Annotated in this window: 104 protein-coding genes and 2 tRNA genes (2 of these 106 only partly in view); 41 read left to right on the top strand and 65 right to left on the bottom strand. The window is 67.7% G+C overall.

The features are described 5' to 3' along the window. Positions 1–1,338, top strand: partial view of a class II fumarate hydratase gene (locus ACFOYW_RS01015; protein ID WP_390226709.1) — the 3' portion only. 63 nt of this gene lie to the left of the window's left edge; only the last 1,338 of its 1,401 coding nucleotides appear in the window; its start codon lies off the left edge, out of view; its stop codon occupies positions 1,336–1,338. A 92-nt stretch (positions 1,339–1,430) separates the two neighbouring features. On the opposite strand, the gene ACFOYW_RS01020 is transcribed toward ACFOYW_RS01015, so the two are convergent. From ACFOYW_RS01020 to ACFOYW_RS01030, 3 genes are all read right to left on the bottom strand, one after another. Further along, the gene (locus tag ACFOYW_RS01020) at positions 1,431–2,726 is read right to left on the bottom strand and encodes a PhoH family protein (protein ID WP_390227351.1); all 1,296 of its coding nucleotides are present in this window, start codon (positions 2,724–2,726) and stop codon (positions 1,431–1,433) included. A gap of 266 nt (positions 2,727–2,992) precedes the next feature. Continuing rightward, positions 2,993–4,111, bottom strand: coding sequence for an aminotransferase class V-fold PLP-dependent enzyme (locus ACFOYW_RS01025; protein WP_390226710.1), 1,119 nt, complete (start codon positions 4,109–4,111; stop codon positions 2,993–2,995). Between the two features lie 44 nt (positions 4,112–4,155). After that, on the bottom strand, positions 4,156–4,950 hold the full coding sequence (locus tag ACFOYW_RS01030; RefSeq protein ID WP_390226711.1) for an isoprenyl transferase: 795 nt from the start codon (positions 4,948–4,950) through the stop codon (positions 4,156–4,158). 109 nt (positions 4,951–5,059) lie between these two features. On the opposite strand from ACFOYW_RS01030, the gene trhA reads away from it, so the two are divergent. Beyond that, complete coding sequence (trhA, locus tag ACFOYW_RS01035) at positions 5,060–5,761, top strand: PAQR family membrane homeostasis protein TrhA (protein WP_390226712.1); 702 nt, start codon at positions 5,060–5,062, stop codon at positions 5,759–5,761. Between the two features lie 70 nt (positions 5,762–5,831). Here trhA and ACFOYW_RS01040 read toward each other — a convergent pair whose 3' ends face one another. Then, on the bottom strand, positions 5,832–6,083 hold the full coding sequence (locus tag ACFOYW_RS01040) for a hypothetical protein (RefSeq protein ID WP_390226713.1): 252 nt from the start codon (positions 6,081–6,083) through the stop codon (positions 5,832–5,834). Then, positions 6,080–6,952 carry a mycothiol conjugate amidase Mca gene (gene mca / locus ACFOYW_RS01045; protein WP_390226714.1) on the bottom strand — a complete coding sequence of 291 codons (873 nt, stop codon included), beginning with the start codon at positions 6,950–6,952 and terminating at the stop codon, positions 6,080–6,082. Before mca ends, ACFOYW_RS01040 begins: the two co-directional genes overlap by 4 nt. Positions 6,953–7,037: 85 nt before the next feature. Between mca and ACFOYW_RS01050 the strand changes: the two genes are divergently transcribed. Continuing rightward, a complete protein-coding gene (locus ACFOYW_RS01050; protein ID WP_390226715.1) occupies positions 7,038–7,445 on the top strand; it encodes a DUF4307 domain-containing protein in 408 nt (135 codons plus the stop codon). Between the two features lie 94 nt (positions 7,446–7,539). Continuing rightward, on the top strand, positions 7,540–8,031 hold the full coding sequence (greA, locus tag ACFOYW_RS01055) for a transcription elongation factor GreA (protein ID WP_390226717.1): 492 nt from the start codon (positions 7,540–7,542) through the stop codon (positions 8,029–8,031). Positions 8,032–8,109: 78 nt separating this feature from the next. On the opposite strand, the gene ilvA is transcribed toward greA, so the two are convergent. Both ilvA and ACFOYW_RS01065 read right to left on the bottom strand, forming a co-directional pair. Next, on the bottom strand, positions 8,110–9,372 hold the full coding sequence (ilvA, locus tag ACFOYW_RS01060; protein ID WP_390226718.1) for a threonine ammonia-lyase: 1,263 nt from the start codon (positions 9,370–9,372) through the stop codon (positions 8,110–8,112). 4 nt (positions 9,373–9,376) lie between these two features. Continuing rightward, entirely contained in the window at positions 9,377–10,642 is a 1,266-nt protein-coding gene (locus ACFOYW_RS01065; protein WP_390226719.1) for an AI-2E family transporter, read from the bottom strand. Between the two features lie 60 nt (positions 10,643–10,702). On the opposite strand from ACFOYW_RS01065, the gene ACFOYW_RS01070 reads away from it, so the two are divergent. Next, positions 10,703–11,941 (top strand): winged helix-turn-helix domain-containing protein, encoded by a 1,239-nt coding sequence (locus tag ACFOYW_RS01070; protein ID WP_390226720.1) that lies wholly within the window; start codon positions 10,703–10,705, stop codon positions 11,939–11,941. 52 nt (positions 11,942–11,993) lie between these two features. Beyond that, positions 11,994–12,872 (top strand): aminoglycoside phosphotransferase family protein, encoded by an 879-nt coding sequence (locus ACFOYW_RS01075; protein WP_390226721.1) that lies wholly within the window; start codon positions 11,994–11,996, stop codon positions 12,870–12,872. Positions 12,873–12,906: 34 nt separating this feature from the next. Here the strand turns inward: ACFOYW_RS01075 and ACFOYW_RS01080 are convergent, their stop codons facing one another. From ACFOYW_RS01080 to ACFOYW_RS01095, 4 genes are all read right to left on the bottom strand, one after another. Further along, entirely contained in the window at positions 12,907–13,827 is a 921-nt protein-coding gene (locus ACFOYW_RS01080) for a M48 family metalloprotease (protein WP_390226722.1), read from the bottom strand. A 32-nt stretch (positions 13,828–13,859) separates the two neighbouring features. After that, positions 13,860–14,429 (bottom strand): LemA family protein, encoded by a 570-nt coding sequence (locus ACFOYW_RS01085; protein WP_390226723.1) that lies wholly within the window; start codon positions 14,427–14,429, stop codon positions 13,860–13,862. A 59-nt stretch (positions 14,430–14,488) separates the two neighbouring features. Further along, positions 14,489–15,553, bottom strand: coding sequence for a hypothetical protein (locus tag ACFOYW_RS01090; RefSeq protein WP_390226724.1), 1,065 nt, complete (start codon positions 15,551–15,553; stop codon positions 14,489–14,491). Between the two features lie 262 nt (positions 15,554–15,815). Further along, positions 15,816–16,562: a YiiX/YebB-like N1pC/P60 family cysteine hydrolase gene (locus ACFOYW_RS01095; protein WP_390226725.1), complete on the bottom strand. Its 747-nt coding sequence runs from the start codon at positions 16,560–16,562 to the stop codon at positions 15,816–15,818. A gap of 189 nt (positions 16,563–16,751) precedes the next feature. On the opposite strand from ACFOYW_RS01095, the gene ACFOYW_RS01100 reads away from it, so the two are divergent. Both ACFOYW_RS01100 and ACFOYW_RS01105 read left to right on the top strand, forming a co-directional pair. Then, positions 16,752–17,534, top strand: coding sequence for an ABC transporter ATP-binding protein (locus tag ACFOYW_RS01100; RefSeq protein WP_390226726.1), 783 nt, complete (start codon positions 16,752–16,754; stop codon positions 17,532–17,534). Continuing rightward, a complete protein-coding gene (locus ACFOYW_RS01105) occupies positions 17,531–18,265 on the top strand; it encodes an ABC transporter permease (protein ID WP_390226727.1) in 735 nt (244 codons plus the stop codon). The genes ACFOYW_RS01100 and ACFOYW_RS01105 overlap by 4 nt, the downstream gene beginning before the upstream one ends. A gap of 40 nt (positions 18,266–18,305) precedes the next feature. Here ACFOYW_RS01105 and ACFOYW_RS01110 read toward each other — a convergent pair whose 3' ends face one another. Both ACFOYW_RS01110 and ACFOYW_RS01115 read right to left on the bottom strand, forming a co-directional pair. Then, positions 18,306–19,268 (bottom strand): serine/threonine-protein kinase, encoded by a 963-nt coding sequence (locus tag ACFOYW_RS01110; protein WP_390226728.1) that lies wholly within the window; start codon positions 19,266–19,268, stop codon positions 18,306–18,308. Between the two features lie 117 nt (positions 19,269–19,385). Then, the gene (locus ACFOYW_RS01115; protein WP_390226729.1) at positions 19,386–19,904 is read right to left on the bottom strand and encodes a MarR family transcriptional regulator; all 519 of its coding nucleotides are present in this window, start codon (positions 19,902–19,904) and stop codon (positions 19,386–19,388) included. A gap of 143 nt (positions 19,905–20,047) precedes the next feature. Between ACFOYW_RS01115 and ACFOYW_RS01120 the strand changes: the two genes are divergently transcribed. Beyond that, entirely contained in the window at positions 20,048–22,591 is a 2,544-nt protein-coding gene (locus tag ACFOYW_RS01120; protein ID WP_390226730.1) for a DEAD/DEAH box helicase, read from the top strand. A gap of 89 nt (positions 22,592–22,680) precedes the next feature. Here ACFOYW_RS01120 and ACFOYW_RS01125 read toward each other — a convergent pair whose 3' ends face one another. The 11 genes from ACFOYW_RS01125 to ACFOYW_RS01175 form a co-directional block, all read right to left on the bottom strand. Continuing rightward, the gene (locus ACFOYW_RS01125) at positions 22,681–23,985 is read right to left on the bottom strand and encodes a D-arabinono-1,4-lactone oxidase (RefSeq protein ID WP_390226731.1); all 1,305 of its coding nucleotides are present in this window, start codon (positions 23,983–23,985) and stop codon (positions 22,681–22,683) included. A gap of 104 nt (positions 23,986–24,089) precedes the next feature. Beyond that, a complete protein-coding gene (locus tag ACFOYW_RS01130; protein WP_390227352.1) occupies positions 24,090–25,334 on the bottom strand; it encodes an alanine racemase in 1,245 nt (414 codons plus the stop codon). Next, positions 25,334–26,590 carry an MFS transporter gene (locus ACFOYW_RS01135; protein ID WP_390226732.1) on the bottom strand — a complete coding sequence of 419 codons (1,257 nt, stop codon included), beginning with the start codon at positions 26,588–26,590 and terminating at the stop codon, positions 25,334–25,336. Before ACFOYW_RS01135 ends, ACFOYW_RS01130 begins: the two co-directional genes overlap by 1 nt. Positions 26,591–26,641: 51 nt before the next feature. Further along, on the bottom strand, positions 26,642–27,943 hold the full coding sequence (locus ACFOYW_RS01140; RefSeq protein WP_390226733.1) for a hypothetical protein: 1,302 nt from the start codon (positions 27,941–27,943) through the stop codon (positions 26,642–26,644). After that, positions 27,937–29,484, bottom strand: coding sequence for a glycosyltransferase (locus ACFOYW_RS01145; protein ID WP_390226734.1), 1,548 nt, complete (start codon positions 29,482–29,484; stop codon positions 27,937–27,939). Before ACFOYW_RS01145 ends, ACFOYW_RS01140 begins: the two co-directional genes overlap by 7 nt. A 12-nt stretch (positions 29,485–29,496) precedes the next feature. After that, complete coding sequence (secA2, locus tag ACFOYW_RS01150) at positions 29,497–31,824, bottom strand: accessory Sec system translocase SecA2 (protein ID WP_390226735.1); 2,328 nt, start codon at positions 31,822–31,824, stop codon at positions 29,497–29,499. Continuing rightward, positions 31,817–32,290, bottom strand: a complete 474-nt coding sequence (asp3, locus tag ACFOYW_RS01155; RefSeq protein WP_390226736.1) for an accessory Sec system protein Asp3 — start codon at positions 32,288–32,290, stop codon at positions 31,817–31,819. The genes secA2 and asp3 overlap by 8 nt, the downstream gene beginning before the upstream one ends. Then, positions 32,287–33,798, bottom strand: a complete 1,512-nt coding sequence (asp2, locus tag ACFOYW_RS01160) for an accessory Sec system protein Asp2 (protein ID WP_390226737.1) — start codon at positions 33,796–33,798, stop codon at positions 32,287–32,289. The genes asp3 and asp2 overlap by 4 nt, the downstream gene beginning before the upstream one ends. Continuing rightward, on the bottom strand, positions 33,773–35,338 hold the full coding sequence (asp1, locus tag ACFOYW_RS01165; RefSeq protein ID WP_390226738.1) for an accessory Sec system protein Asp1: 1,566 nt from the start codon (positions 35,336–35,338) through the stop codon (positions 33,773–33,775). The genes asp2 and asp1 overlap by 26 nt, the downstream gene beginning before the upstream one ends. Then, positions 35,335–36,606, bottom strand: a complete 1,272-nt coding sequence (secY2, locus tag ACFOYW_RS01170; RefSeq protein WP_390226739.1) for an accessory Sec system protein translocase subunit SecY2 — start codon at positions 36,604–36,606, stop codon at positions 35,335–35,337. The genes asp1 and secY2 overlap by 4 nt, the downstream gene beginning before the upstream one ends. 36 nt (positions 36,607–36,642) lie before the next feature. Then, a complete protein-coding gene (locus tag ACFOYW_RS01175; RefSeq protein WP_390226740.1) occupies positions 36,643–36,774 on the bottom strand; it encodes a hypothetical protein in 132 nt (43 codons plus the stop codon). 73 nt (positions 36,775–36,847) lie between these two features. On the opposite strand from ACFOYW_RS01175, the gene ACFOYW_RS01180 reads away from it, so the two are divergent. From ACFOYW_RS01180 to ACFOYW_RS01195, 4 genes are all read left to right on the top strand, one after another. Next, a complete protein-coding gene (locus ACFOYW_RS01180; RefSeq protein WP_390226741.1) occupies positions 36,848–37,738 on the top strand; it encodes a hypothetical protein in 891 nt (296 codons plus the stop codon). 4,383 nt (positions 37,739–42,121) lie between these two features. Beyond that, a complete protein-coding gene (locus tag ACFOYW_RS01185; RefSeq protein WP_390226743.1) occupies positions 42,122–42,256 on the top strand; it encodes a hypothetical protein in 135 nt (44 codons plus the stop codon). 45 nt (positions 42,257–42,301) lie between these two features. After that, positions 42,302–42,439 carry a hypothetical protein gene (locus ACFOYW_RS01190; RefSeq protein ID WP_390226744.1) on the top strand — a complete coding sequence of 46 codons (138 nt, stop codon included), beginning with the start codon at positions 42,302–42,304 and terminating at the stop codon, positions 42,437–42,439. Positions 42,440–42,964: 525 nt separating this feature from the next. Then, positions 42,965–43,219: a hypothetical protein gene (locus tag ACFOYW_RS01195; protein WP_390226746.1), complete on the top strand. Its 255-nt coding sequence runs from the start codon at positions 42,965–42,967 to the stop codon at positions 43,217–43,219. Between the two features lie 174 nt (positions 43,220–43,393). On the opposite strand, the gene ACFOYW_RS01200 is transcribed toward ACFOYW_RS01195, so the two are convergent. From ACFOYW_RS01200 to hisS, 10 genes are all read right to left on the bottom strand, one after another. Next, entirely contained in the window at positions 43,394–43,777 is a 384-nt protein-coding gene (locus tag ACFOYW_RS01200) for an ATP-binding protein (protein ID WP_390226748.1), read from the bottom strand. 43 nt (positions 43,778–43,820) lie between these two features. Further along, positions 43,821–44,156: an STAS domain-containing protein gene (locus ACFOYW_RS01205; protein ID WP_390226749.1), complete on the bottom strand. Its 336-nt coding sequence runs from the start codon at positions 44,154–44,156 to the stop codon at positions 43,821–43,823. 27 nt (positions 44,157–44,183) lie between these two features. Then, on the bottom strand, positions 44,184–45,359 hold the full coding sequence (locus ACFOYW_RS01210) for a PP2C family protein-serine/threonine phosphatase (protein WP_390226750.1): 1,176 nt from the start codon (positions 45,357–45,359) through the stop codon (positions 44,184–44,186). Between the two features lie 9 nt (positions 45,360–45,368). Continuing rightward, positions 45,369–45,788 carry a hypothetical protein gene (locus tag ACFOYW_RS01215; protein ID WP_390226751.1) on the bottom strand — a complete coding sequence of 140 codons (420 nt, stop codon included), beginning with the start codon at positions 45,786–45,788 and terminating at the stop codon, positions 45,369–45,371. A 101-nt stretch (positions 45,789–45,889) separates the two neighbouring features. Beyond that, positions 45,890–45,963: transfer RNA gene (locus ACFOYW_RS01220), tRNA-Leu, on the bottom strand. Positions 45,964–46,037: 74 nt separating this feature from the next. Further along, a complete protein-coding gene (locus ACFOYW_RS01225) occupies positions 46,038–47,471 on the bottom strand; it encodes an NAD(P)/FAD-dependent oxidoreductase (RefSeq protein WP_390226752.1) in 1,434 nt (477 codons plus the stop codon). 53 nt (positions 47,472–47,524) lie between these two features. Continuing rightward, on the bottom strand, positions 47,525–48,040 hold the full coding sequence (locus ACFOYW_RS01230) for a DUF501 domain-containing protein (RefSeq protein ID WP_390226753.1): 516 nt from the start codon (positions 48,038–48,040) through the stop codon (positions 47,525–47,527). A gap of 43 nt (positions 48,041–48,083) precedes the next feature. Beyond that, positions 48,084–48,527, bottom strand: coding sequence for an FtsB family cell division protein (locus tag ACFOYW_RS01235; RefSeq protein WP_390226754.1), 444 nt, complete (start codon positions 48,525–48,527; stop codon positions 48,084–48,086). Between the two features lie 97 nt (positions 48,528–48,624). Beyond that, entirely contained in the window at positions 48,625–49,905 is a 1,281-nt protein-coding gene (gene eno / locus ACFOYW_RS01240; RefSeq protein WP_390226755.1) for a phosphopyruvate hydratase, read from the bottom strand. Between the two features lie 100 nt (positions 49,906–50,005). After that, positions 50,006–51,283: a histidine--tRNA ligase gene (gene hisS, locus ACFOYW_RS01245; RefSeq protein ID WP_390226756.1), complete on the bottom strand. Its 1,278-nt coding sequence runs from the start codon at positions 51,281–51,283 to the stop codon at positions 50,006–50,008. Positions 51,284–51,340: 57 nt separating this feature from the next. Between hisS and ACFOYW_RS01250 the strand changes: the two genes are divergently transcribed. Beyond that, positions 51,341–52,798 (top strand): MFS transporter, encoded by a 1,458-nt coding sequence (locus ACFOYW_RS01250; RefSeq protein ID WP_390226757.1) that lies wholly within the window; start codon positions 51,341–51,343, stop codon positions 52,796–52,798. An 81-nt stretch (positions 52,799–52,879) separates the two neighbouring features. On the opposite strand, the gene ACFOYW_RS01255 is transcribed toward ACFOYW_RS01250, so the two are convergent. Next, positions 52,880–53,524: a MazG family protein gene (locus ACFOYW_RS01255; protein WP_390226758.1), complete on the bottom strand. Its 645-nt coding sequence runs from the start codon at positions 53,522–53,524 to the stop codon at positions 52,880–52,882. An 18-nt stretch (positions 53,525–53,542) separates the two neighbouring features. Between ACFOYW_RS01255 and ACFOYW_RS01260 the strand changes: the two genes are divergently transcribed. From ACFOYW_RS01260 to ACFOYW_RS01280, 5 genes are all read left to right on the top strand, one after another. Beyond that, positions 53,543–54,763, top strand: coding sequence for a Na+/H+ antiporter NhaA (locus tag ACFOYW_RS01260; RefSeq protein ID WP_390226759.1), 1,221 nt, complete (start codon positions 53,543–53,545; stop codon positions 54,761–54,763). A gap of 86 nt (positions 54,764–54,849) precedes the next feature. Next, positions 54,850–56,148 carry a ferredoxin reductase family protein gene (locus ACFOYW_RS01265; protein WP_390226760.1) on the top strand — a complete coding sequence of 433 codons (1,299 nt, stop codon included), beginning with the start codon at positions 54,850–54,852 and terminating at the stop codon, positions 56,146–56,148. Further along, entirely contained in the window at positions 56,145–56,669 is a 525-nt protein-coding gene (locus ACFOYW_RS01270) for an FMN-binding protein (protein WP_390226762.1), read from the top strand. Before ACFOYW_RS01265 ends, ACFOYW_RS01270 begins: the two co-directional genes overlap by 4 nt. Next, positions 56,666–57,439, top strand: coding sequence for an FAD:protein FMN transferase (locus tag ACFOYW_RS01275; RefSeq protein ID WP_390226764.1), 774 nt, complete (start codon positions 56,666–56,668; stop codon positions 57,437–57,439). The genes ACFOYW_RS01270 and ACFOYW_RS01275 overlap by 4 nt, the downstream gene beginning before the upstream one ends. 87 nt (positions 57,440–57,526) lie before the next feature. Continuing rightward, positions 57,527–58,135, top strand: coding sequence for a VIT1/CCC1 transporter family protein (locus tag ACFOYW_RS01280; RefSeq protein ID WP_390226765.1), 609 nt, complete (start codon positions 57,527–57,529; stop codon positions 58,133–58,135). 14 nt (positions 58,136–58,149) lie between these two features. On the opposite strand, the gene ACFOYW_RS01285 is transcribed toward ACFOYW_RS01280, so the two are convergent. The 3 genes from ACFOYW_RS01285 to ACFOYW_RS01295 all read right to left on the bottom strand — a co-directional run bounded on the left by ACFOYW_RS01285 (position 58,150) and on the right by ACFOYW_RS01295 (position 63,700). After that, entirely contained in the window at positions 58,150–59,172 is a 1,023-nt protein-coding gene (locus tag ACFOYW_RS01285; protein ID WP_390226766.1) for a sugar-transfer associated ATP-grasp domain-containing protein, read from the bottom strand. A gap of 98 nt (positions 59,173–59,270) precedes the next feature. After that, positions 59,271–62,909 carry a transcription-repair coupling factor gene (gene mfd, locus ACFOYW_RS01290; protein WP_390226768.1) on the bottom strand — a complete coding sequence of 1,213 codons (3,639 nt, stop codon included), beginning with the start codon at positions 62,907–62,909 and terminating at the stop codon, positions 59,271–59,273. 77 nt (positions 62,910–62,986) lie between these two features. Further along, the gene (locus ACFOYW_RS01295) at positions 62,987–63,700 is read right to left on the bottom strand and encodes an alpha/beta fold hydrolase (protein WP_390226769.1); all 714 of its coding nucleotides are present in this window, start codon (positions 63,698–63,700) and stop codon (positions 62,987–62,989) included. Between the two features lie 56 nt (positions 63,701–63,756). Here ACFOYW_RS01295 and ACFOYW_RS01300 point away from each other — a divergent pair, with 56 nt between their 5' ends. Next, the gene (locus ACFOYW_RS01300) at positions 63,757–64,047 is read left to right on the top strand and encodes a Dabb family protein (protein WP_390226770.1); all 291 of its coding nucleotides are present in this window, start codon (positions 63,757–63,759) and stop codon (positions 64,045–64,047) included. Between the two features lie 19 nt (positions 64,048–64,066). Here ACFOYW_RS01300 and pth read toward each other — a convergent pair whose 3' ends face one another. The 5 genes from pth to ACFOYW_RS01325 all read right to left on the bottom strand — a co-directional run bounded on the left by pth (position 64,067) and on the right by ACFOYW_RS01325 (position 70,075). Then, the gene (pth, locus tag ACFOYW_RS01305) at positions 64,067–64,657 is read right to left on the bottom strand and encodes an aminoacyl-tRNA hydrolase (RefSeq protein WP_390226771.1); all 591 of its coding nucleotides are present in this window, start codon (positions 64,655–64,657) and stop codon (positions 64,067–64,069) included. A gap of 110 nt (positions 64,658–64,767) precedes the next feature. After that, a complete protein-coding gene (locus ACFOYW_RS01310) occupies positions 64,768–65,382 on the bottom strand; it encodes a 50S ribosomal protein L25/general stress protein Ctc (RefSeq protein ID WP_390226772.1) in 615 nt (204 codons plus the stop codon). A gap of 212 nt (positions 65,383–65,594) precedes the next feature. Continuing rightward, positions 65,595–67,310: a dihydroxyacetone kinase family protein gene (locus ACFOYW_RS01315; protein WP_390226773.1), complete on the bottom strand. Its 1,716-nt coding sequence runs from the start codon at positions 67,308–67,310 to the stop codon at positions 65,595–65,597. Positions 67,311–67,421: 111 nt separating this feature from the next. Then, entirely contained in the window at positions 67,422–68,879 is a 1,458-nt protein-coding gene (locus ACFOYW_RS01320; RefSeq protein ID WP_390227353.1) for an aldehyde dehydrogenase family protein, read from the bottom strand. Then, entirely contained in the window at positions 68,876–70,075 is a 1,200-nt protein-coding gene (locus ACFOYW_RS01325; RefSeq protein ID WP_390226774.1) for a mandelate racemase/muconate lactonizing enzyme family protein, read from the bottom strand. The genes ACFOYW_RS01320 and ACFOYW_RS01325 overlap by 4 nt, the downstream gene beginning before the upstream one ends. A 226-nt stretch (positions 70,076–70,301) precedes the next feature. On the opposite strand from ACFOYW_RS01325, the gene ACFOYW_RS01330 reads away from it, so the two are divergent. From ACFOYW_RS01330 to ACFOYW_RS01385, 12 genes are all read left to right on the top strand, one after another. Next, positions 70,302–71,093 carry an IclR family transcriptional regulator gene (locus ACFOYW_RS01330; protein ID WP_390226775.1) on the top strand — a complete coding sequence of 264 codons (792 nt, stop codon included), beginning with the start codon at positions 70,302–70,304 and terminating at the stop codon, positions 71,091–71,093. 68 nt (positions 71,094–71,161) lie between these two features. Then, positions 71,162–72,025: a transketolase gene (locus ACFOYW_RS01335; RefSeq protein ID WP_390226776.1), complete on the top strand. Its 864-nt coding sequence runs from the start codon at positions 71,162–71,164 to the stop codon at positions 72,023–72,025. Beyond that, the gene (locus ACFOYW_RS01340) at positions 72,022–72,993 is read left to right on the top strand and encodes a transketolase family protein (protein WP_390226777.1); all 972 of its coding nucleotides are present in this window, start codon (positions 72,022–72,024) and stop codon (positions 72,991–72,993) included. The genes ACFOYW_RS01335 and ACFOYW_RS01340 overlap by 4 nt, the downstream gene beginning before the upstream one ends. After that, positions 72,990–73,997 (top strand): NAD(P)-dependent oxidoreductase, encoded by a 1,008-nt coding sequence (locus ACFOYW_RS01345; protein ID WP_390226778.1) that lies wholly within the window; start codon positions 72,990–72,992, stop codon positions 73,995–73,997. Before ACFOYW_RS01340 ends, ACFOYW_RS01345 begins: the two co-directional genes overlap by 4 nt. Beyond that, positions 73,969–74,778, top strand: a complete 810-nt coding sequence (locus ACFOYW_RS01350; protein ID WP_390226779.1) for an HpcH/HpaI aldolase family protein — start codon at positions 73,969–73,971, stop codon at positions 74,776–74,778. The genes ACFOYW_RS01345 and ACFOYW_RS01350 overlap by 29 nt, the downstream gene beginning before the upstream one ends. 52 nt (positions 74,779–74,830) lie before the next feature. Further along, positions 74,831–75,916, top strand: a complete 1,086-nt coding sequence (locus ACFOYW_RS01355; protein ID WP_390226780.1) for a Gfo/Idh/MocA family protein — start codon at positions 74,831–74,833, stop codon at positions 75,914–75,916. Next, positions 75,913–76,797 carry a sugar phosphate isomerase/epimerase family protein gene (locus tag ACFOYW_RS01360; protein WP_390226781.1) on the top strand — a complete coding sequence of 295 codons (885 nt, stop codon included), beginning with the start codon at positions 75,913–75,915 and terminating at the stop codon, positions 76,795–76,797. Before ACFOYW_RS01355 ends, ACFOYW_RS01360 begins: the two co-directional genes overlap by 4 nt. A gap of 25 nt (positions 76,798–76,822) precedes the next feature. Continuing rightward, positions 76,823–77,887 carry an alcohol dehydrogenase catalytic domain-containing protein gene (locus tag ACFOYW_RS01365; RefSeq protein ID WP_390226782.1) on the top strand — a complete coding sequence of 355 codons (1,065 nt, stop codon included), beginning with the start codon at positions 76,823–76,825 and terminating at the stop codon, positions 77,885–77,887. An 88-nt stretch (positions 77,888–77,975) separates the two neighbouring features. Beyond that, the gene (locus ACFOYW_RS01370; RefSeq protein WP_390226783.1) at positions 77,976–79,301 is read left to right on the top strand and encodes an ABC transporter substrate-binding protein; all 1,326 of its coding nucleotides are present in this window, start codon (positions 77,976–77,978) and stop codon (positions 79,299–79,301) included. Positions 79,302–79,453: 152 nt separating this feature from the next. Next, positions 79,454–80,734: a sensor histidine kinase gene (locus ACFOYW_RS01375; protein ID WP_390226784.1), complete on the top strand. Its 1,281-nt coding sequence runs from the start codon at positions 79,454–79,456 to the stop codon at positions 80,732–80,734. Continuing rightward, positions 80,731–81,381, top strand: coding sequence for a response regulator (locus ACFOYW_RS01380; protein ID WP_390226785.1), 651 nt, complete (start codon positions 80,731–80,733; stop codon positions 81,379–81,381). Before ACFOYW_RS01375 ends, ACFOYW_RS01380 begins: the two co-directional genes overlap by 4 nt. Positions 81,382–81,478: 97 nt before the next feature. Then, positions 81,479–81,751 carry an SHOCT domain-containing protein gene (locus tag ACFOYW_RS01385; RefSeq protein WP_390226786.1) on the top strand — a complete coding sequence of 91 codons (273 nt, stop codon included), beginning with the start codon at positions 81,479–81,481 and terminating at the stop codon, positions 81,749–81,751. A gap of 88 nt (positions 81,752–81,839) precedes the next feature. On the opposite strand, the gene ACFOYW_RS01390 is transcribed toward ACFOYW_RS01385, so the two are convergent. The 6 genes from ACFOYW_RS01390 to ACFOYW_RS01415 form a co-directional block, all read right to left on the bottom strand. Further along, positions 81,840–82,130 (bottom strand): hypothetical protein, encoded by a 291-nt coding sequence (locus tag ACFOYW_RS01390; RefSeq protein ID WP_390226787.1) that lies wholly within the window; start codon positions 82,128–82,130, stop codon positions 81,840–81,842. Positions 82,131–82,235: 105 nt separating this feature from the next. Further along, positions 82,236–83,486: a D-mannonate dehydratase ManD gene (gene manD / locus ACFOYW_RS01395; RefSeq protein ID WP_390226788.1), complete on the bottom strand. Its 1,251-nt coding sequence runs from the start codon at positions 83,484–83,486 to the stop codon at positions 82,236–82,238. Between the two features lie 14 nt (positions 83,487–83,500). Next, positions 83,501–84,568 carry a mannitol dehydrogenase family protein gene (locus ACFOYW_RS01400; protein WP_390226789.1) on the bottom strand — a complete coding sequence of 356 codons (1,068 nt, stop codon included), beginning with the start codon at positions 84,566–84,568 and terminating at the stop codon, positions 83,501–83,503. Continuing rightward, positions 84,565–85,485, bottom strand: a complete 921-nt coding sequence (locus ACFOYW_RS01405; RefSeq protein WP_390226790.1) for a sugar phosphate isomerase/epimerase family protein — start codon at positions 85,483–85,485, stop codon at positions 84,565–84,567. The genes ACFOYW_RS01400 and ACFOYW_RS01405 overlap by 4 nt, the downstream gene beginning before the upstream one ends. Then, positions 85,485–86,711 carry a Gfo/Idh/MocA family protein gene (locus ACFOYW_RS01410; protein WP_390226791.1) on the bottom strand — a complete coding sequence of 409 codons (1,227 nt, stop codon included), beginning with the start codon at positions 86,709–86,711 and terminating at the stop codon, positions 85,485–85,487. The genes ACFOYW_RS01405 and ACFOYW_RS01410 overlap by 1 nt, the downstream gene beginning before the upstream one ends. Further along, positions 86,708–87,550, bottom strand: a complete 843-nt coding sequence (locus ACFOYW_RS01415; protein ID WP_390226792.1) for a sugar phosphate isomerase/epimerase family protein — start codon at positions 87,548–87,550, stop codon at positions 86,708–86,710. The genes ACFOYW_RS01410 and ACFOYW_RS01415 overlap by 4 nt, the downstream gene beginning before the upstream one ends. Before the next feature lie 65 nt (positions 87,551–87,615). Here ACFOYW_RS01415 and ACFOYW_RS01420 point away from each other — a divergent pair, with 65 nt between their 5' ends. Beyond that, entirely contained in the window at positions 87,616–88,560 is a 945-nt protein-coding gene (locus ACFOYW_RS01420) for a D-2-hydroxyacid dehydrogenase family protein (RefSeq protein ID WP_390226793.1), read from the top strand. 45 nt (positions 88,561–88,605) lie between these two features. Continuing rightward, positions 88,606–90,009 carry a glucuronate isomerase gene (uxaC, locus tag ACFOYW_RS01425; protein WP_390226794.1) on the top strand — a complete coding sequence of 468 codons (1,404 nt, stop codon included), beginning with the start codon at positions 88,606–88,608 and terminating at the stop codon, positions 90,007–90,009. Positions 90,010–90,028: 19 nt separating this feature from the next. Here uxaC and ACFOYW_RS01430 read toward each other — a convergent pair whose 3' ends face one another. Together ACFOYW_RS01430 and ACFOYW_RS01435 are read right to left on the bottom strand one after the other, a co-directional pair. Then, the gene (locus ACFOYW_RS01430) at positions 90,029–91,348 is read right to left on the bottom strand and encodes a DUF6114 domain-containing protein (protein ID WP_390226795.1); all 1,320 of its coding nucleotides are present in this window, start codon (positions 91,346–91,348) and stop codon (positions 90,029–90,031) included. 13 nt (positions 91,349–91,361) lie between these two features. Then, positions 91,362–91,964: a DUF6230 family protein gene (locus ACFOYW_RS01435; RefSeq protein WP_390226796.1), complete on the bottom strand. Its 603-nt coding sequence runs from the start codon at positions 91,962–91,964 to the stop codon at positions 91,362–91,364. Positions 91,965–92,078: 114 nt separating this feature from the next. Here ACFOYW_RS01435 and ACFOYW_RS01440 point away from each other — a divergent pair, with 114 nt between their 5' ends. Further along, positions 92,079–92,687: a TetR/AcrR family transcriptional regulator gene (locus tag ACFOYW_RS01440; protein WP_390226797.1), complete on the top strand. Its 609-nt coding sequence runs from the start codon at positions 92,079–92,081 to the stop codon at positions 92,685–92,687. On the opposite strand, the gene ACFOYW_RS01445 is transcribed toward ACFOYW_RS01440, so the two are convergent. Both ACFOYW_RS01445 and ACFOYW_RS01450 read right to left on the bottom strand, forming a co-directional pair. Beyond that, entirely contained in the window at positions 92,684–93,193 is a 510-nt protein-coding gene (locus tag ACFOYW_RS01445) for a gluconokinase (protein ID WP_390226798.1), read from the bottom strand. The two genes, ACFOYW_RS01440 and ACFOYW_RS01445, sit on opposite strands and share 4 nt — an antisense overlap. A gap of 49 nt (positions 93,194–93,242) precedes the next feature. After that, a complete protein-coding gene (locus ACFOYW_RS01450; RefSeq protein ID WP_390226799.1) occupies positions 93,243–94,232 on the bottom strand; it encodes a zinc-binding dehydrogenase in 990 nt (329 codons plus the stop codon). Between the two features lie 90 nt (positions 94,233–94,322). Between ACFOYW_RS01450 and gndA the strand changes: the two genes are divergently transcribed. Beyond that, positions 94,323–95,786: an NADP-dependent phosphogluconate dehydrogenase gene (gene gndA / locus ACFOYW_RS01455; protein WP_390226800.1), complete on the top strand. Its 1,464-nt coding sequence runs from the start codon at positions 94,323–94,325 to the stop codon at positions 95,784–95,786. A 137-nt stretch (positions 95,787–95,923) separates the two neighbouring features. Here gndA and ACFOYW_RS01460 read toward each other — a convergent pair whose 3' ends face one another. The 8 genes from ACFOYW_RS01460 to ACFOYW_RS01495 all read right to left on the bottom strand — a co-directional run bounded on the left by ACFOYW_RS01460 (position 95,924) and on the right by ACFOYW_RS01495 (position 104,647). Beyond that, positions 95,924–97,180 carry a chloride channel protein gene (locus ACFOYW_RS01460; RefSeq protein ID WP_390226801.1) on the bottom strand — a complete coding sequence of 419 codons (1,257 nt, stop codon included), beginning with the start codon at positions 97,178–97,180 and terminating at the stop codon, positions 95,924–95,926. 56 nt (positions 97,181–97,236) lie between these two features. Continuing rightward, entirely contained in the window at positions 97,237–98,415 is a 1,179-nt protein-coding gene (gene rlmC, locus ACFOYW_RS01465; protein WP_390226803.1) for a 23S rRNA (uracil(747)-C(5))-methyltransferase RlmC, read from the bottom strand. Beyond that, a complete protein-coding gene (locus tag ACFOYW_RS01470; RefSeq protein WP_390226804.1) occupies positions 98,402–99,397 on the bottom strand; it encodes a ribose-phosphate diphosphokinase in 996 nt (331 codons plus the stop codon). The genes rlmC and ACFOYW_RS01470 overlap by 14 nt, the downstream gene beginning before the upstream one ends. A 14-nt stretch (positions 99,398–99,411) precedes the next feature. Next, a complete protein-coding gene (gene glmU / locus ACFOYW_RS01475; RefSeq protein WP_390226805.1) occupies positions 99,412–100,854 on the bottom strand; it encodes a bifunctional UDP-N-acetylglucosamine diphosphorylase/glucosamine-1-phosphate N-acetyltransferase GlmU in 1,443 nt (480 codons plus the stop codon). Positions 100,855–100,919: 65 nt separating this feature from the next. After that, complete coding sequence (locus tag ACFOYW_RS01480; protein ID WP_390226807.1) at positions 100,920–102,263, bottom strand: MFS transporter; 1,344 nt, start codon at positions 102,261–102,263, stop codon at positions 100,920–100,922. 141 nt (positions 102,264–102,404) lie between these two features. After that, positions 102,405–103,124, bottom strand: a complete 720-nt coding sequence (mtnN, locus tag ACFOYW_RS01485) for a 5'-methylthioadenosine/S-adenosylhomocysteine nucleosidase (RefSeq protein ID WP_390226808.1) — start codon at positions 103,122–103,124, stop codon at positions 102,405–102,407. Then, the gene (locus ACFOYW_RS01490; protein WP_390227354.1) at positions 103,103–103,555 is read right to left on the bottom strand and encodes an S-ribosylhomocysteine lyase; all 453 of its coding nucleotides are present in this window, start codon (positions 103,553–103,555) and stop codon (positions 103,103–103,105) included. The genes mtnN and ACFOYW_RS01490 overlap by 22 nt, the downstream gene beginning before the upstream one ends. A 30-nt stretch (positions 103,556–103,585) precedes the next feature. Continuing rightward, complete coding sequence (locus ACFOYW_RS01495; protein WP_390226809.1) at positions 103,586–104,647, bottom strand: Gfo/Idh/MocA family protein; 1,062 nt, start codon at positions 104,645–104,647, stop codon at positions 103,586–103,588. A 176-nt stretch (positions 104,648–104,823) separates the two neighbouring features. Between ACFOYW_RS01495 and ACFOYW_RS01500 the strand changes: the two genes are divergently transcribed. Next, positions 104,824–106,206: an MFS transporter gene (locus ACFOYW_RS01500; RefSeq protein ID WP_390226810.1), complete on the top strand. Its 1,383-nt coding sequence runs from the start codon at positions 104,824–104,826 to the stop codon at positions 106,204–106,206. Positions 106,207–106,302: 96 nt separating this feature from the next. Here the strand turns inward: ACFOYW_RS01500 and ACFOYW_RS01505 are convergent, their stop codons facing one another. Both ACFOYW_RS01505 and ACFOYW_RS01510 read right to left on the bottom strand, forming a co-directional pair. After that, positions 106,303–107,808: an MFS transporter gene (locus ACFOYW_RS01505; RefSeq protein ID WP_390226811.1), complete on the bottom strand. Its 1,506-nt coding sequence runs from the start codon at positions 107,806–107,808 to the stop codon at positions 106,303–106,305. Positions 107,809–107,986: 178 nt separating this feature from the next. Next, positions 107,987–108,058: transfer RNA gene (locus ACFOYW_RS01510), tRNA-Gln, on the bottom strand. Between the two features lie 158 nt (positions 108,059–108,216). Between ACFOYW_RS01510 and ACFOYW_RS01515 the strand changes: the two genes are divergently transcribed. Next, a complete protein-coding gene (locus ACFOYW_RS01515) occupies positions 108,217–108,717 on the top strand; it encodes a MarR family winged helix-turn-helix transcriptional regulator (protein WP_390226813.1) in 501 nt (166 codons plus the stop codon). A gap of 92 nt (positions 108,718–108,809) precedes the next feature. On the opposite strand, the gene ACFOYW_RS01520 is transcribed toward ACFOYW_RS01515, so the two are convergent. Then, positions 108,810–109,880 (bottom strand): 3-deoxy-7-phosphoheptulonate synthase, encoded by a 1,071-nt coding sequence (locus tag ACFOYW_RS01520; protein ID WP_390226814.1) that lies wholly within the window; start codon positions 109,878–109,880, stop codon positions 108,810–108,812. Positions 109,881–109,966: 86 nt separating this feature from the next. On the opposite strand from ACFOYW_RS01520, the gene ACFOYW_RS01525 reads away from it, so the two are divergent. After that, positions 109,967–110,809 (top strand): class I SAM-dependent methyltransferase, encoded by an 843-nt coding sequence (locus ACFOYW_RS01525; protein ID WP_390226816.1) that lies wholly within the window; start codon positions 109,967–109,969, stop codon positions 110,807–110,809. A gap of 141 nt (positions 110,810–110,950) precedes the next feature. Here the strand turns inward: ACFOYW_RS01525 and ald are convergent, their stop codons facing one another. Further along, a complete protein-coding gene (gene ald, locus ACFOYW_RS01530; protein WP_390226817.1) occupies positions 110,951–112,063 on the bottom strand; it encodes an alanine dehydrogenase in 1,113 nt (370 codons plus the stop codon). Between the two features lie 180 nt (positions 112,064–112,243). Here ald and ACFOYW_RS01535 point away from each other — a divergent pair, with 180 nt between their 5' ends. Both ACFOYW_RS01535 and ACFOYW_RS01540 read left to right on the top strand, forming a co-directional pair. Continuing rightward, positions 112,244–113,824, top strand: a complete 1,581-nt coding sequence (locus ACFOYW_RS01535; RefSeq protein ID WP_390226818.1) for an HNH endonuclease signature motif containing protein — start codon at positions 112,244–112,246, stop codon at positions 113,822–113,824. 258 nt (positions 113,825–114,082) lie between these two features. Then, positions 114,083–115,343: the 5' portion of an ABC-F family ATP-binding cassette domain-containing protein gene (locus tag ACFOYW_RS01540; protein WP_390226819.1), read on the top strand. 527 nt of this gene lie beyond the right edge of the window; 1,261 of the gene's 1,788 nt are visible here — the first part of the coding sequence; its start codon is at positions 114,083–114,085; its stop codon lies beyond the right edge, outside the window.

The following is a 115,343-nucleotide window of genomic DNA, read 5'->3' on the forward strand; positions in this document are numbered from 1 at the left end:
CCGCGCGACGCGCTCTACGCCGCGCAGACCCAGCGCGCTGTCGAGAACTTCCCGATCAGCGGCTCGCGCCTCGAGCCCGCGCAGATCGCAGCTCTCGCACGCATCAAGAAGGCCGCCGCACTGGCCAACAAGGACCTCGGCACCCTCGATGCCGCGATCGCCGATGCGATCGCATCCGCTGCCGATGAGGTGATCGCCGGTGACCACGACGGCGAGTTCCCGATCGACGTCTACCAGACGGGCTCGGGCACGTCGTCGAACATGAACATGAACGAGGTGCTCGCGACGCTCGCCACTCGCCGTCTCGGCAGCCCCGTGCACCCGAACGACCACGTGAACGCCTCCCAGTCGTCGAACGATGTCTTCCCGACATCCGTTCACATCGCCGTCACCAGCGCGCTCATCGACCAGCTCGTGCCGTCGCTCGATCATCTCGCGGTCGCGCTCGAGGCCAAGGCCGAGCTGTGGAAGGACGCGGTCAAGTCTGGCCGCACGCACCTGATGGACGCGACGCCCGTCACGCTCGGCCAGGAGTTCGGCGGCTACGCCGCGCAGATCCGCTACGGCATCGAGCGCGTTCGCGCGGCCCTTCCCCGCGTGGCCGAGGTCCCGCTCGGCGGCACCGCGGTCGGCACGGGTATCAACACGCCCGCAGGCTTCCCGCAGAAGGTGATCCAGCTCATCGTCGACGAGACCGAGCTGCCCATCACCGAGGCGCGCGATCACTTCGAGGCGCAGGCGAACCGCGATGCGCTGGTAGAGGCATCCGGCGCGCTGCGCACCATCGCCGTCTCGCTCACGAAGATCTCGAACGACCTGCGCTGGATGGGCTCGGGCCCGAACACGGGCCTCGGGGAACTGCACATCCCGGACCTGCAGCCGGGATCGTCGATCATGCCGGGCAAGGTGAACCCCGTGATCCCCGAGGCCACGCTGCAGGTCGCCTCGCGGGTGATCGGCAATGACGCCACCATCGCCTGGAGCGGCGCGTCCGGCGCGTTCGAGCTCAACGTTGCGATCCCCGTCATGGGATCGGCGCTGCTCGAGTCGATCCGGCTGCTCTCGAACGTGACGCGTGTGCTCGCCGACAAGACGGTCACGGGTCTTGAGGCCAACGTCGAGCGCGCCCGGGCGCTCGCCGAGTCGAGCCCATCGATCGTCACGCCGCTCAACAAGATCGTCGGCTACGAGGCCGCGGCGAAGATCGCGAAGTATTCGGTCGCCGAAGGTCTCACGATCCGCGAGGCGGTCATCAAGCTCGGCTACGTCGAGCGCGGCGAGATCACCGAGGCGCAGCTCGACGAGAAGCTCGACGTGCTGAGCATGACGCACCCCTAGGCTTGCGCGGTGCACGCCCCGTGGGCGTGCACGAGCAGGCATGCACGAGGGTCCCGGAGTTCTCTCCGGGACCCTCGGCGTCTATGGCCGCGCTACTCCAGCAGCTCCGTCACCAAGGCGGAGATCGCCGAGCGCTCGGAGCGCGTCAGCGTGATGTGCCCGAACAGCGGGTGGCCCTTGAGCGTCTCGATCACCGACGCGACGCCGTCGTGCCTGCCGACGCGCAGGTTGTCGCGCTGAGCGACGTCGTGCGTGAGCACCACCCGCGAGTTCTGACCGACGCGCGAGAGCACCGTGAGCAGCACGTTGCGCTCGAGCGACTGGGCCTCGTCGACGATCACGAACGCATCGTGCAGCGAGCGACCGCGGATGTGGGTGAGGGGCAGCACCTCGAGGATGCCGCGGTCCACGACCTCCTCCAGCACGTTGTCGGACACGAGCGCGCCGAGCGTGTCGAACACCGCCTGCCCCCACGGGTTCATCTTTTCCTGCTGGTCACCGGGCAGGTAACCGAGCTCCTGGCCGCCGACGGCGAACAGCGGGCGGAAGACCATGATCTTCTTGTGCTGCTGCCGCTCGAGCACCGCCTCGAGCCCGGCGCACAGCGCAAGCGCCGACTTGCCGGTTCCGGCGCGGCCGCCGAGCGACACGATGCCGATCTCGGGGTCGAGCAGCATGTCGATCGCAAGCCGCTGCTCGGCCGAACGGCCGTGCAACCCGAAGACATCCCGATCGCCGCGTACGAGGCGCAGGTCACCTTCCCCAGTGACCCGCCCCAGCGCGGACCCGCGGTCCGAGTGGATGATGAGACTCGTGTTGATGGGCAGCCCGGCCGCGGCATCCGTCTCGAGGGTCTCGCGGTCGTACAGCTCGGCCATCTGATCGGCGCTGAGGTCGATGTCGGCGAGGCCCGTGTAGCCCGAATCGACCGCGAGCTCAGCGCGGTACTCCTCGGCGGCGAGACCGATCGACGACGCCTTGACCCGCATCGGCAGGTCCTTAGATACGACGGTGACATCGAGTCCGTCGTTCGACAGGTTCATCGCGACCGCGAGGATCCGCGCGTCGTTGTCACCGAGCTGCATGCCCGACGGAAGCACCGTCATGTTCGAGTGGTTGAGCTCGACGCGAAGGCTGCCCCCCTCTCCTACAGCCACCGGAAAGTCGAGGCGGCCGTTCTCGACGCGCAGATCGTCGAGATGCCTGAGCGCCTGCCGCGCGAAATACCCGATCTCAGGATCGTTCCGCTTGCCCTCGAGTTCGCTGATCACCACAACCGGGATCACAACGGAATGCTCGGCGAAGCGGAAGATCGCTCGCGGATCCGACAAGAGAACCGACGTATCGAGAACGTAGGTCCTCTCGGTCTGACGCGTCTGGCTCGGCAATTCCCCCTTCGTGTTCGAAACCGGCTGATTGGTCGAAACTGAAGCCACAACCACTCCCGTCCGGCGCGGAAAGCCCGCGCGCGGTGTGCTGGTCAAACGAAGTGGCCGCAAGGGTCGCGAAGTGAACTTACGTGGCCACTCCGACCGGGCGCCGTGCCCGATGCCGTATAAGTTACGACGCTGTAATTCGATCCGCTAGTCCCACGCCGTGACGAATAGATGAACGCGATCGGATGCGGCGGGCGGCGACCAGCGCACCGACCCGTTCAGTACCCGTTCGAGTACGAAGTGAAGGCGCCCCGGAGCATCGCGAGCGTGTCCTCGGTGGTGCCGGCGTGCACGCTGATCCGCACATGGGAGCCACGGGCGCGCGTCGTCACGCCGTGGTTGTGCAGACTCGCGGTCAGACGCGTGAGCGTGTCGGGCTCGGGCTCGATCACGACGATTCCTGCGCGCTCGTTGGCGGCGCGCGACGAGGCGACCGGAATGCCGTACTCGTCGGCGAGGTCGATGACACGCTCGGCGAGTTCCGAGACCGCCGCGGAGATCTCGGGAACGCCGACGCGGGCGATCTCCTCGAGGGCGGTCGCGAAGCAAGCCTGCGCGACGCGGTCGGGGTTCGAGACCGTGAAGGCGTGGGCCGACCGCGAGTACGGGGGCACCGCGTCCCACGGCTCGACGACGTCAGTGCCGGTCCACCCCGTGAACACCGGGGTGATCTCCGCGAGCGCGCGGTCGGACAGGGCGAGGAACCCTGTTCCCCACCCGGCGCGAACCCATTTCTGTCCACCAGTCGCGACGACATCGGCGACCTCGTACGGCGCGTCGACGACCCCGAAGCCCTGGATCGCGTCGACGATGAGCAGCCGGTCACCGATCACCTGGCGAATGCCGTCGAGGTCGGCGACGTACCCCGTGCGCGAATCGACCAGCGAGACCGCGACCGCGGTGACGGCATCCGTCAACTGATCGCGGATGCCCGCGGGAGTGACCTTTCCGTCATCGGTCTCGAGCCAGACGGGCGTCACGACATGCAATGCGTCGGCCGCGCGCTGCACGGCCACCGGCAGGCTCGGGAACTCGGCCGGCGAGACGAGCACGTCACCGGTCACGCCGAACAGTGCGTGCATGAGCCCCTGGGACGTCGACGGCTGGAACACGATCTGGTCGGCCGGGAAGCGGGTGAGTGCGGATGCTGCGGCGCGCACCCGAGCGTCCTCGTGGGCGAGCTGCGCGAGCGAGCCGAACCGTGCCCGCGCGAACAGCTCGGCATGACCCGTGAGCTCCTGCTGCACGGCGTGCGAGATCGGGCCGACGCCCGCGTAGTCGAGGTAGCCGGGCTCCTCGACGAAGCCCGCGCGGTACTCGGCAATCGACTCACTCACAAGAACCTCCCAAGCAATGCTACTGATCGCCCGAAGGCTCGACGTCAGCCGCCGTAGCGGCGCTGCCGACGGGTGAAGTCGCGCAGTGCGCGCAGGAAGTCGACTTCGCGCAGGTCAGGGCCGAGCGCCTCGACGAAGTAGAACTCGCTGTGCGCGCTCTGCCAGAGCATGAAATCGGAGAGGCGCTGCTCGCCCGAGGTGCGGATCACCAGGTCGGGGTCAGGCTGGCCGCCGGTGTACAGGTGCTGCCCGATCAGCTCGGGCGTGAGCGTCTCGGCAAGGTCCTCGAGCGAGCGCCCCGCGGCATGATGCTCCGCGACGATGGAGCGCATCGCATCCGTGATCTCGGTGCGACCGCCGTACCCGACCGCAAGGTTGATGTGCATTCCGGTGCCGTCTCTGCTCGCCTGCTCGGCTGTGGCGAGCGCCTCGACGAGCTCGCCGGGCAGCCCCGCGCTCGACCCGACGTGCTGCACGCGCCAGTCGCGATGGCTCGACACATCGAGCGCGAGCCCCCCGATGATCTTCATCAGGGCCGCGAGCTCGGCGTTTTCGCGACTGGTGAGGTTGTCTGCGGACAGCAGGTAGAGCGTGACGACACGGATGCCGAGCTGATCGCACCATTCGAGGAACTCGATCATCTTCGCGGCACCCGCGCGGTGGCCGTGCTCGGCGGTCGTGTAGCCGAGCTGCCTGGCCCACCGGCGATTCCCGTCGATGATCATCGCGACGTGGTGCGGCAACGCGTCGGCGCCGGCTTCCGTCAGGGCCCGGCGCAGCCGCTTCTGGTAAAGCCCGTACAGCAGCCCTCGACCCGGGGTATGCCGTCGTTCGCTCACAGGGTCAACTTACCGAAGTCGACAACGGCGGCGCGGCTCCCGCGGGTGGGCGGCTGCGGATAGGCACAGGGCTCAGGCTCTCGGGAGGGTCGCCGCCTACGCTTTCGGGATGTCGATCGCAGCGCCGCTCCCCCAGTCCGCCGCCGTCGAGATCAAGCCGCTCTGGCGAGGCTGGATCCACGCGGCCACGACGCCCGTGACCATCGCGGCCGGCATCGTGCTGATCTGCCTCGCGCATGGCGCCGCCGCGACGACCGGCGCCGCCATCTTCATGGCGACGTCGATACTGCTCTTCGGCAACTCGGCCCTGTACCACCGCTTCAATTGGGCGCCCGGGGTGAAGCTGACGCTCAAGCGCGTCGATCACGCGAACATCTTCCTGCTCATCGCGGGCACGTACACCCCCGTCGCGCTCACGATGCTGCCGCTCCGGTGGCAGGGCACCACGGTGCTCGCCGTCGTCTGGGCCGGCGCCATTGCCGGAGCCCTGTTCCGGGTGTTCTGGATCAACGCGCCGCGCTGGCTGTACGTGCCGCTGTATCTCGTGCTCGGCTGGGCCGGCATCGCCGTGTGCGCCGCAGCGGGCTTCAACCCGTTCGTGACCAGCGAGGCGGTTGCCGCAGGAATCCTGATCGCCGCGGGCGGCCTGATGTACACGCTCGGAGCCATCGTCTACGGCACGAAGTGGCCCGGCCACGCCGCCCGGCGCTTCGGCTTCCACGAGGTCTTCCACGCATTCACCGCCGCATCGTTCGCGTGCCACTGGGCCGCGATGCTCGTGCTGGCCCTGCACCCGACGTTCAACGCCTAGAGCGGATGCCTTGAGCCGACGCCGTCGTGGCACGGAGCCTCAGCAACGCTGAGCCTCAGCGACGCGGGGTTCAGGAACGCGGGTGCTCGTGCTCGCTGCGCTCTTCCGCGTCGAGCTTCTCGTTGACCTCGGCGCGGTAGCGCACGCGGCGAATGCGGCGGGTCATGTCGACGAGCAGCAGCGCGACGACGATGCCCACGCCGAAGATCGCGCCGAAGCCCCACGGGCCCGGCGTCGTGACATCCGCCGAGGGGATGCTCGGACTCGGCGACGGCGTCGGAGCGGCGGCGGCCAGCGCGATGAGGGCGGCGCCGATGCTCACGCGATCGCCCCCTCGGAAATCCCGGCGAACAGGTCGGTCTCAGGTGTCACTGCGGGAACTCTCGATTCGATGAGCTGGTAGTCGTCAGTGGGCCACGCGGCACGCACGACATCGTTCGGCCAGAAGAAGAACGGGCTGTCGGGTGCGACCTGGCTCGCATGCGAACGTAGCGCAGCATCCTTAGCGTCCAGATGTGAGCCGACGTCGACCTTGGTGGTCGCGAGGTACGGCGTCTCAGTGAGGAAGCGCTTCATCTTCTCGAACTCGGCGATCAGCGGCGACTCGGGATAGGTCTCGAGCAGCCGGTCGTAGATCGCACGGGCCTTCTGCGAGCTGAACAGCCGGTCGTAGTAGTACTTCGACACCTGCCACGGCTCGCCCGCTGCCGGGGAGCGCGAAGCGTCCGCCGCGGCGTCGACCGCGAATCTCGTCACGTCGTGGCTGCGGATGTGGTCGGGGTGCGGGTAGCCGCCCTGCTCGTCGTAACTGATGATGACGTGCGGGCGGAACTCGCGGATCAGCTTCACGAGTGGCTCGGCCGAGATCTCGAGCGGGATCAGCGCGAAGCAGTTGGCGGGCAGGGCCTCGCCCTCCTCGGGCATTCCCGAGTCGTAGTAGCCGAGCCAGCGATGATCGAACCCGATGATCTGGCGCGCGGCCTCCATCTCGAGCCGGCGCAGTCCCGCGAGGTCGCGGTGCGCGAGCGGCACGTCTTCGATCGCGGGGTTGAGGATGCTGCCGCGCTGGCCCCCGGTGCAGCTGACCACCATCACCTCGGCGCCCGTCTGCAGGTAGTAGGCGTAGGTCGCCGCTCCCTTGCTGGACTCGTCGTCGGGGTGCGCATGCACCGCCATCAAGCGCTTGGCCACAGCCGGGGAACACCTCTCGCCTCGGGGTACGGAAACGGCTCAGAAACGAGCCCTAATCTTGAACAGACTACTTCGAAGGAGACCCATGCCTGCTGGCAGCCCCACCCTCGCCGGCCGTTACGGCGAGACCGCCCAGCGGCACACCCGCAACCGGTGGTTGCTGATCGGAATGGGCGTCTTCATCGCGGTCGTGATGATCATGTGGGCGATCTGGGGCTCCGGCCTCGGGTCGAAGGCCTCGCAACTGCAGTTCACCGACACGGCGAACAACCCGATCGACGCGCATCACATCACGGTGAGCTTCTCGGTCGACGCACCGGCGCACACCGCGGTCGACTGCGCGGTGGAGGCGCAGAACATCAACTTCACCGTCGTCGGCTACGACGTGATCCACCTCAAGCCCACGGCGGAAACGCACCAGGTGATAACAAAATCCCTGATCACGTACGAGCCGGCAGTAGAAGGCTCGCTAGACAAGTGCTGGTTGCCGTAAGATAGGTCGATAACGCCCTGACGGTCATCGTCGGGGCGTGACCTTATTCCCCAACGAGACGGCGTCACAGCCGCCGTCGAAGCAAGGAGCAACCATGTCCCAGGAGACGACGGTCACCTTCCTGACCCAGGAGGCTTTCGACCGGCTGAACGACGAGCTCACCTACCTGGAGACGACCGGTCGCACCGAGATCGCCAAGCGTATCGAGGCCGCCCGCGAAGAAGGCGACCTGAAGGAGAACGGCGGCTACCACGCCGCCAAGGACCAGCAGGGCGTTCAGGAAGCGCGCATCGTCACACTCAAGAGCCTGCTCGCGCACTCCAAGGTCGGCGCCGCGCCCGAGAGCAACGGCATCGTCGAACCCGGCACCCTCGTGACCGCCGTGATCGCCGGCGAGGAAGACACCTTCGTCGTCGGCAACCGCGAGATCGCGAAGGACAGCGACTACTCGGTCTACAGCGAGCAAAGCCCCATCGGCTCGGCCATTCTCGGCCTGAAGATCGGCGACAAGACCCACTACACCGCGCCGAACGGCAAGGAGATCGCGGTCGAGGTCACCGACGTGCAGACCTGGACCGGCCAGTAGCGTCCGCCGCTGAACGCGACAACCCCCTGGTTGTCGCGCGGCGTCCGCCGAGCGAGCTGTGCTCGCGGGGGTGATGGCCTATTCGGCCTGCTCGACGATGGGCTCGTAACCGGCCCCTCGCAGGTGCGCAAGAACCTCTGCCCGGTGCTCGGGACCACGCGTCTCGACCGAGATCTCAAGGGCCACCTGGCTGATCTGCAGACCGTTGTGGTGCCGCGTGTGCAGCACCTCGACGACGTTCGCCCCGACCTCGGCCAGGATCTGCGAGATCGTCGCGAGCTGCCCGGGCCGGTCCGGCAGCATGATGCGGACCGTGAGATAGCGGGCGGATGCCTCGAGCCCGTGCGCGATGACGCGTTGCATGAGCAAGGGGTCGATATTGCCGCCGGAGAGAATCGCGACGGTCGGGCCGGTCGCCCACACTTTGCCTGCGAGGATCGCCGCGACGCCGGCGGCACCCGCCGGCTCGACGACGAGCTTCGCCCGCTCGAGCAGCACGAGGATCGCGCGCGCCAGGTCGTCTTCGCTGATCGTCACGACCTCATCGACGTATTCGCGCACGATCGGGAAGTTGAGATCGCCAGGGCGTGAGACGGCAATGCCGTCGGCGATGGTCGGCTCGAGATCGACCGTGACCTGATGACCGGCTGCAAGCGATGGCGGGTAGGCGGCGGCGTTCTCGGCTTGGACGCCGATGACGCGGATGCTTCGGCCCGAGGCATCCGCCCGCAGCTTCACCGCCTTCGCGACACCCGCGATCAGACCGCCGCCACCGATCGGCACGACGACCGTCTCGACATCGGGCAGCTGATCGACGATCTCGAGCCCGAGGGTCGCCTGGCCGGTGATGACGTCCTCGTGCGAGTACGGGGGGATAAACACGGCACCGGTCTTGACCGTGAACTCCTGCGCGGCAGCGAGGGTCTCGCTGAAGTTGGTGCCCTCGAGCACCGTCTGCGCGCCGTACGCGCGCGTCGCCTGCAGCTTGGGCAGCGCGACGCCGACGGGCATGAAGATGGTGGCGGCGATGCCGAGACGTTGGGCGGCCAGTGCGACGCCCTGCGCATGATTGCCCGCCGACGCGGCGACGACCCCGCGCGCGCGCTCGTCCGCCGTGAGGCGGCTCAGCCGGTTGTACGCGCCGCGGATCTTGTACGAACCCGTGCGCTGCAGGTTCTCGGCCTTGAGCCAGACCGGCGCGCCGAGAAGGGCGCCGAGATACGCGCTCGGGTCCATCGGGGTGGACTGAATGACCTCGGCGACGACCTCGCGCGCCTCTTCGATCTGCGCCAGCGTCGGGCCGAGGTACACGGGTTCTGACGGGTCGGGCGCGGAGGTCATTCAATCAGTCTAAGCGGCCTCGAGAGCCGCCCTCCCGGTCGTACAGCAGTCCGTTGTGCCGCGACCGCTCGTAGGGCACGACCCGCCACAGTGAGGCGCCGAGGCGCGGCGCGATGCCCGGATCAGGGCCCGATTTCCAGGACTCGAGCGTGATGAAGCCGATCATTGCGTTGAGCACCGCAGCGAACGGCACGGCGAACATCGCGCCGGTGATGCCGGCGAGCAGTGAGCCCGCGGCGACGACCAGGACCACCGCGAGCGGATGCACCTTCACCGCACTTCCCATGATCAGCGGCTGCAGCACATGGCTCTCGACCTGCTGCACGAACAGCACGATCGCGAGCATGATCAGCGCGAACCAGATGCCCTTGTAGACCAGAGCGATGAACACGGCGAGCGCACCCGTCACGACAGCCCCGACAATGGGGATGAACGAGCCGAGGAAGACGAGCACTCCGATCGGCACGGCGAGCGGCAGGCCGAGGAAGAACGCGCCGAAGCCGATGCCGAGCGCATCGATCGATGCCACGAGGATCTGCACGCGCACGAAGCTCTGCAGCGTGGCCCAGCCGGCCCGGCCTGCGCCGTCGGCGGCGGCGCGCGCCCTCTTCGGGAACACGCTCACGACCCACCGCCAGATGGACGCGCCGTCGATGAGGATGAACAAGGTGCTGAACAGCATCAGCAACAGCCCCGTCGCGAAGTGGCCGAGCGTCGATCCGACCGACAGCGCCCCGTTGATGAGCACCTGGCTGTCGGTATGGAAGGCATTGGTGATCTCGGTCAGGTAGCCCGAGATCTGATGGCTCGTCATGTTGAATGGCGGCCCGAGCAGCCACTCGCGGGCCGACTCCACCGCCGTCATCGTCTGACGCCGCAGCGTGCCCGACTCGACGCGCACCTGCTGCCCCGCGACGTACAGCAGGCCGCCGACGATGATCAGGGTGAGCGCCATGCAGACGAGGATCGCGATCGCGCGCGGCACCTTGTGCCGCACCAGCAGCTCTTTGAACGGCACGAGCAGTGCGGAGAGCAGGATCGCGAGCATGACCGGGATCACGATGAGCCGCAGCTGCGCGACGACGTAGATGAGAACGGCGATCGCCGCGCCGATGAGCAGCAGGCGCCACGACCACGCGGATGCCAGCACCACGCCCCGGGGAAGGGACTCGTCGACCCGTTGCGCCTCGGTCTGCTCGCGCGGAGCCGCGACCCGGCCGAATCGCGAGAGGAACGCGGCCTTGCGCGCTGGGGGCCGGTCGTCAGGCATGGCCCGAGTCTAGGGTTTTGCGCCGACGTGATGTCAGCGGTTCGGGATACCGTCGAATGGATGGTTCAGACACTCAGCGCGGCCGCGGCGCGACGCATCGCCCTTGCGGCTCAGGGCTTCGGCAGGCCCCTTCCGGCGCGAGTCGGCACGCGCCAGCTCAACGGCCTGTTCGACCGCCTCGGCCTGCTCCAGATCGACTCCGTCAACGTGTTCGAGCGCTCCCACTATCTGCCGGGGTTCGCGCGGCTAGGGGCCTACGAGAAGACGCTGCTCGATCGCCTCGTGTTCCGGCCTGGCACGCCGACGTCAGGCACGGGCTACACCGAGGCGTGGGCACATGAGGCGGCGTTCATCCCCGTGCGCGACTACCCGCTCCTTCGATTCCGGCGCGAGCGCTACGCCGAGAAGTACCTCGCCGGGGAGGACAGCTGGGGTCTCACCGCCGGCTCGTCGACGATCGCGTGGCTGCTCACTGAGCTCGCCGAGAAGGGGCCTCTCGCCGCGAGCGAGATCGAGCACGACGCGAACGCGCGGCGCGGGCCGTGGTGGGGGTGGTCCGAGGTCAAGCAGGCGCTCGAGATCATGTTCCGCTCGGGGCAGCTCGCGACAGCCGGCCGCACGCGATTCGAGCGGCGCTACGCCCTCGCCGACCAGGTGCTCCCGGCATCCGTTCTCGGCCGTGAGGTGCCGCGCCCCGAGGCCGTGCTTGAACTCGTTCGGAAATCAGTGCGCGCGCTCGGAATCGGCACGCTCTCCGACATCGCCGACTACTACCGGCTCTACACGGCCGAAACCAAAATCGCACTAGATGAACTCGTCGCCGCAGGCGAGGTGGAACGGGTCCACGTGGCGGGGTGGGGCAATCCCGATCAGAGCGACCGGGTGCGGCCTCTCGCCGCTTACGTGCAGGCCGGGGTCCGGGTCCCACGCGCTGTGTCGGGCGCGGCGCTGCTGTCGCCCTTCGACCCGCTCGCGTGGGAACGGGCGCGCCTGTTGCGCATGTTCGGCATGCACTACCGCATCGAGATCTACACGCCGGCGCCGAAGCGCACGTTCGGCTACTACGTTCTGCCGGTGCTCGTCGACGACGCCGTAGTGGGTCGCGTCGACCTGAAGAGCGACCGCCAGGCGGGTGTGCTGCGGGTGCAGGCCGCCTGGGCCGAAGAAACCGTCGATCGCGGCCTCGTCGCAGGGCGACTCGCACCCCTGCTCCGCGCGACGGCCGAGTGGCAGGGCCTCGGCGACGTCGCCGTCGTCGGCCGAGGCAACCTGGCACCTGAGCTCGCACGGCACGCCTAGGGTCGTTCAGGCAGACTTGAGCACAATGCCCCTCTGCGAATCCACTGCCAAGATGCATCCGCATCAGATCGACGTCACCACGGCCGACGTCAGGCGACTGCTCGGCCAGCAGTTCCCGGAATGGGCCGAGCTGCCCATCGAGCCGGTGCCCTCCTACGGCACGACCAACGCGATGTTCCGGGTGGGCGACGACATGGTCGCACGGCTGCCGTTCATTCCCGGCGACGGGGTCGACGTGCGAGCAGAGGCCGCGACCCTCGAGCGGTTGCACGGGCGGCTGCCGACCGCGATCCCCCGTGTCTGCGCCGTCGGCGAGCCGGCCACGCCGTACCCGTACTCGTGGTCGGTGCTGAGCTGGGTCCCGGGCGAGATGCCGGTTCCCGAACACCTTCGGGACCCTGAGGGCTTCGTCGACGATCTCGTCGGATTCCTGGAGAGGCTGCGGGCACTCGCGACGGGCGCCGCGCCCCGGGCGCAACGCAGCGGCCCGCTCGCACCGCTCGCCGAACCGGTCGCCGGCGCGATCGACGAACTCGGCGACGACTTCGACCTGCCGCTCCTGCACGCACTCTGGCATGACGCGCTCGCGGCACCCGCGTGGCACGGCTCCCCGGTGTGGGTGCATGCCGACCTGCTGCCCAGCAACCTGCTCGTCGATGAGCAGGGGCGCTTGTGCGGCGTCCTCGACTGGGCCGCGGCTGGTTGGGGCGAGCCGTCCTGCGAGTTGCTCGCCGCGTGGAACGTCTTCCCCGCCGCGGCGCGCGAGGTGTTCCGCGACCGGCTCGACGTCGATGACGCGCAGTGGCGCCGCGGCCGCGGGTGGGCGGTGGCGCAGGCTGCACTCGCTCTGCCGTACTACCGGAACACGAATCCTGGCATGGTCGAGATGGCCACCAGGGCGCTGCGAGCCCTCGAACAGGAATCCGTCTAGCCCGCTCGACCCCAACGCCGGCTACGCGACCGGCTCAGAAACCCTGGCCGATCTTCTCCAGGCGAGCGATGCGGTCGGGGATCGGCGGGTGTGTCGAGAAGAGCCGCGAGGTGAGCGACGGCTTGAGCGGGTCGGCGATCCACAGATGCGCCATCGAACTGTTCTGCTTGCGCATGGGCCGGGAGTAGTCACCGAGCTTCTGCAGCGCAGACTCGAGGCCTTGGGGGAAGCGCGTGATCTCGGCGCTCGTCGCGTCAGCGAGGTATTCGCGCTGACGCGAGATCGCGGCCTGCACGAGCGCCGCGATGATGGGCGCGAGAACGATCGCGACCAGGCCGAGGATCAGCATGATCGGATTCCCGCCGCCACCGCCCTGGTTGTCATTGCCGCGACGGTTGTTGTTGCCGCCCGCGACAGCACCCCAGAACGTCATGCGGATGAAGATGTCGGCGATGAATCCGATCGCGACGACGAGGCCGAACACGATCGTCGACACCCGGATGTCGTAATTCCGCACGTGCCCGACCTCATGCGCCATCACGGCCATCAGCTCGGTCGGGTCCATGATCTCGAGCAGCCCCGTCGTCGCGGCAACAACGGCGTGGTCGGGATCGCGGCCGGTCGCGAACGCGTTCGGCGCCGGGTCGTTGACGATGTAGATCTTCGGCATGGGCATGCCGGTCGAGATGCAGATGTTCTCGACCGTCTGCCACAGCACGGGGTGATCGGATTTCTGCTGCACCTGCACCGCACCGGCCATCGCCACCGCCTGCGCCCCCGCAGTGAAGTACTGCAGCACGGCGTACGCGAGCGCGATGACCATCGCGACGATGGCGATCGTCCAGCTTCCACCCGTGAGGTAGCTGATGACGTAAGCGACGACGCCGACGAGAACGAGGAAGAACAGGACGAAGAAGACGGTGTTGCGCTTGTTCCGGGCTATCGCGCGGTACATGGACTAATCGCCTCGAGAATCGGGGCCGGCGTTCAGAACTGGACGCGCGGCGGCTCGGAGATCGCCGCGGCGTCGGGGACCTCGAAGAACTCGCGTGCGGTGTAGTGCAGCCGCCCCGCGACAAGGTTGGAGGGGAACTGCTTGATCTTCGTGTTGTACTCGCGCACGCCGCCGTTGTAGAACCGACGCGCAGCCTGGATCTTGTCTTCGGTGTCGACGAGATCGGACTGCAGGCGGAGGAAGTTCTGGCTCGCCTGCAGCTGCGGGTACGCCTCGGCGACGGCGAAGATGCTCTTGAGCGCCGACTGGAAGTGGCTTTCCGCGACCGACGCCTCACCTGGGCTCTGGGCGGAGACCGTCTCGGCTCGCGCCTTGGTCACGTCCTCGAAGACCCCGCGCTCGTGAGACGCGTAGCCCCTCACTGTCTCGATCAGATTCGGGATCAGGTCGGCTCGTCGTTTGAGCTGCACCGTGATGTCGCTCCACGCCTCATCGACCCGCACGTTCAGCTGGATCAACGAGTTGTACATCGCCCAGTAGACGATGCCGATGATCACGAGGATCACGACGACGACGATGAGCGGGATGAGCCAGGCAAGCATGGCGAGAAGCTCCTCGAGGGGTGGCGACCGGGCGGCGCTCGCCCGGCATCTGGCACATCTTATCGACGCGCACCTGACGTTCGGCCGGTTTCGGGCTCACTCGAAGACTGGGCGTTCACCCAGTCGGGGTTGAGCGCGAGATCACGAATGACCATGTCCAACCCGTGATGCACCGCGCCCGTGCCCGGAATGCTCAGCACCCTGGTTCGCTTGCCCGTCGCCAAGTCATATCGATCCAGGCCCAAAGGAGCGCGCAGGTTCTGACCGACATCCAGCACAAACAGCGACGTCGGCGTAAAGACATACTGAGACTCGCCCATCTCCGGACTCGTGAGCGACACCTCGAACGCCCGCGTCGTGACACCACTCGACAGGTCCGTACTGAACACCTGACCCGACACCGTGACCCACACGTACCGGCCCCCGACGATGCTCGCGGGCAGACCCAACAGATCGTCGTCAACGTCGATCGGTGCGCCGCGCCCGGTGACGAGCGGGATGACCTCGTGCTTCCCTGCGCTGATATTCCACGCCCGCAAAACCGGACGACTGTTGCCCAAGCCGTCCGGTTGCTCGTGCTGCAGGGCGAGCGCGAAGAGAGTGCCATCGGCGCAGGGCGCCTCACTCGCACTCATCACGAACGAGCCCTGCTTCACCGGCAACGTCGCGAGTATCGCGGATTCTCCCCGCGGCGGTTCCGGGTAGAGCTGGACCAGCACATCGACTCGGGGAGCAGCCGGGCTGTGCTCCGCGCCGGTCTCAGCAATGTCGGTCGTTGCGACCACGCGGTCGCCGCACTGACCGACCGATTCGTACATGCCGACCGTGTCCCACGATCGTGTAGTGGCGCCGTCCCCCGTGGTCACCCGGGCGAGATACTCACGATCACCAAAGCCGACGTTATAGACCGCAATGAACCCGTCGCCGTCTGGACTGAGGAACCGGGAGGTCTCGTAGGCCTCCTCGCTGCCGCGCACGGTCGCCGTGAGCCCCTCATCGCTGATCACGTATTCACTGGTCGCATCAGAGAACGACAGGCCACTGCTTCCCCACGTGAGGTGCCCTCTGTCCATCGGCCCGGTCTTCAGCGCCCTCGCGCTGCCCGCACTGTCGACGAGAAGCACGTACCCATCCGGGGCCCCCGCATTGATCCCATTCAGCTGCGGACTCAGCCGAATCGCAGCCACCACTCCTCGCGTCGAGGCATCGCCTCGCCCGACGGCCGGCAGTCTGGCACTCGAACAGCCGCTCAGGACTAGAGCCGTGCCCGCGAGCACGGCGATGAAGATTCGATGACGTCTGGCCACTGCGCCTCCATTTCTCGGTGGGCCGAGACAGCTGGAAGCCGCCCCAGCTCATGTAGAGCGGGGGCGGCCGCCGCGCCGGTTAGAGAGTCTTGTAGGTCACGGTCTTCGACGAGTCCTTGATGTTGTAGGGGTACACACCTGCACCGCCGTTGGAGTCGAGATCGATGCCGGTGGTGTGCTTGTACGCACCCCAGACGAGTTGCGAGCAGTTGTAGCTGCTCGCCGGCACTGTGCGGTTGCTCACGAAGTTCGCGTTGTAGGGCTTGCCGCGCATGCTGTTGTACGCGTAGTTCGCGGCCTTGTCGCGGTTCGCCTGGGTCGTCGACACGTGCTGCTTGACTGCACCCTTGCCGACTTTGATGCCGTCGACCGACGCGCTGCGACTATTCTTTCCGGCCCCGGGCGCTTCAACGATGGTCGACGGCGTGTAGAAGATGCCCGTATGGCCGTGCTGGACAAACAGCGTCGAGGCAGGCGACACGAAGATGTCGCCCTTGCGGTCTGCCTTGCCGAGCGCAACCGTTCCACCGCCGCTGCTGGCCCGACCGACGACCTGACCCGCAGCGCCCGCAGCGGCTGCCGATTCCTGCGCCTCAGCGAGCTGCTGTTCCAGGACCTCGTGCGGCGTGCTGCCGAGTTCTGCCGCCAGCCGATCTGCTTCGTCGCGAAGCTCCTGCGCGCTCGCGCCGGGGTTGAGTGCAACGAGCGCTTCCACAGTGCCACCGCGGGTCTCTCCCGTCACGTCATCGGCGTGGGCGACGCCGACATTCATTGCGACGAGCAGTGCCGTTGCAGTGACGGCGACGATCGTTCGATATGGCTTCACTTGGGAACTCCTTTGTTCGAGTGCGGGACACATTGGTACAAGACCGTAGGGGTGCTGAATGGTCGGCAATAGGGACTAAAGTCCCAAGTCCGGAACCCGGGCGAGGGCTTCCGGTGCCGTGTCCGACGCGCATGTGGCCATCGGACGTTCCGTGGCACGCCCTCACCAACCCCAGGGATAATTCCTGCCATGGGTGCTGAGCTCGCCATCGAGATCGAGGACCTGCGGGTGCGTCGCGGCAAGAGTGAGGTGCTGCGCGGGCTCACCGTCGGCGTACCGCGCGGCAAGGTGGTCGGCCTGCTCGGTCCGAGCGGAAGCGGAAAGACGACGCTGCTGCGCTGCATCGTCGGGGTGCAGAGGATCACGAGCGGCACCGTGACCGTTCTGGGTGCGCCGGCCGGCGCAGCATCCTTGCGCCGCCGCATCGGCTACGTGACCCAGTCGGCGAGCGTCTACGACGACCTGACCGTGCGTGAGAACCTCGGCTATTTCGCACACGTGCTGGGCGCGCCGGCATCCGATGTCGCTCGCGTGATCGGCGAGACCGGCCTGGGTGATCAGGCCACGCAGCTGACGTCGAGTCTGTCGGGTGGTCAGCGCGGGCGCGTCTCGCTCGCCGCCGCGCTGCTCGGAGCGCCGGAGCTGCTCGTGCTCGACGAGCCGACCGCCGGTCTCGACCCGGTGCTGCGCACCGAGCTGTGGGCGCTGTTCCACCGGCTCGCCGACGCGGGCACGAGTCTCGTCGTGTCGAGCCATGTCATGGACGAAGCCGCCCGCTGCGACCGCCTGCTGCTGATGCGCGACGGAGAGGTGATCGCCGACGACACCCCGAGCGGTCTGCTCGCGGCGACCGGCACCCGTGACGCCGAGGCCGCGTTCCTCGCGGTCATCCGGGCACGAGAGGCCGGTGGCGATGCCGCACGGCAAGGGCCGCATCACGGCAGGCACACGGCGGAAGGCCGCGCACGATGACGCCGGGCCGCACGATCGCGACGACCGCGCGCGTGCTGACGCAGATCCGCCACGATCCGCGCACGATCGTGCTGCTCATCGTCGTGCCGAGCCTGCTGATCGGCCTCGTCGCGTGGATCTTCGAGGACACCGCGGTATTCGCTCAGATCGGGCCGGCGATGATCGCGCTCTTCCCGTTCGTCGTCATGTTTCTCGTCACCAGCATCACCACGCTGCGAGAGCGCCGCACCGGCACGCTCGAGCGACTGCTGGCCATGCCGCTCGGCAAGGGCGACTTCATCGTCGGCTACGCGCTCGCGTTCGGCCTGCTCGGCCTCGTGCAATCAGCGGTGGCAGTGTCGTTCGCAGTCTGGGTCTGCGGGCTCTCGATCACGGGCCCCGTGGCCCTGCTCTTCGTCGTCGCCGTGGCCGACGCGCTGCTCGGCACCACTCTCGGGCTCCTCGCGAGCGCGTTCGCTCACACCGAGTTCCAGGCAGTCCAGTTCATGCCGGCGCTGGTGTTCCCCCAGATCCTCCTCGGCGGCATCTTCGTTCCGCGGTCGTCGATGCCCGAGGTGCTTCGCGTGATCGGCGACTGGCTGCCCCTCTCGCACGCGATCGACGCTCTCGGCGCGGTCGCGAACGGTACGCACGACGAGAGCTGGGTATGGACGCGAATCGGATTCCTCGCCGCATGGATCGTCGGGGCCATCATCGTCGGGGCCCTCACCCTGCGCCGGCGCACGGCGTGACCGCAGCGTCCGCGGCGCCCAGCCTGGCCCGCGCGGCGCCCTAGGCGACTGCGCGGTACGGAAGGAAGACGCTCTCCGGGAGCAGTTCGTGCGGCAGCACGGCGGCGATGTCCGCGACGAGTGCCGCCGTCGGGCGCGACGCGGGCTCGCGCGCGGTCATCGCAACCAGAAGGTCGCGCCACTGCGGGTCGAGACCGTCGGGCAGCGGAGGGTCCTGCGTCATGCGGGCGACGGCGGCCTCGACCGTTCCGCCCGGGTACGCCCGCTTTCCGTTCAGGCATTCGAGAAGCACGAGCCCGAGCGCGTACACATCGCTGGCGGGCACGGCTCCCTCACCCGCGACCTGCTCAGGTGCGAGGTACGCGGCGGTGCCGAGGATGCTGCGGTCGGCCGTCAGCCGCTCGTCGCCGAGCAGCTGGGCGATGCCGAAATCGACCAGTTTCGTCGTGAGTCCGCTGCTCGGCCCCTCGGCGAGGAGGATGTTCTCGGGCTTCAGGTCACGGTGGATGATGCCGTCGGCGTGCAGATAGGCGAGCGCAGACCCGAGCTCGACCGCAAGCTGGGGCGCGAGCGACGGGCTCGGCCCGCACGAGTCGAGCCGCTTGCGCAGCGTGCCGCCGCGCACGAGCTCCATCACGATGTAGCCATTGCCCGCACGGGTTTCGACGTTCGCCATGCCATGGGCAGCTGTGCGCGCCGTCGCGCCGGAATCCCAGTCGGCGTCGAACAGCGTCACGAGGTTGGGGTGGTTCGCCCGGGCCAGGAGCCCGATCTCACGCGTTCGCCGCTCGCGCGCCTCGTCGTCGCTGCCGGAGATGTCGTCAGTCGCAAAGACCTTGAGCGCGACTTCGCGGTCGAGCTTCAGGTCGACGCCGCGATACACCGTGGCGGCCCCGCCGCGGCCGAGCGCCTCACGAACGGCGTAGCGCCCGCCGATCACCGTCGAGCCCGTCTCTACGGCCGTGCCGACCGATCCGCTGCTCGCGTCCAAGATCGTGGTCACGCTGGGTCCTTTCTTGTCGCGCATGGCCCGTGGCACGGCGCTGGAGGGAAGAGCGGAAATCGGTGGAACGGAAGTCAGAAGAGCGGAAATCGGTGGAACGGAAATCGATGGGGGAGCTCAGCTGGTGACGAGCTCAGGCGAATGCCTGCGGCCGAGCTGTTCCACAACGGCGGTCAGGCCGTCGTGAAGTGCGGTGTTCGTGGCCTCGTCGAGACCGTCGACCACGTCGACGAGGGTCTGGTGGAAGTGGGCGTACGCGGCATTGATCTTCGCCTCGCCCGCATCGGTGGGCGTGAGGTAGATCGCGCGCCGGTCGTGCGGGTGCGCGGTGCGCTGCAGGTCGCCGAGATCGACGAGGTGGTCGACCACCTTGGTCACGGCGGCCGGTGACAGGTCAAGCATGATCACAAGGTCTTTCGGGCCCATCGGGCGCTCGTCGCGCTGAGCCTGAAGCAGGTAGCGCAGCGCCTGGAACTCGCTACGCGTCAGTCTCGCGATCCGTCGCGCGTTCTCCAGCTCGATGGCCTCAGCGCGCTGAAGCGCGAGCAGGGCCTCGACCGCGCGCACGCCGGCGCCGGTCCGGGGCGCGCGACCATAGAGGTGCTCACTCTCACGACGAACGACATTCAGAGGCACAGCAACGATCCTTTCCGCGAGGTAACGCTACGCGGTGAAATATACACAAACAAATTTTACCCGGTGGGCTATACACACCCTAGGGCATGTGCTAGTGCTCGGCCGAGACCGGCGCGCTGCATGCATACGGTTGAATTGAGCGGATGCCTGCCACCCCCCTGCCCGAGCGCTTGCCGAGCCCCTACGAGGCCGACGCCATGTACGAGGCGTTCGCCGGCTGGGCCGAATCACGCGGGCTCACCCTGTACCCGGCGCAGGAGGAATCCGCTCTCGAACTCTTCCTCGGCTCGCACCTCGTACTCTCGACGCCGACGGGCACGGGCAAATCTCTGGTCGCCGTCGCCGCCCACGCGGCCGCCCTGGCCCAAGGCAAGCGGAGCTACTACACCGCGCCCATCAAAGCGCTCGTCAGCGAGAAGTTCTTCGCCCTGGTCGAGATCTTCGGCGCACAGAACGTCGGCATGGTCACGGGCGACAGCTCCGTCAATGCGGATGCTCCGATCGTGTGCTGCACGGCCGAGATCCTTGCGAACGTCGCCCTGCGCCAGGGCGCTGACGCGGCGGTCGACCAGGTCGTGATGGACGAGTTCCACTATTACGCAGACCCCGATCGCGGCTGGGCCTGGCAGGTGCCTCTGCTCGAGCTGCCGCGGGCCCAGTTCGTGCTGATGTCGGCGACGCTCGGCGACGTGACCGCGATCGTCGACGATCTCACGGCACGAACCGGGCGCGAGGTCGCCCAGGTCACCGGCGTGGCGCGCCCGGTGCCGCTGTCCTACTCGTACGTCGACACCCCCGTGCACGAGACCGTCGAGTCGCTGCTCGAAGGGCGCGAGGCCCCGGTGTACGTCGTGCACTTCTCTCAGGCATCCGCTCTCGAACTCGCGCAAGCGCTCTCGAGCATGCGCATCGCGAGCCGCGAACGCCGCGACGAGATCGCCGAGGAGATCGGCGGGTTCCGCTTCACGACCGCCTTCGGCAAGACGCTGTCGCGACTCGTGCGCGCGGGCATCGGCGTGCACCACGCCGGCATGCTGCCCCGCTACCGCCGGCTCGTCGAGACCCTCGCGCAGCGCGGGCTGCTGCCGGTGATCTGCGGCACGGACACGCTCGGCGTCGGCATCAACGTGCCGATCCGATCGGTCCTGCTCACGGGGCTGTCGAAGTTCGACGGCACACGCATGCGGCAGCTCACGGCGCGCGAGTTCCACCAGATCGCGGGGCGAGCCGGCCGGGCCGGCTTCGACACCGCCGGGACCGTCGTGGTCGAGGCGCCCGAGCACGAGATCGAGAACGCCGCCGCGCTGCGGAAGGCGGGCGACGACCCGAAGAAGCTCAAGAAGGTGGTGCGCAAGAAACCGGCCGCCGGCTTCGTGACGTGGGGTCGCGGCTCGTTCGACCGGCTGATCACCGCCGAGCCCGAGCCGCTCACCCCGCACTTCGACGTGACGGCCGCGATGATCATCAACGTGGTCGCCCGCGGCGGCGACGCGCTCGCGAACATGCGCAGGCTGATCTTCGAGAACCATCAGTCGCGCGCGCGGCAGTACGAGCTCGCGCGGCGCGCGCTGGGCATCTATCGCACACTCGTGACAGCTGGGATCGTGCAGGCGGATGCGTCGGGCCAAGTCTCCCTGACGGTCGAACTGCAGCCCAATTTCGCTCTGAACCAGCCGCTATCGCCATTCGCCCTCGCCGCCATCGAGCTTCTCGACGAGACCGAGACCCGCTCCGTGGCAGAAGCCGCCGATCAAGGCAGCGGCGTGGGCACGGGTCACTACGCGCTCGACGTCGTGAGCGTCATCGAGTCGACGCTCGACGACCCGCGCGTGATCCTCTCGCAGCAGCAGTTCGCCGCGCGCGGCGAGGCAGTCGCCGCGATGAAGCGCGACGGCATCGAATACGAAGAGCGCATGGAGCTGCTCGAGAACGTCACGTGGCCGAAACCGCTCGAGGAGCTTCTCGAGCAGGCATACGAGACCTTCGCGTCGAGCCAGCCGTGGGTGCGCGATTTCGCGCTGTCGCCGAAGTCGGTCGTTCGCGACATGTTCGAGCGCGCGATGTCCTTCGCCGAATACGTCCAGCACTACCAGCTGGCCCGCTCGGAGGGCCTCGTGCTGCGCTACCTCTCCGACGCGTACCGCGCGATTCGGCAGACGGTGCCCGATGAGGCGAAGACCGACGAGCTGCGCGACATCATCGAATGGCTCGGCGAACTCGTGCGACAGGTCGACTCGTCGCTCGTCGACGAGTGGAGCGAACTGGTCAACCCGACCGTCACTGGCGACACGCCGGTCGTGCCGCCCGCGCCGCCGAGCATTCTCGCGAATCGGCGCGCGTTCACCATCCTCGTGCGCAACGAGCTCTTCCGGAGGGTGCAGCTCGCAGCGCTCGAGCGCGACGACGAGCTCGCCGGGCTCGACCCCGATGTCGACTGGGGCGCGTTCCTCGACGGCTACTACGCCGACCACGAGGAGGTGCTCACCGGGCCGCCGTCGCGGTCGGCGGCGCTGTTCTCGGTCACCGAGGGCCGCGACGACGAAGGGCGCGGCGTGTGGCAGGTCGAGCAGACCGTCGACGACCCGGCTGGTGACCACGACTGGCGCATTCGCGCGACCGTCGACCTCGCCGCGTCCGACGAGGCCGGTGAAGCCGTGCTGCACGTCGACTGGGCCGGCCGGTTGTGAGCGCGACCATCGCATCGAAGACGCAGTAGTTGCGACGCGGAGCCGCTCCGGGCGACAACAAGTCCGTTCTCGATGCGGCAGAAGCCGGGTCAGCCGAGGACTCTGTCGAGGTAGGCGTTGCGGAAGAGGCCCTGCGGATCGAGGCGGTCGCGCACGGCGACGAAGTCCGAGAAGCGCGGATACGCCTCGGCGAAGAACGCCGCATCGCGGGTGTGCAGCTTCCCCCAGTGCGGGCGGCCACCGGCTGCGATCATGATCTTCTCCGCCTCGGTGAAGTATTCGAGCTGGTCGGGTCGCGTCTCGCGGTAGTAGCGATGCACTGCAATATAGCCCGTGGACCGCCCATACGCGGTCGAGAGCCAGTTGTCATCGGGCGCAGCCGCGCGGACCTCGACGGGGAACGAGACGCGCCAGCCGCGGCGATCGATCAGGCTGCGGAGCTCGCGTAAGGCGTCAGGCACCGCCGTGCGCGGCAGCGCGTATTCCATCTCGCGAAAGCGGACCGTGCGGTTGGTGACGAAGACCTTGGGCGAGGCATCCGTGAAGTCGCGATTGCCGGTCAGCTTCTGCGCGAGCCGATTCACCGTCGGAATCATGCCCGGCGTGACAGTCGCCGCCGCGCACAGCGCGCGGTACACGCCGTTCGCGGTCACCTCGTCGTCGAACCAGCGCCCGACCGGGTTGAGCGGATGCCTCACCGCGTCGCCCGGCAACCGCGTGTTCGTCTTGGTGAGCGCCGTCTCGGTGTGCGGGAACCAGTAGAACTCGAAGTGATCCTCGCGCGCCGAGCGGTCGAGGTAGCTGTCGAGAACCTCCGGCAGCGGCTCGGGCCGCTCGACCGCGCGCAACGAGAAGGCCGGCACGCACTGCACCGTCACATCGACGAGAATTCCGAGCGCGCCGAGCCCGAGCCGCACCGCCGGCAGCAGTTCGGCGTTCTCAGTGTCGGAGACGCGCAGCAGCTCACCGTCGCCGGTCACCAGCGTCACGCCGACGAGCTGTGCCGCGAGTCCGGCGAAGGAGCCGCCCGTGCCGTGCGTTCCCGTGCTCGTCGCACCGGCGATGGTCTGGCGATCGATGTCGCCCATGTTCTCGAGCGCGAGCCCGTAGGGCGCGAGCAGTCTGGGCAGCTGCCACAGTCTCGTGCCTGCGGCGAACGTGACCCGAGCGGATGACTCGTCCACGGCGATGACCCCGGAGAGGCGATCGAGCAGCAACTGCACCCCATCGGCCACGGCGATGCCGGTGAACGAATGCCCGGCGCCGACCGCTTTGATCGTGAGTCCCTGTTGGGCCGCCGCGCGAACGGCGCGCTGCACCGCCTCCGGATCTCGCGGCGTCTCGATGCGCACCGGGTGGGCGGATTCCGCTCGCGACCAGTTTCGCCATTCCACGGCTCGCAGGACGTTGGGGCGACCGCGACCCCGCCATGAAGAGTCCGCGGAACCCGGCGCGGGACGGGGCGCGGGAGCTGCACTCGCGAGCAGCGGGTCCTCCCTCACAGGAACGCCTTTCCCTCACCGCGATAGCTCGGCGTCATTCCCGCCAGCCCATCAGCACCGATGAGCGCGAACTCGTTCACGTGCTCGGAGAGCTCGCCCGACTTGGTGTGGCGGAACCAGACGCGGTCCCCCGGTCGAAGCGACTCCGCCGCGTCGCCTGACAGCGGAGTCTGCACCTCGCCGGCCATCTCGCGGGGCGCCATCACCAGTCCCTGCGGCCACACGGGCCGAGGCATCCGATCGCCGCCGGGCGGTCCTGAAGCGATCCACCCGCCGCCGAGCACGGTCGCCGTGTCACGCTTCGGCCGCCGCACGACCGAGAGAGCGAACGCCGCCGCGGGCGCCGGCGTGAACTCGCGATACCCGTCGAAGAGGTGACCGCCGAAGAGGCCGCTGCCCGCCGCGATATCGGTGCATGACGGGTCGGTCGACGTGAACTCGAGCGACCCCGTGCCGCCGCCGTTGACGAACTCCAGCTCGGCGACCGCGCGAACCGATGCCACGGCTTCGGCCCGGCGCGCGAGCAGCTCGGTCTTCGACTGGCGCTGCATCCAGCGCACGGTGCGTGCGAACGCCGGGCGCCCGGCCGGGTCGTCGCCCTGACCGGCGATCTGAGCCTCGTACGACATCATGCCGACGAGCCGGAAGCCACTGCGTCGCGCGATGTGCTCGGCGAGCGTCCTCGCGGCGGCCGGCGTGTGCACCGGCGAGCGCCAGACGCCGATGCGCCCGACGGGCCCCTGCCACGACGCATCCAACTCGATCGCGACGCGCAGCTGCTCCCGCCGGTCCGGCGGCACGACCGCGTCGACGAGGTCGAGCTGCGCGACGGAGTCGACCATGAGCGTGACGCGCGCCGCGAGCGTGTCGTCGGCCGCGAGCCGTGCGATCGCCGCGCGTTCGGCGGTCGGGTACCCGACGACGACGTCACGGATTCCCGGACGCCCCGGCTCGTCAGCGGCCAGCCACACGGCCTCGCTCAATGTGTACGCGAGCACGCCCGCGTAACCGGGCAGAGCGAGCACCGCATCCAGCACCTCGCGCACCCGCACCGACTTGGATGCCACGCGGATCGGCTTTCCGCCGGCGCGGCGCAGCATGTCGTGCGCATTGTGCGCGAGCGCACCGAGATGAAGCGCCCCGTACGGCGGGTCGAGCTCGCGAGTGGCATCCGTCAGCGTCGGCCAGTACGCCGACGGGCTGAGCCACGGCTGCGTGGTCGGAACGGCGGTCAGATCGATCAAGCGACGCTCCTCACGCGTGCAACGGCCGCCGCGCCGAGCAACGCGGCCACGGCGGCGAGGATGAACAGCCCGGTGAATCCGCCGAGCCAGAAGACGATCACACCGCCGAGCAGCGGGCCGAACGCCTGCGGAATCGCCCACGCGATGTTCATGATGCCGAGATCTTTCCCGCGCGTCTCGGGGTCGGGCAGAACCTGGGTCGCGAGAGCCTGGTCGACGGCGAGGAAGCATCCGTAGCCGAGCCCGAGCAGTACGCCGCTCACGTACGCCATCGGCATCGACGGCACGAACGCGAGCAGCACGGCCGCGAGCGCCTGCACGACGCTCGCGATGAAGACGAACACCTTGCGGCGCTGCAGGCGGTCCGAGACACGCCCCAGCACCAGGGCGGCCACGATGATGAACACCATGTAGACGAGGACGAGCGGAATGAGATCGTCCTGCGCGGCACGGTCGCCGAGACCGAATTCGAGGAAGTACAGCAGCAGCGTCGTGCCGATGGCGTTGCTCAGGTTCATCAGCACGCGGGAGAGCAGCGTCCAGCCGAAGTCGCGGTGCTCGCGCGGCGAGATCCACAGCTCGGAGACGATCCGGCGCGGCGTGAGCGGAGGCAGCGTACGCGTCGCGTACGGCGGGTCGGCCACGAACAGCACGAAGGGGGCGACGAGGACGACGAGCGCGATCGCGGCGAGTGCATACCCGCCCAACGTGCCGAGTCCGAGTACCGTCACGAGCGCAAGGCCGACGATGACGCCGATCGCCTGCGGAGCGCTCATCCAGCCGGAGACGTAGCCGCGCTGATCGACCGGCACCTGGTCGGAGATCATCGCGGTGAGGGCGGCCGTCAGCACGCAGAACCCGGTGAGCGCGAGCGCCCAGAATACGGCGACGCCGGCAATCGTGGTCTGCACCCCGAGCGCGACCAGGGCGAGCGCGAAGAGCAGCGCTCCGCCCGCGACCCACGGGCGTCGCCGTCCGAAACGGCTCGTCGTGCGGTCGCTGAGCGCGCCGGTGAGCGGGTAGGCGACGACGGCGCAGAGCCCGGCGACACCGGAGACGACGCCGAACCAGAGCACGTTGTCGACCCAGTATCCGGTCCGCAGCTGGGCCTGGATCTGCGCAGGGAGCAACAGCTGGATCGGCGTGAGCTGCGCCATCCATACTCCGAGCCACGCCGTGGCGAACAGAGGGATCCATCGGCCGGTCACGCGCGAGGACGGCTCGATTCGCGCGGGGGCCGCGATGCCACTCATGTGGGGACACTAATGGAGAACTGCGGCCCGTGCACGCGCCAGGCGGCGAGGCTAGTCGAAGACGCGCCGGTAGTCCTCGACCGTCGAGACCGGACCTCGTTGCGTGTGCAGTTCATCGAGCGCCGCGGCCCGGCCTTCGGGCGCGCTCACCGCCGCGGCGAGCTGCGCCTTCAACTCGTCTGGCGTCTCGAGAACACGCGAGTGGTCCGGCGCCTTCGCGTGCGGAGCGAGCGCGAGAACGACGAGCCCCAGGTAGTACGCCGCCTTCACGACGTCGAGTACGTGCGCGCCTGCATTGATGTCGAGATAGACGGATGCCTTGTCCAGCTCCTCGCGGATCCCGCCTTGGGTGATACGCGGAACGAGCGTCAGATTGGCGTGCCTGCTGCCCAGCTCGTGCAGCTTCTCGCTCATCAGGGTGAGAGCCGCGACGGAGAACGTGACGTCGGGGAAGGCTTCCAGCAGTTCCGCGAGCGCCGGAATCTGGTCGGTGTTGGTCAGGGTGAAGACCCGTTGCGGGTCGTAGCCGTGCTTGTCGGCGAACTGGCCGAGGTGCGAGAGGTAGCTGAGCCGCACCGGAGTCTCGGGGTACTGCGCAGCCACCTTCCGCTGCACTCGCTCGTCGCAGAACACGATGCCGGTCAGGGACCTGGGCTCCTCCAGCTCCGCCGCCATGTTGCCCGGCGGCTCGCCGCGCAGCGGCTCCTGCCAGAACAGGATGGTGTTGGGTTCGGCGGCGCGCCTGCGCGCGACGAACAGCGGGTGCGACAGTGAGTTGATCAGGATGCGATCGTCGGAGAGCTGCTGGTCGTCGATGAAATGCGAGACGAAGTCCGTGAGGGTCTCGAATGCGAACAGGGCGCTCTGCGAGCGCATCGTCACGAGCCGGGAGACGTGATCGATCTCGATCGCCCACTCCCCTGGCCCCTGGTACACGGTCTGGTAGGCGGTGCCGCCGCTGTAGTGGGTCGTGGCGTACCGAGTGCCGTAGCGGTCGTAGTGATCGGTGTGCCCGACGGTCCCGTCCGGCAGGAGCCAGTCGACGCTCTCCACCTGCCGGAATGAGTTCGGCTCGTAGTTGATGCGGCCGACCACCCCGCCGTCGTGGCGGATCTCGCCATAGCTCTCACGGCCCTGCCGGATTTCGCACCACGGGGGAATCGGCACCTCGTTGAAGAACAGAGGGCGGCCCGTGCGCGCGATACCGGTGTACGTCACGAACGGGCACAGTGCCCCGTCCGGCAACTCGCCGTCGTACTGGATGATCACCGGCGTGACTGCGACGCCTGCGGTCGCAAGAGACCGCATGAGTTCCTTCGTGGCGTCATCGTAGGCGTCGAACAGGGCTAGCACGGCTCCCCTTCGCGCAGCAGGCGCTCCCAGAGCTTCCGGACGTTCGCGGCCGTGTAGCCCTCCGCCTTGCGGAGGCTCTCCCTCCGCATCTCGGTGACGGACGGTGAGTCGAGCACGTGCACGATCGCGTCGGCGAGCGCGTCGACGTCGCGGTCGCTCAGGGTGCACGGCACGAGGCATCCGTTCACGCCTGACTCGACCATCTCTCTGTTGCCGTAGTCGACGTCGAATCCGACGATCGGCAAGCCCTCGGCAAGCGCCTCGAGGAGCGATAGCCCGAACCCCTCCGAGGTGGACGCCGACGCGTACAGGCCGTAGGCGCCGAGAACCCCCTCGAGCTTGTGATGCCCCTTGAGCGTCACGTATTCCGCGGCGTGCAGCTCATCGATCACCGCGATCAGGCGACCGCGGTCGCCCTCGCCGTAGATGTCGAGCCGGAGTTCCGGCAGTCTCTTCCGCGCAGCGCTCACGGCACGGATCAGGACGTCGATGTGCTTCTCCTCCGCCAACCGGCTCGCGGTGACGACGGCGAACGGGTCGTGCTCGCTCTCGACTGCCACAGGCGCGGCGATGCCGACGGGGATGCACGTGACGCTCAGATCACCGGCGAGACCCTGGGCGGCGAGCTGGTGTTCGAGCCGCTCTCTCTGCCGGTGCGTCGAGACGATGAGGCCGTCGACCAGCTCGGGCCGCGTGAACACGTTCTCGTAATGGTTGTTCCACAGGAGCACCCCGTCGTCGATCTGCTTGAGGTCGAAGTGCTCGGCATGAACGACCGAGTACAGGCGATGCTCGCCGATCACGGGGTAGATGCCGTCGATGACGTCCAGCGCCCGGTCGACGATGACCAGATCGTCGGGCCTGCTGAACAGGTGCGCGAAGACGAACTGGAAGAACTGTGACCTGCCCTCGAGCACGATGTCGCCGCGGAACGAACTGGAGCGGCGGCCGCGTCTCCGGTGCGGGGTCTCGTGGAGCGGAGAGGCCGGGGTGATCAGAGTGCGTGCGATCGCGTCGCCACGATAGAACTGCTGCGCGGCGATCACGCCACCCGGTGTATAGAAATCGCGTCGCAGCAGGTGGTTGTCGTGAAAGTACTCCACATTGTTGAGGGATGCGTCGTAGTGATCGACGCGCACGAGTTGATCGCGGACCACAGTCTCCACCCGGTCGACGTAGCGGTCGTCGGTGGTCTTGATCCGATAGCGCACGGCCGAGTCGGTCAGGGCGACCTCAATATGGCCGGGTCTTGGCTGCGGGTCGGAGTGGGGCTGGGAGATCATCGACACGAACGCCTCGATGGTGAGCGCGAACGGCGCGGCCCCTCGACCCGTCACAAGGTTGTAGATCCACAGCACTTGCGGCCGCGGGAAGTCGAGGCGGTCGGAAAAGTAGCTGATGTTGGTGCCGATGTAATCGGTGAAGACGTAATAGTCGTCCACCCACGGGATGTCGGCGAAGAGCCGGCGGCGGTACACCTGTGCGTACTCGACACCGCTGGAGGCGAGGCCGACGGCCTTATTGATGTTGTAGACGCGCACCGGACCGCCCGCTCAGGCGAACTGGATGATCAGGCCGCCGTCGCGACCCCGCTCGATGCGGCTGAGGCACAGGAGTCGCACGATGTCGCGGTTGATGCGCTTCTTCATCTCTTCGAACGCGAAGAACGCTTCCTTGCGGTACTCGTACTCGACCTTGTGCTGGGCCACGTTGCGGTCTTGAACGACGGTCTTGAGCTGCTCGAGGAAGTCGACCTGCTCGATCCACGCGACGTCGATCGACTTGAGAAAGATGATGTTCTGAAACCGGGAGTAGACCGTGGCGTCGGCCAGCGTGTCGACCTTCTCTTGGACCGCGCGCGTGAACATCGCGACGAGGAATTCCGCCACCTGCTGCCCGTTGCTCGTGTCGAGCGCGGTGAAGTCGGCGGGAAGGTGATAGCTGAGGTTGTCGAAGATGTACCGCATGACAGCGCCAGGCTGACCCCAGCCGTGCGCGGCCGCAGCATCGGCGATCACACTCGCCGCGATGCTCTGGAGTACCTCGGGCGCGATCGGGTCGCCCGTGATGATCTGATTGCGCATCTCGTACACGAGGTCCCGCTGGCGCGCCATCGCGATGTCGAAGTCCTTCGAGAGCTTGCGGGCACCGCTGGCGCTCTCCTCGCTGGCGAACTGGGCACGATCCAGCAGGCGCCTCATGGTCCGGGCGCTGCGGCGCCTCTTCTGCACGGACTCCTGCTTCACCGAGCCGAACTTGACGAAGAGGTCGTCTTCCATCGACGCGTAGAAGCGGCTGCTCCCCGGGTCGCCCTGCCGGCCTCCGCGACCCCGCACCTGGCCGTCCACGCGGCGATTGGGGAGCTTCTCGGTGCCGATGATCACGAGGCCGCCGAGTTCCTTCGCATCCGCTGCGAGTTTGATGTCGGTTCCGCGGCCCGCGATGAGTGTGGCGACCGTGATGGCGCCCTTGCGCCCGGCCTCGAGCACCATCGCCGCTTCGTTCGCCTCGCTCAGCGCGTTGAGCAGATTGTGCTCGATGCCGCGATCGAGCAGATACTGCGAGAACCGCACCGAGCTCTTGACCGAGCCCGTCGTGAGGAGGATCGGCCGTCCGGTCTTGCGGACCTCGTCGAGGTAGTCCAGAACAAGCTGCTCCTTCTCCGCGATCGTCTGGACCGCGATGTCCGGTTCGTCGCGACGGATGACGGGGCGGTAGGTCGGGATTTCCACGACCTCGGTGCCGTATGTCTTGAGCAGCTCCTTCTCGGAGCCCTTCGCCGTTCCCGTCATGCCGCCCATCGTGTCGAACATGAGGAACAGGTTCTGGTAGGTCACGGAGGCCATCGCCCGGTTCTCGACGCTGATCTCAAGCCCCTCTCGCGCCTCGATCGCCTGGTGCAGGCCGCCCTGAAGCTTGTTGCCCTCGAGCAGACGGCCCGTCACCGAGCTGAGCAGCACGAGGTTGTCCCCCATCACCATGTAGTCACGCATCGGCTGGAATCCCGTACGGGCCTTCAGCGCGAGATTGACGTGGCGGTTGAGCTGGAAGAACGCCGGGCTGTAGAGGTTCTGCACGTGGAAGAAGCGATTGCCCGCTGCGATGCCCTCGTCAGTCAGTTTGACGGCGCCGCTGCTCTCGTCGTACTCGTACTCGATCCCGTCCCTCAGCGTCGCGACGAATTCGTCGGCCAAGGGGTAGAGATTCGATTGCACCCGGGGCGAGCCCGAGATCACCAGGGGCATCTGGGCGAGGTCGAGCAAGACGGCGTCGGCCTCGTCGATCAGCACGTAATTGAAGGGGCGCAGGTACTTTTCTTCGCTCGTGCCGACGAGGTTCTCCAGCAGGTAGTCGAACCCGATCTTGTCGCTCGTCGAGTAGACGATGTCGGCCGCGTAGATGTCCTTCTTCTCTTGCGCCGTGAAGTCGTGGGCCGCCACCTCCGGTACGCCGATGGCGAGCCGCAAACCCATGAACTCGAAAACGGGACGAAACTCCTCCGCGTCGCGTCGCGCAAGGTAGCCGTTGACCGTGACGAGCATCGCGCCACGACCGGTGAGGGCGTTGAGGTACAGCGGCAGGGTGGCGGTGAGGCTCTTGCCCTCACCGGTCTTCATGGCAGCGATGTTCCCCTGGTGCATCACGATCGCAGCGAGGACCTGGTTCTCGTAGGGGAACTTCCCGACGACGCGCAGGTCCGCCTCTCGCATCGCCGCGTACGCCTCCGGCAGCAGCCGATCGAGTTGTTCGCCGTGCTCAGCTCGCTCCCGGAACTCGCGCGTCTTGTCCCGGAGTTCCTCGTCGGAGAGCGCGCGCATCGCGCTCTCGTAGGAGTTCACGCGCGCAATCAGCCGACGGTTCTTCGCTGCGCTGTTAGCCACGGGCGGCCACCTCGCCGGCCGCGGTCTCTGCCGCCTCTTCCGACAGCGTGAACGACGTGAAGCGCAACTCGTCGCACCCGCCGTTGACGAGTCGAATCGTGTAGTGGTGACATTCGGGCGGGTACTCGAACGAATACGTCGGCGGGTACAGCACCTCGGTACGCACGAGATCTCCGAACCGGTCGAAGTAGAGGACATCGAAGATGAAGCCGCCGGGCGGGTTCGACTCGAGCGCGGGGGTCACACGGTACTTCTTCCCGTGGTGCAGCAACGGAAGAGCAGGGATGTCCCGGACGGACTGGTAGTCGGTGAATGAATACCACTCCTGCATCGTGGTCCCGCTCGGCATCAGCCGGTTGACAAGCCGCACGTCGCCGGACGCCTCCGTCGTGAGCTCGGTTCCATACAGGGACGCACGGCTGTTCAGGCTCCCCCACCGAACGGTCGCAACAACGCCGCCGCTCATTGCGCACTCGCGTATTCGTCGATGACGCGCCTGTACTGATTCACGAACCACGTGACAATGGAGGCGCTGTCGTCGTTGTGCCGGCCCTGATACCCACGGGCGATGACGGTCGTCGGTTTGCCGGTCTGCGAATTGAGGAGCGTGTAGTAGGCCCGGTCGTCGTAGTCGTCCTGCTCCATATACGACATCAGTATCTTGGTGTCCCCGAAACCCGGGTCGCCGTTCCACCGTTCGACGAGCCCACGGGTGAAGGAATCGACGCTGGGAGCGTCGGCCCGGTTCCAGAAGTTCACGATGTCGAAGATGGTGAGAAAGTCCTTGGGGCGCACCAGGCGTCCACGCGCCGCCACATAACCGAGGTCGATCATCGGTTTTCCCGCGATGATGGCGAGCGCCTTGAACTGCGACCCGTAGTACAGCGCGCCGAACGAGCCCATCGACAGACCCGAGAAGATCACGTCCTCCTCGTGGAAGCCGAGGGCATCGATGAGCTCACGGATGACCTGTCGCAACTGGCCCTCGAGCTCATCGCTGCCGAGATAGAAGCGACCGCCTTCCAACCGAGGGTCCGTGATCAGCAGAAACGGATGCCCGAGCCCGGACATCATGAAGTAGCCCTCGAATCCCTCTGCTGGGCGATACCCCGCGAAGTAGATGTTGAGAGGAGGCGTCAGGTCGCCGGGGTGGAAGAAGTAGAACAGCTCCTCGCGACGACTGTCGACCAGCCTCTTGCCGCCGGGCAGGAATTCGCCGGCGCCGAGCCTCGAGTGCCGGTAGTGAATAGGGCCGACCTTCACCTGCCCTTTCCCCCTGGCGAAGATCGAGCACGACAGGTACCCGCTCGTGGGGTGGGCGAAGACGATCGGCTCCGCCAGTTCCTCCTCGGAGTACCTCCGGTGATACGCGATGACGTCCGACGTTCCGCTCTGAATGAGTTGTACGACGAGCTCGATCTCGCATCCGTCGTCCTTCACGTACTCCGGCCAGAGCTCCAACGGACGTCGGTTCTCGTAAAGGATGTTCTCCTTCCACATCATCAGCTGCCGGAAGTCGCCGTCGCTGTCGATGTCGATCTCGGTCACGAAGTACGAGCTGCCCTCGTACCAGGCGGCCGACTTGTGGAACGGCGAGAAGAGCGACTTCTGGAGCTCGAGCCTCTGACCGAACTGCCTCTCGAAGTACTTGCCCGGGAGCCCGTCGATGAGAGCCTGGCGGTCGCCGGCGTCGTCGTAGACGGCGACTTTACGTGCGAAGAACTGCTCATAAGACGCATCGAAATCCGTCATGAGGGCGCGGGCGACGATGAGCGTGTAGGGCGAGATAAGTGTGTCGACGGCCAGAAGCTTGCCGAGATCACATACGGCATCGACGATCGTCACTGCGACGGGGCCGATGAGCGCCGCGTCGAAGCCGGACTCGTTCTCGACGTCTACGAACACCCAGTCGACATCCGCCGGCATGTGAGACGACGTCGACCAGTCATCACGGCCGATCTGCAAGACCCGCATACGCCACCCCCTCACGGATGAGCTCCCAGCGCCCGAGGATCTCCTGTGGGCTGAACAGATCTTCGAGCACCCTGCACTGCACAAGCGACTGGTTCCAATGCTCCAGTCCGGACAGGAAGTAATCCAGAGCCGTTCCGAGTTCGGAATCGTCACCGATCGCGTAACCGTTGATCGGATGCGTGCAGAGCTCCTGCTCGTAGCGATTGATCTGCGGAACACCCGCGTCCACCGCGGCGGCGGCCAGGCGACGATTCACCCGAGCGCCGAGGTCGATGAGCACGCGCGACTTCGCCATCGTGCTGACCAGCTCGGCCTCGCGATCGACGAAGGTCAGCTGGATCTTCTCCTCGGGGCCGCCAGCGACGCCGATATCGACCGCCAGACGGGCGTTCTCGTCGCTGAGGAAAGCGAGGTCGAGATGCTGGTACCCCGCGATCACCGCGTTGACCCGCTGGAGGTGGTCGAGGTCCTGCGAACGGAACGTGCAGACGAGAAGCCGAGTGTTCTCGTTCACGAGCTGAGGGGCTGCGGTGGCGATCACGAAGTCGAGTTCCTCCGTGGTGATGTCGTCCACGAACGCGGAGATGTAGACGGTGGACTCATTCGCGCTCGCCCCGAATGTCGACCGCTGCTCCAGAGGGTAGATCGAGAGGGTCGGAAGCAGTGCCCATTGCGCCCCATCGTCGGTCGAGTCGATGTTCGGCTCGCCGACATCCGTGAATACCACGCTCGCCCGCGCCAGCAGTTCGCTCGATGCGCGCCCCGGCCGCGATTCTGAACGCGACAGCACCAGTGTCTGATCGCCGAGGGTCCGCACGACCACATCGTTGTGTTGTTCGGAAAGAGCGATCACGACCGTGTCGTGCCCGCTGTCGGGCCGGTCGAGCTGTGGGCCGAGGAACTCCGCTATCAACGCCTCCCAGTTCTGGTACGACTGGCTTGCGAATCGATCGCTTTCCGGCTGCACCACCTCGATGCGCCCCGACTGCACGTCTTCGCTCACGACCACATCGCCCTCACGCGACAGGTAATACTGGGTCATCGGCTGACCACCTTCGTCGTGCATCAAGACGCTGGAGAGGAAGCCGCGGTCGTCGAATATTCGCTGAACTGTCGGCATCCCGTCCCCGTAGTAGCGGATGGACTGCAGCGTACCTTCTCGCGCGAGGTAAATCCGCGCATAGACGTCGTCGCCGCGCATCGCTGTCACGATGAACGGGTTGTAGAAGAAGCTGACGTCATCGGGCCACTCGAGTTCGAGGAAGTCGAGAGGGCGCGTGTAGTCGTCGTCGAGGCCCTGAACCGCGTCGAAGAACGACCAATACGGTACGTCGAAGATGTTCTGGTTATGAAGGAAGCGCCGCAGGCTCGGCGCGTAGTTCAGAACGACGAGTCGGGCTTCCTCGGAACCCTGCTGGAAGACGCGTAGCTGGGTGACGGTGTCGTCCGACTCGGTGCTGATCGTGCTCTCGAACCACACGTCGTCGGTCGAGTACCACTGTCGAGCGCGGTTGTACCACGCGGGGATGAAATAGATCATGCCGTGGCCCGGCCGGCGGCGGCGCTATACGCGAAGACGTACCGCTTTCCGATCAGGGTATCGGCGATCTCCTCCTGAAGCATCCACAGCAGACCCAGCAGAATCATCAGGGTCTGCGGCGCCTGCAGCACGAACTGCAGATTCGGGTACGACCCGATGAAGTAAAGCGGAAGGCCGGTGAAGATCACCATGAAGGCACCGCTCAGCGCGGAAAGCAGAACGACTCGACCGCGGAGATAACGTCGGGTCGCATCGCCCGGAGCGACGTGGTCGAAGTATTCGCCGCTGTCCTTCATGCGCCTCGCGGTCTCCTTCGGGTCGATCGTGAAGAGACCGAAGAAGATCGTCAGTCCGAACAACAGCACGAGGTACACGGTGAACCCGGCAGGGGTACTGAGACCCCACGCCGAGAGGAATCGCTCAGCTCCTGCGGCCGCGCTCGGTATCACTGCCCCGGCCGCGTGGGCAACATACTGCGGCAGGGCGAGGAGCGTGACGGCATACATCAGTGGCGAAGCGCCCGCCGGGTTGAGCTTGATGGGGAGATACGACACACCAGTGAAGCCGCTGTCGATCGAGACCTTGTTCACGTGAAGGCGCAGCTCGGCATTACCGGCGAAGATCCCGACGAGCACGACACACACGCAGGCCACGATGACGGGCCACAGCACGTGCGCGTACTCGGACTTCGCAATGGATAACGTCTCGAAGTTCCGCATGGCCGTGATGATGATCTGGTACAGGATGAACATCGTGATGCCCCCCAGGCCCAGCTCCTGGTTCTGGTTGGCCAGCCATGCCACCACGATCGCGCCTGCGGTAAGAATCACGACGACGAGCACCTGCGCGTTCGCCTGCTCGGAGAACGGGCCCCAGGTGAGGTGTTCGATCTTGTACGTCGCCATCAGGCTGATGGCCTGAATGATCGCGAGGATCACCATCAGCGTGTTGCGTGCGCGATTCACGGTCTCTTCGGGGATCTTCCGGCCACGGGCGATCCTTCCGATGAAGAGGAAGCGCCAGAGAATCGCCGCGCCCATCCACGGCCCGAGCCCTAGCGAGAACACGGACGGGTGGAAGAAGTTGCCACCTGTGGCGACGTTGGCGGCATTGAGCAATTCGGTGTTGACGGCGCCGCTCCCGACCGCGGTCTGGTGCAGGAAGGGGATCGGGATGTTGCGCCCGATCATGAAGCAGACGAAGAACAAGGCGGTCCACAGAATCTTGGTCCGCAGCGACGCGAACCTGCCGTCACGAATCCGAGCCACCGGGCCTCCTCCCCACGTTCACCGCTTGTCTCCGGGTCACTCGCCGCGGCCTCCCCGTCGATTGCCGAAGATGTTGAGCGACGAGAGCAACGACGCGATCCTGGACGGACGGCCCTCTTGCGCGGGCGTCGTGGACTCGCTCTGCAGATAGCTCTCGGCCTGAGACATGCTCTCGATCACAGAATCGCTGACCGACGATTCGGAGTCACTCGCCGAAAGCGTCCCGCTCACGGACTCGTAAATGACGATGCTCTCCGATTCGCTGTCGGAGACGGAATCCGTGCCGCTGATGGACTGCGTGCCGCTGGTCGATTCCGTGCCGCTGGTCGACGCGGTGCCGCTGATCGGGCCGGCAGGCGCTGCGCTCTCCGAGCCAGATGCCGGCCCGCCGACCGAGGTGGCCGCCGCCGTGCTCGCCGCAACGACCGGGGTTGCCATCGCGGCGGTCGACTCGAACGGCGACGTCGACGTCGACGTCGACTCGCTACCGGATTCCGACCCGCTCACGGAGATAGACCCCGAGTCGCTCGTGGACAGCGAGACCGACTCGCTACCGGAAACGGATTCCGACCCGGAGCTCGACTCCGACTCTGACCCCGACTCCGACCCACTGATCGATGTCGATTCGGACACGGAATCACTGCCGGACTCGGACACCGAGCCGCTCGTCGAACCCGACCCGGAATCAGACTCGCTCACCGAACCACTCGTCGAATCCGACCCCGACTCGCTCACCGAGCCAGACCCGGACTCGCTCACCGAAGCCGAACCAGATCCCGACTCACTCGTCGATGTCGACACCGAGCCCGATCCGGACTCGCTCTCGGAATCGGACTCTGAACCGCTCGTTGACCCCGGCGGGAACACGATTGTCGATATCGAATCGGATTCGGACCCGCTGATCGACGTGGATTCGGAGCTCGAATCGGTTGTCGACTCCGACTCACTCGTCGACCCGGAGTCGCTGCCCGAGGTGGACTCCGAGTCGCTCTCCGACTCCGACCCAGAACCCGATCCACTCGCAGATTCAGACTCAGACCCGTGCTCACTGGTCGACGTGGATTCAGACTCCGAAGTGCTCACCGATCCCGATCCGGATGTCGAATCAGTGGTCGACTCAGACCCGGACTGACTCGTCGACTGCGACTCAGACTCACTGGTCGACCCGGATTCAGACTCACTCGTCGACTCAGACCCGGATTGGCTAGTGGACTCGGAATCCGACCCACTGGTCGATTCGAACTCAGATTCGCTCGTCGACTCAGACTCGCTAATCGGCCCCGACTCACTCGTCGATTCAGACTCAGAGCCACTGGTCGACTCCGACTCCGACCCCGATTCGCTCGTCGACTCCGACTCGGACCCACTCGTGGATTCAGACCCGGACTGACTCGTCGATTGCGACTCAGACTCACTGGTCGACTCCGACTCCGACTCCGACTCCGACTCGCTAGTCGACTCGGACTCACTGGTCGATTCGGACTCAGACTCACTCGTCGACTCAGACTCGCTAGTCGACCCCGACTCACTCGTCGATTCAGACTCAGAGTCACTGGTCGACTCGGACTCACTCGTCGACTCCGACTCACTAGTCGACTCCGACTCCGACTCGGATTCGCTCGTCGATTCCGACTCAGACTCGCTAGTCGACCCAGACTCAGACTCACTAGTCGACTCAGACTCGCTCGTCGACTCAGACTCAGAGTCACTGGTCGACTCCGACCCGGACTCACTCGTCGACTCAGACTCGCTCGTCGACTCAGACTCAGAGTCACTGGTCGACTCCGACCCGGACTCACTCGTCGACTCCGACCCGGATTCACTGGTCGATTCAGACTCAGAGTCACTGGTCGACTCGGACTCACTCGTCGACTCAGAGTCACTGGTCGACTCGGACTCACTCGTCGACTCCGACTCCGACTCGGATTCGCTCGTCGATTCCGACTCAGACTCACTAGTCGACCCAGACTCAGACTCACTAGTCGACTCAGACTCGCTCGTCGACTCAGACTCAGAGTCACTGGTCGACTCCGACCCGGACTCACTCGTCGACTCCGACCCGGATTCACTGATCGATTCAGACTCAGAGTCACTGGTCGACTCGGACTCACTCGTCGACTCAGACTCGCTAGTCGACCCCGACTCACTCGTCGATTCAGGCTCAGACTCACTCGTCGACTCAGACTCGCTAGTCGACCCCGACTCACTCGTCGATTCAGACTCAGAGTCACTGGTCGACTCCGACTCACTCGTCGACTCCGACTCCGACTCCGACTCCGACTCCGACTCCGACTCAGATTCACTCGTCGACTCCGACCCGGACCCGCTCGTCGACTCCGACCCGGATTCACTCGTCGACTCCGACCCGGACTCACTCGTCGACTCCGACCCGGACTCACTCGTCGAGTCAGACTCAGAGTCACTGGTCGACTCGGACTCACTCGTCGACTCAGACTCCGACTCGCTAGTCGACTCAGACTCAGACTCACTGGTCGACTCAGACTCAGACTCACTCGTCGACTCAGACTCAGACTCAGACTCCGACTCCGACTCCGACTGACTCGTCGACTCCGACTCCGACTCCGACTGACTCGTCGACTCCGACTCAGACTGACTCGTCGACTCCGACTCCGACTCGGACTCACTTGTCGATTCAGACTCAGACTCGCTAGTCGACTCCGACTCGCTAGTCGACCCAGACTCAGACTCACTGGTCGACCCAGACTCCGACTCGGACTCGCTGGTCGACTCGGACTCAGACTCGCTAGTCGACTCCGATTCGCTCGTCGACTCCGACTCAGACTCACTCGTCGACTCCGACTCGCTAGTCGACTCCGACTCCGACTGACTCGTCGACTCCGACTCCGACTCGGACTCACTTGTCGATTCAGACTCAGACTCACTGGTCGACTCAGACTCAGACTCACTCGTCGACTCCGACTCAGACTCACTGGTCGACTCCGACTCAGACTCGGACTCGCTAGTCGACCCAGACTCAGACTCACTCGTCGACTCCGACTCAGACTCACTGGTCGACTCCGACTCAGACTCGGACTCGCTAGTCGACCCAGACTCAGACTCACTCGTCGACTCCGATTCGCTCGTCGACTCCGACTCCGATTCACTAGTCGACTCCGACTCAGACTCGCTCGTCGACTCGGACTCGGACTCACTAGTCGACTCCGACCCGGACTCACTCGTCGATTCCGACTCAGACTGACTCGTCGACTCCGACTCGCTAGTCGACTCCGACTCCGACTGACTCGTCGACTCCGACTCCGACTGGCTCGTCGACTCCGACTCACTGGTCGATTCAGACTCAGACTCACTGGTCGACTCCGACTCGGACCCCGACTCCGACTCACTCGTCGACCCCGACTCCGACTCACTGGTCGATTCAGACTCAGATTCGCTGGTCGACTCCGACTCAGACTCGCTCGTCGATTCAGACTCAGACTCACTCGTCGACTCCGACTCAGACTCACTCGTCGACTCCGACTCACTCGTCGATTCAGACTCAGACTCACTCGTCGACTCCGACTCAGACTCACTCGTCGACTCCGACTCACTCGTCGATTCAGACTCAGACTCACTAGTCGACTCTGACTCAGATTGGCTCGTCGACTCCGACTCAGACTCACTAGTCGACTCAGACTCAGACTCACTGGTCGACTCCGACTCGCTAGTCGACTCCGACTCGGACTCGCTCGTCGACTCAGACTCACTCGTCGACTCAGACTCAGACTCGCTCGTCGACTCCGACTCAGACTCACTGGTCGACTCCGACTCAGACTCACTGGTCGACTCCGACTCCGACTGGCTCGTCGACTCCGACTCACTGGTCGATTCAGACTCAGACTCACTTGTCGATTCGGACTCAGACTCACTGGTCGACTCCGACTCAGACTCACTGGTCGACTCCGACTCAGACTCACTGGTCGACTCAGACTCAGACTCACTGGTCGACTCAGACTCCGACTCGCTGGTCGACTCCGACTCAGACCCCGACTCCGACTCACTCGCCGACTCGGACTCGGACTCACTAGTCGACTCAGACTCACTCGTCGACTCAGACTCCGACTCACTGGTCGACTCCGACTCAGACTCACTGGTCGACTCAGACTCACTCGTCGATTCAGACTCAGACTCGCTAGTCGACTCAGACTCCGACTCGCTAGTCGACTCAGACTCAGACTCACTAGTCGACTCAGACTCGCTCGTCGACTCCGACTCCGACTCCGACTCACTGGTCGACTCCGACTCCGACTCGGACTCGCTCGTCGACTCAGACTCACTCGTCGACTCAGACTCAGACTCGCTCGTCGACTCCGACTCAGACTCGCTCGTCGACTCCGACTCAGACTCACTAGTCGATTCAGACTCAGACTCACTCGTCGACTCCGACTCAGACTCACTGGTCGACTCAGACTCCGACTCGCTAGTCGACTCCGACTCAGACTCGCTCGTCGACTCGGACTCCGACTCACTAGTCGACTCCGACTCAGACTCACTAGTCGATTCAGACTCAGACTCGCTAGTCGACTCAGACTCCGACTCGCTAGTCGACTCAGACTCAGACTCAGACTCACTAGTCGACTCCGACTCAGATTGGCTCGTCGACTCCGACTCAGACTCAGACTCACTAGTCGACTCAGACTCCGACTCACTAGTCGACTCAGACTCCGACTCACTGGTCGACTCAGACTCAGACTCACTAGTCGACTCCGACCCGGACTCGCTCGTCGACTCAGACTCCGACTCACTGGTCGACTCCGACTCGGACTCGGACTCACTGGTCGACTCAGACTCACTCGTCGATTCCGACTCCGACTCACTCGTCGACTCGGACTCCGACTCACTAGTCGACTCCGACTCCGACTCCGACTCCGACTCCGACTCACTAGTCGATTCAGACTCCGACTCACTGGTCGACTCCGAATCCGACTCACTCGTCGACTCCGACTCAGACTCACTCGTCGACTCCGACCCGGACTCACTAGTCGACTCCGACTCCGACTCCGCCTCACTCGTCGACTCCGACTCGGACTCGGACTCGCTGGTCGACTCAGACTCACTCGTCGACTCCGACTCCGACTCACTCGTCGACTCCGACTCCGACTCACTCGTCGACTCCGACTCCGACTCACTCGTCGACTCCGACTCCGACTCACTCGTCGACTCAGACTCCGACTCACTCGTCGACTCAGACTCCGACTCACTGGTCGACTCCGACTCGGACTCGCTCGTCGACTCAGACTCACTCGTCGACTCCGACTCCGACTCCGATTCACTCGTCGAATCCGACTCACTGGTCGATTCCGACTCCGACTCGCTCGTCGACTCCGATTCGCTCGTCGACTCCGATTCGCTCGTCGACTCCGACTCAGACTCACTCGTCGACTCAGACTCCGACTCCGACTCCGACTCACTGGTCGACTCCGACTCGGACTCAGATTCGCTCGTCGACTCCGACTCGGACTCAGACTGGCTCGTCGACTCCGACTCGCTCGCCGATGTGGAAGCGGATTCGCTCGTCGAAGTCGATGCAGACTCGGACGCCGACTCACTCGACGACACCGACTGGCTGCTCGAGGTCGACACGCTCGCGGATTCGGATGCCGACGTGCTCGTCGAATTCGAGATCGATTGACTCGTCGACGTCGATGCAGACGAGCTCGTCGAGACCGACTGCGACGTGGAAGTCGAAGCCGAATTGCTGGCGCTGCTCGTGTCTGACGGAGTCGCCGACTGGCTCGCCGAGGCACTCGCCGACTCGCTGTCAGAAACGATCTGGCTCGGCGTGTTACCCGGCGTGCTCGAGCTGTTGAAGTAATAGAACAGCGAGCTGATGCTGTATACGGAGATACCGTTCGCGGGGATCGCCTGAACGGCGATCATCACCCCCGACCCGGTCGTCATGTAGCCGGCGTAGAGCGTGCTTCCGATATACATCGGATAAGCGACGAAGTGCGCTTGCACGCCACCGATCGTGATGTTGGTGGCAGTGAGAACGGATGCGAAGTTCGCCGCCGTTATGTTGCCATTCGATGTCGTGATAGCCGTGTTGTACGTGACCGAACTGCCGTTGTACGTGCCGCCGCCTACACCACCGTACGAAGCGTGGCTCGCCCCGGTACTCGACAAGCTGGAATCCGAGCCGCCACCGTAAGAGATCGACGCGTTGGTCAGACCCTGGTCGGAGTACGTCGGAGTGGTCGCAGCCGTTGTCGCCGTCGCCGCCGGCGTGGCCACGGCGGCGCGCAGAAGGGATGCCCGACTCGGCGTAGCTGCCTGGCTGGTCGATTGGCTCACCGACTGGCTCGTCGATTGACTGAGCGACAGGCTCTGAGACGCCGACGTGCTCGCCGATGCCGAACCGCTCATCGATGCCGAGATCGACTCGCTCGTCGACACAGACGCTGCGGCCGCCGAGTCGCTTGTCGAGGATGACGCGGAGGCCGAGGCATCCGATTCGCTGCCCGACGCCGACGGCGCCGCCGACTCGCTGACGGATGCCGGCGCCGCTGACTCACTCTGCGAAGCCGGCGCAGCCGACACACTCTGCGAAGCCGACGCGCTCGTGCTCTGTGATGTCGTCTCGCTCGTGCTCTGAGACGTCGATTCGCTCATCGAGTCGGTCGTCGACTCGCTCGTCGGAGCCGAGCTTCCGGGCGTGAGGACAGCGCTGCCGTCGGTCGCCAGAGTGTTCAGGTTCGCCGCGGTGACGTCGTATGAGACAGGGGTGATGTCGGACATGTTCTACCTGCGTGAGTCGCCGGCGCAGTCGTCAGCTCGCCGGGAGCTGACCCAGCCGCCGCACCATGCGCCAATGGTTCGTGTCGTCCATGCGCGTGAACTCGATCTGGTCAAGCAGCGCCTCGGCGATGGGCAGCCCCCTGCCGCCCTCTGCGTCTTCACCCGGCATGCCCTGACCCTGCGCGGGTGTGAACGACTGGCCGGTGTCGTCCAGCTCGGCTTCGATCTCGTCCTCACGAACCCGGATGGTGAACTTCCACTGGACTTCACCTTCAGGCCTGCCGTATTCGACGACATTATTCGCGATCTCGATGATCGCCGTCTCGAACAGCATGACGTCCATCGGATCGAGCGCCGGGTGCTCGCCGGCGGCTTGCGCCAGCAGCGTGTGAACGGCATCGAGCTGGTCGGGCACCGCGAACCCTTCCAAGACGTATGCCTTGTCGCCGGTGGTGCCATCACCAGTCATTGAGCGCCTCCTCAACCGTCGCGAACGGGGACAGGATTCGATCAAGGTTTGTCAGCTTGAGCACTGCCAGCACCTGCACGCCCGCAGCGGCGATGCGCAGGTCGCCGCCGTTCTGCCGTGCGGACTTGAGCCCCCCGATCAAGGCGCCGAGTCCGGAGGAATCGATGAAGTCGACCGCATGCAGGTCGACGAGGATCTTCGTCTTCCCGCTCGCCACAAGGTCCTCGATTCGGGCCTTGAGCGCCGGCGCCACGACCAGGTTGAACTTGCCTTCGGGCGCAAGCACCACGTGACTGCCCTGGTCGGCCTCTTCGAAGTTCGTCAAGCAGTGCTCCTTAATCTCTGTCCGTGCTCACGCAGTCAACCGCACCGCGACCGCTGTGACGTCGTCGGTCGCGTCGTGCGTGACCGCGAAGTTCACGATGCGGTCCACGATCTGGCGGCAGCTCAGACCCGGTTCAAGGATGGCATCGAGCCGGGCCTCGACTTCGTCGAACGAGTCGTCGAGCACATCGAACACACCGTCCGAGACGACGACGAGCAACTCCCCCGCCTGGAGAACGTCGGTCGCCTTGGTCCACGTGTCCTCCACCGGCATGCCGAGCGGCAGGTACTCCTGGTACAGCCGTCGGTACCCCTGCGCGGAGGCGATGATCGCCAGTCCGTGCCCGGCGTCGACGTAGTCGAGGGCCCCTGTGCTCGGGTCCAGCCTGCCGACCCACAGCGTCGAGAACCGGTCGTTGGCCTCGAGGTCGTGACGCGTGGTCATCGAGGTCCGCGTGATCGCGTCACCCACGTCGGTGTACCGCGAGTGCCCGCGCAGCACCGCGCGCACCTCTGAGGCGATCAGGGAAGCGGCGAGGCCCTTTCCCATGACATCGCCGAGCACCACCTGAAGCCGTTTCCCTCCGCCGTTGGGGTCGTCGACGACGAACCAGTCGAAGTAGTCGCCGCCGGCCTCGCGCGCAGGCTGGACGCGACCGGCGACCTCGACTCCGGCGATGTCGGGAGCGGATGTCGGAAGCATGAGTTGCTGCACCTGACCCGCGAGGTCCATCTCTTCCTGGACGGCGAGTTCACGTTCGAGCAATGCCCCCAGGTCGGCGAGCATCTCGCGCTGCTGGCGCCCCAAGGTGCGGGGGGTGAGGTCGAGGATGCACAGCGCCCCGATGTTCTGGCCGCTCTGTCCGCGCACGGGGACCCCGGCGTAGAACCGCGCCCGAGGCGCCCCCGTCACGGCGGGGATCGATGCGAACCGTTCGTCCTCGCGAAGGTCGCGCACCTCGAGGATTTCGTCGGACTGCACCGTGACGCCGCAGACGGAGTCCTCTACGGGGATCTCGCCCTTCGGAAAGCCGACCGAGGCGACGGTGAACTGCGAGCCGTTGCCGATGAGGTTGAGCGCCGCGATGGGCGCACCGAAGATCGCCTGCGCCAGTCGCACGACCCGGTCGTAGCGCTCGTCCGGCACGTTGCGCGCAACGGCCTCCGCCTCTTGCCGGCCAGTGCTCGGGGGCAACATCGACATCGGTCGGCCTCAGTCCGTCAGGTCGTCGAGAATCGGCTCGATCTGCAGGACCGAGCGGCGCGTCGCCGACCAGCCCATGCCCAACGACGTCTCGCGATTGGTGATCAGCACGACCACGGCCTCGGGGTGGTTGGGCAGCACCATCATGAAGTGGATGGTGTGGCGCGTCGTCATCTGCACCTCTTCGAGGAGCCGCTCGCTCGAGCGCCCCCGCTTGGCCGAGATCAGGTCCTCAACGTGCCGAACGGTCTGACCGCGGAACATCTCGACTGCAGCAGCGGCGACCGCCTCGAGGTATTCCTGCGTGAAGTACGAGACGTGATGCGCCACGCCGAGGAGGGCACCGGAACGCATGTCGGCAACGGCGCAGCCGAGCGCACCGTCGACTTCTTCAATGACCGACGCCATTACCTCATCGAGGCTGCTCACGAGCCACACAGTAGCACTCACCGTGCAACACAAATCAACGCGGGCGGATGCGTGTACGCGGCGCCGTGGCGCGCTTTCGCGGCCCTGCGAACAGCGGAATGTGCCCCCGGCCGGACTCGAACCGGCACTGCGCGAATTTTAAGTTCGCTGCCTCTGCCAATTGGGCTACGGGGGCGCTGACGACTAAGCGTAGAAGCGAGTTCGGGCCCGCCCGAAGGCGAGCCCGAACTCGTTACGCAGTCAACGCGGCTACTCCGCGCGGGCCTCGGCCTTCTCCGCTGCCGCGCTCTTCTGAGCGGCCGGCGTCGCCTCGGCGGGCGCCGCAGGAGCAGCCGGGGCCTCGGCAGCCGGTGCCGGCGGCTTGGGACGGGACGCGAACTCCTCGAAGTTGGCACGAGGCGTCTGCACGGCGGCGAGCGTCGCGAAATCGCGACCGAGGAAGAAGTTGCCGAGCCAGCCGAAGATCACGCGCCACTTGCGCTCCCACGACGGCATCGCGAGGCCGTGGTACCCGCGGTGCATGAGCCACGCGGGGAAGCCCTTGATGGCCGTCTTGCCCGACTGGAACACGCCGTCGTAGAGGCCGAGACCGGCGACCGCGCCGAGGCTCTTGTGGATGTAGTCGACCGGGTCCTCACCGCGCAGCACCGCGATGAGGTTCGACGCGATGCGCTTGGCCTGACGAACGGCGTGCTGAGCGTTCGGCACGCAGAAGCCGCCGACACCGGCACCCGTCAGGTCGGGCACAGCGGCGACGTCGCCAGCCGCCCACGCGCCCTCGATGACGACGCCCTCGGTGTCGATCACGCGCAGCGAGGCGTTGGTGGTCACACGGCCGCGGGCCTCGATGGGCAGGTCGGTGTTGCGCGTGACCGTCGGGTTCGCCATGACGCCGGCGGTCCACACGATGAGATCGGACTCGAAGCTGTCGCCGTTCGACAGCTCGACGACGCCACCCGTGGCGGACTTGAGCTGCGTGTCGAGGTGGATCGGCGCGCCGCGCTCAGCCAGGCGGTTGACGACCCAGTGGCTGGTCTCGAGCGACACCTCGGGCATGATGCGGCCCATGGCCTCGACGAGGTGGAACTTGGTCTCGTCGAAGTCGATCTCGGGGTAGGTCTTGAGCAGAGCGGATGCTGCGGAGCGCAGTTCGCCGTACGCTTCGATGCCCGCGAACCCGCCGCCGACGACCGTCACGGTGAGCAGGCGCTCACGAAGCGCGTCGCCCTTCGGCAGCACCGCCGCCTTGTCGAAGTTGGTGATGAGGCGGTCACGCACGGCGACAGCCTCTTCGATGTTCTTCATGCCGTAGGCAAGATCGGCGACACCCGGGATCGGGAATGTACGGCTCACAGCGCCGGCCGTCACGACCACCTGGTCGTACTCGACGTCGAACGGCTCGCCGACGACCGGGGTGACCGTGACCTTCTTCTCGGCGTGGTTGATGTAGGTGGCCCGGCCCGAGATCAGCTTCGTCGTCTTGAGGTGACGACGGTGATTCACGATCGCGTAGCGCGGGTCGATCGCCCCCGCGGCGACCTCGGGAAGGAACGGCTGGTAGGTCATGTAGGGCAGCGGGTCAATCATCGTGACCTCGGCTTCGCCCCTGCGAAGCGATTTCTCAAGCTTCCACGCCGTGTAGAAACCGGCGTAACCGCCGCCGACAATCAGGATCTTGGGCACAGTTCAGCGTCTCCTCGAACGGACAGGTATGCGCATAGCCTACAGGCGGCCGTTCAGAGGCCGTAATCGGTGCATTCGCAGACAGCAGGCGACCAATTCCCACGTTGCAGAGCCAGGTCGCCGATGGGATTCACGCCCGCCCCTGCTGCGAGCGCGTGAGCCGCGAGAGCGTGCAGACACTTCACCCGCGTCGGCATTCCGCCGGCAGAGAATCGACGGATCTCATCCACGACCTCGATCGACTCGCGGTCGCGGAGATACGAGTCGTGCGCGTGCCGATACGCGCCGGCGATCTCAGCATCCGTCTCGAGCAGTTCTTGCAATTCGACCATCACATGCGCGGCCTCGAGCCGTGACATCGCGGCAGTGGCAGCCGGATGCGACAGGTAATACAGAGTCGGAAACGGCGTGCCCGAGCCCGGCAGGCGCGGAGCCGTCGCAACGACAGTCGGATTTCCGCACACGCAGCGCGCTGCGATGCCGAGAACCCCGCGAGCGGGCCTGCCGAGCTGCGCCGACACCACGGCGATGTCACGGTCGGTGGGCGGCTCGAACGGTGGCGTGGTCATCCGTCTTATTCTCGCAGGCTGCCGGTCACGGGTCGCGCCCGGGTCAGTGCTTCGCCGCGGGTGCCTTCGGCTGTTCGAGGATCGACCGGAGCAGTGTCGACGACCAGTCGCCGGTCTGCTGCTGCACATTCGTGCTGACCTTGGTCGGCGTGGTCGCGGCGGTCTTCGGCACGTCGTTGATGATGAGATAGCTCGTCTCGCCCGGCATGACGTACAGCAGCCGATCACGCGCCTGCGCCTTGACGTAGGCCGGGTCGTCCCAGTCCTGGATCTGATCGTTCAGCTGATCGACCTTCGTCTGCTGCGCATGGTTCTGCGCGGCAAGGTCCGACACCTGCTGCTGCTGCGTCGAATAGAGACGTACCGTCGGTGCGAGAACGAGCACCGCCATCACGATGAGCCCGAACATGACGACGGCGAACCAGGAGAATCGGATGCCGCGCAGCCAGCCCCGCGCATTCGCGGTGCTGAGGCGAGTGGTCGACATGATTCTGAGCGTAGGTGAACGGCGAAGGCGCGCCGCCCCTTGGGGACGGCGCGCCTTCTGTGAGAGAGCTTGAAGTTGCTCCTGTGTGCCCGACTGCCTACTTGCCGAAGCGGGGGAACGCCTTCGCGCCGGCGAAGGTGGCGGCGTCGCCGAGCTCCTCTTCGATGCGCAGAAGCTGGTTGTACTTCGCGACACGCTCGCTGCGTGCCGGGGCGCCGCTCTTGATCTGGCCCGAGTTCACGGCGACGACGAGGTCGGCGATCGTCGTGTCCTCGGTCTCGCCCGAGCGGTGCGAGAACATCGTGGTGTAGCCCGAGCGGTGCGCGAGCTCGACCGCGTTGAGGGTCTCGGTCAGCGTGCCGATCTGGTTCACCTTGACCAGCAGGGAGTTGGCAACACCGAGCTCGATGCCCTTCGCGAGGCGCGTCGGGTTCGTGACGAACAAGTCGTCGCCGACGAGCTGGACCTTGTCGCCGAGCGCGTCGGTGAGCGCCTTCCAGTTGTCCCAGTCGTCCTCGGCGAGCGCGTCTTCGATCGTGACGATCGGGAAGTCGTTCACCAGGCCGACGAAGTACTCGGTCAGCTGCTCGGCCGTCCAGTCCTTGTTCTCTGCGCGGTAGACGCCGTCCTTGAAGAACTCGGTCGCAGCGACGTCGAGGCCCACGGCGATCTCAGCGCCGGGGGTGAAGCCGGCCTTCTCGATCGCCTTGACGAGGAAGTCGAGACCCTCACGGTTGCTGGGCAGGTCGGGGGCGAAGCCGCCCTCGTCACCGAGCCCGGTCGCGAAGCCGGCGGCCTTCAGCTCGCTCTTGAGCACGTGGTAGGTCTCGGCGCCCCACCGCAGTGCCTCCGAGAACGTCTCGGCGCCGATCGGGGCGAGGAAGAACTCCTGGAAGTCGATGCCGTTGTCGGCGTGCGAACCGCCGTTGATGACGTTGAACAGCGGGACGGGCAGCACGTGCGCGTTCGGTCCGCCGAGGTACTGGTAGAGGGGCAGGTCGACGGAGTCGGCTGCGGCGCGCGCGACGGCCAGCGAGACGCCCAGAATCGCGTTCGCGCCGAGGTTCGACTTGTTGTCGCTTCCATCGGTCTCGAGCAGCACGGCGTCGACGAGGCGCTGCTCGGTCGCCTCGAGGCCCTCGACGGCCGGCCCGAGCTCGTCGAGCACTGCGTCGACGGCCTTCAGCACGCCCTTGCCCTGATAGCGATCCTTGTCGCCGTCGCGGAGTTCGTACGCCTCGAACGCACCGGTCGATGCGCCCGACGGGACGGCTGCGCGCGAGACCGTTCCGTCGTCGAGCAGCACCTCGACCTCGACAGTCGGGTTGCCGCGGGAATCCAGGATCTCGCGAGCGCCAACGGCCTCGATAGCAGCCACGGTTCTTCTCCTTCTTCGGGGTGTCTTCGGGGTGCGGACCGGCATTGCCGGCCCTGTCCAACTCTAGTGAGCGGCCCTTCGCGGGGAAGGGCCACCCGGTTCAGGACAGCGGGCGGAATTCCAGCTGTTCGACCGACGTCGTCTCGGTGTTCACGTTCGCGACCTGCCGGTACCCGGACTCCGCGGCCCGGGCGAGGAGCGCCTTGACGTTCTTCGTGCGCTTCTCGAGCCGCACGCGCCGGCCGGCGGCGACGAGCGCCCCCTGCAGCCCGATGAGCTGAGCCGCTGGCACGTCGCGCTCGTGCAGCAGCAGGACGGCCTCGCGGCCGCCTGCGTCATCGTCGGGAATGAGATCGACGATGCGCTCGAACCCGATCGAGAAGCCGGCGGCTGGGACATCCGTACCGAGAAAACGGCCGATCATGCCGTCGTAACGGCCGCCACCGCCCAGTGAGTACCCGAACTCGGGGTGCTGGATCTCGAAGATCGCACCCGTGTAGTAGCCCATGCCGCGCACAAGGTTGTGCGAGAAGACGAGCGGCACGTCGGGCGCCACCGCATGCACGGCGGCACGGATCTCTGTGAGCTGGGCGTACGCCTCCGCGTCGAGCCACGCCGGCGCGTTGTCGCCGGTCAGGTTCCAGCCGTCGTCGGCGAACTCGCCCAGGTCGGCGCGCGCCTGCTCGGCGCGCTCGGGTGCGAGCAGCTCAAGCGCGACCAGCTCGGCGACGACGCCGTCGGCACCGATCTTGTCTTCCTTGTCGATCGTGATGAGCGCACGCTCGGTGCTCTTCTGGGCGATCTGCCACGAGGCCACCAGATGCCGCAGGATCGCGCGGTGATTGATGCGGATGCGGCACCCCGCCAGCCCGAGCACGGTGAGCGTCGCCGCCGTCGCCGTGATGAGCTCGACCTCGGCGAGGATGCCCGGTTCGCCGATGATGTCGATGTCGCACTGCACGAACTGGCGGTAGCGGCCCTTCTGCGGCCGCTCCGCACGCCACACCGGCGCGATCTGGATCGACTTGAACACCGTCGGCAGCTTGGCCCGGTTGCTGGCGTAGAAGCGCGCGAGCGGCACGGTCAGGTCGAAGCGCAGCCCGAGATCGGTCAACTCGGTGAGCTCGTCCGACGCGGCGGCGCGTGCGACGTCATCGGCGCCGAGACCGCGCTTCAGGATGCCGAAGGCGAGTTTTTCGTTGTCGCCGCCGAGCCCCGAATGCAGACGAGCGGAGTCCTCGACGACCGGTGTCTCGATCTCGTCGAAGCCACGCGAGGTGTATTCCGAGCGGATGACGGAGAGCAGACGCTCGCGCTTCGCCTTCTCGGCCGGCAGGAAATCGCGCATGCCACGAGGCGGGTTCACGTCAGGGGCCATGGACCAATCCTGCCATTACTGGGAATAACCCGAGTGCCAGAACGACTTCTAGTTCGCATGCCTGAACTATCCGCGGGGGTCGGACTGCGCTCAGAGCGCGGCCCTGTCCTGCTGTCCCAAATGCTCGCGACGGGCCTCGTCGCCCTCGACTCGACGATCATCGCGACCGCCTCGACGTCGATCGCGAAGGATCTCGGGCACTTCCAGCTGCTGCCCTGGCTGTTCTCCGTCTATCTGCTCGCGCAGGCGGTCGCCGTGCCGATCTACGGCCGGCTCGCCGACCTGTTGGGGCGCAAGAACACGCTGCTGTTCGGCATCGGGCTGTTCCTGCTCGGCTCGATCCTGTGCGGCGCCGCGTGGTCGATGCCGGTGCTGATCGGAGCGCGCGTGATCCAGGGCCTCGGGGCCGGCGCCGTGCTGCCCGTGTCGATGACGATCACCGCCGACCTGTACACGCTCCAGGAGCGCGCGAAGGTGCAGGGGTACCTCGCGTCGGTCTGGGCGATCGCGTCGGTCGTCGGCCCGACGCTTGGCGGCGTCTTCGCCCAGCTGGGCATCTGGCGGTGGATCTTCTGGATCAACCTGCCCCTCGGCGCGATCGCCGTCGTCATGCTCTGGCGCTCGTACCACGAGACGAAGCACCCCGATGCGAAGCGCGAAAAGATCGACTACCTCGGCGCACTGCTGCTCTCCGGCGGCACGACCGCTCTGCTGCTCGGGCTGCTCGAGGGCGGATCCGGCTGGTCATGGGCCTCGGCGACGTCGATCGGCATCTTCCTCGCGTCGGCCGTGCTGCTCGCGGCATTCGTGTACGTCGAACTGCGGATCGAGCATCCGATCTTCTCGCTCGCCGTGCTGCGGCGCCGGGTCGTCGCCGCATCGACGATCGCGTCGCTGATGATCGGCGTCGTCGTGCTCGGCCTGTCGACCTACGTGCCGATCTATGCGCAGAACGTGCTCGGCTTCGGCGCGCTCATCGCAGGCCTCGCGCTCGCCGCCCTCACCATCGGGTGGCCGGCCGCCGCATCACAGGCCGGGCGCATCTACCTGCGGTGGGGGTTCCGCGTGACTTCCGTCATCGGGGCACTTCTCGTCACCTTCGGTGCGGCCCTGATGCTCATGCTCGGCGCGCACTCGTCGATCTGGCTCGTCGCCCTGTTCTGCTTCGTGGTCGGCGCGGGCATGGGCTTCGCCGCCGTGCCGTCGCTCATCGCCGCCCAGGCGAGTGCGGCGTGGCACGAGCGCGGAGTCATCACCGGCACGAACATGTTCGGCCGCTCGATGGGCTCGGCGATCGGCGTCGCCATCTTCGGCGCGATCGTCAACTCGCGGGTGACGCTGAACGCCGCGGGCGTACCGGAGGGCGCGGGACTCGCGAGCGCGATGCACCTTGTCTTCGCCGGTGTGTTCATCGTGTCGATCGTGCTGTTCGTCGCGGTGCTGTTCCTGCCCGGGCATCGCACGGCGGCTGCGCAGACCGACGCCTCGGACGCGGACGCGGCGATCCCCGCCTGAGGTCGCGCTACAGTTCCGGGCCGCCGCTACAGGTGGCGGGGTGGCGCGGGCCCGCAGGTGTAGCGCGACCCGGCGCGTCGCTCAGGCCTCCGCAGCGCGGACGTCTGCGGCGAGCGCGCGCAAGCGCGTGCGAAGTGCGCGTTCGGCGTCGAGGCCCTGGGCGCGAGCCTGGGCGGTGATGCCGAGCAGCAGTGCACCGAGCTCGTCCTCGTCGGCGAACTGCAGACCCGCGCCATCGGCATCGGCGGGGCCCGTTTCGACACCGACCGAGGCCGCTCGACCTATCGTCTTGTCGGCGAGCGCGAGGGCCGGCAGAGAGCGCGGGATGCCGTCGAGGACGCTCGTGCGCTCGTGCTTCTCTGCCTTCTTCGCCGCGGTCCACAAGCGCACGACGTCCTCGGGGGTCTCGGCCACCTCATCGCCGAAGACGTGCGGATGCCTGCGAACCATCTTCTCCCTGACATTCGCCGCGACGTCCTGCACGTCGAACGCCTCGGAGGGCGTGCGACGTGCGATCTCGGCGTGGAACACCACCTGCCAGAGCACGTCACCGAGCTCCTCGAGCAGGTCGTCGCGCGTGCCCGACTCGATCGCCTCGACGAGCTCATAGCTCTCCTCGATGAGGTACGGCACGAGGCTCTGGTGGGTCTCGCGCTGACTCCACACGCAGCGGTCGAGCACGGCGGACATGGCGGCGGCGAAGCCGTCCAACTCGCTGTCGGTCATATACGAAAGTATGGCTGCGTGAGGTTCTTGCGGTCCGAACGGGTGGGGGCGGTGCTGCTGCTCGGCGCTGCCGCGCTCGGGCTCGTGCTCGCCAACCTGCCGGGCATCGGGGCGGCCCTGACGAGCTTCGCGAACTGGCACCCCCACGTGCCGGTACCGGGTCTCAGCCTGTCGCCGAAAGACTGGGTGAGCGACGGGCTGCTCGCGCTGTTCTTCTTCTCCGTCTCGATCGAGCTGCGACGCGAGATGGCCGTCGGCGAGCTCAACACGGTGCGCAAGGCGGTGCTGCCGGCCATCGCGGCCCTCGGCGGCGTCATCGCGCCGGCCGTCATCTACCTGGCGATCGCAGGGCGCGAGTTCCCCACCGGCTGGCCGATCCCGACCGCGACCGACATCGCCTTCGCGCTGGGCATCCTCGGTCTGTTCGGCCGACACATCCCGAACCACGTGCGCGTGTTCCTGCTCGCCCTGGCCGTCATCGACGACCTGATCGCGATCCTCATCATCGCGTTCTTCTTCACGCGCGGCGTGCAGCTGCCCTGGCTGGCCGGCGCCGCCGTGTGCCTGCTGCTGGTCGCGTGGCTCAGCAAGCTCCTGGCACCGCGCTCCCCCTACGTGCTCGGCCGACGGCGGCGCTGGCCCGTGGTCGCCGCGCTGTGGGTGCTCGCCGTGCTCACCTGGTGGTTCGTGCTGATGAGCGGCGTGCACCCGACGATCGCGGGCGTCGCGCTGGGCTTCGTGATCGCGCGGCAGCCCGGCGGCCGGATGCGCGCCCTGCTCGAGCCGGTCACGAACGGCGGCGTGCTCCCCCTCTTCGCGTTCGCGGCAGCCGCGGTCGCCTTTCCGGCCGTCGGCGTCGGTGAGCTGCACACCGAGTTCTGGGCCGTGGTCATCGCGCTGCCGCTCGGCAAGCTATGCGGCATCGTGCTCGCGGGCTCGGTCGGCTCGCTCGGCTCGCTGGGCTCGCTGGGCCGACGCGGCGCCCCTGGCGAGCGCTCGCCCGGCAGCCGAGCCTCCGGCACGCTTGGGATCGTCGATCTCGTGATGATCGGCTGCCTCGGCGGCGTCGGCTTCACGGTCGCGCTGCTCATGAACGAGCTCGCCTTCCGCGGCAGGCCCGAGATCACCGATGAGGGCACGCTCGCCGTGCTCGTCGGATCTGCCGCGGCCATCGTCTACTCGGCCGTTTTCGTGGCGCTGAGATCACGGCACTACGGGCGCCGCGTGCGAGCCGAGTGAGGCATCCGATCGCCGCAGGCCCACGCGTTAGCTGCACCCGCGCCCCCTCATAGCAATCTTTGAATGGGCGAACTTAACTTCTGCTCATGAAGCGTTCGGTCGTGACCGCCCTGGCTATTGCCGGGGCGCTCGCCGTGGTCGCGCTGTGGTGGCCCACGGCGGTCGTCACGGCGGACGGCGCAACGCTCGCGACGGCGGTGGCGGAGCTCGCCGGCATGATCGGGTCGTATCTCGTGTGCGTGCAGCTACTGCTGATCGCCCGGGTTCCGTGGCTCGAGCGCGCGATCGGGCTCGACCGGCTGGTCGGGTGGCACAAGGTGGTCGGCACCGCGACGCTGTTCCTCGTGCTGGCGCACGTCTCGTTCATGACGCTGAGCCAGTGGCTCGCAGGCGGCCACGGTCCGGTCGGCTCCTACCTTCAGCTGTTCCGCCTCTACCCCGACATGCTGACGGCGACGATCGGCACGGCCGCGATCCTGCTGGCCGGGCTGCTCAGCGCGCAGCTGCTGCGCGCCGTCTTGCCGTACGAGCTCTGGTACTGGACCCACGTCACGACGTACGTCGCGATCTTCCTCACCTTCCTGCATCAGGTGAGCGCGGGGCCGGTGTTCTCGGGGCATCCGCTGCCCCGAATGATCTGGTGGGCGATGTACCTCTCGACTGCGGCCTGCATCGTGTACTGGCGCGCGCTCACCCCCGTGATGCGCTTCGCCGAGCACCGCTTCGAGGTCGTCGCCGTCGTGCCGGAGTCGCCGCGCATGACGAGTGTGTGGATCCGCTCGCAGCGACCCGAGCTGCTGCGCGTGCGTGCCGGCCAGTTCATGCTCATCCGCTTCCTCACGTGGGGGCACCTGCTCACCGCCCACCCGTACTCGATCTCGAACGTGCCGGCCAACGGGCTCATCCGCATCACCGTCGCCGAGCTCGGTGACCATTCAGGGCGGCTGCGCGAGCTGCGCCCCGGCGTGCGGGTGCTGCTCGAAGGCCCGTTCGGCGGGTTCGTCGGACGCAGGCGCGCGGGTGCGGCGTTGCTCATTGCGGGCGGCGCCGGCATCGGACCGATCAGGGGTCTTGCCGAGGAGTTCGCGCGCATGGGCCGCTCAGTGGTCGTGGTCTATCGCGCGAGTCGCGGCGACGACCTCGCGCTCTACGGCGAGCTCTCGCAACTGCCGGGCGTGCACCTCATTCCCCTCGTCGGGCGCCGCGCCGAACTCGGCTACGACCCGCTCGACGCCGAATCCCTCGCGTACTACGTGCCCGACGCGGCTCATCGCGAGGCGTTCGTCTGCGGGCCGGCGCCCATGATCGAGAAGACGACCGAGAGTCTGCGAGAGCTCGGCCTGCCGGCCGCGCGTGTGCATTTCGAGGAGCTGAGCTTCGCGTGAGCCGGAAATGGCGGGGAACCGCGCTGTTCGCGGTGATCATGGCGGGCGTGTCGGTGACGGTGGCCGGGAGACTGGCGACCGGCGGCGGCGCGAGCGGCAGCCCCGTGCTGACGCCGCAAGCAGGGGCGACGGATGCTGCGCAGCCATCACCGACGGCAAGCGGCACTCCCAGCACCGGCTCTGGCAGCGCGCCGGGCACCGGGGCCGCACCGAGTGCCGGCACGAGCGGCTCGGGCGCCTCAGGCGGCGCGACGACCGTGACGGGCGACGTCGAGCAGACGCAGTTCGGGCCCGTGCAGGTGTCGCTCACGTACAGTGGCTCGAAGATCACGAGCGTGCAGACCCTGCAGGCTCCGACCGGCACCGGTCGCGACGAGATGCTCACGAACTACGCGGTGCCGCAGCTCGAACACGAGGTCATCAGCTCGCAGTCGGCTCGCGTGGATACGATCTCGGGCGCGACCTACACCTCCGGGGGCTACCTCGCGAGCGTCCAATCTGCGATCGACAAACACCAATGACCCCGATTCATCACTGCATGGGCACGGTCGTCTCCCTCGACCTGCGCGTTCCCGCGCCCGACGCGCTCGTCGCGCGCGCCTTCGCGGTCTTCGACGACGCGGAGGCCCGGTTCAGCCCCTTCCGCGCAGACAGCGAACTCTCGCGGGTGGGTCGCAGCGAGCTGGCGCTGGCCGAGGCGAGCACCGAGCTGCGTGAGGTGCTGGCGATCGGCGAGGCGTTCGAGCGCGCGAGCGGCGGTGCGTTCTCGCTGCGGCACGATGGCCGGCTCGATGCGAACGGCGTGGTGAAGGGGTGGGCGACGCAACGCGCGGCGGACCTGCTGAGCGACGGCGGGGCGACGGATTTCTGCCTGAACGCCGGCGGCGACCTCGTGACACGTGGCGCCCCGGCCCCCAGGCAACGGTGGCAGGCGGGCATCCGTGACCCGCGCGACCCGGCGCACCTGCTCGGCGTGATGGTGCTCGGCGAGGCCGCCATGGCCACGTCGGGCGCCTACGAACGCGGCCCGCACATCTTCGACGGCCGATCCGGTGAGAGCGCGAGGTACTGGGCATCGATCACCGTGGTCGACCCTGACCTGACCGTCGCCGACGTGCTCGCCACTGCCGTGTTCGCCATGGGTCCCGCAGGGCCGGGCTGGGCGCATCGCGAGTTCGGCTGCTCGGTCGTCGCCGCTCGACCCGACGGCGGGATCGTCGTGGCCGGACCGGTCGAGTGGGCCGAGTCCCAGGTGCCCCAGCCGGCGCCGACTGAGGCGAGCCTTAGCTAACAAGCATCCAATCTCGCGCTCTGATCAGGCATTTAGGGTCGCCTCACCTTGCTGGCGCGATGATGCGCCGCGTGCTTCCATGAGGATATGACCAACGTCCTGTCCCCGCTGCGCGCGCTCATCGGCACCGGTGCAGGCCACGACGAACGGCACCCCGGCGAGCCCGAAAGCCTCGCCTCACGACTGAACTGGCTGCGGGCCGGGGTGCTCGGCGCGAACGACGGCATCGTCTCCGTCGCGGCCGTCGTGATCGGCGTGGCCGGTGCGACCAGCTCGGTGCACGCGATCCTGCTCGCCGGTGCCGCCGCCCTCATCGGAGGGGCCCTGTCGATGGCGCTCGGAGAGTACGTGTCGGTCTCGTCTCAGCGCGACGCGGTGCGGGCGCGCATCGCCCGCGGCGAGGCCGGCGACTCCGACGACGTCAGCCCGGTTCACGCCGCGCTCGCCTCGCTCACCGCCTTCTTCGTCGGCGGTCTGCTGCCGTTCCTCTGCGCTGTGCTCGTGCCCGTGCCGCCGCGGGTTCCCGTCACGTTCGCCGCAGTGCTGCTCGCGCTCGCGCTCACCGGCTGGCTCGGAGCCCGCTTCGGCGACGCTCCCCCGCTTCGCGCGACCGTGCGCGTCGTCGTCGGCGGCGCGATCGCCCTCGGGATCACGTTCGCGATCGGTGCTCTGCTCGGCACCGGCATGCACCTCTAGCGCCGCGACCCCGCCTAGAAGCCCATGACCTGCTGGAAGCGGGGGCGGCTGCCGGTGCGCACGCCCGTGACGCTCGGCTTGTTGTCGTAGACGCCGACCGCCCAGTTGCCCTCGACGACGACCGGGCCTGTCGGCCCCATCACAACGTCCCACCCGACGTAGCGCACGGTCGGCACGACGGCGGTGAGCCGGTCCATGAACGGCTGGAGCGTCTCGAACAGCGGCAGCTGGAAGTCGGGGATCGAGACGCCCGACTCGGGGTGCGTCAGGTGCACGTTGTCGTGCGAGTCGTAGCCGGGGCCTTTCGCGCGCCCCGTCGCGATGTCGAGCATCGAGTAGAAGCCGCCGAAGGTCTGCTGGTCGCTCGCAGCCCCGCGGCCGAACTTCTGCGCCATCGAGAGGATCTGGGCCTTCTGCCCGTCGAAGAAGGCCGTGACGCGCGTCGTGTTGACGGTGCCGGGGCAGATGGCAGCGAGGGTCGGATGCTGCACGATCAGCTCTTCGAGCAGGGTCTGGCCCTTGCCGATCAGCGACGCGCGGAATGCCGCCCAGTCGGTGACGTCGGCCGCCTCGTGCCGCTCGACTCCATGGCCGGAGTTGCTGAACGGCACCTTCCCGATCACGCGGCCGTGCCGCGTCACGAAGTCGCGCACCTCCTCGACCGACGAGCTCTCGACCCGTAGCCACTCGCGGCCGAGGAACTCGTTGAACTTGTCGTCGAACGCGATCTTGTCCTGGAAGATCAGCCGGCCGGCCGGCTCGTCGAACTGCTCGGACAAACGCTGCGACAGCGGATGCGTCATGAAGGTGCGGCGCTCGGCGCTGTTCAGCATCGCGAAGTCCCAGTCGACGTAGTCCTGGAACGCCGTCTCATGGAAACCCGCCTCGATCATCATGTCGACGAAGACGACGGCGGAGGCTTTGTGATGCTGCTTCGCGGCGGCGCGAGCACGGTCGACGACCGAACCCACGTCGATACGGCGGGCACGGTTCACGACCTGGTCGAAACGGGCGGCGATGCCGGAGCGCGGGCTCACAGACTTCTCCTCGGGTGTCACGGGGCGGGCGGTTCGGTCAGCCGATCATACGGGCGTGGGGCGCGGCCGGACGAGTCGCCGCACCGAAGAGGACCAGCCTAGGCGACGCCCTCCTCGACCTTCTCGGGCAGCGGGAAGATCGCCCCGAGCAGCTGGCCGACCCACTCGATCAGTTCGGCATCGAGCAGCGGATGCCCGTCGACGACCTTCATCGGCACGGAGATCGCGCTCTGCTGCTGGAAGTGTCTCGCGCCCGGGTAGAGGCGCTGCAGGCGAACCTGGATGGAGTCGGCGAGCTCGGCCGGCGCGATGCGCACGTTCGAACCCATCGTCACGACCTCGGACAGCCCCGCGAGCTGGGCATGCCGGCGCAGACGCGCCACGGAGACCAGGTTCCGCACCGGCTCGGGCGGCTCGCCGTAGCGGTCGGTGAGCTCGTCGACGACGAGGTCGATGGCGTTCGCGCGTGCGTTGGGCCCGGATGCTGCCGAGAGCTTCTGGTAGGCCTCGAGACGCAGGCGCTCCGAATCCACGTAGTCCTCAGGGATGTGCGCGTCGACGGGAAGCTCGAGGCGCAGTTCGGTCTGGCCTTCTGCAACGTCGCCCCGGAACTGCCCGACCGCCTCGCCGATCATGCGCAGGTAGAGGTCGAAGCCGACGCCGGCGATGTGCCCCGACTGCTCCCCGCCGAGCAGGTTGCCCGCGCCGCGGATCTCGAGGTCCTTGAGCGCGATCTGCATTCCCGACCCGAGGTCGTTGTTCGCGGCGAGGGTGGAGAGCCGGTCGTGCGCGGTCTCGGACAGCGGCCGATTCTCGTCCCACAGGAAGTACGCGTAGGCGCGCTCATGGCCGCGCCCGACACGACCACGCAGCTGGTGCAGCTGCGAGAGACCGTACTTGTCGGCCCGGTCGATGATGATCGTGTTGGCGTTCGCGATGTCGAGGCCGGTCTCGATGATGGTCGTCGAGACCAGGACGTCGAACTTGCGCTCCCAGAAGTCGACGACGATCTGCTCGAGCACGTGCTCGGGCAGCTGCCCGTGAGCGACGGCGACGCGCGCTTCCGGCACGAGCTCCGCCAGCTGCGACGCGACCCGGTTGATCGACGAGACGCGGTTGTGCACGAAGAACACCTGGCCCTCGCGCAGGATCTCGCGCCGGATCGCCGCCGCCACCTGCTTGTCGTTGTAGGGGCCGACGAAGGTCAGGATCGGGTGGCGATCTTCGGGGGGCGTCGCGAGCGTCGACATCTCACGGATGCCCGTGACGGCCATCTCGAGCGTGCGCGGAATCGGGGTCGCGCTCATCGCGAGCACGTCGACGTTGGTCTTGAGCTTCTTCAGCGCGTCCTTGTGCTCGACGCCGAAGCGCTGCTCCTCATCGACGATCACGAGCCCCACGTCTTTGAACACGACGTTCTGCGACAGCAGCCGGTGGGTGCCGATGACCACGTCGACCGTGCCGTCGGCGAGACCGTCGAGCACCTCTTTCGCCTCTTTGTCGGTCTGGAACCGGCTCAGCTGGCGCAGATGGATGGGGAATCCGGCGAATCGCTCCGAGAACGTCTCGAAGTGCTGGCGAACCAGCAGGGTCGTCGGCACCAGCACCGCGACCTGCTTGCCGCCCTGCACCGCTTTGAACGCGGCGCGCACCGCGATCTCGGTCTTGCCGAAGCCGACGTCGCCGGAGATCAGGCGGTCCATCGGGATCGGCCGCTCCATGTCGGCCTTCACCTCATCGATCGTCTGCAGCTGGTCGGGCGTTTCGGCGAACGGGAAGGCGTCTTCCAGCTCCTGCTGCCACGGCGTATCCGGAGGGAACGCATAGCCCTTGGCGGCCATGCGAGCCGAGTACAGCTTCACGAGCTCGACCGCGATGTCGCGCACGGCCCGGCGTGCCTTCGATTTCGCCGCAGCCCAGTCGCTGCCGCCCATCTTCGACAGCGCAGGGTCCTCGCCGCCGACGTAGCGGGTCAGCAGATCGAGCTGGTCGGTGGGCACGAACAGCTTGTCGCCGGGGCGCCCGCGTTTGGACGGCGCGTATTCGAGCACGAGGTACTCGCGCGTGGTCTTCACGGCATTCCGGCCACCGCTCGAGACCTCGCGCTGCACCAGTTCGACGAATCTGCCGATGCCGTGCGTCTGATGCACGACGATGTCGCCCGGCTTCAGCTGCAGCGGGTCGACGACGTTCTTCCGCCGGCTGCCGAGCTTCTTCACCTGCCGGCTGTCATAGCCGATCGTGCGGCCGTAGAACTCGGTCTCGCCGATCAGCGCGAGCTTGTCGTCAGGAAGCTCGAAGCCGTGCTCCACCGCGGCCTTGACCAGATAGGCGACACCGGGTTCGGCATCCGTCGCATACTCGTCGACCACGCGCGCGGCATGGCCCGCTTCGGACAGCACATCAGCCGCGCGCTCGACGAGACCCTGACCGGCCGCCGCGATGACGACGCGCCACCCGTCTCGCAACAGCTCGCCAACGTGCTCGAGCGCACCGCTGACGTTGCCCTGGAAGCTCGGCACCGCAGCACCGGCCACGCGCACCGCGTCGCCGCCTTCGCCGCCGTCGAAGGTCGAGAAGGTCCACCAGGGCTGGCCCGGCACGCTCGCCTTCAGCTCTTCGAGGGTGAGGAAGTCGCCCGCATCGAGGTCGATCGGGGCCGCCGCGCCGACGGTCGCCGCGCTCCATGCGGCGGACAGGAACTCGCGGTTCGTCTCCGCGAGGCTCATCGCACGGCTCGCAACACTCTCGGGTGCGATCACGGCGACGCTCGCGCCCTCGGGCAGGTAGGCCGTGACCGGCACGAGCTTGTCGACGAGCGCAGGCGCGAGGGATTCCATGCCCTCGACGGGAATGCCCTGACCGACCTTCTCGAGCACGCTCGCGAGTCCGGGGAACTCGTGCTGCATCTCTCTCGCGCGCTGTCGCACGCTCTCCGACAGCAGCAGCTCGCGGCTCGGCGGCAGGGTGGCCCTGTGCGGACCGGCGGCCGAGACGGCCACCGGCGACGATGCGGCGAGGTCAGGTGACTGATCGCGCTTCGCGGGCGCGGGCGGGAGCTCGGTCAGCGAGCGCTGGTCGGCGACCGAGAACCACCGGATCTGATCGACCTCGTCGCCGAAGAAATCGATGCGATACGGGTGATCGGCGACGGGACTGAACACGTCGAGGATTCCGCCGCGCACCGCGAACTCCCCGCGGCGCGTCACCATGTCGACGCGCGTGTACGCGAGGTCGACGAGGGTCTGGGTGATGCGATCGAGGTCGTAGCCGCGATGCCCCAGCTCGAGCTCGACGGGCTCGATCGCCGTCAGGTTGTCGGCGACCGGCTGCAACGCGGCGCGCACGCTGGCGACGACGATGAGCGGATGCCTGTCAGCCGGCCGCTGCGCCTGCCATTGCGCCAGGCGCCGCAGGGCAGTGAGCCGGCGCCCCACGATCTCGGCAGAGGGGCTCAGCCGCTCGTGGGGCAGTGTCTCCCACGCGGGGAACTCGATGATCTCCGCGTCGGGCGCGAAGCTCGGGAGCGCGGTGCGCACGGCTTCAGAATCGCGGCCGGTCGGCGTGATCAGCAGCAGCGCGCGCTCGGGCGCCGGGCGCTTGGCGAACAGGGCGGCCAGCAGGGGCAGGCGGATGCCGTCAGTGGCCTGAAAATCGGCGCTCTGGCCCGAGTACACAAGGGCGTCGTCAAAGCTTTGGGCGCGCGAAAGCGCCTCGATCAATCCCTCGAGTACCACGCCCACAAGTCTACGGAAGGGCGCCGACACTGCGCGTGGGCCCAGGCCCAGGCCCAGGCCCAGGCTCAGGGTCGGACTCAGATCCAACCGTCGAGCGCCGTGAGGAACGCGGCCGGATCGTCCCGATTGACGGTGTGGGTCGCGCCCGGAACGACGCGCACGACGAAGCCCGCGTCGGCGAGCCGCGCCGCGCGGGCGGGGTCGACGAGCCTCGAGCCGTCCGCAAGCACGAGCAGGGACGGAACGATCGGATGCTCGGGCCCGACCAGCACGTCGGCGATGTCGCGCCGCAGCAGGAAAGCACGGAACGCCGGGTCGAACGCGTGGAAATCCTCGGACTCGATCACCGTGTCCTCCGCAGCCCAGCGCGGGTTCGCCTTCGCGATCTTCGCCGGCGTCGACCTCAGCAACCGCCCCGACGCGGGCCACGCGAGGGTTCGCACCAGCAGCGACAGCCGCGGGGCCGAGAACGCCGGGTCGACGTACACGGCGCGCGCAGGACGCAGCCGGTCGACGGCGCGGCTGAGCGTGAAGCCGCCGAGCGAGTGCCCGATGGCGAGCTCAGGGGCCGCCGGGACGCTCTCGAGCAGGCTCTCGACCAGCAGCTCGGCCGTGTAGCTCTGCGCCCGCGGGCTCTGACCGTGCCCCGGCAGGTCCACCGCGATCACCCGGTACCCCCGCCGTGCCAGCTCCGGACCGAGCTCACGCCAGTTGCGCGAGCTGCTCATCACACCGTGGACCAGAACCGCGACGCGCGCCCCGTCGCCCCATTCGCGTGTGAACAGCTTCATGCTCGGAGATTAGCGGGGCACGGGCGCGAGGGGGCTGGGGAATCTAGGGTGGAGAGATGATCCGGCATACCGTCGCCTTCCACCTCGTCCACCCTGCAGGCTCCGCTGAGGAGGCCGCGTTCCTCGCCGCAGCGGCCGAGCTCGCCGAGATCCCCGGCGTTCACAAGTTCGAGTCGCTCCGCGAGGTCAGCCCGAAGAACGACTTCGCCTTCGGCCTGTCGATGGAATTCGACGACCAGACGGCTTACGACGGCTACAACTCGAACCCGAAGCACGTCCAGTTCGTGAGCACGCGGTGGGAGTCGGAGGTCGCCGACTTCCTCGAGATCGACTACACCGCTCTCTGACGGCTCGGCCCCGGCGCCGCTACGCCGATTTCGTGTGGAACTTGAGCTGAGCAGCCGTCAGCCCGTCGGTCGTGATGAGCTCGACGGCGTCCGCCGCATCAGCGATGAGGATCGGCAGCGTCTTGCGCTCGGCGGCGCTGAATCCCTTCAGCACGTGGTCCGCGGCATCCGTCGACCCGGGCGGTCGGCCCACGCCCACGCGCACGCGCGTGAAGTCTCCCGTACCCGCGGCCTTGATGATGTCTCGCACGCCGTTGTGACCGCCGTGACCGCCGCCGAACTTGAGCTTCAACGTGTCGAACGGGATGTCGAGCTCGTCCTGCACGACGATCAGCTGTGCAGGCGCCAGAGAGAAGAAGCGCAGCAGCTGCGAGACCGGGCCGCCCGAGGTGTTCATGTAGCCGTTCGACTTCGCGAGGATCAGCTTGGGCGCACCCGGGTGCACGCGGCCCTCGGCGACATGCGAGTTGGTCTTGTGCGATTTGAAGGTCGCGGATGCTCGCGTCGCCAGCTCATCGAGCACCATCTGGCCGACGTTGTGCCGCGTGTTCGCGTAGGCCGGCCCCGGGTTTCCGAGGCCTACCACGAGCCACGTGTCGCTTGCTGCCATAGCTTCCAAACTTACGCGAAACACGTAGGGCCACCAGCTTCCGCCCTGCGCTGCCCGGGTGACGGGCGCGCAACACGGAACCTAGTGGCCCACGAGGTGAAGCAGTGCTCTTACTCGCCTTCGGACGCCTGAGCGGCCTCCGCGTTGGCGGCCTCAGCCGCGCCCTCGGTCTCTTCGTCGACCGGCGCGGCCGGCGTGACGATGCCGACGATCAGCGTCTCGGGGTCGCTCAGCAGTGCGGCGCCGGCCGGCAGCTCGAGGTCGGCAGCCGTGATGTGCGTGCCGGCCTCCTTGCCCTCGACGTCGACGACGATGCGCTCGGGGATGTTGGTCGCCTCGACCTCGATGGAGACCGTGTTGGCGTCCTGCTCGGCGATCGCGTTGCCGAAGGGCTCGCCCTCGACGTGCACCGGCACGTCGACCGTGACCTTCTCGCCGCGGCGGACCATGATCAGGTCGATGTGCTCGATGATCTGGCGCACCGGGTCGCGCTGCACGTCCTTCACGAGGGTCAGCTCGGTAGTGCCCGCGATGTCGAGCTCGAGGATCGCGTTCGCCTTGCGGATCATCAGCATGGTCTCGTGGCCCGGCAGGGTGACGTGGCGCGGCTCGCTGCCATGGCCGTAGATCACGGCCGGGATCTTGTCGGCGGCGCGGATCTTGCGCGCAGCGCCCTTGCCGAAGGAGTCGCGGACTTCCGCGACGAGCTTGTTCTCGTCAGACATCTCAGTGCTTTCGTGTCAGTGGGCGCCGGCCCACGGGGAATGTGATTTCAACTCGAACGCGTGACTGCGTGAGGAAAGGACGTGAAGCCGGTTCCACCGCGTCGATAACGGATGCCTTCTGAATCGTTGAACGAACACAGTCGCCGAACGAACACAGCGGCACCCCTCGCCGAAGTTCCGGCTCAGCTTACCAGGCGCACCCGGGTGGCTCGTCAGCCGACTTCGGCCCCGAGCACGGCGCGCAGCTCGGCGAGGAAGTCCCGGTACGCGACCATGCCAGGGTCGCGCAGGCCGGCGCTGCGTGCCTGCAGCCACGCGGCGCGACCGCGCGCGGACGTCTGCTCGGCGAGCTCCGCGACCGCGGCCTCGGCTGCCGCAAGCATCGCCTCGACGACCTCGACGGCGTCGCCGTCGAGCCGGGCCTCGAACGCATCGAGCGACGGCGAGACCGCATCGAGCACGGTCTTGTCGCCCGGCTGTGCGCCTCCGCGGCGCGCGATCTCCCCGGCGGTGGCGCGAGCCCACGCGAGAACGGCCGCGCGGTCCGCGATGTCGGCCTCGCCGAGGTCGACGGCGGCAGAGAGGATGCCCCCGCCGACGAGCGCGGCGAAGGTCGATGGGTTGGCCGACGCGAAGGCCGCACCGAGCCGGCGCAGCAGCACACCGCCCGGCGCCCCCGGATTGCGCGCGATGGCGGCGACGGATGCGCGCGCTCCGGCGGACACGGTGATGCCGAGGTCCCCGTCGCCGAGCGCGGCGTCGAGCTCGCGCAGCTCGTCTGCGTGGGCCGGCATCCGCTCGAGCACCGCCGTCAGCAGCGCGCCGAGCGCGCTAGCCGGAAGCGGGATCTCATCGTCCTCTTCCACGGCCTCGCTGGCACCGGCAGCGGCCGGCCCGGCGCCGGAGCGAAGGCTCCCGACGTCCGTTCCCCGTCGGAGGAACGGAGAGACCGCCGGCCCACTCAGCAGCTCCTCCAATTCGTCGTCGAGAACCAGCAGCGAGATCGACGCGCCGGCCATCTCGAGGCTCGTCACGTACTCGCCGACGAGCCGCATGGCGATGTCGATCCCGAGCGCTGCGAGGCGGTGGGCGACCCGCCGGTACACGACGTAGAGCTCCTCGAGCGGGGTCGCACCGAGACCATTGACGAGCACCGCCACCCGGTCATCCCGTCCGAGGTCCGGCAGGTCGGCCAGGATCGCGTCGAGCAGCCGGTCGGCGATCTCGTCGGCCGATTCGAGCGGGCCACGGTGCAGACCCGGTTCGCCGTGGATTCCGATGCCGATCTCCATCTCGCCGTCCGGCAGCTCGAAGGTCGGGTTGCCGGCGGCGGGCAGAATCGTCGGCGAGAGGCCGACGCCCTCCGTGCGCACCCGCTCGCCGACCCGGCGTGCGACCGCCGCCACCGCGTCGAGGTCATCACCCCGTTCCGCTGCGGCGCCGGCGGCGAGGAATCCGAACACGATGCCGCCGGCCACGCCGCGACGGCGCTGCGCCTGCTCACGCGGAGCGCTCGCCACGTCGTCGGCGGCGAGCACCGTCTCGGTGCGAATGCCGCTCGCGCGGACCAGGTCGCCGGCGATGTCGAAGTTGTACACGTCGCCGCCGTAGTTGCCGTAGAGGTAGAGGACGCCCGCACCGCCGTCGACGGCGCGCGTCACCGCGGCGATCTGCTCGGCCGACGGCGACGAGAAGACGTTGCCTACTGCAGCGCCGTCGAGCAGCCCGCGGCCGACGTAGCCGAGGAACGCCGGAAGATGGCCCGAGCCGCCGCCCGTGACGATGCCCACCTTGCCCGGCACCGGGGCGTCGGCGCGAACCAGCCCGCGACCGCCTGCGACCAACCGCGCCTCGTCGGGGTGGCTCAGCACGATGCCCTCGAGGAACTCGTCGACGAAGTGCTCAGGATCGTTGATGATCTTCTTCACGCGGGCTCCCGGTCGAGTGGTGTCCGAGCGCCGGAGCGCTCACGCGCACCGGCCCCCAGGCGGTCATATGCGAGGCGACGCACGTCACCGCGCCGGCGATACGCAGCATACTCAGGCAGCCGAGGGTGACGGCAAATACCCGACGACAGCCTTCGTCTCGAGGTACTCGTCGAAGCCGAAGCCGCCATTCTCTCGCCCGTTTCCGGACTGCTTGTATCCCCCGAACGGCGAAAGCGGGTCGACCGATGCCGCGTTCACGCGGACCTGGCCGGCCTTGAGCTGCCGGACCACGGTCGCGATCCGTTCTGGATCGGCCGACTGTACGTAGGCGGCGAGGCCGTAGTCGGTGTCGTTCGCGATCGCCACCGCCTCCTCCTGCGTGCGATACCCGATGATGCTGAGCACCGGGCCGAAGATCTCCGTCCGCGCGATGGTCATCTGATTCCGGACGTTCGCGAAGACGGTCGGACGCGCGTACCACCCGTTCTCGAGCCCGTCTGGGCGCCCGAGGCCGCCCTCCACCAGCTCGGCGCCCTCATCGACACCGGCTTCGATGAGCCGCTGCACCCGCTCCCACTGCGCCCGACTGACCAGCGGGCCGAGCTGCGTCCCCTCCGCCGCCGGGTCGCCCGTGACAAAGGTGCGCGCCTCGTCGGCAGCGATCCGCGCCGCCTCGTCGACGCGGTCCGCGGGGACCAGCATCCGCGTCGCCGCGTCGCAGGACTGGCCGGAATTGATGTAGCAGAACGCCACACCGTCCCGCACCGACCGTTCGAAGTCCGCGTCTTCGAGGATCAGGTTCGGGGACTTGCCGCCCAGTTCCTGCGTGACCCTCTTCACCGTCGGTGCCGCGGCCGCCGCGACCGCGACGCCACCGCGCGTCGACCCCGTGAAACTGACGAGATCGACGGACGGGTGAGCCGCGAGAGCCTGACCGACGCGAACGCCGGTGCCCTGCAGCAGATTGAAGACGCCCGCCGGCACACCCGCCTCCTCGAGGACCTCGGCGAAGATGACGGCGTCGAGTGGCGCAAGCTCGCTCGGTTTGAGCACCATCGTGCAGCCCGTGGCCAGCGCGGGGCCGACCTTGCACATGATCTGATGCAGCGGCCAGTTCCACGGCGTGATGAGCGCGCACACGCCGATCGGCTCGCGTCGGATGGTGGTGTTCCGCTCGGTCGACTCGAAGATGAAGGATTCGAGGGTGGCGATCGTGTCGCGGATGTGGATGAGACCGATCTCGGCCTGCGAACCGTACGCCAGGCGCTTCGGGGCGCCCATCTCGGCCATGACGGCCGCGCCGAGGTCGGGGATCCTGCGCTCGTAGGCATCCGCCATGCGATGCAGGATGCCGAGTCGCTCGTCACGCGAGCTCGCGCTCCACGCCGCGAGGGCGCGTCGCGCGGCCGCTACGGCCAGCTCGACATCGTCGAGGCCACCGTCAGCGATCCGAGCGATGACAGAATCGTCAGCCGGATTCCTGACCTCGATCCTCGAGTCCGACCCCGGGTCCACCCATACGCCATCGATGAACAGCTGCTCCTGATGCCGGTTCCACGGCCGCGTCATTTCCACGGTGTCTCGCTCTCCTTCGTCGGCGCATGACGCCGTAGTGCGGCTTCATCGATCTCGATTCCCCAACCCGGCCCGGACGGGACCTGAAGCATGCCGTTCTCGACGCGCGGGGGTTCGACCACGAGCTCGTCCCGCCAGGCGACGCTGTCGACATCGAGCTCCATGACGTGCAGATTGGGCACTGCGGCGCAGAAGTGGGCACTGATCGCGGTCGCCAGGTGCCCATAGAAGTTGTGGGGCGCGACGGGGATCGAGTAGGCCTCCGCCATGCTCGCGATCTTGAGCGACTCGAGGTACCCGTTCCATAGCACGTCGACGATCGCGGCGTCCCACGCTCCCGCTTCGAAGAACGGGCGGTACCCCACGCGCTCATAGATCGCCTCGCCCGAGCCGATGGGCATCGCCGCCTCGTGGCGCACCCGCGCCATGCCGACCGCGTCCTGGTGGTCGAACTCGAGCCACGCGAGCCCAAACGGAGCGAGAGCCGCAGCGACCCGCCGGTAGCCTTCTAGGTCGAACATGAAGTTCACGTCGACGTAGATGTCGGCGTCGTCACCGGCGCCTTCGCGGAACGCCGCGACGGTCGCGACGAGCTGGTCGATCATGCGCGTGTCCCAGCCACGGCCCGTCGTAGCAACGGCTCGCGCATACGGATTCGTTCGTCCGATGACTCCGGTGTCGCCGAAGCCGAGGACATTGGTCTTCATGCCGGTGAAGCCTGCCGCGCGCACCGACGCGGCGAAGGCGCGCGCATCGTCATAGCTGGTGAGCGGCGGAACCCCGACGTACGGGGCGAACTTCGGCAGTCGGTAGAACCCCGCGTGAGACCAGTACACCGGGATGCTGTCACGGACCTTCCCGCCGAGCATGTCCGATACCGAGACGTCGAGATCCCGGGCCTTGATGTCGAGCAGTGCGTTCTCGATCGCCGCGATCGCCTGGCGGTTCACGCCTCCGCGTGCGGGGCGCACCAACATGGCCAGGTCGTGAGTCACGAGCTCGACTCGGCGGGGATCCCGTCCTACGACGTAAGGGCTCATGGCAGTGATCACCCCGGCAAGGCCGGGGTTGCCGAAGCTCTCGCTGAATTCGGACCACCCGACGATTCCGGCGTCCGTCGAGACTTTGAGGTACGAGATGGTGCGCCAGCCGAAGTCGACGCTGATGGGCTCGAGTGCTTCGATGCGCACGCTGCGATCTCCTTCTCGACACTGAGAAACGAATTCGGAACTATTTCAAATAGTGCAACTCAATTGCGCTAGTTGGAACATAACCGCTGGGGCCGGAGCGCGTCAAGCCACGACCCGCACGGCAGTCCGACGCGCCGAACGACTGCCGCGCCCGCGAAGGAGGACCATATGCTTCTAGGCGCAGCGCTGGTGGCCTCGTCACGTTCGCATCCGACGGAGGTACGAATTGGAAAAGCAGTACGAAGTTGGGACCCTGCAGCGAGCGATCGAGGTCCTCGAAGAGCTCGCCACGACGCCCCAGCAGCGCCTGGTCGACCTCGCCCAGTCGCTTGCGGTGAACCAGAGCACGCTGCTGCGCACGCTGCGGGTGCTCGAGCAGGCGCGCTTCGTGCAGCGCGACGCGAACGGCGCCTACCGCCTTGGGCTCAAGCTCGCCGAGCTCGGCCTCGGCATGATCGAGGACACGGTCGCGTCGAGTCCGCTCCGGCTCGCGGCGGGACAGCTGTCCCGCCGGTTCGACGTCACCGTTCACCTCGGTGTTCTCAACGCGCAGGCCATCACCGTGATCGACAAGTTCGACCCGCCGGTCACCCTCGTGCGCTATTCGACCCTCGGCGCTCGTATGCCGCTGCACGCGACCGCCGCAGGGAAGGCGGCGCTCGCCCTCGCTCCGCAGATCGGCCTCGAGCCGCTCGATTACGAGACCGCTCGGCTCGCTCCCTTCACGCCGAAGACGATCCTCGACCCGGAGAAGCTGCGGAGTGATGTCCTGGCGGCAGCCAAGCGCGGCTACTCGATCGAGAACGGCGAGTATCAGAACGGGTTCAGCTGCGTGGGCACCGCCGTCGCGGTCGGGCAGGAGATCTACACTCTGAGCCTCTCCGGCCCCTTGATCGAGACCGCGACAAGGGCGCAGATGGGCAAGGCGGTCGCCGCTGCCGTCAGCGAACTCGCGCGCGACCACGGGAAGCTGTGGCGCCCGCTGGGCCAGCCGGCGCTCGACAAGCGGAGGTCTTGACGCCTTCACGCGAAGCAGTTATGTTCCACCTGGTGCAAGTCACTTGCAATATATGAAACCAGGTTGACATGGCAGAGGCGGAGCCAACGGCGGCTACCGATCGAGAGCTTCAGACGACGGCGAACCAGATCCGGCGTTCCGTCGTCGAGATGCTGGCGCGCGCCGGCAGCGGACACAGCGCCGGGCCATTGGGCATGGCCGAGATCCTCACCGTCCTGTTCTTCCGGATCATGCGACACGATCCCGCCCGCCCTGACTGGAACGAGCGGGACGTGTTCTACCTCAGCAACGGGCACACCGCTCCCGTGCTGTACGCGACGATGGCGCACAGCGGCTACTTCCCACTCGCCGAGCTCGGCACGTTGCGCAGACTCGGCTCACGACTCCAGGGACACCCGGAGCGGCGGCTGCTTCCGGGCCTGGAGAGCACGAGCGGTCCGCTCGGCAGTGGCCTCTCCCAAGCGGCCGGATTCGCGTACGCCAGCCAGATCATCGACCGCGATCGCCGCCGATTCGTCTACGTCTGCATGGGCGACGGCGAGTTGAACGAGGGCAACATCTGGGAGGCGGCGATGTTCGCCGCCAAGTACCGGCTCGGTCGTCTCATCGGAATCGTCGACCGCAACTACATCCAAATCGACGGCTCGACCGAAGACGTCATGCCGCTCGACGATCTCGCGGCGAAGTGGCGGGCATTCGGCTGGCACGTGCAGGAGGTGGACGGGCACGACATCTCCGCTCTGACCGGGGCGATCCGGCATGCGCAGGCGGTGAGCCAGCAGCCGAGCGTCATCCTCGCGCACACCGTTCCGGGCAAGGGCGTCTCGTTCATGGAGTACGACTACACGTGGCACGGCAAGCCGCCGGCCCCCGATGAGGCGCAGGCGGCCCTCGATTCGATCGATGAGCTCGAGCGAGGGCTGTCGTCGTGACCCTCACGGAGCAGCCACCCATCACCGATCGACAGCCCCTCCGCGCCGGGTTCGGACGCGGACTGGTCGCCGCCGGGCACGCGGATCACCGAGTGGTCGCGCTGTGCGCGGACCTCACCGAGAGCACGATGATGACGGGCTTCGCGGATGCCTTTCCCGCCCGGTTCATCGAGGTCGGCGTCGCGGAGCAGAACCTCGTCACCGTCGCGAGCGGCATGGCGCATGCGGGAAAGATCCCCTTCGCGGCGAGCTACGCGGCGTTCAGCCCGGGTCGGAACTGGGAGCAGATCAAGACCACGGCTGCGCTCAACGACATGCCGGTGAAGATCGTCGGCGCGCACGCAGGCATCAATGTCGGACCCGACGGAGCGACCCATCAGATGCTCGAGGACATCGCGCTCATGCGGGTGATGCCGAACATGGTGGTCGTGGCGCCGGGCGACGCCACGGAAGCCGAGCAGGCGACCTTGGCCGTCGCACGGGATCCGCGCCCCGTGTACCTGCGCCTGGCGCGCGCGGCCACACCGCTCTTCCTCGACGCGGCCCCCTTCGTCATCGGCCAGGCGCGCCGCCTGCGCGACGGCAGCGACGTGACTCTCGCCGGCACGGGCACGCTCACGTACCAGCTGCTCGTCGCCGCCGACCGACTCGCCGAGCTTGGCATCGCCGCCGACCTCGTGCACTTCCCCACGATCAAACCGCTCGACGACGCCGCGCTCCTCGAGAGCGCCGCCCGCACGCGGCTCGTCGTCACCGCAGAAGAAGGCCAGAGAGCAGGCGGATTCGGCGGCGCAGTGACCGAAGTGCTCGCCGCGGAGCTGCCCACTCGAGTACTGCGCATCGGCATCGACGACCGCTACGGGGAGAGCGGCGAGCCCGACGAACTGCTCGCCCACTTCGGTCTCACCGGTGACCGGATTGCAGAACACGTCCACGAATACATCACTCGCGCGAAAGGCAGCAAATGACCGTCATCACGAGCCTGAGCCCCTATTCGGAGGAGCAGGTGAAGAGATTCGCCGGCACCGTCGACGTGGAGGTGCGCCTCGTCCCGGACCCACCCGACCCGAGCGCGGTCCGCGCGGCCATCGTCGGGGCGGACGTGATCATCGGTGATATCCGGGCAAAGCATCGCCTCGGCCGAGACGAGCTGGCGCTCGTCGGCCCATGCCGCCTCATCCAGCAGCCGGCCGTCGGCTTCGATTCGATCGACGCGGACGCCGCGGCCGAGTTCGGAATCCCGGTCGCCAATGCGGGCGGGTACAACTCGGACTCCGTCGCGGACTGGGTGCTGATGGCGATCCTCAACCTGCTGCGCAACGGCTCGGCGCGCGACCGCAGCATGCACGCGGGTGAGTGGTCGCGCCAGTTCGAGCGTGCGCACGAGCTGTCCGCAGTCACCGTCGGAATCGTCGGTGCCGGCAACATCGGGCGTGCCGTCGCGCGGCGACTGAACGGATTCGGGTCGACGGTGCTGTATTACGACCCCGTCGTCTCCGCGGCGCTGCCCGGTGCTGCATCCGTCTCACTCGATGAGTTGTTCAGCCGCTCCGACGTCGTCACCGTCCACGCACCACTGGCCGCCGGCACTTGGCATCTCGTGAACGCCGAGCGGCTTGCCCAGCTGCGGCCCGGCTCGCTCATCGTGAACGCGAGTCGCGGCCCGCTCGTCGACGAAGCCGCCCTCATCGAGGCGCTCCGCAGCGGACACCTCGGCGGCGCTGCGCTCGACGTGTTCGAAACGGAACCGCTCCCGGCCGGCTCGCCGCTGCGTTCCCTCGACAACGTCTTCGTCACACCGCATATCGCCGGCGACAGCATCGAATCGCGCCTGCGGCTCATCGACGTGGTCACCGACAACATCCAGCGCGTACTCGCCGGGCAGCCGCCCGAGCATGTGGTCAACCGCACGCAACTGAACACGAGAACAGAAGGGCGAAGCAGTGACGCTACGCGAACTTTGGCAAACTGACCGGCCGACGATCGGCGGCTGGTGCTCGATCCCGAGCGCCTTCAGCGCGGAGCTGATGGGACGGTTCGGCTTCGACTGGGTCTGCATCGACACGCAGCACGGTCTGATCGGCTACGAGCAGATGACGGGCATGCTCGAGGCGCTGAACATCACCCGCACCCCGGCGCTCGTGCGGGTGCCGTGGAATTCGCCCGACAACATCATGAAGGCGCTCGACGCAGGCGCACACGGCGTGATCGTGCCGATGATCAGCACGGCGGACGATGCCCGGGCCGCGGTCGGCGCCGTCAAGTACCCGCCGCTCGGCACGCGCAGCTGGGGTCCGATCCGGGCCTCCCTCGACTTCCCGGGCTACAGCGCCGAGACCGCGAACGCCGAGACGGCCGCGATCGTGATGATCGAGACCCGCGAGGGTGTCGAGAACCTTGAAGAGATCCTCAGCGTGCCGGGCGTCGACGCCGTCTATGTCGGCCCGATGGACCTCGCGCTGGCGCACGGCATCGAGCCCACCCTCAACGTCGTGAACGACGAGCACCTCGCGCTGATCGAGAAGATCCTCGAGGCGTGCCAGCGTCACGGCATCGTCGCCGGGATCCACTGCGACGGGATCAACACGATCGGCCGGTGGTGGGACCTCGGCTACCGCATGTGCACGCTCGCCTCCGACGCCGCACTGCTGCGGGCCGCCGCGACCGAGGCGCTCACAGCCGCGGACTCGCACCCGCTGCGCGGCGGAGTCGCGCGGGTTCCCGAACAGACGACGACTGCCGGGTACGCGTGATCCGCCGCGCTCCAGCACCTGCATGCAACGACCTCATAGAACGGACCACCAAATGAACCTCCCCGCCCGAGTCGGCGTCATCGGCACCGGCGCAGTGAGCCACCAGTACCTCCCCAACCTGCTGAACAGTCCGACGCTGACGGTCACCGCCGTCGCCGACATCGACGCGGATGCCGCGCGCAGGCTCGCCGACGAATACGGTGTCGAGGCCTGGACTCCCGAGCAGTTGCTCGCCAGCGACGAGATCGACATCGTTCTCAACCTCACGCCGATCAGGTTCCACGCGTCTGTCACGCGCAGTGCGCTCGAAGCAGGCAAGCACGTCTACTCGGAGAAATCGCTCGCGACCTCCGTCGCCGAAGGGCAGGAACTGCTCGACCTCGCTGAGTCGAGGGGGCTCGTCGTAGCCGGCGCACCGGACACGCTTCTCGGCACGAGCTTCCAGGCCGCACGCGCAGCGCTCGACAACGGCATCGTAGGCACGCCGCTGACCGCGGCCGCCGTGATGCTGCGGTTCAGGCATCCGCGCACCGTGTACTTCGAGAACTACAACGCCCTGTTCGACATGGCGCCGTACTACGTCAGCGCTCTTGCCACACTGTTCGGGCCGATCGCCACCGTCAGCGGGAGCGTCGCGCTCGACCCGGCCGAACCGGGCGACAAGCACGTCGCCCTGGGGTTCTCCAGCGTTCTCGACTTCGCGTCGGGACTCTCGGCAACGCTCACGATGAACTGGCGATCGGAGCACGAGCACGAGATCCCCGTGCTCGACGTCTACGGCAGCTCGGGCGTACTGCGCTTCGCGAACCCCAACAACTTCGGGGATCCGGCATTCGTGCGCACCCACGAGCAGCCGGAAGGCACCTGGGCCGAGCTGCCCGACAGCCGGCAGTCATCGGACCATGCCTTCAACCTGCGCGGTCTCGGCGTCAGCGACCTCGCTGCGGCGCTCGCCGCGGGGACACCGCCGCGCGCAAGCGGCCAGCTCGCCTGCCACGTCGTCGACGTGGTGTCCGCCGTGATCCGCTCCAGCGAAAGCGGCGAACGCGTCGCACTCACGACCACCTTTGACTCGCCGGCACCCCTCAGCGCCGACGACCGGAACAGCTACATCGAATCGGAACGGAGCAACGCATGAAGGTACAGCTCGGCTGCGGACAGATCACCTGGCGGCACTCGCCCGAGGACACGCAACCCGAAGAGGAGGTGCTGGGCGAGATCGCGAGCGCGGGATACGTGGGCGCCCCGTGGATGGATGCCGGCCGGTCCGCCGACGAGATCCGCAGCGCGTGGCAGCGGCACAACCTGGCGCCCGCGCCGGGCTATATGTGGGGCGACTTCTGGGACCCGTCGCAGCGCACCGCGCAGATCGAGCAGGCCAGGAGGAACGCCCAGCGCTCGCAGGAGCTCGGACTGACGGAGATCTACGTCGCCGCCGGCGGATTCGACGACAAGACCCGCACGGGAAGCACCCGTCGCGAGGTCGTCGCGCACAGCCAGCCCGATGACTCGCTCACCGACGAGCAGTACGAAGAACTGATCCGCACCTTGCAGGCTGTCGGTGAGGCAACGCTAGAATTCGGGGTCCGCGCCTGCTACCACAACCACGGCGGCACCTTCATCGAGCGGGAAGACGAGCTTCAGCGGCTGCTTGACGCCATCAGTCCCGAGGTGCTCTTCCTCGGCGTGGACACCGGTCACTTCGCGTGGGCCGGCGGAGACGTCGTCGACTTCGCCCGGCGGCACGGCGACCGCATCAAGACCATGCACCTGAAGGACGTCAACGCCGAGGTGCGCGCCAAGGGGGCCGCGGAAGGCTGGGACTACGCCACGTTCGAGGAGAACGGCATCTGGACGGAGGTGGGCAGCGGGTCGGTCGACTTCGCCGGCCTGTTCGGAGTGCTGTCCGAGCACGACTTCGACGGCTGGTTGATCGTCGAGACGGATGTCACGCAGCTGTCGAGTGCGGCGGAGAGCGCCAAGGTCAGCCGCGAGAACCTGCGCAGCCTGGGCATCTGAGGCGATCGCGGAGAAGGGACTGGGCATGCGAGCGCTGGCGATCACGACGGACGGCGAGGCGGTTCACCCCGGAGTGATCGAGCTGCCCGAGCCACGCCCGTCTGGCACCGATCTGGTCGTCGACGGATTGCTGCTGGGAGTCTGCGGGACCGACCGCAGCCTCATGACCGCCGGGACGGACCGGTTCCCCGATGGAGGGAACCGGCTCGTCCTCGGACATGAGAGCCTCGGCCGCGTCCGGCACGCTCCGCCCGGGTCGAGGTACTCGATCGGCGACCTCGTCGTCCCGGTCGTGCGCCGCCCCGACCCGGTCCCCTGTGCCGCGTGCGCCGCCGGCGACCTCGACCTGTGCGAGAACGGCCGCTTCATCGAGCGCGGCATCCGCGCCGGACACGGTTACGGCGCCGAGCAGTACCTTCTCGACGAGAACTTCGCCATCCCGGTAGGAAGCCTCGGACTGCTCGGGATCCTCATCGAGCCGGCCAGCATCGTGGCCAAGGCGTGGGAGCGGCTGGACCCGCTCGTGCGCAGGCCCGGCGGGCGGGCCCTGATCCTCGGGGCGGGCCCGATCGGCTTGCTCGCGGCACTGCTCGGCCGCAACCGCGGCTACGACGTGCACATCGTGGACCGCGTCTCGCACGGCCCCAAGGTGTCGCAGAGTCGCGCGCTCGGGGCGACGTACCACCGAGGGTCCGACGAGCTCGAAGGCCGCTTCGACGCCGTCGTCGAATGCAGCGGCGCATTCACCTCGTCGGTTCTCGACTTCATGGCGCCAGGCGCTGCCACGTGCTACATCGCGCACGAGCACGCGCCTGACACCCGGGCGGCCGCGCTCACGGCCGCAACCCTCAGCGAATCCCTCATGCGCGGCAACCGTGCCGTCGTCGGCGTCACCAGCTCGAGCCGCTCGCATTTCGACACGGCGCAGCGCGAACTCGAGCAGGCGCCCGGCGAGTGGCTGCGCGGACTCATCACCGACGTTGTTCCCCTCGAGCGCTTCGAGGATGCCTTCGGCTCGGGGCCCGACACGATCAAAGCAGTCATCACCCTCACCGACGAGCTCGGCGACGAACTGTACGAAAGAAGGTAACGCACCGTACCGCCAGCATTCTCGGTATTCGATCCACTTGTTCAATGGCGAGCAAGGCCCGTATAGGTGCGGGCCGGGAGGTATACTTATGTCTACTACGTCTTCGTCCGCGTTCACCCGCCGGACATTCATCGGCTTGGCCGGCGCAGCCGGTGTCGGACTACTGGCCGGTTGCACCCGCAATGGCGCAGGGTCGACCGGCGCCACACGTGCGCTCAAGTTCTGGAACATGCCATGGGGCAACCCCCAGTTCAACACTCTCGACAAGAAGATCACGCTCGACTACAAGCCGGCCAGCGGACTCGACTCGGCCCAGTATCAGGTCATCCAATGGGCTGACTGGACCACCGCGTTCCCGACTGCCCTCGCCTCCAACACCGGTCCGGCGGTGAGTTCGGGCGGCGGCACCATGGCGTTCCAGTTCGCCGCCGAAGGAAAGATCGCGTACGCGGACAACCTTCTCGACTCGTGGAAGAAGAATGGTCTCTACGACGACTTTCTACCCGGGTTGGTCGATACCATGAAGGTCGATAAAGGGTACGCGGCGGTACCGTACAACCTGGATATGCGGGTCATGTGGTACAACACCACACTGCTCGATAAGGCCGGCACGACGCCTCCCACTGATTGGGACAGCTACAAGGCGGCCTGCGCCGCACTGAAGAAGATCGGGGTGTACGGCTTCGGCCTCGGCGCCGCGTCGGGCAGCGGCGTCGGCTACCAGGTGCTCCTCAGCTTCATGATCAACAACGGCGGCGGCCTGTTCAACGCGGCGCACGAGCCCGACGTCCTCACCGACGCGAATACCGAGGCGATGCAGTTCGTCCTCGACTGCGTCAAGGCCGGCTACGTGGACCCGCACACTCCCAGCAGCACGAGTGCGAACGTGCTGTCTCAATGGCAGGCGCGCAAGTACGGGTTGGGCTTCGACACGGCGGGCCTCGCGAACAACGCGGGCGGCACCGTGGGCAAAGAACTCGTCGTCGGCAGCCCCCTGACTGGTCCCTCCGGCAAGAAGGGCGCCGTGTACTTCCCGAACAACATCATGATGTACACGCACACGCCGAGCCAGAAGTCGTCGGAGGCGTTCATGACCTACTACTACAAGCACATGGCGCCGCTCTGGACCGAGCACACCGGCATCGGTCTGCCGCCGCTCAAGTCGATCACGAACACTGCGGCCTTCCGTCAGGACGCCAACGCCGTGAAGGCGATCGAGGAATGGCAGCCGATCTCGAAGACGATGGCCGCTCCCGGGTCGGATTCGCTCTTCTATGAGGTGATCACCGTCGACGGCACGCCGATCATGAACACGTTCGCCCAATCGCTCTATGGCGGAAACACCACAGTGAAGGCGGTGCTCACGAAGCTTCAGAGCGACATCGAGAGCTCCATCAAGGCGCTCAAGCACTGAACTGAAGCACGAGCCGGGTCATCCGCAGCGGCACCTCGATTCGTACTCCCGCGTGGCCGCCCGCCGCAGGGGCGGCCACTACTCCCGCGGGAGTACGACACGAGGACCGCAGGCGGATGCCCCGTAGCCCGGCGCCCTCCTACGCTGGCGTCATGCCGGACTCCCGAGGCTCAGCGCTGCGCGTATGGGTCCCGGCCGTCGTCTCGCTGCTGGTGCAGGTGGCCACGACCGGCGCGGTGCTGCGCGGACACACCCAGCTGGGGCCGATCGGCGGCTTCGGGCGCCCCTGCTGCGATGTCGCGGTCGCGCCGGGAGCGGCATCACCGTCGACTCAAGCCGACTTGGGCCCCGCGGTCGCCGTGCTGCTCGGCCTGCTCGCCCTCGTCGGACCGGTGCTGCTCGTCGGCATGCGCCGACACCCGGCGCCGGTTCTCACGATCATCACCGCGGCAGCCCTCAGCGGCACCGTGCTGTGCGCGGTGCGCGGCACAGGCTCGCCGTTCTACATCTCGGTCCTCTTCGCGGGCGGCGCGGCTGTCTTCCAACGCAGGCGCGCCTGGGCCTGGGCGTGCGTCGCCGCCTACTGGCTGGGGTTCGCACTCTCCTACCTGTTCTCCGGCTCGGTGTTCGAGCTGGGCTGGCTCGTGCCGCTCACCCTGCTCAGCGTCGGATCGCTGCTCGGCCCCGAGTTCGGGCGCGGCAGACGCGAGGCGCGCATGCGAGCGATCCATGACGCTGAGGCCCGCCGCGCGAGCGAGGCCCAGGCCGAACGGGTGCGTATCGCGCGGGAGCTGCACGACGTGCTCGCACATTCGCTGAGCCAGATCAACGTGCAGGCATCCGTCGGTCTGCATCTGTTCGACAGCCGCCCTGACCAGGCCGAAGCCGCGCTCGCGAGCATCAAGGACACGAGCAAGCAGGCACTCGGTGATGTGCGACAGGTACTGGGCATGCTGCGGGGCGATGCGCCCCTGGCGCCCGAGCCGACCCTCGCGGGACTCGAGGACCTGGTGGCCGGTCTGCTTCTGCAGGGCATCGAGACGACGCTGCGCGTCGAGGTGGTGGATGCGTCCCGTCTGCCGGCCGCCGTGCAGCTGGCGGTGTACCGCATCGTCCAGGAGGCGCTCACGAACGTCAGCCGGCATGCGCAGGCGGCGCACGTTGCGGTCGCCGTCACCGAAAGTACCGGGCGCATGATCGTCAGCATCGTCGACGACGGCCGCGGCGTGCAGTCGCCGCCGGCGTCGGCGGGATTCGCGGGGGCGGGGGCAGTGGCGCCAGACCCGGCGACCACAACGGCCTCGAGCGGCGGCCGCGGCCTGCTGGGCATGCGCGAGCGCGCAGAGCTTCTCGGGGGCACGTTCTCGGCCGGCCCGCGCGCTGCGGGCGGCTTCGAGGTCGCCGCCGACCTTCCGCTGCGCGGTGCATCGTGATCCGCGTCGTGGTCGCCGACGACCAGTCTCTGATTCGCGCCGGGTTCCGCAGCCTGGTCGACTCCGAGCCCGATCTCGAGGTGGTCGGCGAGGCAGGGACCGGCCGCGAGGTGCTCGAGGTGGTGCGGAAGTTGCGGCCTGACGTGGTGCTGATGGACATCCGGATGCCTGATGGCGACGGCCTCTGGGCAACCGAGCAGATCGCGGCCGACCCGGCCCTCGCCTCCGTTCACGTCGTGATCGTCACGACCTTCGAACTCGACGAGTACGTCGCGCGTGCGCTGCGCGCGGGAGCGAGCGGATTCCTCGTGAAGGACACCGAGCCCGTCGATCTGCTGCGCGCCATCCGCGTCGCCGTCGCTGGCGAGGCGCTCCTGTCCCCCGGCGTCACCAAGCGGCTGCTCACGCGGTTCGCCAGCGCCGCCGCCGCGCCTCCGGACGCCTCGCGGCTGGCAGCGCTGACCGCGCGAGAGCGTGAGGTGCTGCGCCTCGTCGGGCGCGGGCTCAGCAACCAGGAGATCGGGACTGAGCTGTACCTCAGCCCGCTGACGGCCAAGACGCACGTGTCGCGGATCATGACGAAGCTCGACGCGCGCGACCGCGTGCAGCTCGTCGTCATCGCCTACGAAACGGGGCTCGTGCCGTGACGATCATCCGGCGGGAGTAGACGAGTTTCCTCCCGGGGGCAGATTCGGGCAGGCATCCGATTCGCGACGCTGAACAGGTCAGCGAAAGGACACCATCATGCACAACGGATTCGGCTTCTTCCCCTTCTTCCCCTTGTTCGTCATCGTTCCGTTCTTCTGGATCGCCGTGATCGTCGTGCTCGCGATCGTCTTCGGCCGTCGCCGACGCGCCATGTGGGGCCAGTGGCGTGAGAACGGCGCCACGAGCTCGGCCGAGCAGACCCTCGCGCAGCGCTACGCCAACGGCGACATCGACGAACAGGAATACCGTGCACGCCTGGAGGTGCTGCGCGCCAACCGCCCGTCGTTCGGCCCCGGCCCCCGGCTCTAACCCGAGACGCACCGACGTCGTCGTCGCCTGCCACGGCCTCACCCCGGTGAGTGCTGTGGCGCGGCGCGGCGCGGCGTTGCGCTGCCGGCTACTCGGTCTCGCCGCCGAGCGCGCGCCGGTAGAGCACCTGAACGTCGCGATCGATCGCGCCGATGTCGGCCCGGACCGCCTTGAACTCGGACGCCATCTCGGATCGCACCGCCGTGAACTCTGACGCCATCTCGGACCGCACCGCAGTGAACTCTGACGCCATCTCGAATCGGAACGCCTTGAACTCGGCTCGCATGGTGCGGGTGAACGACCTCGAGATCACTGTCATCACGCTGAGCAGCATCGATGCCATGAGCCCGATGGCCGCCCACACCTGCGCTTCGTTCATTGCCCGCACCTCTTCTGCGATCGTCCCTGTGCCCTCCAGGGTGTCATGCGGCCAAAGTCCGAGCACCAGAGCATTTATGCCCTGTTCATAAGCTGCCCCTCGAGGTCACCAGTCGTGCATCGACCCATCGAGAAGGCGGTTGACGGGCAGATAAGCGGCCTCGTACGGGTGTGCGGCCGCGGCTTCGTCGTCGTACTCGACACCGAGGCCCGGCGCATCCGCCGCGTCGAGCATGCCGTTCGCGAAGGTGAACGTCGTGCGGAACACCTCGTGGGTCGCCGGCGCGTGCCGCATGTACTCCTGGATGCCGAAGTTCGGGATCGCGAGCCCCAGGTGGATCGCGGCGGAAAGACCGACGGGCGAGACATCCGTCGGCCCGTGCGCGCCCGATTTGATCTGGTAGATGCTCGCGTAATCGAAGATGCGCCGCAGGCCCGTGATGCCGCCCGCATGCGTGACAGGGCTGCGCACGTAGTCGATCAGCTGCTCTTCGATGAGCGTCTTGTAGTCCCAGATCGTGTTGAACACCTCGCCGATCGCAAGCGGCGTCGTGGTGTGCTGGCGCACGAGTCGCAGCGCCTCCTGATTCTCGGCCGGCGTCACGTCCTCGAGCCAGAACAGGTCGTACGGCTCGAGCGACTTCCCCAGCTTCGCCGCCTGCATCGGCGTCATGCGGTGATGGCCGTCGTGAAGCAGCGGCAGCTCGGGGCCGAACTCGTTCCGCACCGCTTCGAAGACGCCGGGGATGTGACGCAGGTACGCGCGCGTGTCCCACGACTCCTCGACCGGAACGGCGTTGCGTCGCGCGGGCTCGTAGTCGTAACGAGCGTCAGTGCCGGCATCCGATCCGGTCCGCGCGTTGGCGGACGACGCGACCCCGTACACCGACGGCAGGCCCGGAATGCCCGTCTGCACGCGGATCGCCCGGTATCCCTCCTCGAGGTGCTCGTTGATGGAGTCGAACAGCTCGGGCAGCTCCGCGCCTGAGGCGTGGCCGTAGACGAGCAGGCCGTCGCGCGACCGGCCGCCGAGCAGTTGGTAGAGGGGCAGGCCCGCGGCCTTCGCCTTGATGTCCCACAGCGCAGTGTCGACGGCGGCGATCGACGCCATCGTCACCGGTCCGCGCCGCCAGTACGCACCCTTGTAGAGGTACTGCCAGGTGTCCTCGATGCGGTGAGCGTCGCGCCCGATGAGCAGCGGGACGACATGCTCACGCAGATACGCCGCCACAGCCAGCTCGCGGCCGTTGAGCGTCGCGTCGCCGAGGCCCGTCACACCGTCGTCGGTCGTGATGCGCAAGGTGACGAAGTTGCGGCCCGGGCTCGATATGAGCACCTCTGCTTTTTCAATGAACACGGACGGTGCCTCTCTCAGTCGACCCGGACAAGGTTCTTCTTGACGATCTCGTCGAACGCGGCGATCGTCGCCTCGCACGCCGCACCCGGCGACAGACCGGCCGCGGTGCGCGCGGCCATGATCGCCCGCTGCCGCTGCGCGAGCTTCTCGCGCCCCTGTCGTGCGATCTGATCGAGCCGGTGCGCGATGCGCGGATTCGCGAATCGAGGACGCAACGCGTCGATCGCGGCATCCGTCTCCGCATCGGCAAAGCCGAGCACGGGTCGCACCTCGTCCCACAGCTCTTCGACGGCCGCGCGCACTTCGGCGTCCGCGAACGCCTCATCGACCGTCTCGAACCCGCGCAGCAGACCCAGGTAGGTCAGTGTCGAGTGGGCGGCGTTCAGCAGCCACAGCTTGCGCCGCTCATACGGTGCGACGTCCTCGACGAACCGCACACCCACGGCGTCCCACGCCGGTCGGCCTGCGGGGAATCCCCCCGCGATCACCCACTCCGAGAACGGCTCGGTGACAACCGTCAGCGGGTCATCCGAATGCGGAGTGATGCGGTCGACCATCGTGGAGGGGAACGTCACGTTGTCGTCGATCCAGCCGGCGAGACCACGATCGGATGCCTCGGCCAGCCCCCGCAGCACGCCGCGCAGCACCTCGCCGTTGCCGGACAGGTTGTCGCAGCTCACGACCGCGAGCGGGCCGCCGCCCGACGTGCGCCGCGCCGCCAGCCCGTCCAGCAGGCGCCCGGGCGCCGGAGACGTCTCGGGGTCGTAGCCCGTCTCGGTCACTGTCACCGTGACGACCGCAAGCTCCGGGTCCGCGAAGGCGGCGGCGAAGGCATCCGTCTCGGTCCCCGCCGACGATGCCGCGACCGCGCGGATCGGCATGCTCGTATCGCCCTCGGCGGCCCGCTCGACCAGCGTGTACATGTTGCCGGCCGCAGTCAGTGCCTCGGGCAGCCCGCGCGAGCGGCCCGTGAACGCCGTGTAGGTCCACTCCTCGCCGCCCAGCTGGTTGGCCCGCTCGGTGTACCAGGCCTGGTGCGCGCGGAAGAATCCGCCGAGCCCGAGATGCGCGAGCCGCGTCATGCCTGCTCGGCGGGGCCGGCGCCGTCATCGTCGCCTGCGCCGCTCGCCACCCACTCGGCCCACATCAGAGCCCGCTCGTACGCTCCGCGCAGAAAAGCGAGGTCGTCGCTGAGGACCTTCTCGCGCGGTCGGTTGTCGTCGACGAAGTCCTCGAGGGTCACCCAGCCGTCGTAGCCGATGGCGACCAGGGCGCGGAACAGCCAGTCGAGGTCGGCCTGCCCCTCGTGCAGCGACGCCCAGTACGGAGCCCAGACGGTGCTGCCGTCGATGCCGAACTCGCCGTTCGGCCACCATCTCGCGTTCTTGACGTGAACGTGCGCGAGGTACTCGCCGAGGATCTGCAGCGCCGCACCGAGATCCTCGAAGCCCTCGTGCACGAGATTGCCGATGTCGTGGATCACGCCGATGCGCCGCGGGTCGAGGCCCTCGACCAGGCGATACGCGGCGGAGGCGCTCGAGACGATCGTGCCGTGATGCAGCTCGATGAGCACCTGCACGCCGTGCAGCTCAGCGCGCTCCACCGCCCACTCGAGGTCGGCGCGCGTGGCGGCGAACACCGCACGGTAATCGCCGACGGGCAGCTTCGGCAGCGTCACCCGAACACGACCGGCGCCGAGCGCTGCCGTCGCCGAGAGCATGCGCTCGACGTTGTCGTGATCCGCCGCCTGCGCGTAGCCGCCGACCGCCGAGAAATCGAGCCCGGCTTCGTTGGTGATGCGCAGGATCTCGGGCACGGATTCCTCGAGCCCGGTCAATGGCCAGGTCGCACGGTTCCCGGCCCAGAAGCCGGGGGTCTCGGCATCCGCCTGATCGGTGATGCGCCACTCCACGCCGTCCCAGCCCTGCGCTGCGAGTTCGCGCACCGCTTCCTCTGGCGACCACTCGGGGGTCGCAGCCGTAAAGACAGAAAAGCGCATCACGCCACCTCCGGTACCGACGCGTCGAAGATGACGTCGTCGTGCTCGCCGTTCAGAACCTCGTCGACACTCACCTCGCGGCCGAGCGCCGCCGACACGTACAGCGCTCGCACGACGGCGAGCGAGAGCAGCGCGTCGTCGACGCCCACACCGGGTGCCCGCCCGTCTCGGATCGCCGCGAGGATGTCGTCGTACTGACGCCGGTGCCCCTGAGCGAAGGCGTCGGGCGCGACCGCCGCGCCGGCCACGTGCTCGGCCCCGACCAGGTCGAGGGCGAGGTTGCGCGGGCCGACCCGCGTCGGGTCCGCGTGCGTGTCGCCGAGAACGGTCGGGTCGAGACCTTCGGCGGGCTCGGCGTAGAAGTACTCCAGCTGATCGCGGTCGATCTGCGCCGATCCCTTGGTGCCGTGCACGTTGATGCGCACCGAGAGCCCGGGGAACGCCGAGGTCGTCGTGTGCAGCACCGCGATCGCGCCGCCCTCGAAGCGGAGCGTCGCGGCGAGCGTGTCCTCGACCTCGATGTGCTCATGCGCCAGGGTTGCCGCGTACGCGAACACGGCGACCGGCCGCCCGAGGAACCACACCAGCAGGTCGACGGTGTGCACGCCCTGGTTCATCGTCGAGCCACCTCCGTCGAGGGCCCAGGTGCCGCGCCAATCGCCCGAGTCGTAGTACCCCTGGCTGCGCCACCACGCGACGCTCGCGACGGCACTGGTGAGCCGGCCGAAGTGCCCGCGATGCGCCGCATCCGCAACGACGACGGATGCCGGATCGAAGCGATGCTGGCTGATCACGCTCACCACCTGACCGCGGGTCGCCGCCTCACGCGCGGCGTCGCGCAGCGCGAGCGCCTTGCCGACTGTCGTGTCGAGCGGCTTCTCGATGACGACGTGAGCGCCAGCCGCAACCGCCTCGAGCGCGAGCGCGACATGCGTGCCGCTCGGCGTCGCGACGACGACGAGGTCGGGTACGGATGCCTCGAGCGCGGCGCCCAGCGAGTCGAATTGCGCGGGCGCCGACCAGTCCGTCTCTGCCGCGATCTGCGCGGCGATCACAGCGCGCGCGTCGGGATCGGGGTCGACGAGCACCGTCACAGCCGCGGCCCCCGTCGCGTGCAAGGCGCGCACGTGGTTCGCGGCGATCACCCCGTTGCCCACGAGCGCGGCTGTCAGGACGCCGGGCGCGGCGTCGTCCCCGTGCCGATCGTCGCCGAGTGCGTCATTCATGTGGTGGTGACTCCGATCCGGTCGAGCAGTCCATTGAGAGCGCGGGCGGCGCGGCCGAAGGCGGCCGGCCCGCTGAATCCGCCGAGCGCGAACCCTGCGGCGAGGTGCGGCTCGAGGCTCGCGTAGCCGTCGTACCCAGCGTCGCGCAGCGCGGTCAACGTCTCGAGCAGTTCACCGTCGCCTTCACCCGCCGGCACGACCTCCCCGGTCGCAGCGAGTGCGTCCTTCACCTGCAGATAGTCGACGTACGGCGAGAGCGAGCCCCACCCTTCCGTGAACGGCTTGACTCCGCACTGCACGTAGTTCGCGTTGTCCCACGCGAGCCGCAGGTAATCGCTGCCGACGGACTCGACGATGTCGAGCACCCGTGAAGGCACGTCGCCGTAGATGTCCTTCTCGTTCTCGTGCAGCAAGACGACGTCGTCCGCTTCGGCGAGCGCGGCGAGCGCTCGCATGCGGGCGAGCACGTCATCACGGATGTCCTCGGCCGTCTGCCCCGCGCCGCGGTAGAACGAGAAGACCCGCACATACGGAGCCTCGAGGCGGTGCGCCACGCGGATGACCCGGGCAAGCCTCTCGAGTTCGTGGTCGACGGGGAGGCTCACGTCGACCTTCCCGATCGGCGACGCGACGGCCGAGACGCCGAAGCCGGCGGAATGGATGGCCGCGGCCAAGGCATCCGTCTGCTCGTCCGTGAGGTCGACGACATTCACGCCCCACGCGCTGCGCACCTCGATGTGGCGCGCACCGAGCGCTTCGAGCACCGCGAGCTGGATGGCGGGATCGTCCGCGATCTCGTCGCCGAAGCCGGAAAGGGTCCAGGCTGCGACGTCGCTCACAACTGCCACGCTATGCAGTTGCACACTGTGGGGGCAAGCGCCCGACTCAACGTAGGCTCGCGAACATGCGGCGTGTGACGATCCTCGACGACTATCAGCGGGTGGCACTCGCGTCGGCAGACTGGTCGGCGGTGGGTGCGCGGTTCGACATCGACGTGGTCGCCGAACACCTCGATACGGATGCGCTGGCCTCGCGTCTCGCCCAGAGCGAGGTCGTCGTCGCAATGCGTGAGCGCGCTGCGTTCCCCGCCGAGCTGTTCGAGCAGCTCCCTGAGCTCAGGCTGCTCGTGACGACCGGAATGAAGAACGCCGCGATCGATCTCGACGCCGCGGCCGCGCACGGCGTCACCGTGTGCGGCACGGGTGGCGAGGGCAACGGTGTGGCCGAGCTGACGATCGGCATGATGATCGCGCTCACTCGGCACTTCGCCGAAGAGGACGCTGCGGTGCGGGCCGGCGGGTGGCAGCACACGATCGGGCCGGGCCTCGCGGGCCTGACCCTCGGTGTGCTCGGCCTCGGCAGGCTCGGCGGTCCCGTTGCCGACCTCGCGAATGCCCTCGGGATGCGGGTGATCGCCTGGGACCGCTCGATCACGCCCGCGCGCGCCGAGCGGCACGGGGCACGGATCGTGGACAGAGACGCACTGTTCCGGGAATCCGATCTGCTCACCCTGCACCTTCCTCTGACCGAATCGAGCCGCGGGCTCGTCGGAGCGCGTGAGCTCGCGATGATGAAGCCCACGGCGTACCTCATCAACTCGTCGCGGGGGCCGATCGTCGACGAGGCGGCACTGCTCGCAGCACTACGCGATGGGCGCCTCGCGGGAGCGGCCCTCGACGTGTACGACGCCGAGCCGCTACCGTCCGAGCATCCGCTGCGCACGGCGCCCAACACGCTGCTGCTGCCGCATCTCGGCTACGTCACGACCGACCAGTACGCGCGGTTCTACACCGACGCCGCGGAGGACATCGTCGCGTGGGCCGACGGCGCCCCCGTTCGCGTCGTCTGACCCGCGGGCTCCCCGCGAAGCGGGCCACACTGCTTGACTGCCGGTATGACCGTGCACCCCGACCGCCTCTTCCCCGCAGACCCTGCGACACGCGACGTCGCCCGGCGACTGTACGCCGAGGTCGCGACTGCACCGATCATCTCGCCGCACGGTCACGTCGACGCGCGCGTGCTGCTTGACGACGAGCCCTTCCCCGACCCCGCTGCCCTGTTCATCACGCCCGATCATTACGTCACCCGGCTGCTGCATTCCCTCGGCGTGCCCCTCGACCAGCTCGGGCTGGGCCCTGGCGCCGACACCGCGCGTCGGGACGGCCGCGCCATCTGGCGCCTGCTGTGCACCCACTGGGACGCGTTCCTCGGCACCCCGGTGCGGTTCTGGTTCGAGAGCGAGCTCGCCGAGGTCTTCGGGCTCGCCGAAGAGCCGAGCGAGGCATCCGCCGACCGGCTCTACGACGAGCTCAGCGCCCGACTCGCCGAGCCCGCGTTCCGTCCACGCGCCCTTTTCGAGCGCTTCAACATCGACGTGCTCGCCACGACCGACGACCCGGCCGATGATCTCGCCGCGCATCTCGCGCTGCGCGAGGATCAGAACTTCGCCGGCCGCGTGCTCCCGACGTTTCGGGCCGACCGCTACATGACACCGGGCACGGCCGCGTGGGCGCCCGCGCTCGACGCGCTGGCCGAGGCATCCGGCATCGACACGGGAAGCTACGCCGGGCTGCTCGACGCGCTGCGGAGTCGCCGCGCCTTCTTCCGCGCCGCGGGCGGTACCGCCACCGACACCGGCGTGCTGAGCGCCGACGCGACCCCACTCGCCGATGTCGAGGCCGAGCGGATTCACCTCGGTGCGCTCGCCGGCGAGATCAGCGAAGCGGATGCCGCCGCGTACCGCGCCAATCTGCTCTACCGCTTCGCGGAGATGTCGGTCGACGACGGCCTCGTCATGCAGCTGCACGCCGGCGTGCACCGGGGCACGCATCGCCCGACCCTCGAGCGATTCGGTCCCGACACCGGTCACGACCTGCCCGCGGTCGGCGCGTACACGCTGCCCCTCGCGCCGATCCTGAACGACTTCGGCACCGCGCCCGGCTTCCACCTCGTGCTGTTCACCGTCGACGAGACGCTGTTCGGCCGCGAGATCGCGCCTCTCGCGGGCTTCTACGCGAGCGTGTACGCGGGCGCTCCGTGGTGGTTCCTCGATACGCCGCTCGCGATCGGCCGGTACCGTGCTGCCGTCACCGACACGATCGGCTTCCGCAAGACCAGCGGATTCATCGACGACACCCGTGCGTTCTGTTCGATCCCGGCGCGCCATGACATGTCGCGGCGAACGGATGCGTCGTTCCTCGCATCCCTGGTGGTCACGCACCAGGTGAGCGAGGACGACGCGCTCGGCATCGCACGGCGCCTCGTGGGCGATCAGCCGCGCGAGGTGTTCAAGCTCTGAGTCGCGCGACTCGCGAGTACTACGAGAGCGGCTGCAGGTTGAAGGACTTCAGCGTCATCGTCTCGGCCTGTGCGCCGACGAGGCCGAGAACCAGGTGCCCCTGACCGAGCAGCGTCATCAGCGCGCCGAGGGTCAGCGGGTTGGCCTTGAGGCTCTGATCGAGGCCTTCGCCGTCGCCGTACTGGGTGCCGATGCGGTCGACCCACACCACGACGTTGCCGCTCAGCGTCATGCCATCGGTGTCGAGATTGACCTTCTCGCTGCGGTTCTTCGTGTCGAGATGGAACGCGCCGATGGTCAGCTGGCTGCACTCGATACGGATCGCGGTCGCTCGGGTCCCGTCGGCGAGCGGCACGGTCACCACTCCCACCTGCTTGGTGCCGGAGAGCTGCAACGAGTCGCCGTCGATCGTGGCCGAGGGCAGCGTGAAGATGCCATGACTGTTGTCGGCGCCGAGGCCGACGACCGGCGTGTCGGTGGTCGCGCCGCTCGGAAGGTCTTCCTTCGTGGTGGCCTTCGTACCCGGGGCAGGTGCCGAGCTGCGGTTCTGCCCAGGCACGCCGACTTGCGTGCCCGACGGGGAACTCTGGACCGGCGAGCTCGAGCTGCCCGTTCCGGGCACGCTCGGGGCGCTCGGCAATGTCGGCGTCGAGGGTGACGACGGCGAGGAGGAGGGTCCGCCCGAGCTCGGGGATGGGTTCGAGCTCGGGGCGGAGCTTGAGGACGTCGACGGCGAGGGAGACGGCGACGATGAAGACGACGGTGAGCAGATGATGAGCAGCACGCAGCCCGACGCGACGGTGCTGCCCGCACGCGGGGCTTCCGCCGCCTGAGCCGGCTGCGGTGCCGTCGCGGCCAGCGCGAGAGCTCCTGCCGCGATCACCGCCGCAGTGCCGCCGCCGAGCCAGCGCCGACGCGGCTTCGCGGCCTTCGGGTCGGGCTCAGCGGATGCGTCGACCTCTGGCGCTTCCGTCGGCGCGGGCGCGACGTGCTTCGGCATCCACGCGACCACGAGGACGCCCCCGACGGCCGACAGCAGCATGCCGATCACGAACCCGCCGAGGTTCACTCCGATCAGGGAGTACACCGCGAGCACGAGGGCGATGATGCCGTAGAAGATCCGGTGCACGGGCATCAGGGCGATCAGGATGCCGAGCAGCAGAAGCACCGCCGGGATGAGCAGGGCCTGAAGGCCCTCGAGCCCGAGCTGGATGTGGATCTTCCCGATGTCGAGCTGGCCGGAGAAGAACTCCTCGATGCCGCCGATGGCGATGAGCAGCGCGCCCCAGAAGGGGCGTTCGCTACGCCACTGCCGGAAGGCGGTGCGACGCTTGGTCATGTGCGCAGCCGCCCTAGTTGGCGGGGCAGCCGCTGCCGTCGGTCACGACCTTGAGGTGCATGTTCGTCAGCTGCAGCGTGCTCGCCGTGGTGCTGTAGGCGACCTGGGAGAAGTTCTTGAGCAGGATGCCCTGCGAGTCCTGTGCGAAGTCACCCGCCGAGCCCTTGGCTCCGGTGATCACCGTCGAGGCGTCGGCACCGATGCGGATGTTCGAGAACGTGGCGTCGCCCTTGAGGTCGGTCATGCCGATCTGCAGGTTGCTCGCCTTGACCGGCGTGCCCGCGTCACCGGCGGTGATGACGAGGCCCACCTTGCCGAGCGGCGTGTTCTGCACGACCGACTGGCACAGGTCTGTGATCGTGGCACTGCCGATGTTCGCGATGGCGACCGGCTCTTCCTTGCCCGACTGAAGCTTCGCGACGCCGCCGTACTGGGAGAACTGCGAGCCGTTGAGCTCGGTGCCGCCCATCGTGAACGATGTGCCCGAGATCGAGAACGAGACAGGAACAGCGCCCTGTGCGACACCGCCCATGACCACCGCAGACGCGATGCCCACCGGAATGGCAACCATCGCGATGCGTCCCCCGCGCGACTTTGCAAGCTGCTTGAGATTCACGTGATCCCCCTTGAACTGACGTGGCGGCACCCCTTCGTGCCACCCGTTTAGGGTACAGAGCTATTGACAACCCGTCAAATAGTGCTGTGAGGGTGCCTCGCTAGGCTCTTGCGCATGCCTTCGCCCGAGCGCCGCACGCGAATGACGCCAGAGGAGCGCCGCCGACAGCTCATCGCCATCGGCGTGAACGCTCTGGCGAGCCAGCCGCTCGAGGCGATCACGATCGAGTTCCTCGCCGCCGAGGCCGGCGTCTCGCGCGGGCTGGTCTTCTACTACTTCAACTCCAAGACCGGCCTGCATCACGAGATCGTGCGCACGGCCCGCGACAGCCTGATGCACGCCACCGAACCCAAGCCCGAGCTCGCGGCCGCCGAGCGGCTCCACGACACGCTCGAACGCTTCGTCACCTTCGCGCACGACCATCGGCTCACGTTCTTCTCGCTGGTGCGCGGGGCTGCGTCAGGCGACGAGACCGTGCGCGAGATCGTCGACGAGGTGCGCTCGGCCCAAGCAGATCGGCTGATCGCGATGTTCGGCGAGCTCGGCGTCGCCTCGAGCTCGCGCGTGCACGTCGCCCTGCGCTCGTGGGTCGCGCTCGCGGAGCAGGCGCTGATCGACGGGGCCGTCAACGCGGAGCTCGAGCCCGGTGAACTCGTCGACTACCTCGAGCGCAGCGCGCGGGCCGTCGTCACACTGGTGAGCGAGCCGAGGAACGCCGACTAAAGCGCGAGCCGCGCACGGATCGACGCGACCACCTCGTCGACCGACTCGTCGACATCGAAGAGCGCACCGTTCTCGTCCGCAGCGAGGGGCTCGAGTGTCGCGAGCTGCGAATCGAGGAGGCTCGCCGGCATGTACTCGTGGTGCCGCGACGCGACACGCGCCGCGAGCACATCGCGCGGAGGGTTGAGCAGCGCGAAGAAAGTGCCCGGAGCGGACTCCCGCAGCGCGTCGCGATAGGCGCGTCGCAGCGCCGAGCACGCGACGATCGGGCCGTCGCCCACCGCGAGCCGCTCGCCGACGCGATGAAGCCACGGCCAGCGATCGTCGTCAGTCAGCGGAATGCCGCGCGCCATCTTCTCTTTGTTGGCTGCGGGGTGCAGGTCGTCGCCGTCGATGAAGATGCGACCGGATGCCTCGGCGAGCCGCTCGCCCACCGTGGTCTTCCCCGAACCGCTGACACCCATGAGAACGATCGGCTGGATGAACGACGGAATTTCGGGACTCATGATCCAATCTTCTCGTGCCGCGCGCGAGTTCCGCGCATCCGCCCACGCCTCAGAACGAGAGCAGCACCTTGCCCGATCTCGCCGGGTCCCTGGCGACCTCGAATGCCTCGAGCGCATCGGCCAAGGCGAACTGGTGGGTCACGACGCCCTCCGTGCGCAGGCTGCCGTCGGCGAGCGCGGGCAGCACCCGGTCGATCTCGTCGACGAAGCGGAACGATCCTGTCAGCGTGATCTCGCGCGTGATGAGCGACGCCATCGGCGCCGGCACCATGCCGACCGCCTGAAGACCGACGAGTACCACGCGGCCTCCGCGTCGCACGCCGGACACGGCGGCGGCGAGCCCCGGCACGGTGCCCGAGGACTCGATCGCGATGTCGGCATCGAGCGTCGCGACCGCGTCGCCGTCGCGGGCATCGAGCACGGCGGTGGCCCCGACCTCGAGCGCCGCCTGCCGGGGGCGTTCGTGCAGGTCGGTCGCCACGATCTCCGCCGCGCCGGCGCGGGCCAGCACAGCGACGACCAGGGCACCGATCGGCCCTGCGCCGGTGACGAGCACGCGCCGACCCGCCACGTCCCCTGCGAGGGAGACACCATGCATGGCGACCGACGCAGGCTCCGTCACGGCCGCCGTCAGGAGGTCCAGCCCGTCAGGCAGCGGCCGCAGCATGGCGCTGCGCAGTGCGACGCGGCGCGCGAACGCTCCTTGCGTATGGGGCCACAGCGTCGCGCTGCCGAGGTAGCTGCCGCCGGGGCCGCCCGGATGCACCGCTACCGGCGTGCCCTCCGCAGGGCCGCTGCCGTCAGCGGCGGCGTGCGCGACGACCCCGACGATCTCGTGCCCGAGCCGCAGCGGGGCCCGGATCACCGACTGACCGCTCGCGCCATCGAGCCAGTAGTGCAGATCGGACCCGCAGATGCCCCCGTAGCGGATGGCGACGACGGCCTCGTCAGGAGCGGGCTCCGGCTCGGGCACCGGCTCGACGACGAGCCTCCCCTTCTCCGGAACCACGATGCCCAGGTTGTCATCGACCACGCTCACCGTGCAGACCTCATGCTCCCGAAGCTAACAGCGCGTCATCCTCCCGGCCAGGCATACTGCGCGCGCACTTCCGCCAATAGGCTGGTGAGTATGACTGAGCAGTCCGTGGCAAACATCGGTGTCGTCGGCCTTGCGGTGATGGGGTCGAACCTCGCCCGCAACCTCGCCTCGCGCGAGGGCAACAAGGTAGCGGTCTTCAACCGCACGTGGGAGCGCACCGAGACGCTCATCAACGACCACCCCGAAGCAGGCTTCGTCGCCGCCAAGGACTACGAGGAATTCGCCGCGTCCCTCTCCAAGCCGCGCACCGCGATCATCATGGTGCAGGCAGGCCGCGGCACGGACGCGGTGATCGAAGAGCTCACCAAGGTCTTCGAGCCCGGCGACATCATCGTCGACGGCGGCAACGCGAACTTCCACGACACGATCCGGCGCGAGCAGTCGATCCGTGAGACTGGCATCCACTTCGTCGGCACCGGCATCTCCGGCGGTGAGGAGGGCGCGCTCAACGGGCCGTCGATCATGCCCGGGGGCTCAGTCGAGTCGTACAAGACCCTCGGCCCGATCCTCGAATCGATCGCAGCCCGCGCCGACGACGGCGAGCCCTGCGTCACGCACGTCGGCACCGACGGCGCCGGCCACTTCGTCAAGATGGTGCACAACGGCATCGAGTACGCCGACATGCAGTTGATCGCCGAGGCATACGACCTGATCCGCCGCGGAACGGGCAAGACCCCGGCCGAGATCGCCGACGTGTTCGACGAGTGGAACAAGGGCGACCTCGAGTCGTACCTCATCGAGATCACCGCGCAGGTGCTGCGCCAGACGGATGCCTCGACCGGCCAGCCCCTCGTCGACGTGATCCTCGACGCCGCCGGCGCCAAGGGCACCGGCGCCTGGACCGTGCAGAACGCCCTCGACCTGGGCATTCCGGTCTCCGGCATCGCCGAGGCCGTCTTCGCCCGCTCGCTCTCATCGAAGGCCGAGCAGCGCGCGGCGGCCGTCGAGGCGCTCCCCGGCCCCGACAGCGAGAACTGGAAGCCCTCCGACCCCGACGCCTTCATCGAAGACGTGCGCCAGGCGCTGTACGCCTCGAAGATCATCGCCTACTCGCAGGGCTTCGACGAGATCATCGCCGGTGCCGAGCAGTACGACTGGGACATCAAGAAGGGCGACATCGCCAAGATCTGGCGCGCCGGCTGCATCATCCGCGCCCGCTTCCTCGGCCGCATCACCGAGGCGTACCAGAACGACGCCGACCTGGTCGCGCTCGTGCTCGCGCCGTACTTCCGCGACGCCGTGACCGGCGCCCAGGGCGCCTGGCGCCGTGTGGTCGTCTCGGCCGCAGAGGCAGGCATCCCCTCCCCCGCGTTCTCGTCGTCGCTCGCCTACTACGACGGGCTGCGCGCCAAGCGGCTGCCCGCCGCGCTCGTGCAGGGTCAGCGCGACTTCTTCGGCGCGCACACCTACAAGCGCGTCGACAAGGACGGCATCTTCCACACCCTCTGGTCCGGCGACCGCAGCGAGATCGAGACCGAGCCGTCCTGGCACTGAGTTGATCGTCGCGCCCGCTCTCGCCGGGCGCGAGCGCCGCGTCGCTGGGGCTGGGTCCGCATTACGCTGACCGTCACCGAAAACGGAGTAGTTGCGATCAATCGGCCCTCGGGCACGCAACTACTCCGTTTTCGGCGTCAGATGTCCAGGCGGTTGACGCGCAGGTCGGCCTGGTGCTCCAGCAGGCGCCTGGCGAGGACCGAGCCGGCGACGGCCACGCCGAGCGGCGCGAGGAACTCGAGCGGCGCGTGCGTCAGTTCGAACACGATCGCGAGCGCCATCAGCGGCGCCTTCTGACTCGAGGCGAGCACGGCGGCCGCTGCGACGATGGCGAAGGCGGCGATCGGCGAACCCGGCCACATCAGTGACCAACCGACGCCGACGACGGCACCGGCAGCGGCGCCCAGCGCGATCGCAGGCTGCAGCACACCTCCGGCGGCGCCCGAGCGGATCGTGAGCAGCGTCAGTACCGACTTCAGCGCGAAACCGGCGATGAGCACGCCGAGCGCCGTCCAGGACGTCGCGTTGAACGCGAACTGGCCGAGCGCCCGGCCGTTGCCCATGACCTGCGGCAGCCAGATCGAGACGACAGCGACGAGAACGGATGCCGCCGGCAACAGCCAGAGCAGCGCCGCCCCCTTGGGCTTGCCCCGTTCTGCCCACGCCGTCCAGTGCGAGAACCAGTACCCGATGAAACCGAACACCGGGCCGAAGATCACGGCGAACACCGCAAGCGACCATGAGCTCGTGGCGCCGTGGATGTTGTAGAACGCGACGTTTCCCTCGACGACGCTCGCGACCAGCGCGCTGACCGCCGACATGCCGAGCGCGATGGCGATCGCGTCGAGCGACAGGTCCCCGAGCAGGATCTCGATCGCGAACAGGCCGCCGGCCAACGGCACGTTGTAGACACCGGCGAGCCCCGCACCCGCCGCCGCGGCGATCACAAGAGTGCGCTCACGCGTGTCGAGCCGCACGACCCTGCCGAACCAGCCGCCGATCAGGGCACCCAACTCCCGCGGCGCGACCTCGCGGCCGACGGGCGCGCCCGCGCCGACGATGAACACCTGCAGTGCGGCGTGGACGATGGTCTCCCACCACGGCATCGGGGTGCCCTCGACCGCCTTCTGCACACTCGGCACGGCCCGTGCCCGAGTGCGGATCAGCCACCACACGACCGCCGCCACCGCACCGGCGACGATCACCGAGACGAAGCGGCGCCAGGTGGGAGCGTCGACCGCACCGGGGCGCGACGAATCCTCGAAGAAGCCGAAAGCGACCGTCTCGACGCCGCGGAAGAACAGCGTCACGAGGCCGGCGACGATGCCGACCGCCGCACCGACGACGAGAACCGCGAGCGCAAGGTGCAGGATGCGTCGGACGGGCGCGGTCATACTCCGACGTTACTGGACTCGCAGGGCCGCCCCGTGCCGTCGGCCACCGAGGCGCGTCACCGGCGGGTGAGAAGCACCAGGGTCTCGAAGTGCGCGGTGTGCGGGAACATGTCGAACAGCTGGGAGCGCACCGGCGCGAGGCTCGGCATCACGGCGAGGTCGCGGGCGAGACTCTCAGCGTTGCAGCTCGAGTAGAGCACGTGCCGCACGCCACTCGCCTCGAGCCACTCCGCGAGCTCCGCGCCGATTCCCCGCCGCGGCGGATTCACGATCACGAGATCGGGGGCGGATTCCTGATTCCGGGCCCAGCTCATGGCATCCGCTGCGATGAAGTTCGCGTCGAGCCCCGCCGCCTCCGCGGCCGATGTGGCGCTCGCAACGGCATCCGCACTCAACTCGACGCCCGTCACCCGTGCACCCGACGCGACCGCGAGATGCAGTGCGAAGCCGCCGACGCCGCAGTACAGGTCCCACGAGGTCTGCGGCGCGACCGCGGCCGCCCAGGCCGCACCGGTGCGGTACAGCCGCGTCGCGATGCCCTCGTTCGTCTGCACGAAGCTGCGCGGCAGCAGCCGCAGGGTCAGGCCATCGAGCGGAAGTTCGAGGGCGGCCTCGTCGGTGAGCACGAGCTCTTCGTCGCCCTCGAGCACCGCCTTGTGCTCGGGCAGCAGATTGACCGTCACGACACGCAGCTGCGGCAGCCGGGCCTGCAGCTCGGGCAGGTGCTTGCGGATGCGTGAAACGGACTCCGTCGACCTCAGCACGAACCGCAGCATCAGCTCGCCACGCGCGTTCGCGGTGACGATCAGATATTTGAGCTCGCCGCGCCGCGCCGGAATGTCGTACGGCACGAGGCGCGCCGTCGTCACAAACCCCGACAGCTGTGGCAGGGCGCGGCGGATCGGCTCGGCCACGATCGGGCAGCCCTCGAGATCGACGCCGTGCTGCGCGCGGTCCAGGATGCCGAGAGTCGGGGCCTCCGTCGAACCGCCGACGACCAGCTTCGCCTTCGTGCGAAAACCTGCCGTGTCGCTCGCGACGGGCTCCAGCCAGTCGATGCCTGAGGTGCCCGCGACGGCGAATCCGTCGATCAACTCGCGAGCCCGCGCCTGCTTTCCAGCGAGCTGCGTCGCGTAGTCGACGTCGAGCAGCGAACAGGAACGGCAGACGCCCGCGTCGAAATACCCGCAGGGAACGGCGACCGAGTGACGAAGGTCGATGCTAGGCGGCGCCATCGAACATGCTCGTCACCGAGCCGTCGGCGAACACCTCGTGGATCGCGCGCGCCAGCAGCGGGGCGATCGAGAGCACGGTGAGCCGGTCCCAGCGCTTGTCGGCCGGCACTGGCAAGGTGTCGGTGACGACGACCCGGTCGATGAAATCGCTCTGCAGGATCTCGTACGCCGGGTCGGAGAACAGGGCGTGCGTCGCGGCGACCACGACGCCCGTCGCTCCGTTCGCCTTGAGCGCCTCGGCGGCCTTGACGATCGTGCGCCCCGTGTCGATCAGGTCGTCGACCAGCAGGCAGACCCGCCCGCTCACGTCGCCGACGATCTCGTGCACGGAGACATCGTTGTGCACCTTCGGGTCGCGGCGCTTGTGGATGATGGCGAGCGGTGCGCCGAGCTTGTCGCTCCAGGCATCCGCGACCTTGACCCGGCCCATGTCGGGCGAGACGACCGTGAGTGCCTCTCGCGACAGCGTCTCGCGGAAGTGCTCGAGCAGCACCGGCTGGGCGAAGAGATGGTCGACCGGGCCGTCGAAGAAGCCCTGGATCTGCGCCGCGTGCAGGTCGACCGACATGATGCGGTCGGCGCCCGCGACCTTGAACATGTCGGCGACGAGGCGGGCTGAGATCGGCTCGCGCCCGCGGCCCTTCTTGTCTTGCCGGGCGTAGGGGTAGTACGGCGCGACGACGGTGATGCGCTTGGCCGATGCCCGCTTGGCGGCGTCGACCATGATGAGCTGCTCCATCAGCCATTCGTTGATGGGCCGCGTGTGCGACTGCAGCACGAAGATGTCAGCGCCGCGCACGCTCTCTTCGAAGCGAGCGTAGATCTCGCTGCCCGCGAAGGTGTGCATGTCGCTGCCGAGCACCTCGATGCCGAGTTCGTGCGCGACGCTCGTGGCGAGCTCGGGGTATGCGCGACCGGAAACCAGGACAAGGCGACGCTGCGCATGCGATTTGATCCCCGACAGCAACTCCGATTCGCTCACCGACTCACGCCCTTCTAGACCTGCGCCTCGGCAGAGCCCGTTGCTTCTTGCGCGGCCAGATCGGCTGCGCTTCCCGGTCGGTTGGTGTGCACCCAGCCGCCCAGATTCCGCTGCGGAGTCACGTTCAACGCGAGCGCACCCGGCGGGACGTCGTTACGGATCGTCGCCCCTGCGCCCGTGTAGGCTCCAGCCCCAATCCTAACCGGCGCCACGAAGACGTTGTGCGCACCGGCCTTGACCCCTGCTCCGATCACGGTGCGGTGCTTGTCGACCCCGTCGTAGTTCGCGGTGATGCCGCCTGCGCCGATGTTGGCGTCAGGGCCGATCTCGGCGTCGCCGATGTAGCTCAGGTGCGGCACCTTCGCGCGATCGCCGATGCGCGCGTTCTTGGTCTCGACGAACGCGCCGACCTTGCCGTCCGCGCCGATCTCGGTGCCCGGGCGGAGGAACGAGAACGGACCGACGGACGCCTGCGCACCGATGACCGCGAGCGTGGCATCCGTGCGGCGCACCGTCGCGCCCGCGCCGACCTCGGTGTCGACCAAGGTGGTGTCAGGGCCGACGACCGCGCCCGCGGCGACCACCGTCGCGCCCTTCAGCTGCGTGTTCGGCAGCACCGTGACGTCGGCCTCGAGCTTCACGGCGAGGTCGATCCACGTCGTCGCGGGGTCCTGCACCGTGACGCCGGCGAGCTGCCAGCCGCGAACGATCAGGGCATTGAGGCGTGCCGCCGCCTCGGAGAGCTGAGCGCGATCATTGATGCCCTCGACCTTCCAGCTGTCGGGCGTCGGCACGGCGCTGACGTCCATGCCGGCGTCGTGCAATGCGGCGATGACGTCGGGCAGGTACTTCTCGCCCTGAGAGTTCGCGGTGGTGAGGTGTGCGAGCTTGTCGCGCAACGCGTTCACGCCGAACACGTACACACCGCTGTTGATCTCGTCGATCGCCCGCTCGACGGGGCTCGCATCCTTGTGCTCGACGATGCGCACGAGCTGGCCCTCGCCGCCGCGCACGATGCGGCCGTATCCGCTCGGGTCGGCGACCACAGTCGACAGCAGCGTGCCGCTCGCGTCGGCGCGGCGATGCTCGGCCACGAGCTCGTGCAGCGTCGCTGCGTCCAGCAGCGGCACATCGCCGGACAGAATCAGCACGTCACCGACGAAATCGGCGGGCAGCGCGTCGACGGCGAGCTCGACGGCACGGCCTGTGCCGGGCACCTCGTCCTGCTCGACGAGGACGGCAGACTCCGCGAGCGCCGCAACGGCGGAGGCCACCTGCTCGCGCTCATGACGCACCACGACGAGCAGATGCGCCGCATCGAGCGCCCGCGCGGTATTGAGCACGTGCCCGAGCAGCGGAACCCCGGCCAATTCGTGCAGTACCTTCGGCGTCGCGGACTTCATTCGCGTTCCCTGGCCGGCTGCGAGGACGACGATGGCAAGGCTGCTGTCGGTCACCCCGCAATGCTACCGAGCCCGCTCGTTGCGGAATCGCACGCTGACCGCGCACACGACACTGCCGCTCACGTCTCGACCTCATCCTCGAGGCCCGTGCGCGACCAATCCGGGATGCGGATGAGCCAGAAGATCGACAGCACGATCCCGCACACCGCGGCGAGCATTGGCAGACGCACAGCTACGGCCTCGCCGACGAGGCCGCCAAGGAGTGCGCCGGGCAGCTCACCCGCGAGCGCGAGCACACGCTCAGAAGCCGCGACCTGCCCGACGAGACGATCTGGGCTGGATATCTGCCGCAAGGTGTTGAACAGAACGATGCAGATCACCATTGCGAGAGCCCAGATGAACTCTGCTGCTGCCACGAGCGTCAACGCAGTCAACCCGGGTTGCCCGGCGGCCAGCAGGATCGCGATGAGCGCGGCGGACGGAGCCGCGAGCGACGCGAGGTACCACCCCTTCTGGCGGCGGTTGACGAGGGCGCTCGCCACCAACGCGCTTCCAAGCAGACCACCGACTCCTGCGGCGATCCCGACCACGGCGAGCTCTTCGGCCCCGAAGCCCAGGTCATGCACGCAGTAGTAGAGGAAGACGGCCTGGAATGCCGCAGTGAAGAAGTTGAACTGCACGGTTGAGATCACCAGTGGGCGCAGCACCGGGTGCGACCAGATGAAGCCAACGCCATCGGCAATGCCGGAGAGGCCACGCACGCGGGTCTCGGTCGTTTCCCGCGTCGGAGCCGAAGACCGATTCCGCGCGCGCGTCGGTCGAAGAGCCAACGCGGCGAGCGCACAAAGAGCTGCGATTCCGAAGCCGAGCCCGCCGCTCATAAGGGATGCGGCGAACCCGAGCGTGACGACGAGCACCCCCGCGAGTCCGGCGCCGGTCAACTCGGACACTACCGAGCTGCCGCGAAGCAACGCATTGGCACGATTCAGCGACCGAGGTGCACGTCCCCCGAGTTCAAGCACGGCGGTACTCACGCCCGCATCGTGCATCAGCGACGCCGCACCGACTACGAACATGCCAGCGTAAAGCGCCCAGAGAGACGGCCCCACGATGACCGTGACACCGACGACCGCGACGGCGGCGCATCGAATCAGATCAGCGACCGCCACCGCGACGGCACCGCCGAGTCGATCGACGGTGGCGCCGATCAGCAGGCCAAGGGTCAACGCCGCCGCGGAGTCGACCAGGTTGAGAATTCCCATCTGCATGGGTGAGGCGTGAAACCTCGTTACGGCGAGCAAGGGAACCGCAAACAGGGCTATCTGAACGCCAAGAGATGCGCTGAGCTCGCCGACCGCGAGAATCCAGATCGACAGCTTGCCGTTTCGTGAACTCGGGCGATGTGGTGCCGATGTCGCGGCTCCGGCGTCGCCCGTTGCCGCGGAGCTACTCATCGGGCTCATTGGCACCAGCCCGCTCGAGGGGAACAAAGCCAAGCGAGGCGGTGCACACGAAGGGTCAGTGTATATCGGTTATAACCACGCTGTTTGTATCCATGTCGTGAGGCGATGATCAAGTGAAATTCGAGCCAGCGGGCGTTTACCTCACACCACTGCAACGACGGCAGCGACGACGGCCGCCGACCGCGCTGCCGCGCCGTCGAGGTGAGTGAGGAACTCAGTGCCGTCGGGCGCGCAGAGGTCGCTGATCGCGCGCACCGACAAGAACGTCTGCCCGTGCGTATGCGCGAACTGGGCGACGGCGGCGGATTCCATGTCGACCGCGACGACCTCGGGGAACTGCTCGCGGAACTGCAGGGCGCGGGGCGCCGTGACGAACACCTCGCTCGACCCGATCACCCCGGCGTGCACGGTCTCGTCGTGAGGCGTGTCGAGTGCGAGCCGCGTGAGTGCGAGGTCGCCCGCGTAGTCCGCGGGCATGCCGGGAACCTGGCCGAGCGAGTAGCCGAAGGCCGTGGCATCCGCGTTCATGTTGACGTAGCGCGACCCGACGATCACGTGACCCACCTCGATGCCCGGAGCGAGACCGCCGGCCGAGCCCGCGCTGATGAGCGGCACATCGGGCCCGAACGTGTAATACGCGTAGGCTGCGCCGGCGGTCGCGTTCGCAAAGCCGATTCCGGCGCGGATCAGCGTGATCGGGACGCCGCCGATGACGAGGTCGCGACGCATGCCGTGCGCGCGACTGAGGGGGTCGCCAACGCGGTCCGCGCGGTCGAGGAACGGCGCGGCCTCCTCTTCCATGGCGACGATGACGACGGATGCCGGGGTGAAGGCATCCGTCATGCGGTCACCTGGCTCCATTCCTCGCGCTTGGCAAGGAACTCGCGAGCCGCCGCCTGCGCGCCCTCGAGCGAGTGGTTCGCACCCCAGCCGCACTGCACCTCGTTGGCGGCAGGCACCTCGGTCGCGGTCGTGATGTCGGTGAGGGTGCTCTCGATGAGGTCCAGCACCTCGTCGTACGCCGGCTCGCCCTGGAGGATGAGGTAGAAGCCCGTCTGGCACCCCATGGGCGAGAAGTCGATGACCGCGCTCGAGTGGTTGCGACTCTTCTCGGCGAAAAGATGCTCAACCGAGTGCACGGTCGGCATCTCGAGGTGGCCTGTGTTCGGCTGGGTGAAACGCACGTCGTATTTGACGATGACGTCGCCCTTCGGCAGGACCTTCCGGTCTGCGAGGCGGACATAGGGCGCCTTGACGGTGCGGTGGTCGAGGTTGAACGACTCGACGTTCATGCGCTGCTGATCGGTCACCCACCGATTGTTTCAGACCGCGTGCACCGCCTGCTGTGACGTGACGTCTGCGTGGGCACTGCCGTCGGCAAGCATCCGATCGATGTCCTCGACCAGCGCCAGGGTGCGGCGAGAGTCGGCCAGGTTCGGCTGCGGCTCGATACCGGCGCGGATGCACCGCAGGAACTCGAACAGCTCGTTCTCATAGCCCTGGTCGGTGTTGCGCGGGTAGTAGCCGTGGCTAGGGTTCCACACGAGCGCATCGGCCGAGTCGTCCAGCTCGAAGGGCTCGAAGTCCTGCTTCCGCACCGCCGGGCGGTTGTACGTGACCGACTTGACGTTGTCGACGATCACGTTGCGGCGCATTCCGACGAGCTCGAGTCGCTCCATCGGGTACAGCTCGTCGAGCATCGACGCCGCGTGGATCGTGCCGATCGCGCCGGACTCGGACATGAAAGCGATGACGAACGCCTGCAGACGATCGCCCGCGACATGGCGGCGAACGTACTCGATGCGGATCTCGCCGAGGTACCAGCGGGCCAGATCGAGGTGATGGATGATGTGATTCAGCAGGAACGCGCGCTCGTCGTAGGGGTTTGCGTGGAACTCTGAGTGGTACGTCGCGATGTCGCCGAACTCGGCGCGCTCGGTCACCTTCTTCGCCAGCACGTACCCGGTCGTGAATCGCTTGTTGAACCCGACCATCACCCACTTCCCGGTCTGCTCCTGCAGCGCGATGAGCTCATCGGCCTGCGCCGTCGACAGCACCGGCGTCTTCTCTACGAAGACGTGCACCCCGCTCGTCAGCGCGTCGCGGATGATCTCGAAGTTGTGTGCGTGGCCGGCCTGCACGATCACCGCGTCGAGCTTCTCGGCGGCAAGCGCGGCCCGATGGTCGGTGTAGCTGGCAGGCACCGCGTACAGCCGGGTGAACTGCTCGACCTTCGCCGGGTCGATGTCGACGGCGCACACGACCTCATGGTCCGGCGCCCAGCGCAGGGAGTTGAACCACGTCTGATAGGTGTGCTTCCCGAGCCCGATGATGCCGATCCGGGTGGCGGGAGTGGCGGTGGGCGAGCTGCCGTCGAGTGCCATGTGAATCCTTTCGTCAGCACCGATGCTGAACGAGCCGCGAAGTAAATGCGGTGAGGTGTCCCGCTCATCAGGACGCCGTGTTGAGGCAGACAACCGATGCTGCCTACAACCGAGTTGCGAGCACGGACGCCGGCATCCAGCCGGCCTTCGACAACGACACGAGGGAGTGTTTTTACGTGAGTATCGCCGCTGGGCAATTGACCGATAGGGAACAGGGGGCGGTCATCCGGAAGCTGGCCTTGCGGCTGATCCCGATCCTTGCCTTCGCCTACTTCATCAACTCGCTCGACAAGACCAACATCTCCCTCGCCGCATTGCAGATGAACAAAGCGCTCGGCCTCACCGACGCCGCGTTCGGACTCGCATCCGGCCTGCTCTTCGTCGGCTATGCGGTGTTCGAGATCCCGAGCAACATGATCCTGTACAAGGTGGGCGCCCGGCGTTGGATCGCCCGCATCATGATCAGCTGGGGCCTCGTCGCGGCGGCGACGTCGCTCGTGTGGGGTCCAGGAAGCCTCTACGTGCTGCGCATCCTGCTCGGTATCGCCGAGGCGGGCTTCTACCCGGGCGTGCTGCTCTACTTCACGCTGTGGGTGCCGCGCCGGTGGCGCGGCCAGCTGTTCGCCTGGTTCGTCTTCGGCGGCGCGATCTCGGGCGTGATCGGATCGCCGCTGACCGGCCTGTTGCTCTCCGTGCAGAACTACTTCGGCGCCGGCAGCTGGCGCGCCATGTTCATCATCGAGGGCCTTCCGGCGATCATCATCGGCATCCTCTGCCTGTTCCTCCTGCAGGACCATCCCAAGGACGCGAAGTGGTTGACGACGAGCGAGCGCAGCTGGCTGGTCGACACCCTCGACCGCGAGCGCACCGAGACTGAAGCGCTCAACCTGACGGGCCACGCCAACCGCTCGATCTGGCGGTCGCTGATCGTCGGGCCGGTGCTCTTCATGGCGCTCATCTACTTCTGCGCGAAGTTCGGCCAGTACGCGCTGAACTTCTTCCTGCCGCTCATGATCCAGCAGTTCGAGCACAACGCGGGGCACAACCTTTCGACGTTCCACATCAGCCTGTTGACGGCGCTGCCCGCACTGATCGCCCTGTTCCCCGCCATCTGGTGGGCGGCGCACTCCGACAAGACGAAGGAGCGCGTCTGGCACGCCGCCATCCCGCAGTTCCTCGCGTGCGTCGGCATCGTGGCGTCAGTCATGTTCCACAACCCGGTGCTGATCATGATCGCGCTCATCATCGCGACCCTCGGCACGGGCGCCCAGAGCGCACCGTTCTTCCAGATCCCGCCGTCGTTCCTCACGGGCATGGCCGCCGCCACGTCGTTCGCAGTGATCAACTCGATCGGCAACCTCGGCGGGTTCGTGGCTCCGACCGCGTTCGGGATCCTGCACGACTGGACCGGTAACTACAACATCGCGAGTCTCATCATGGGCGCCGTGGCCCTCGCGGGGGCGATCATGACGCTGCTGATCCCGCGCCTGCTGCGCCCGAAGGGCGGCTCCGCGGAGCGGACGACCATGCCGACGGAGGCCGCTGCGAACCTGCAGTGAGGCGGACGCGACCCTCGGTGCGGTGAGGAAGCATCCGCTCGCGTCGATCCCCGTGATCGCCCATTGTGAAGCCCGCTCGGTTCGCCCGAGCGGGCTTCACGCCTTCGCACGCTGATGCAGATCTACGAAGCCCATCGCCAGAGTGGTGAGGACCAGCCCGAACGAGATCGCGTACCCGGCGAGAACCCCGGCGTGATACTGCGAGACGGATGCGTGCTGCCCCGACTGCACACGCGAGAAGAACACCGCGCTGATGGCCGCGAGCCCCACCGCGGTGCCGAGCCGCTGCCCGAGCTGCTGAATCGACCCGGCGACGCTCGCCTCGTCCCTCGGCACCTCCGACAGCGTGAGGGTCTGATTCGGCGAGATCACGAACCCGCCGCCGACGCCCCCGACGAGCATCGCGGCAGCCATCGGCCACTCACTGACCCCGGGCGGCGTGAGCGTCGCAGCGGCGGCGAGGCCGGCCACAGCGAGCGCGACGATCCCGATGCCGACGACGACGAGCGAGCGGCCGAAGCGCTCGACGAGGCGTCCGCCGTACCAGGCGGCAATGGCCGAGCTGAGCGCGAACGGCACGGTCGCGAGCGCCGCCAGCAACGGGGCGGCGCCGAGGCCCTCCTGCAGGTAAAGCGTCGTGACGAGGAACGTCGCGGGCATGCCGGCGAAGTACAACGCGGCGATCGCGACGCCGTTGCGGTACGACCCGCGCTCGAACAGGTCGAGGTGCACGACCGGCGACCTGCCGGTCGCGGCGTAGTGCCGTTCCCAGCGCCAGAACGCGATGCCGAATGCGGCCGCCCCGATCAACCACAGCCAGCGGGTGGCTGCGTCACCCTGCCCGGACGTGAGCAGGAACGGGAGCATGGCGCAGAACACCGCGCCCGCGAGTAGCCCCAGGCCGATGAGGTCGAGCTGCGTGTCTGGCGACGGGTCCTGCTTCTTCGGCAGCAGCCGCAGGGCGAAGATCAGTGCTGCTGCGCCGCACGGCACGTTCAGCCAGAACAGCAGGCGCCAACCCTCAGTCTCACCGCCGAGCGCGATGAGCAGACCGCACAGGGTCGGACCGAGCGCCGTCCCGACGCCGACCATCGCCCCGAAGAGCCCGAATGCCTTCGGACGGTCCTTCTGGTCGAACAGCTGCTGAATGAGCCCGAGCACCTGCGGCATCAGCACGCCGCCTGCCGCGCCCTGAATCAGCCGCGTGACGGTGAGCCACACATCGCTCTGCGCGAGGGCGCACGCCGCGCTCGCGAGCGCGAAGCCCGCGAGACCGATGAGGAACAGCCTGCGCCGCGAGCGCATGTCGCCGATGCGCCCGGACGGGACGAGCGCGAGGCCGAACGCGAGCGCGTAGCCCGCGACGACGAGCTGTAGCTGCGTGCTCGATGCCTCAAGGCCCTTCTGGATCGACGGCAGGGCGACGTTGACCCCGGAGAGGTCGAGGATCGTCAGCGCACCCGCGGCGATGCACACCCAGAAGGCACGCCATCGCGCTCGTTGCGACAGCCGGTCGGCTTGATCATCCGCCCCGCTGCGAGGCGCTCGGTCGGAGTCGGGGTCGGTGTGGTGCGTGGATGAGGTGTCGTGTGTGGAAGACATCGCCGGCAGGCTAAATCGCGGGTCGCGCGGCCTGAACCGGGTTGACGGATGCGTGATGCTGAGGCATCCGTCGGGTCAGGCATCCGTCACGTGGTCTCAGCCGCCCGAGAGGCCGAGCAGCGCGGGCGGCCCGAGCGGCCCGAGGCCCATCGTGCCCAGCCCGGGGGCGACCCGGATGCTCCGCGGCCTGGATTCGAACCAGGACTTAACGGCTCCAAAGGCCGTCGTGCTGCCGTTACACCACCGCGGATCGCGCATCAGCGCGCCTTATAAGTCTGTCATGCGCCCGGTGCTCGTCTCGGCCGGACTACCTCGTGACGGCAGCCGGCGACGGGCGACTTCGGCCGGCCGCACACGCCGTCGCAGGCGGCCGACTGCTGGCGGCGCGGGGCTGGATAGGCTGACCCCATGCCCGAGGACGAAGTCGATCGCATCGTCGACGCGTGGCTGCGCGAGCGGCCCGATCTCGACTTCGCTCCCCTGCAAGTTCTCTCGCGCGTGGACCGGCTCTCGAAGCACCTCGAAGTGGCGCGCAAGCGCGCGTTCTCACGCTCGAGCCTGCAGTCGTGGGAGTTCGACGTGCTCGCCGCGCTCCGCCGCGCCAGCAATCCGTACCAGCTCTCGCCCAAGGCGCTGCTGCAGCAGACCCTCGTGTCCTCGGGCACGATGACGAACCGCATCGATCGGCTCGTCGATCGCGGCTTCGTCGAGCGGCTGTCCGACCCTGCTGACGGCCGCGGCGTCCTGGTACGGATGACTCGTCAGGGGCTCACGCACGTCGACGCGGCGATCACGCGCCTGGTCGACGCCGAGGCCGGCATTCTGCGCAGCCTCAGCACCAACGACCAGGCCCGACTCGGCATGCTGCTGCGCAAGCTCACGGTGAGCTTCGACGAGGAAGAGGCCTAGCCGCGAGCGGTTGCGCTACAGTTACGGCTCTTCGCTCCGCATACGGGTGGCGCGGTTAGCCGCAGCTGTAGCGCGAGTACGCGGGCGGGCCGTCAGACGTCGACCGGCTCGAGCCGCGCCGCGCGGCGGGCTGCGTCGGCGAGGTCCTGGAGCAGGGCGGCGGTATCGTCCCACCCGATGCAGGCGTCGGTGATCGACTGGCCGTACGTGAGACCGGTGAGGCCGGCATCCGTCAGTTTCTGGGCGCCCGGCTCGAGGAAGCTCTCGACCATCACGCCGGCGATCGGCTCGCCATCGGCGATCTGCGCGGCGAGCTCGTGCGCGACCTCGAGCTGGCGGATGTGGCTCTTGCCGCTGTTCGCGTGGCTCGCGTCGACGATGATGCGGGGGCTGAGCCCGGCGCGCGCGAGCAGGCGCGCGGAGTAGATGACGTTGTGGGTGCCGTAGTTCGGGCCGAAGCGGCCGCCCCGCAGGATGATGTGCCCCGCGTCGTTCCCGCGGGTCGTGACGATCGAGGCGCGACCGTCGTCGTCGATGCCGAAGAAGGTGTGCTGCTGAGCGGCGACCGTGACGCCGTCGATCGCGACCTGCACATCGCCGTCGGTCGCGTTCTTGAAGCCGATCGGCATGCCGAGGCCCGAGGCCATCTGGCGGTGGATCTGGCTCTCGGTCGTACGCGCCCCGATGGCACCCCAGCTGACGAGGTCGGAGATGTACGACGGGCTGATCGGCTCGAGGAATTCGCAGCCGACCGGCAGGCCCAGCTCGACGATGTCAAGCAGCAGCTTGCGGGCGACGCGCAGACCGGTAGCGATGTCGTGCGTGCCGTTGAGGTGCGGGTCGTTGATGAGACCCTTCCACCCGCCCGTGGAACGCGGCTTCTCGAAGTACACGCGCATCACGATGAGCACGTCGTCTTTGAGCTTCTCGGCGAGCGGCGCAAGACGCTGCGCGTACTCGTACGCGGCAGCCGGGTCGTGCACGCTGCACGGGCCGACCACGATGAGCAGGCGGTCGTCTTGCTCTTGCATGATCGCGTCGATGTCGGCGCGGTGCTGGGCGACTCGCGTCGCCGCGGCCGGGCTGATCGGAAGTTCGGCCATCAGTGCGCGCGGCGTCGGAAGGACGTCGAACGTCGCCGCGTTCGGGTCGTTGGCAGTCATGTTCAGGCGAGATTATCACGCGTGGTCTCGGCGGGATCGGCGTGTCTGTGCACCCCGAGCATCGCCACGTGACCACTATGGGGGTCATGGCCACTGACGTCGGCGGCGTGTGGAACCGCGACGCCGCCTACCACCCCTGGATCGTCCGCATCGCCGCCGAGCACGCCGGCGATGTTCTCGACGTCGGCTGTGGCGACGGACTGCTGGTCTCGCGCCTCGCCGAAGTCTCGCGATCCGTCGTCGGCATCGATCGCGATGCGGCGGCGATCGCGCAGGCGCAGAAACGGCTCAGCATGGTGCCGAGAACGGATGCCGTCGACGCCGAGTTCAGCTCGGAATGGGGTCTCGCCCCCGACACGTACGACGTGATCACGATGGTGTCCGTGCTGCACGAGCTGCCTCTCGTGCCCACCCTCGAACGCGCCGCCTCGCTGCTCAAACCGGGCGGAACGCTGCTCATCGTCGGGCAGACCCGCCCGGAGACGTGGCTCGACCACGCGCTGCAGACGGCTTCCACTGCCTATTCGCGACCCCTCGAGACGTTCTATTCGTGGCGCGGTCGGTACCGGCCCGAGTTCCAGTCTGCGTCGGCGGTCGCACCGAGCTACTCACTCGCGGACGTGGCGGATGCTGCGGCCCTCCTGCTCCCGGGCGCCGCCCTCCGCCGCGGCCTGCTCGGGCGCTACACGCTCAGGTGGTCGAAGCCCGCGCCGATCGTGGATGCCGTGACCGGGCCGATCGCCGTGGATGCGGACGTTGCCGTGCCGTTTCCTGCGGCGGGAACCGCGCCTGTTCCTGCGGCGGCAACCGCGCACGCGGTGGGGGGCGCCGCCGCAGAAGACCACCCGTCAGCGCTCGTTGACGCCGATCAGCGCTCAACGAGCGAGCACCTGACCCTCGGCGGCGGCCAGCGTGTCACGGAGCCCTGACCCCGGGGGAAGCATCCGATCGAGTGCGAACAGATCGAACCCATCGTGGTGCGGTTCATGATCGGCGAGCGGTTGCGCTGCTTGCGCTGCTTGCGCTCGACACGGTGATCGTGTCGAGCGCGTGCCGGCGCCCGTGTGCCGCTAGTCGAGCGGGATCGTGGGCGCCGTTTCGAGGCCGAACGCGGCCGCCACGCCGGAGTTCGTGACGCGGCCTGCGCGCGCGTTGATTCCGCGTGCCAGAGCGGGGTCGTCGGCAGCGGCCCGCACCCAGCCCTTGTCGGCGAGCGCGAGCAGATAGGGCAGCGTCGCGTTCGTCAGGGCACGCGTCGAGGTGTCGGGGACCGCGCCCGGCATGTTCGCGACGCAGTAGTAGATGGCGTCGTGCACGGCGAAGGTCGGCACGTCGTGGGTCGTGGGGTGCGAGCCCTCGAAGCATCCGCCCTGATCGATAGCGATGTCGACGAGCACCGCGCCCGGCCGCATCGCCGCGACCATCTCGTCGGTCACCAGCTTGGGGGCGGCCGCACCGGGGATGAGCACGGATCCGATGACGAGGTCCGCGGTGGCGAGTTGCTCCGCGATCTCCCAGCGGCTCGACGCGCGAGTCTGCAGCGCGCCGCCGTAGCGGCGCTCCAGCTCGTCGAGACGCCGCAGGGACACGTCGAGCACCGTCACCTCGGCGCCCAGGCCGAGCGCGTTCGCGGCCGCGTGCTCCCCCGCGACGCCGCCGCCGATGACGACCACTTTCGCCTTCGGCGTGCCCGCGACCCCACCGAGCAGCGTGCCGCGGCCGCCGAGGGGTCGCAGCAGGAAGTACGAGCCCACGACGATCGACAGCCGGCCCGCGACCTCGCTCATCGGCGAGAGCAGCGGCAGCCGACGGTCGGGAAGCTGGACGGTCTCGTAGGCGATCGCGGTCGTGCCCGCTGCGAGAAGGGCTTCGGTCAACGGCCGGTCGGCCGCGAGATGCAGGTACGTGAAGAGGACGAGGTCGTCGCGAAGGTAGCCGTATTCTTCCGCGATCGGCTCTTTTACCTTGGTGACGAGCTCGCTGGCCGCCCAGGCCTCGTGTGCGGTGTCGACGATGAGCGCGCCCGCGGTTGCGAATGCGCTGTCAGAGATGCCGGATGCCTCACCCGCGCCGCGCTGGATGCGCACCTCGTGACCGTGAGTCACGAGGGCATCGACGCCGGCCGGGGTCAGTGCGACGCGCCCTTCGCTGTTCTTGATCTCTGTCGGCACTCCGATGCGCATGCTGAATCCTCCTGAACCGTCGGCTGGAATGCACGAACGTCGCCTCGGAGTCTGCCACCGGCACGTTACGGATGCTTTGCGCGACAGCTCTCTTCCCTCACAGGCGGGTTTGTTCGTGAATAGTTCACATGTCTGGATCTGGGGCGTTGAATGTCAGTGGCTACTCGTAATCTCTTTCGTATGAGTTCGGTGCTTGAGCGGTTGCGATCCTTGGCCAGAGTGGTGGTCGAGGCGATGCCGCACGGGGCCGAGCTCGAGGCGGTCGACACGGCCGAGATGGTCGAGGCGATGCGCGTGCTCGCCGGCCTCCGCCAGTCGGTCGGTGATGCCATCTCACTCCTCGCCGCCGACATCGAGCGGCAGTCCGTTCGCGAGCTGGGCACCGACGGGCTTGCACAGCGCAACGGGTTCAAAGACGGCGCGGGCTTCGTCGAAGACCTGACCGGCGTCGGGCGTGCTGAGGCAGCACAGCTGATCAGAGTGGGTGGCCTGCTGAAAACGGCTGAGGCGGTCGCGCCCGCAGTCTCACCCTCGGCGGCCGACGTCGGCGAGCCGTCGCTCGATGCGCTCACGGCCCTTCCCGGGGGCTGGGACGCACCGGTTGCTGTGGCGATGCGGAATCGCTGGCTGACGGCGGCTCAGGGTGATGCATTGCGGCACGCGCTGGGGGCACCACGGGTCCCCGAACTCGACGGCAGGTGGCGCGACGCGGTGCTGACGCTGATCGGTGACTGCTGGGCCGCGCACTGGTCACCCGAAGACATGGCGAAGGCCGCACGGCGGTTGCGTGCTGCGTTGGACTCGGTCGCTGCTGAGGCCGACGCCGCCGCGCGGTACCGCATGCGCTCGCTCCGGCGGTTCGTGCGTGCATCGGGAATGGTGCACTACGACATCGACCTCGACCCCGAGTCAGACGCGCGCTTCTACGGCCCGATCAAGCGCATCCTGTCGCCGCGTTTCGGCGGCCCGCGCTTTGTCAGCGAGGCCGACATCGAGGCGGCACGGGTCCTCGAGGAGGACCCGCGTACGAATGAGCAACTGCAGGTCGACACGCTCGTCGATCTGATGGACCGCGCTGTTGCGACCGACGACCGCGAGCTGTTCAAGACGGGCGAGCCGCAGGTGATGGTCGCAATCACCGCCGATGACCTCGCCAGGGCGTACGCAGAGTTCGACGGCGCGCCCGGGTCCGACGCCGACGCCGATGCCAGAGCCGGGTCCGATGCCGATGCCGATGCCGATGCCGATGCCGATGCTCGCACACGCGGCGACGGTAGCGAGGTCGGGGGCGGCGGGCGTTCCGCACAGGGCATCGCGTGGATCGACGGCAGCGAGTTCCCCATCAGCGCAACGGCTGCGCTGCGGATGATCTGCGCCAACGGATTCACCCCGATGCTGTTCGACGAGAGCGGCCGTGCGATCGATGTCGGAAAGGACCGGCGCTTCTTCACCCGACAGCAACGACGTGCCATGGCGAAGCGCGACGGCGGCTGCGTGTACCCCAGTTGCGATCGGCCGCCCGGCGATTGCGAAGCGCATCATGTGAACCCGTGGGCGGCGCGCCCCCAGAACCAGAAGTCGGAAGTGGACGACGGGGTTCTGCTCTGCAGGCGACATCACAAGCTGGTTCACGACTTCGGTGCGCGCATCGAGCGCCGCGGGGCAGAGTTCTGGCTGCTGTGGCCGCGGCGCGAGCCGAGGGTGCTGGTCTCGAAGTCGGCGGTCATGGCACAGCTGCGCGCGCAGGGCAAAGTTGCGTGACGCCTTGCACGGGCTGCGACCGGTGGCAATCGCCCGAGCCGCACAAAGCAGCACCCGGCAGGGCTGAGCAGCACTGAGCACCACCCGGCAGCAAAAGCAGCACCAGGTAGCACCAAGCAGCACCAAGCAGCACTGAGCACCACCCGGCAGCGAAAGCAGCACCAGGTAGCACTGAGCAGCACTGAGCACGATGGCGGACCGCACGCGGGTGTGCGGGCGCGGCGCGGCGCGCGTTCGCCCCGTAGCCTTGGAGGTGACATGGCGCATCTTCTGGGGGCCGAGGCCCTGCATCTCGAGTACCCGACCAAGGTCGTCTTCGATTCCGTTTCACTCGGCGTGAACGAGGGCGACAGGATCGGCATCGTCGGCCGCAACGGCGACGGCAAGTCCAGCCTGCTCGCGATGCTCGCCGGTCGACGCGAACCCGACTCAGGCCGAGTCACGGTGCGCGGCGGCGTCACCGTCGGCGTGCTCGACCAGGCTGACACCCTCGACGACTCGCTCACGATCGCGCAGACCGTGGTCGGCGATACGGCGGAGCATGAGTGGGCCGGAAACGCCCGCGTGCGCGATGTCATCGCCGGCCTTCTCGCCGATCTGGACTGGAACGCTCCCGTCGGGCCGCTTTCCGGCGGTCAGCGCCGCCGCGTCGCCCTCGCGAAGCTTCTTACCGGCGACTGGGACATCCTGGCGCTCGACGAGCCGACGAACCACCTCGACGTCGAGGCGATCACGTGGCTCGCGGCGCACCTGAAGCGCCGCTGGGGCGCCAGCGCCGGAGGTCTGCTGATGGTCACGCACGACCGGTGGATCCTCGACGAGGTGTGCACCGACACGTGGGAGGTGCACGATCGCATCGTCGAACCCTTCGAGGGCGGCTACGCGGCGTTCATCCTGCAACGCGTCGAGCGTGACCGTATGGCGGCCGCAACCGAGGCGCGGCGCCAGAACCTGGCGCGCAAGGAGCTCGCGTGGCTTCGCCGCGGCGCTCCCGCCCGCACGAGCAAACCGAAGTTCCGTATCGACGCCGCGAACCAGCTCATCGAAGATGTGCCGGAGATCCGCAACAAGGTTCAGCTTCAGTCGCTCGCCGTGTCGCGCCTCGGCAAAGATGTGGTCGATCTGCTCGACGTCTCGGTCAGCTATGACGACCGACCCGTACTGCGCGACATCGAGTGGCGCGTCGCGCCCGGTGAGCGCACCGGAATCCTCGGGGTCAACGGCGCAGGCAAGTCGACACTCCTGGGGCTCATCGCCGGCACGGTGCAGCCCACCGCGGGCCGGGTGAAGCGCGGAGTCACCGTCCGCGTCGCGGTCCTCAGTCAGCGCCTCGACGAACTTGACGATCATCTCGACGAACCCGTGCGCACGGTGCTCGCCGGCCTGCGCTCCAGCTACACGATCGGCAGCGGCTCAAAGGCGCAGGAACTCACGCCGAGCCAGCTGCTCGAGCGTCTCGGTTTCGCGTCGCCGCAGCTCTCGACGCCCGTGAAAGACCTCTCAGGTGGTCAGAAACGCC

The sequence above is a fragment of the Gryllotalpicola reticulitermitis genome (assembly GCF_042651345.1).
In the GTDB taxonomy this organism is placed as follows: domain Bacteria; phylum Actinomycetota; class Actinomycetes; order Actinomycetales; family Microbacteriaceae; genus Gryllotalpicola; species Gryllotalpicola reticulitermitis.

What these genes read in the sequence shown, in the direction of transcription:
- trhA (WP_390226712.1), top strand. Translation starts at nt 5,060, where the DNA reads ATGTCGATCGCAGCGCCGCTCCCCCAGTCCGCCGCCGTCGAGATCAAG.
- ACFOYW_RS01050 (WP_390226715.1), top strand. Translation starts at nt 7,038, where the DNA reads ATGCCTGCTGGCAGCCCCACCCTCGCCGGCCGTTACGGCGAGACCGCC.
- greA (WP_390226717.1), top strand. Translation starts at nt 7,540, where the DNA reads ATGTCCCAGGAGACGACGGTCACCTTCCTGACCCAGGAGGCTTTCGAC.
- ilvA (WP_390226718.1), bottom strand. Translation starts at nt 9,372, where the DNA reads ATGACCTCCGCGCCCGACCCGTCAGAACCCGTGTACCTCGGCCCGACG.
- ACFOYW_RS01065 (WP_390226719.1), bottom strand. Translation starts at nt 10,642, where the DNA reads ATGCCTGACGACCGGCCCCCAGCGCGCAAGGCCGCGTTCCTCTCGCGA.
- ACFOYW_RS01070 (WP_390226720.1), top strand. Translation starts at nt 10,703, where the DNA reads ATGGTTCAGACACTCAGCGCGGCCGCGGCGCGACGCATCGCCCTTGCG.
- ACFOYW_RS01075 (WP_390226721.1), top strand. Translation starts at nt 11,994, where the DNA reads ATGCATCCGCATCAGATCGACGTCACCACGGCCGACGTCAGGCGACTG.
- ACFOYW_RS01080 (WP_390226722.1), bottom strand. Translation starts at nt 13,827, where the DNA reads ATGTACCGCGCGATAGCCCGGAACAAGCGCAACACCGTCTTCTTCGTC.
- ACFOYW_RS01085 (WP_390226723.1), bottom strand. Translation starts at nt 14,429, where the DNA reads ATGCTTGCCTGGCTCATCCCGCTCATCGTCGTCGTCGTGATCCTCGTG.
- ACFOYW_RS01100 (WP_390226726.1), top strand. Translation starts at nt 16,752, where the DNA reads ATGGGTGCTGAGCTCGCCATCGAGATCGAGGACCTGCGGGTGCGTCGC.
- ACFOYW_RS01105 (WP_390226727.1), top strand. Translation starts at nt 17,531, where the DNA reads ATGACGCCGGGCCGCACGATCGCGACGACCGCGCGCGTGCTGACGCAG.
- ACFOYW_RS01120 (WP_390226730.1), top strand. Translation starts at nt 20,048, where the DNA reads ATGCCTGCCACCCCCCTGCCCGAGCGCTTGCCGAGCCCCTACGAGGCC.
- ACFOYW_RS01135 (WP_390226732.1), bottom strand. Translation starts at nt 26,590, where the DNA reads ATGAGTGGCATCGCGGCCCCCGCGCGAATCGAGCCGTCCTCGCGCGTG.
- asp3 (WP_390226736.1), bottom strand. Translation starts at nt 32,290, where the DNA reads ATGAGCGGCGGCGTTGTTGCGACCGTTCGGTGGGGGAGCCTGAACAGC.
- asp2 (WP_390226737.1), bottom strand. Translation starts at nt 33,798, where the DNA reads ATGCGGGTCTTGCAGATCGGCCGTGATGACTGGTCGACGTCGTCTCAC.
- asp1 (WP_390226738.1), bottom strand. Translation starts at nt 35,338, where the DNA reads ATGATCTATTTCATCCCCGCGTGGTACAACCGCGCTCGACAGTGGTAC.
- ACFOYW_RS01175 (WP_390226740.1), bottom strand. Translation starts at nt 36,774, where the DNA reads ATGTCTCAGGCCGAGAGCTATCTGCAGAGCGAGTCCACGACGCCCGCG.
- ACFOYW_RS01180 (WP_390226741.1), top strand. Translation starts at nt 36,848, where the DNA reads ATGACGATGCTCTCCGATTCGCTGTCGGAGACGGAATCCGTGCCGCTG.
- ACFOYW_RS01210 (WP_390226750.1), bottom strand. Translation starts at nt 45,359, where the DNA reads ATGTCGATGTTGCCCCCGAGCACTGGCCGGCAAGAGGCGGAGGCCGTT.
- ACFOYW_RS01230 (WP_390226753.1), bottom strand. Translation starts at nt 48,040, where the DNA reads ATGACCACGCCACCGTTCGAGCCGCCCACCGACCGTGACATCGCCGTG.
- ACFOYW_RS01235 (WP_390226754.1), bottom strand. Translation starts at nt 48,527, where the DNA reads ATGTCGACCACTCGCCTCAGCACCGCGAATGCGCGGGGCTGGCTGCGC.
- hisS (WP_390226756.1), bottom strand. Translation starts at nt 51,283, where the DNA reads ATGGCCCCTGACGTGAACCCGCCTCGTGGCATGCGCGATTTCCTGCCG.
- ACFOYW_RS01250 (WP_390226757.1), top strand. Translation starts at nt 51,341, where the DNA reads ATGCCTGAACTATCCGCGGGGGTCGGACTGCGCTCAGAGCGCGGCCCT.
- ACFOYW_RS01255 (WP_390226758.1), bottom strand. Translation starts at nt 53,524, where the DNA reads ATGACCGACAGCGAGTTGGACGGCTTCGCCGCCGCCATGTCCGCCGTG.
- ACFOYW_RS01265 (WP_390226760.1), top strand. Translation starts at nt 54,850, where the DNA reads ATGAAGCGTTCGGTCGTGACCGCCCTGGCTATTGCCGGGGCGCTCGCC.
- ACFOYW_RS01275 (WP_390226764.1), top strand. Translation starts at nt 56,666, where the DNA reads ATGACCCCGATTCATCACTGCATGGGCACGGTCGTCTCCCTCGACCTG.
- ACFOYW_RS01280 (WP_390226765.1), top strand. Translation starts at nt 57,527, where the DNA reads ATGACCAACGTCCTGTCCCCGCTGCGCGCGCTCATCGGCACCGGTGCA.
- ACFOYW_RS01295 (WP_390226769.1), bottom strand. Translation starts at nt 63,700, where the DNA reads ATGAAGCTGTTCACACGCGAATGGGGCGACGGGGCGCGCGTCGCGGTT.
- ACFOYW_RS01300 (WP_390226770.1), top strand. Translation starts at nt 63,757, where the DNA reads ATGATCCGGCATACCGTCGCCTTCCACCTCGTCCACCCTGCAGGCTCC.
- pth (WP_390226771.1), bottom strand. Translation starts at nt 64,657, where the DNA reads ATGGCAGCAAGCGACACGTGGCTCGTGGTAGGCCTCGGAAACCCGGGG.
- ACFOYW_RS01310 (WP_390226772.1), bottom strand. Translation starts at nt 65,382, where the DNA reads ATGTCTGACGAGAACAAGCTCGTCGCGGAAGTCCGCGACTCCTTCGGC.
- ACFOYW_RS01320 (WP_390227353.1), bottom strand. Translation starts at nt 68,879, where the DNA reads ATGACGCGGCCGTGGAACCGGCATCAGGAGCAGCTGTTCATCGATGGC.
- ACFOYW_RS01335 (WP_390226776.1), top strand. Translation starts at nt 71,162, where the DNA reads ATGGCAGAGGCGGAGCCAACGGCGGCTACCGATCGAGAGCTTCAGACG.
- ACFOYW_RS01345 (WP_390226778.1), top strand. Translation starts at nt 72,990, where the DNA reads ATGACCGTCATCACGAGCCTGAGCCCCTATTCGGAGGAGCAGGTGAAG.
- ACFOYW_RS01355 (WP_390226780.1), top strand. Translation starts at nt 74,831, where the DNA reads ATGAACCTCCCCGCCCGAGTCGGCGTCATCGGCACCGGCGCAGTGAGC.
- ACFOYW_RS01360 (WP_390226781.1), top strand. Translation starts at nt 75,913, where the DNA reads ATGAAGGTACAGCTCGGCTGCGGACAGATCACCTGGCGGCACTCGCCC.
- ACFOYW_RS01365 (WP_390226782.1), top strand. Translation starts at nt 76,823, where the DNA reads ATGCGAGCGCTGGCGATCACGACGGACGGCGAGGCGGTTCACCCCGGA.
- ACFOYW_RS01370 (WP_390226783.1), top strand. Translation starts at nt 77,976, where the DNA reads ATGTCTACTACGTCTTCGTCCGCGTTCACCCGCCGGACATTCATCGGC.
- ACFOYW_RS01375 (WP_390226784.1), top strand. Translation starts at nt 79,454, where the DNA reads ATGCCGGACTCCCGAGGCTCAGCGCTGCGCGTATGGGTCCCGGCCGTC.
- ACFOYW_RS01385 (WP_390226786.1), top strand. Translation starts at nt 81,479, where the DNA reads ATGCACAACGGATTCGGCTTCTTCCCCTTCTTCCCCTTGTTCGTCATC.
- ACFOYW_RS01390 (WP_390226787.1), bottom strand. Translation starts at nt 82,130, where the DNA reads ATGAACGAAGCGCAGGTGTGGGCGGCCATCGGGCTCATGGCATCGATG.
- ACFOYW_RS01400 (WP_390226789.1), bottom strand. Translation starts at nt 84,568, where the DNA reads ATGACGCGGCTCGCGCATCTCGGGCTCGGCGGATTCTTCCGCGCGCAC.
- ACFOYW_RS01405 (WP_390226790.1), bottom strand. Translation starts at nt 85,485, where the DNA reads ATGCGCTTTTCTGTCTTTACGGCTGCGACCCCCGAGTGGTCGCCAGAG.
- ACFOYW_RS01410 (WP_390226791.1), bottom strand. Translation starts at nt 86,711, where the DNA reads ATGAATGACGCACTCGGCGACGATCGGCACGGGGACGACGCCGCGCCC.
- ACFOYW_RS01420 (WP_390226793.1), top strand. Translation starts at nt 87,616, where the DNA reads ATGCGGCGTGTGACGATCCTCGACGACTATCAGCGGGTGGCACTCGCG.
- uxaC (WP_390226794.1), top strand. Translation starts at nt 88,606, where the DNA reads ATGACCGTGCACCCCGACCGCCTCTTCCCCGCAGACCCTGCGACACGC.
- ACFOYW_RS01430 (WP_390226795.1), bottom strand. Translation starts at nt 91,348, where the DNA reads ATGACCAAGCGTCGCACCGCCTTCCGGCAGTGGCGTAGCGAACGCCCC.
- ACFOYW_RS01440 (WP_390226797.1), top strand. Translation starts at nt 92,079, where the DNA reads ATGCCTTCGCCCGAGCGCCGCACGCGAATGACGCCAGAGGAGCGCCGC.
- ACFOYW_RS01445 (WP_390226798.1), bottom strand. Translation starts at nt 93,193, where the DNA reads ATGAGTCCCGAAATTCCGTCGTTCATCCAGCCGATCGTTCTCATGGGT.
- gndA (WP_390226800.1), top strand. Translation starts at nt 94,323, where the DNA reads ATGACTGAGCAGTCCGTGGCAAACATCGGTGTCGTCGGCCTTGCGGTG.
- ACFOYW_RS01460 (WP_390226801.1), bottom strand. Translation starts at nt 97,180, where the DNA reads ATGACCGCGCCCGTCCGACGCATCCTGCACCTTGCGCTCGCGGTTCTC.
- rlmC (WP_390226803.1), bottom strand. Translation starts at nt 98,415, where the DNA reads ATGGCGCCGCCTAGCATCGACCTTCGTCACTCGGTCGCCGTTCCCTGC.
- ACFOYW_RS01480 (WP_390226807.1), bottom strand. Translation starts at nt 102,263, where the DNA reads ATGAGCCCGATGAGTAGCTCCGCGGCAACGGGCGACGCCGGAGCCGCG.
- mtnN (WP_390226808.1), bottom strand. Translation starts at nt 103,124, where the DNA reads ATGGAGCCAGGTGACCGCATGACGGATGCCTTCACCCCGGCATCCGTC.
- ACFOYW_RS01490 (WP_390227354.1), bottom strand. Translation starts at nt 103,555, where the DNA reads ATGAACGTCGAGTCGTTCAACCTCGACCACCGCACCGTCAAGGCGCCC.
- ACFOYW_RS01495 (WP_390226809.1), bottom strand. Translation starts at nt 104,647, where the DNA reads ATGGCACTCGACGGCAGCTCGCCCACCGCCACTCCCGCCACCCGGATC.
- ACFOYW_RS01505 (WP_390226811.1), bottom strand. Translation starts at nt 107,808, where the DNA reads ATGTCTTCCACACACGACACCTCATCCACGCACCACACCGACCCCGAC.
- ACFOYW_RS01515 (WP_390226813.1), top strand. Translation starts at nt 108,217, where the DNA reads ATGCCCGAGGACGAAGTCGATCGCATCGTCGACGCGTGGCTGCGCGAG.
- ACFOYW_RS01520 (WP_390226814.1), bottom strand. Translation starts at nt 109,880, where the DNA reads ATGACTGCCAACGACCCGAACGCGGCGACGTTCGACGTCCTTCCGACG.
- ACFOYW_RS01525 (WP_390226816.1), top strand. Translation starts at nt 109,967, where the DNA reads ATGGCCACTGACGTCGGCGGCGTGTGGAACCGCGACGCCGCCTACCAC.
- ald (WP_390226817.1), bottom strand. Translation starts at nt 112,063, where the DNA reads ATGCGCATCGGAGTGCCGACAGAGATCAAGAACAGCGAAGGGCGCGTC.
- ACFOYW_RS01535 (WP_390226818.1), top strand. Translation starts at nt 112,244, where the DNA reads ATGAGTTCGGTGCTTGAGCGGTTGCGATCCTTGGCCAGAGTGGTGGTC.